The following is a 114151-nucleotide window of genomic DNA, read 5'->3' as shown; positions in this document are numbered from 1 at the left end:
CCCGCCGCCCCCCCCCCGGGCCCGCGCGTGGGCCGGGCCGCGCCCCCCCCGGGGGGGGCGCCCCCCCCCCGGGGGGGGGGGGGGGGGGGCCCCGGGCCCCCCGCGCCTCCCGTCCGCAACGGCGTAACGTCCAGAACGTGACCCGACCCGACATCCGCACGGTCGGCGAGCTCCGCACTTCTGGTCACGTCCAGAAGACGGTCCGCGCCGAGATCCGCGACAACCTGCTCACCGCGCTGCGCGCGGGAGACGACCCCTGGCCCGGCCTGCACGGGTTCGAGACGACCGTGATCCCGCAACTCGAACGAGCCCTGATCGCCGGACACGACGTCGTCCTGCTCGGCGAGCGCGGCCAGGGCAAGACCCGCCTGCTCCGCACCCTGCAGGGCCTGCTCGACGAGTGGACCCCGGTGATCACCGGCTCCGAACTCGGCGAGCACCCCTACGAGCCCATCACCACCGCCAGTGCCCGCCGAGCCGAAGACCTCGGTGACGCCCTGCCGATCTCGTGGCGGCACCGCGACGACCGCTACGTCGAGAAGCTCGCGACGCCGGACACGAGCGTCGCCGACCTGATCGGCGACGTCGACCCGATGAAGGTCGCCGAAGGGCGCAGCCTGGGCGACCCGGAGACGATCCACTTCGGACTCGTCCCCCGGGGCCACCGCGGCATCGTCGCGATCAACGAGCTGCCCGACCTGGCCGAACGCATCCAGGTCGCGATGCTCAACGTGATGGAGGAACGCGACGTCCAGATCCGTGGCTACGTGCTCCGACTCCCCCTCGACGTGCTCGTGGTGGCCAGCGCGAACCCGGAGGACTACACGAACCGCGGCCGGATCATCACGCCGTTGAAGGACCGCTTCGGCGCGGAGATCCGGACCCACTACCCGATCGAGCTCGAGGACGAGATCGCCGTCATCCGGCAGGAGGCGCAGCTCACCGCCGAGGTGCCGGACGCGATCGTCGAGATCCTCGCCCGCTTCACCCGTGCCCTGCGCGGGTCGAGCGCGGTCGACCAGCGCAGCGGTGTCAGCGCCCGGTTCGCGATCGCCGGCGCGGAGACGGTGGCCGCGGCGGCCGTGCACCGTGCGGCACGCCAGGGCGAGCCGGAGGCCGTCGCGCGACCGATCGACCTCGAGACGGCGGTCGACGTGCTCGGCGGCAAGATCGAGTTCGAGAACGGCGAGGAGGACCGCGCGGACGAGGTCCTCGAGCACCTGCTGCGGACCGCCACGGCCGAGACGGTGCGTGCCCGGTTCCGCGGACTCGACTTCGGGGTGCTCGTCGAGGCCCTCGACGGCGGGACGATGGTGACGACGGGCGAACAGGTCGGCGCACGGGCGTTCCTCGAGGGGCTGCCGTCGATCGGCGAGTCCGACCTGTACGACCAGGTGTGCGAGCGTCTCGGTGCCACGAACGACGGCGAGCGTGCGGGCGCGATCGAACTCGCACTCGAGGGGCTCTTCCTCGCTCGCCGCATCAGCAAGGAGTCCGGCGGGGGCGAAGCCGTCTATGGCTAGGCAGAACCGACGACTGACGCGGGACACCCGGTACGGGGCCGCCGCGCTGTACGGGAAGTACCACGACGGTCCGGATCCGCTCGCGCCACCCGCCGACCTCGCCGAAGCGCTCGACGCCATCGGGCAGGACGTGATGGCCGGCACCTCACCGGAACGCGCCATGCGGGAGTTCCTGCGCCGAGGCGGCCGGACGCAGCGCGGACTCGACGACCTCGCGCGCAAGGTCGCGGAACGGCGGCGGGAACTCACCGCGAAGAACAACCTCGACGGCACCCTGCAGCAGGTCCGCGAACTGCTCGACCAGGCGCTCCGTGCCGAACGCGGCGAACTCGCCCGCAACGTCGACCTCGACGACGGCGACCGCGCCCTGGCCGAGATGCAGCTCGACAGCCTGTCCCCGTCGCCGGCCGCCGCGGTGCAGGAGCTCGGCGGGTACGACTGGACGAGCCGCGAGGCCCGGCAGCAGTACGACGAGATCACGGACCTGCTCGGCCGCGAGGTGCTCGACCAGCGCTTCGCCGGCATGAAGCAGGCGCTCGAGGGCGCCACGGACGAGGACCGGGCCGCGGTCAGCGCGATGATGCAGGACCTCAACCAGCTGCTCGAGGACCACCGCGCCGGCACCGATTCGCAGGAGCAGTTCGACGCGTTCATGGCCGAGCACGGCGAGTACTTCCCGTCGAACCCCGCGGACGTCGACGAGCTGCTCGACGACCTCGCGGCACGGGCCGCCGCCGCCCAGCGGATGCGGAACTCGATGACCGAGGAGCAGCGCGACGAACTCGACGCCCTCGCCCAGCAGGCCTTCGGCTCCCCCGACCTGATGGGGCAGCTGTCCCAGCTCGACGGCAACCTGCGTTCCCTGCGGCCCGGTGAGGACTGGGGCGGGTCCGAGCGCATGGAGGGCGACCAGGGCTTGGGACTCGGCGACGGCACCGGGGTCTTCCAGGACATCGCCGACCTCGACGCCCTCGCCGACCAACTCGCCCAGTCCGGACCGGGCTCCGAGCTCGACGACCTGGACCTCGACGCCCTGACCCGGCAGCTCGGCGCCGAGGCCGCCGTGGACGCCAGGACCCTGCAGCAGCTCGAGAAGGCGCTGCGGAGCTCCGGGGCGATGCGCCGTGGAGCGGACGGGCAGCTGCGGCTCACACCGAAGGCCATGCGGCAGCTCGGCAAGAGCCTGCTCCGCGACGTCGCCGAGCGGATGTCCGGCCGACAGGGTGCCCGCGACATTCGGCAGTCCGGCGCGTCCGGCGAACCCTCGGGCGCGACCCGGCAGTGGGCGTACGGCGACACCGAGCCGTGGGACGTCACCCGGTCGATCACGAACGCGCTGACCCGGACCGCGGCCGACGGACGGGTCGGCCCGGGCGTCCGCCTGACCATCGACGACGTCGAGGTGCAGGAGACCGAGTCCCGCACTCAGGCCTGCGTGGCGCTGCTCGTCGACACCTCGTTCTCGATGGCGATGGAGGACCGCTGGGTGCCGATGAAGCGCACGGCCCTGGCGCTGCACACGCTCGTCTCGACGCGGTTCCGCGGCGACGACCTGCAACTGATCGCGTTCGGCCGCGAGGCCGAGGTCGTCGACATCGAGCAGCTCGTGGGTCTCGACGCCATGTGGGACAAGGGCACGAACCTGCACCACGCGCTGCTCCTCGCCAACCGGCACTTCCGGAAGCACCCGACCGCGCAACCCGTGCTGCTCATCGTCACCGACGGGGAACCGACGTCACACCTCGAGCCGAACGGCCAGGTGTGGTTCGACTACCCGCCGGACCCGGTGACGATCGCCCTGACCGTTCGGGAGCTCGAGAACGCCGGTCGTCTCGGCGCCCAGACGACGTTCTTCCGCCTCGGCGACGACCCGGGGCTGGCACGGTTCATCGGCGCGATGGCGAAGCGGGTGGACGGCTCGGTCGTCGCTCCGGAGAACGACGACCTCGGCGTCGCCGTCGTGGGGTCGTACCTGGGGTCGCGCCGCGGCGGGCCGTCGTTGTTCGACTAGCCGCCGAGTCGATCCCGACAGGGACTGTTGCGCGGGGCTCCGCAGTCGTATGCTGAGCGCCACCACAGTTGCCCCAGACCCCGGCCGCCGTGATCGTTCTTCCTGCGCCGACGTCGTCGGTGCGCCGGAAGCGGTCGGCCGAGTGCACCTGATCCGTTCTCGACCGGTCGACTCCCGCGAGGTCCCGGAGTGCAACGGCGCACGCCACCTCACGGGTTTCCGCGTCCACGGATCACGGACGCGGACCGGTCGGTGGGGTCCGGACCCGACGGGCCCCACCGACCCGGAATCGCCGGGCAGGGGACGTCTCGCGTCAGAACAACGGCCAGGGCACCGCGGGGCCGTGCCCCGGCGGTGGCGGGAAGATGCCGACGGCCCGGAGTGCTGCACACCGCGCGCGCACCGTGTCGACCTCTTCCGGCGTCAGGTGGTCGGCGAGTTCGTCGCCCAGGGCACCGCGGAGCGCTTCCGAGACCCGGTCGAGCCCCTCGAGTTCGTCCGGCCCGAGCGGCTCGCCGATCCACCCCCACAGCACCGTGCGGAGCTTGTGCTCGACGTGGAAGGCCAGCCCGTGGTCGACGCCGTACCGGTGTCCGTCGGGCATCGCCAGCACGTGTCCGCCCTTGCGGTCGGCGTTGTTCACGACGACGTCGAAGACGGCCATGCGGCGCAACGCCTCGGAGTCCTCGTGCACGAGCGTCACCGGCTGGTCGTGCTCGTCGATCGCCTCGAGCACGGGCAGCCACGGTGAACCGTCCGCCTCGGCGATCTCGGGGGTGACCAGGTCGACGGCGTCCTGGTCCGGGTCGACGGTCTGCCAGCGCTGCACCATGCCGGGGCCGAACGGGCCGTCACCGAGCCACGTCGGCGGGACGATCCCCCAGCCGAACGCCTCGGACACCAGGTGCGCCGCGACCTCTCGGCCGGCGAGCGTGCCGTCGGGGAAGTCCCAGAGCGGGCGCTCCCCCTCGATCGGCTTGTAGACGACCGCCTCACCGTCCAGCTCGGCCAGGAACGTCGCGTTCGAGGCCTCGCGGATCCGCGCCGTGATGCTCAGTGAGCTGTCGCTCATGCGTCGCCGGGCGGACGGCCAGCGGCGACGATCTCGCGGGTGCGCTCGACGAACGCGCGTGCGGTACCGACCGGGATCTTGACCTGGAACAGTTCGTCGGGTTCGGGGATCTCGACGACCGCCTCGATCTCGAGGCCGTCCTCGCTCTCCTCGGACACGATCTCGACGTCGTCGTCGATCGGGTACGCCTCGATGACCACCTGCGCCGTCGACGGGTCGAAGCCCAGGCTCAGTGCACCGGCTCGGAACTCGGGCTCCACCGGCTGGTCGAGCGGTTCCGGGTCGCGGAGCTCCGCGGGGGCGGTGTCCGGCACGCTGAAGCGGTTCGCCTCGACCGTGGCGACCTCGTCCAGCAGCTCGTCGATCTTCTCGGCGAGCACGGCGGTCTGCTCCTTCTCGAGGGTGACGCTGGTGACACGCTTGCCGGAGCGGGCCTGCAGGTAGAAGGTGCGCTCGCCCGGACGGCCGATGGTGCCGACGACGAGGCGGTCCGGCCAGTCGAAGCCGTGGACGATGGAGGGCATACCCGCATTGTAGGAGTGCGGGCCTGCGCCCGTTCAGGGTCTGGCAGGGCCTGCCTCGGACGGGGGCTCAGGATGTCCGGCCCCACCGCCGACCGCTGCGTCGCCGCTGGGCGCCGGAGCGGCCGCGAGCCACGAGAGGTCGCCGGACTCGGTGTTCGTCGCGACCACCTCGGGCCGGTGCTCGCCGTACCGCACGACCGACACCGACGCCGGCCCGACGCCGATGCGCTGGAACAGGTCGAGGTGCATGCCGAACGCGTCGGCCAGGACGGACTTGATGATGTCGCCGTGGCTCACCGCGACCCAGACCGCTCCGGGCCCGTGCTCCGCCTCGACCTCGGCGTCGATGCGACGGACGGCCGACACCGCCCGGGACTGCATGGTCTGCATGGACTCGCCGCCGGGGAACACCACGGCGCTCGGGTTCGCCTGCACCGTCCGCCAGAGCGGCTCCTTCGCCAGGTCGGCGAGCTTCCGCCCCTGCCACTCGCCGTAGTCCGCCTCGGTGATCGCCCGCTCGATCGCCGACGCGGGGTCGCCCGACTGTCGTTCCAGGATCGCCCGGGCCGTCTGCCGGCACCGCTCGAGCGGACTCGACACGACGGCCACGACCGGCACGGCGGCGATGCGCTCCGCGGTGCGGTCGGCCTGCTTCCGGCCGACGGCGTCGAGTCGCACGCCGGCGGTGCGTCCGGCGAGCACGCCCGTGGCGTTCGCGGTGGTGCGTCCGTGTCGGACGAGGAGGACGGTCGCCATGTGCCCGATCCTACGATCACGGCCAGGTGGTCGAGCGCAACGGCGGTCAGCGACCCACGATGGTGTCGGCGTGCTCGAGGATCCAGTCCATCAGCGGGACGAGTCGCGCAGCCAGTTCGGCGCCGCTCTCGGAGAGCGAGTAGTCCACCCGGGGCGGGATCGTGGGCTGGGCGACCCTGGTCACGATCCCGTCGTGCTCCAGGGTCCGCAAGGTCGAGGCGAGCATCTTCTCGCTGATCCCCTCGATGGTGCGTCGCAGTTCGCTCCAGCGCATGCTGCCCGGCTCGAGCGCGAGGAGCACGAGGACGCCCCACCGGCTCGTGACGTGTGTGAGCACGACTCGCGACGGACACGCCGCGGGGAAGCGTGCGGAAGCATCCTCGTCTCGTGCGGGTGGTGCAGGCGGTTCCACGATTCCGACGTCCATGTGAGCAGCTTACAAAAAGGTGCGTACCTGTGCTCGAGAGAGTTTCCTGCGATGCTGCGACCACCCGATGACGTCACACGAACAGGAGAACACCATGACCAACGACCTGATCGCACGCGCACGCTCCAGCCGTGTCGCCCGTGGCGCGGCCGTCGCCGCCGGAGCCGCCCTCATCACCGGACTCGCCGTCTCCACGCCGGCGGTCGCTGCCCCCGCAGCCCGGCAGCAGTCGAGCGCGACGGCCGCCGCGGATCGACGGGACACCGTCACCGAACACCGCAATGCCAGCAGAGTCCGGCGGCTCATCACCCAGACCTTCGCTGATCCCGGCAGCAGGTCCTCCCGGCAGCTCGCGGCTCGACTCGTCTCCCCGAGCGCGATCGCGCACGGAGCCGGAACCGCCGCCGGGCCGGACGGCCTCCTTGCACAGTTCTCGGCCGACCGCGCCCGTGTTCCCGGTGCACGAGCAGTGGTCAAGCGCACCGCAGCCGACGGCGACCTGGTCGCCGTGCACTGGCAGATCGCACCGGACCCGTGCGACGAACGCCGCGGTGACGCCGCCGTCGACCTGTTCCGCCTCCAGCACGGCCGGGTCGTCGAGCACTGGTCGCTCGAGCAGCCCATCCCGACGGGCACACCGGCCAGCGGGAACACGAACACCATGTTCAGCGACCTGTACCGGCCGGCACGTCCGACCGCCGCGCCGTCGGAACGTCAGGAAGAACGCAACCGCGTCTTCGCGGTCTCGGCGTACGACACGCTGTTCCGGGACCACGACGCGTCGATCCTCGACCGCGCCTTCGACCCCGCGTACCTGCAGCACAACTCGGTTGCTCCGAACGGGACGGCCGCCCTGAAGCAACTGTTCGGGAGCGGTGCGCCGTTCCCGGCACAGCAGTCCGTCATCTCGCTCTCCGACGGCGACGTCGTCTGGACCTTCTCCCGGGCGGTCGGAGCGAAGCCCGGCGACCCGCTGCTCGCTGCTGACCTGTTCCGCGTCGACGGCGGCCTCATCCGCGAGCACTGGGACGTCGTCCCCACGAGCTAGCGCGATCAGCTCGACCGCTGCTCTCGCCGTGGGCACGCTCCGCCGCCGACCGCGGGCCGGACGACCGAACCCTTGACGGGCCGTCGGCGGACCGATCAGATGGTCACATGACCCGGCACCCTCGAGGGGCCCTGTTCGCCACGTCGACGATGACCGGCTTCGGCATCGCCACGTGGGTGACCAGGACGCCCGCCATCCGCGACGAACTCGGGGCGTCGATCGAGGCGATGGGGCTCGTGCTCCTCGGGCTGTCGATCGGGTCGATGATCGGGATCCTCGGTGCCGGTGCGCTCGTCCGACGGCTCGGGACACGACCGTTGATCCTGCTCGGCGGCGCGCTGCCCGTGGTCGGGATGGTCCTCGTCGCCCTGCTCGCCCCGGCGCAGGTGCCGGCGGGTGTCTGGGCGGGGCTGTTCCTGATCGGGTTCGGGTCCGGCGTCGCCGAGATCGGGCTGAACGTCGAGGCCGCCGCGGTCGAACGACACGTCGGCCGCCCGGTGGTGCCGGTGCTGCACGCCTGCTTCAGCCTGGGGACCGTCGTCGGCGGGGTCGTCGGCATCGCGATGACGGCTGCCCGGACACCGGTGGTCGTGCACCTGCTCGTGGGGGCCGCGGTGATGGCGGCACTCGCGGCGTTCGCGGCGCTCAACCTGCAACCGCTGCCGCGTGCGGCGGCGCAGACGGACGGGGCCGACACCGCGGACGCCGCCGGCACGTCCCGCGTCACCACGGCGACCCGCCGCTCCGTCATCAGCGTGCAGCTCGCGCTCATCGCGGTGATCACGCTCGCGATGGCCTTCGCCGAGGGCGCCGCCAGCGACTGGCTCCCGCTCCTGATGACGACCGACCACGACGCCCCGGAAGCGGTCGGCTCGCTCGTCTTCACCGGGTTCGCGCTCGCGATGCTCATCGGCCGGTCGGCCGGCACCCCGCTCGTCACGCGGCTCGGGCGAGGCCCGGTGGTCCGGCTCTGCGCCGCGGTCGGCGGGATCGGGGTCCTGCTCGTGGTGGTCTCACCGAGTCCGGTCGTCACGGCGATCGCCGCGGCCGTCTGGGGGCTCGGGATCGCCCTCGGGTTCCCGCTCGCGATCTCGAGTGCGGGTGACCACCCGACCGACGGGGACCGCCGGGTGTCGGTCGTGGCCACCGCCGGCTACATCGCGTTCCTGGTCGGACCGCCCCTGCTCGGCTTCGTCGGCGAGCACCTCGGGCTGCAGGCCGCGATGCTCGTGCCCCTCGTGCTGCTCGTCGCCGCCTTCGTCGTCGCGCCCGCAGCCCGGGACTCCCGCGACGCCGACGTCCGGCGGACCGTCCCCACCTGATCCGCGACGCCGCGCGCGGGTCCGAGCGCGGGTCCGGGCGCGCCGCCCCGCGGATCGGTACGGTCGATCCCATGCCGTTCTTCCGCGACAGCCCCCAGCCGACCACCCCCTCGAAGATCCAGGCGGCGTGGTCCGACTCGACGGGCCGCCTCGCGACGCGGTGCCTGCAGGTGATCATCGTCGTCGTGGTCATCGCCGGCGTCGTCTACGCCGGCAGCGTGCTGAGCGTCGTCACCATCCCGGTGCTCCTCGCGCTCATCATCGCCTCGGCCATGCACCCGATCGTGTCCTGGTTGCGCAAGCACAAGGTGCCGTCGGTCCTCGCGACCCTCGCGGTGCTCATCGGCGTCCTCGCGGTGCTCGGGCTCATCGGGTGGCTCATCGTCGTCGCCGTCGAGAACCAGTGGTCGCAGCTGCAGAAGTCGGCCGTCGACGGGTTCCAGCAGTTGCAGGACTTCGCGAAGAACCTGCCCATCTCGATCTCGGACAAGCAGGTCGACGACGCCGTGGCGTCCGTCACCGACTTCATCACGAGTGCGCAGTTCGGTTCCGGTGCCCTGGCCGGCGCCTCGGCCACCGCGAACTTCCTGACCGGCCTCGTGCTGATGATCGTGGTGCTGTTCTTCTTCCTCAAGGACGGCCCGAGCATCTGGGAGTTCCTGCTCCGCCCGTTCACCGGTGAGCGCTACGACCGTGCACGCCGGGTCGGCGACCGCGTCGTCTCGACCCTCGGCGGGTACGTCCGAGGCACCGCCACGGTCGCGGCCGTCGACGCCATCGGCATCGGTGTCGGCATCGCGATCGTCGGCGTCCCGCTGGCACTCCCCCTGGCCGTCGTCGTGTTCATCACGGCCTTCATCCCGATCGTCGGTGCGACCGCGGCCGGCATCCTCGCGGCCCTGGTCGCGCTCGTCGCACTCGGTCCCGTCCAGGCGCTCATCGTCGTCGGGATCGTGATCCTCGTGAACCAGCTCGAGGGCAACCTGCTCCAGCCGGTGCTGATGGGTCGCACCCTGAAGCTGCACGGCCTGGTCATCCTGATCGGCCTGACCGCGGGCACCGTCCTGGCGGGCATCACCGGCGCCATCATCTCGGTGCCGTTGCTGGCCGCCGCGTGGGGCGCGATCCTGGTCTGGGACGGCCCGAACACCCCCGCGCGTCCGTGGCGCAAGAAGCGCAACGAGGACGTCACGGCCCACGAACTCCCCGCCGACTGAGCTCCGGGGCGTTCTGCGGACATCCGTTTCGCGCAATCGCGCCCGTCGCACGAAGATGAACACGTGCTCGTCTCCATCGTCTACATGAGTCGCGCCGTCGTCCCCTTCGACGACGGCGACCTCGCGACGCTGCTCGACGGCTCACGGCTCCGCAACGAGGCGCTCGGCGTCTCCGGGCTGCTCGTCGTGAAGGGCGGCCGCTTCATGCAGTTGCTCGAGGGTCCCGCGTGGAGCGTCGACGACCGGTTCGCCGCGATCAGCCGTGATCCGCGGCACGGCGAGGTGAAGTCGCTCATCCGCGAGGACATCGAGCGACGACGCTTCGACGGCTGGTCGATGGCCTACCGCTCGCTCGACGACGCCGACGTCCACGCGGAGCCGGGCTTCAGTCCGTTCCTGTCCGGCGGGACGGACTTCCCGCGGTCGTTCGACCGCACGAGCGCCGCGTGGCTGCTCAAGTGGTTCCGCGACCGCGAGCTCCACGACCGCTGAACGCCTCGTCGACGACTCCGAGCAGCCGGTCGCGGTGCGCCGGGTCCGCCGTGGCCGTCAGCACCACCCGCCACATCGTCGCGACGGCGGGGAACAGGTCGGCTCGCCCGGTGCGGACGTCGGACACCAGTTGCACGCCCGTGAAGTACGGCACGACGGTGGCGCCGAGCTGCTCCGCGGTCAGGTCGGTGCGGAGCTCGCCGCTCGCGATCGCCAGCCGGAACACGTCGACGATCCCGCCGATCCACTGTTCGTAGAAGCTGACCGTCGCCGCGTGGAACTCACCGCGCTCCAGTGACAACCGGATGCCAGCCCGCACGATCGGGTCGGTCCGCAGCAGGTCCGCGATGGCTCGTGAGGCACCGACCAGGGCGGCTGCTGGCGACTGCTCGGTGTGGCTCACGACGTCGAACGTCCGCACGTTCTGCTCGTCGATCACGCCGAGCGCCAGGGCCAACTTGGTCGGGAAGTGGAAGTGCAGCGCCCCCTGCGAGACGCCCGCCCCGCGGGCGATGGCCGCGATCGTCGCGGCGGCGAAGCCGACGCGGTCGAACTCCTCCGCAGCGGCCACGAGGATCTGCTCACGTCGTTCCACGTGACCAGTCTCACGGACGGGAGGCGCGGTGCGGGCCCGCACCGCGCCTCTCCCCACCGACACGGCCGACACGCCGCTGGCGCGTCGCGCCGGAACCGGCGGCGTGGGCCCAGTCCGATCGTGGTCGCGTCAGACCGCGTCAGGCGACCCGCGCGCTCAGGTGAGCGCCAGCAGGTTGTTGACCTGCTCGTTGATGCCGGTCAACGTCGAGATCGGCTTGCCGTTCGCGTAGACGTTGTCGAAGGCCGGCTGCAGCAGCGCCTGCACGTCCGCCGGGTTGCGGGTGACGGGGAACAGGAAGGTGGTCTTCTCCTCGACCTGCCGCGTGAAGGCCGACACGTCCAGCCCGCGCTTCCGGAACGACGCGACCGCTGCCTCGGTACCGGCGGGACGGGCCGGGAACACCACGCCTGCGCGGCCGACGATCTCCTGCGCGGTGTCGCTGCCGAGGAACGCGACCCACTTCGCCGCCGCCTCCGGGTCCTTCGCCTGCTTCGTGATCGAGTCGCCGAGCCCGTTGAACATCGACGCCCGCTTGCCCGTCGGCCCGATCGGCGTCGGCGCGACGGCGATGTCGAGGTCCTGCATGTTCAGGTACGTGCCGATCATCCACGAGCCGTTGAAGGACAGCGCGCACTTGCCCGCGCCGAGCTGGACGTCCGGACCGGTCGTCGTCGAGAAGACGCCGTACTTCGCCATGTAGCCCTTGTCGGCCAGGCGGTAGTACCAGGCGAGGGTGTCCTGCACGGTCTTCTCGTCGTAGCGGAACCTGTCGCCCCACGGGTTCTCGTTCGTGTAGAACCAGTCCGTCGACCCGGTGAAGGGCGACCACTGCGTCTGGCCGAAGCCGTCGCCGCCGGACCCGTTCGACGAGATGCCGTAGACCTCGACGTGCTCCTTGTCGAACCCGGGCTCGTCACCCCGCCGACCCTTGGCGTCGATGGTCAGGTGCGCGAGCATCCGCTCGAACGAGCCGCCGTCGTCGGGGTTCCACTCGAGCGTGGCGAGCTCGTCGTCGGAGACGCCGGCCTGCTGCATCGCCTTCCGGTCGTAGAACATCGCGATGGTGTCCCAGTCCTTCGGCGAGCCGTAGCGGTGCCCGTCCTGGCCCTTCCACAATTCGGCGAGGCCGGACTGGTAGTCGTCGTCGCTGATGGACTTCGTCGCGTCGAGCTCGTCGAGCTTGTAGAGCACGTCGAGGTCGGAGAACTGCGGGAACTTCGTCAGGTGGTCGGTGAAGACATCCGGCGCGGTGCCGGCGATGAACCCGGCCGTCAGCTTGGTCCAGTAGTCGGCCCACCCGAGCTGGGTGATCTGGACCGTGATGTCGGGGTTCTCACGGTGGAAGGCCTTCGCGACCTGCTGGTAGGCGGGCAGCTGGTTGGAGTCCCAGAGCCAGTAGCTCACTGTGCGGGCGCCGCTCTTCGACGCGGTCCCCCGGCTCGGGGACGAGCAGGCGGCGAGCGCACCGAGGGCGAGAGCTGAGGCGCCGCCGGCGAACAGTGCGCGGCGGGAGAGGGTGTTCGTCATGGTGTGGTCCTGTCCGAGCCGGGGCTACTTGATCCCGGAGAAGCCGATGGAGTTGACGATCCGCTTGGCGAAGACGCCGAACAGCACGATCATCGGGAGCGCCGCCACGAGGGTCGCGGACATGAGCCCGGCCCAGTCGGTGCCGGACTGCGGGGACTGCGACTTGAAGACGCCGAGTGCGACGGTGAGCACCCGCGAGCTGTCGGTGTAGGACACCATGAGCGGCCAGAAGTAGTCGTTCCAGCTTGTGATGTACGTCAGCACGGCGAGCGTCGCGATCGGCGCGGCGGCCATCGGGATGACGAGCCGGAAGAACACCCGGACCTTGCCCGCGCCGTCGATGAGCGCGGCCTCCTCGACCTCCTTCGAGATGCCGAGGAAGAACTGCCGCAGGAAGAACACCGCGAACGGGGTCATGAACATCGTCGGCAACGCGATGCCGAGCAGGTTGTCGACGAGCCCGAGCTGCTTGATGAGCGTGAAGTTCGGCAGCAGCGTGAAGATCGCGGGCACCATCAGCCCGGCGAGGAACACCCCGAAGACCTTGTCGCGTCCGGGCCAGCGCAGTCGGGCGAAGGCGTACGCGGCAGCGGCCGAGAAGAACACCTGGCCGACCGTGACGAGCGTCGACACGATCACGGAGTTGAGCAGGTACCGCCAGAAGTTCAGGGCAGCGCCGGAGCCACCCTGGGCCAGGGCCTCCTCGGTGGACTGCAGGCCGAGGACCCGCTCGAACCCGCCCAGGCTGAACCCGACGGGCAACAGTGACGTCGGGTCGGAGTTGATCGCACCGTTCGACGACAGGGCGGTGCGCAGGATCCAGTAGAACGGGAACAGGGTGACGACGATGACGATGATCATCGCGACCCAGGCGAGGACGCGGCCGACCGACGGACGGCGACGGTGGCCGGCTCCGAGTCGGGGCGGACGCTTCGTGGTGACGGAACGGGTGAGGGTCGTGGTCATGGTGCGGCGCTCCGTTCAGTCCAGGTCCGACTCACCCGAGCGGGTGAGGCGGTACTGGATGATCGTGATGATGCTGAGGACGATGAGGAGCGCGACCGAGACCGCGGACGCGTAGCCGAACTGGAACCGGCCGAACGCCAGGTTGTAGATGTAGTTCTGCACGACGTTCGTGGCGTTCGCGGGGCCGCCCTGCGTGGTGACGGCGACGGTGTCGAACACCTGGAACGACCCGATCACGGTGATGATGAGCACCAGGGACAGGATCGGGCGGAGCAGCGGCACCGTGATGCGCCAGAACATCTTCCACTCGCTCGCACCGTCGATGCGGCCGGCTTCGTAGACGGTCTCGGGCAGCGACTGCAGTCCGGCGAAGATCAGGAGCGCCGTGTAGCCGACGTGCCGCCACACGTTGATGAGCGCGATCGACGGGATGCCCCAGACGTCGCTCTGCAGGAACGGGATGCGGTCCAGGCCGAGGGCCGCGAGCATCTCGTTGCCGATGCCGAGCTGGGTGTCGAGGATCCACAGCCAGACGAGCGCCGCGACGACGTTCGACACCAGGTAGGGCGCGAGGACGATGCCGCGCACGAAGGTCGACTTCGTCAGGCGGTGCATCATCACCGCGATGAAGAGCGCGACGACCGTCTGGATGACGATGTTGATGAGCACGTACTCGATCGTGACGACCATCGAGTGCCAGAAGATCGAGTCCTGCACGAGCCGGGCGTAGTTCTGCAGCCCGGTGAACTCCGGCTCGGTGAGCAGGTTGTAGGACGTGAAGCTCAGGTAGATGCCCCGCACCGTCGGCCAGGCGAGGAACACCACGAAGCCGATCGCGGCCGGCGCGATGAACAGCAGCGCGAGCCACAGGTCGTTCCGGGGACGGCGGCGGCGTGGGACGGTGGTGCGGGCGAGCGGGAGGTCGGCTGCCCGGCTCCTCCGTCTCGTGCTGGCGGTCGTCAAGGGTGACGACACAGGGCTCTCGGTGGCCATCGCGACTCCTTCGTCTGCGGTGGACTGACGTGCAGCAGTCCGTGAGCCGGGAATCTACACGTGGGGACAGCGGGCGGCAAGAGGCTCTTTCACGGTTCAATTCTGGGGTTGTCACGTGTAGACAATCGTGTCAGGATGGCGCTCGATCGCATCGGCGCGACCTGCCCGGCGACGCATCCCTCACCTTGGAAAGGTCACTGATGATCTCTGTCGGAATGGTCGGCGCGGGCCAGTTCGCCCCCCAGTTCGCCAAGCTGTTCAAGCTCCACCCGGACGTCGACCGCGTCTTCGTGACCGACCTCGTCGACGACCGTGCGTCGGAGCTCGTCGAGTCGCAGCACCTCGACGGCACGTTCGCCGACTTCGACGCCGTGCTCGCCTCGGACGTCGACGCCGTCGCGATCTTCACCCAGCGCTGGACGCACGGCCCCCTCGTCGTCAAGGCGCTCCGAGCCGGCAAGCACGTCTACTCGGCGGTGCCGATGGCGATCTCGGTCGACGAGATCCGCGACATCATCGAGGCCGTCCGCGAGACCGGGCTCACCTACATGATGGGCGAGACGAGCTACTACAACCCCGCGACGGTGTTCGCCCGCAAGCAGGTCGCCGACGGCGCCTTCGGCCGGGTCTTCTACTCCGAGGGCGACTACGTGCACGACATGGACCTCGGGTTCTACGCCGCGTACCAGTTCAGCGGCGGCGAAGACTGGAAGCGCACCGCCAGCTACCCGCCCATGCTGTACCCGACCCACTCGGTCGGCGGCGTCCTCGGCGCGATCCCCGGCCACGCGGTCAGCGTCAGCTGCATCGGCGTCAAGGACGACCGCGGCGACGGCGTCTTCGACAAGGACGTCAGCCAGTTCGACAATGACTTCTCGAACGCCACGGCCCTGTTCGAGCTCGACAACGGCGGCGTCATGCGCATCAACGAGATGCGCCGTGTCGGCTACCCGTCGCACATCCGCGAGTCGCGCTTCCGCTACTTCGGCACCGAGGCGAGCTTCGAGCAGCTCGCGAAGGTCAGCGTCTGGCAGGACAAGGAGGACTCGCACGACATCAGCGACAAGATCAACACGCAGGCGACGATGGACCTCGACGACCCGCGTCTCGCCGGGGTCGACCCCTCGCTGCGCGACGCGTTCGTGTCCGGGTACGCCGAGGTGCACGACACCGACCGCCTGCCCGCCGAGTACGCCGGCGTGCCGACCGGGCACGAGGGCTCGCACCAGTTCCTGGCCGACGACTTCGTCCGCGCCGTCGTCGACCGGACCCTGCCGCCGGTGAACGCCTGGACCGCCGCGCGCTTCACACTGCCGGGCATCATCGCCCACCAGTCGGCCCTGCAGGGGGGCGCACGCCTCGAGGTGCCGGACTTCGGGGACGCCCCGGAGACGACCTCGGCGGTGCCCTCGTCTAGTATCGCCAGCGAATAGCAAGTGGCGTTCGGGTGTCGGTCCACACGGGCCGGCACCCGAACGCGACTTCCGACCCGACGAAGGTGGCACCCGTGACCGTCCCGACGACCCCGAGGGCGGTCACCCGCGCCGACGTCGCCCGGTACGCCGGCGTGAGCACCTCGGTCGTCAGCTACGTCGTGCACGACGGCCCCCGCCCCGTGGCGGCCGCCACCGCCGCCCGGGTCCGTGACGCCATCCGGGTCCTCGGGTACCGCCCGAACGCCAGTGCCCAGGCACTGCGCACCGGATCGTCGAAGATGCTCGGGCTCATCGTGCCCGAGCTCGACAACCCGTTCTGGTCCGAGCTCGCCGTCGAGGTCACCCACGCCGCGGCCGCCCGAGGCTACGACGTCCTGCTCGCCAACAGCGACGGTGACGGCACCCAGGAACGCGAGCGGCTCCGCAGCCTGTCGGCACGGCAGGTCGACGGCATCATCCTGACGAGCATCATGACCCACCCGGACCTGTCCAACGTCTCCGACCCGGGCATCCCGCTCGTCCTGCTCAACACCTTCTTCGAGGTCCCCGACTACGCGAGCATCGGCGTCGACGCCCTGCGCGGCGCCCACGACGGCACCCGGCACCTGGTCGAGCACGGCTACGGGTCGATCGGCCTGGTGATGGGGCACGCCGGCTCGATGGAACTCCGCGAACAGGGCTGGATGCGGGCCCTGCGCGACGCCGGGCTACCGGACGGCCCGATCGTGCGCTGCGACTTCACCCGGCGGGGCGGGTACGAGGCCGGCCTCCGCATGTTCGCGGACGGGACGGGACCCCGCGCCGTCTTCGTCAGCTCGGACATGCAGGCCGTCGGCGTGCTGCGCGCACTGTGGGAGCTCGGCCTGCGCGCGCCGGAGGACGTGGCGATCGTGTCGTTCGACGGCGGTGCCGAAGCGGACTACACGAACCCGCAGCTCACGACGGTCCGGCAGCCGATCGAGACGATGGCGACCGCCGCCGTCGACCGCGTACTCGGGCTCGACGCGGACAACCAGTGGCACCGCGACCTGGTGCCCGCCGAGTTGGTCCTCGGCGCGAGTTGCGGGTGCGACGTGCGTCGCTGACGCACCCACCAGACGGACGGGAGGCGCGGGGCGGGCCCGCCACGGGCCTCCCGTCCGTCAGCTGGCCGTGTTCACCCACATGCTGCCTCGTGATCGCTTCCACCACGGCCGGCGTTCCGCCTCCTCGTAAGCGGCCAGCCAAACGGCAGCGACCCGTGACTTCAGCTGCCGAACAATGGCGCTGAGGAAACAAACGACGAAGAAGATCACCGTCGCGGTGACGATCACGACGTAGAACACGAGGCTGAACCCGAAAGCGGCATCGGAATCCGACGCCGCGATCGATGAGATGACCGATGATGCGGTCGTCGCCAAGATGGCGAACATCGCTGTCCCCGCTCCGAGCAGCTGCAAGAACATGCCCGGACCGAGCTGCGATCGATCTCGCAGTTCCCCGAGGACCTTCTGCCGCAGATCCGCGTCCTTCGCTGCGCGTAAGTACGCAGTCACGTCCACCTCGGTCGGCACGCGCCCGTTGGTCCGCTTCGGCATGAAGTGCTTCCATCGATCCTGCTCGGGCACGGTGTCGGTTCGGTCTCGTTGTCCCACATCGATCGCTATCGGCACCGCACACGACCGCGTCACATGTCGGACCCACGCTCCATGACGGCGGTGAGCCGCTGGAGCGGCACACGCTGCTGGGACTCCTGCGTCACCGCGACCGCTTCGACCGGCTCGCCGGAATCAGTGTCGACGAAGCGCAGGTCCGACGTCAGCTCGGACGGCCGGTACCGGTCGGCCCAGCCGCCGAGTGCCAGCAGCACCAGCGAGAGGTCGCGGCCGGCGTCGGTGAGCACGTACTCCTCGCGCGCCCGGGCGCCCTCCGGCTTGTAGGTCGTGCGCTCGAGCACTCCCCCGTCGACGAGGGAGGCCAGTCGTGCAGTGAGGACCTCGCGCGGGACGCCGAGGCTCTGCTGGAACTGACTGAAGCGCGTGGAACCGGCGAGGGCGTCGCGCACGATCATGAGCGTCCACTTCTCGCCGAGGACGTCGAGGGACCGTGCGATGGGGCAGCGCTCGTCGCCGCCGAGGATGCCGAGCATATGTTCATCCTAGCTGGGTTCGATTTCCGGACACAACGTGCTAGGTTCGGTTTCCGCACTCAACTTCTCTCGTCTGGAGCCCCACATGACCGACCTCACCAACGCCATCGTCCTCGTCACCGGAGCGAACGGCGGCCTCGGCGCCGAGTTCGTCCAGCAGGCCCTGGACCGCGGCGCCGCCAAGGTCTACGCGACCGCCCGCACCCCGCGCACCTGGGACGACGAGCGCATCGTGCCGCTCACCCTCGACGTCACCAGTCAGGAGAGCGTCGACGCCGCAGCCCGCGCCGCAGCCGACACCACGATCGTCGTGAACAACGCCGGGATCGCCGGCGCCGACCCGCTCGTCGACACCTCGGTCGCGGAGGTCGAGCGCATCTTCGCGACGAACGTCTTCGGCGCGCTCCGTGTCGCCAAGGCCTTCGCCCCCTCGATCGGCGGCGGCGCACTGGTCGACGTGCACTCGGCCCTGAGCTGGGTCGCCCTGGCCGGCGCGTACTCGGCGTCGAAGGCGGCGTTCTGGTCCATCACGAACTCGCTCCGCCTCGAGCTCGCACCCCAGGGCACCCAGGTCGTCGGCGCACACCTCGGCTACACCGACACCGGCATGACGGCGGGGCTCGACGTCGAGAAGTCCGACCCGGCCGACATCGTCCGGCTCATCTGGGACGCCGTCGAGGCCGGCGAGCACGAGGTACTGGCCGACCAGGTCAGCCGTGACGTCCGCGCCGGGCTCAGTGCGCCGCTGACGGCGCTGTACCCGGCGCTCGCCAGCGCCTGAGGCTCGTTCTCGTCGGGGCGGTGACGGTTCTGGTTCGCGAACACCGGGATGCGCGAACCAGGACCGTCAGTCACCGCAGGCGACTTCCCTCGCCCTGCAGGTACCCTGGCCCGATGACGGCGGGGGAAGCGTCTGCTCGGCAGCGCGGCGGGTGGACATCCCGCGGGCGCGCTACGGCCTTCTGGGTGACGGCGGCGCTCGGGACGGTCGCGGGCTACGCCACGTAGCTCTGGCTGTACCTCGCGTCGGACGTCGACAACCGGCGTTCGGCTGACGACTACGCTCACCCGAACGAGGGCGCCCTGTCACTCGGTCTCCCCGTCGTGGTGCTGGCGCACGCGATCGGCTTCGGGTTGCTCCTGCTCACCGCCCGACGCGCCCGTCGCGACCGTCGGTCGGCGTGGTGGTTCGCCGCGGTCGCACTGCTCACGGGCTCCCTCGTCGGGATGGCGGCGCTGATGCCGCTCACCGAGGGCCACCTCCTGATGCCGTACCCGCCCGCGTTCGCGCCGTGAGCGCCACGGCTCAGCCGCGGGCGCCTCTGTCGGTGATGTCGCGGTTCACTTCGGTGATCGCGGCGCGCTCCTCGACGGAGATGCCTGCGGCAGCCAGGACGCGGCTGAGCACGCCGCTCTTCCGCTCGATGTAGTCGTCGATGTCCTCGGCCTCGGCGGCCGCCCGGCGCTTCACGGCGGCGTACTCCTCGCGCAGGACCGGGTCGGCGCACAGCACGTCGCGGACGGCGAGGTGGTTCCGGAGCGAGAGCGATCCGGCGGTGGCGACGTAGGTGTTGCTCGGGGCGAAGCGCTCCGGTGTCCGGAAGGCCTGCCGGTCGGGGACACCGAGGTCTCCCCGTGGCTCGAACCCGATCGCTGTCAGCGATGCGACCGCCGCCGCGACTTCTTCGGGATCGACCACGATGTCCACGTCGATGACGGGCTTCGCTGCCAGGCCGGGTACCGAGGTGCTGCCGACGTGTTCGATGCTGCGGTACCGAGCGCCGGCGGCGTCGAGAGCCGCGGCGTACGCGTCCCGCAACACCGCGAACCGCTCGGGCCACGACGGCTGGTACTCGACGACCTCGATCATCGAGTGCGCCGCGTGGCAGGCGGTGGTGCGAGGAGCTGGAACATGACGTGGTCGCGCCATGCTCCGTTGATCGTGATGTACTCCGGCGCGAAACCGTACCGGGTGAAGCCAGCGGACTCGAGGGCACGCTGCGACCCGATGTTCTCCGGCAGCGTCTCGGCCTGGACGCGGTGGAGTCGGAGGACGTCGAACGCGTGGGCAGCAGCAGCGGCGACGGCGCGGGAAGCGTGGCCCTGGCGCAGCCGGTCGGCGCGGATCCAGTACCCCATCGCACACGACTGCAGGGCTCCGCGGGTGATGCCGCTCAGCGTGATGCGCCCGAGGAGCTCACCGTCGGTCGACTCGATCACGAACGGGACCGCGGTGCCGGCGCGCTCCGCAGCGAGCGACTGCACGATCACGTCGTGCTGCCCCTGCTCGGTGAAGTACGCCGGTGCCCGGGACGGCTCCCACGGGCGCAGGTGCTCGGCGCTCGCGGTGATGACGGCGGCGAGCGTCGCCGCGTCGTCGACGCGGAGCAGGCGCAACCGGGTGTCCATGGCGGAGGGTGTGGGATTCGAACCCACGAGACATCTCTGCCCACCTGTTTTCAAGACAGGCTCCATCGGCCGCTCGGACAACCCTCCAGTGACGCGACCACGTGGCGAGACGTGACCGCGTCCCCGGAAGTCTAACGGGCCTCCCGTCCGCCGTGCGCGTCAGCGCATGCCGGGGTCAGCGCGGCAGGGAGTCGAGCGCCGCTGCCAAGCCGTCGTCGGACACCCCACCGGTGAGTTCGTTGCCGGCGTCGACGACGTCGTCGGGCGCCTGGCCCATCACGACGCCACGGCCTGAGGTCGAGGCCCACCGGAGCATGTCGATGTCGTTGCGACCGTCGCCCGCGGCGAAGACGCGCGACCGGGGGATGTCGAGCCACTCGCGCACGCGTTCCATGGCGGTGGCCTTCGTCACGCCCTCGGGTGCGATGTCGAGCCACGCGGTCCAGCCGACGGTGTACGAGACCTTGTGCAGGCCCATGTCCTCGACGATCTGCAGGAACTCCTCGAGCCCGTGCTCCGGCGAGATCACGACGACGCGGGTGGCCTCGACCGTGAGCAGCTGCTCGAACGGCACCAGCTCGCCGGCGTTCGTCATGGTGTCGGCGGGGAAGTTCTCGGACAACCGGAAGTGGCCGGTCTCGTCCTCGACGCCGAAGGCCGCGTTCTCCAGGGCACCGCGGATGGTCTGCAGCACGTCGCTCGGGTCGAAGTGCTCGACGTGGATGCGCTCGTAGGACCCGTCCGGACGACGGGCCAGGGTCAGCGCGCCGTTGGCGCAGACGAGGTACTTCGGCTCGATGCCGAGGGTCTCGAGCAGCGGTACCGTCATGCCCTCGCTGCGGCCCGTGGAGAGCATGACCTCGTGCCCGGCGGCCTCGGCATCGCGCACGGCGGCGACCACCGACTCGGTGATGACGCCGTCCTCGCGCATGGTGGTGCCGTCGATGTCGAGCGCCACCAGCCACCGCTTCGTGCGGGCGGGAGCACCGGCGCCCGCGCCCTGCGCCGCACCGTCCACGAACCGCCCCTGCGCGCTCATCGGGGTTCGATCACCTCGACGCCACCGAGGTAGGGGCGCAGCACCTCGGGCACGACGACGGAGCCGTCGGCCTGCTGGTGGGTCTCGAGGATCGCGACGATCCAGCGGGTGGTCGCGAGGGTGCCGTTCAGGGTGGCGACCGGGGCGGTCTTGCCGCTCTCGGTGCGGTACCGGATGTCGAGGCGACGAGCCTGGAACGTCGTGCAGTTCGACGTCGAAGTGAGCTCGCGGAAGGTGCCCTGCGTCGGGACCCAGGCCTCGATGTCGTACTTCTTCGCCGCGCTCGTGCCGAGGTCACCCGCGGCGACGTCGATCACGCGGTAGTGCAGCCCGAGGTCCTGCAGCATCTGCTCCTGGTACGACACGAGCTTCTCGTGCTCGGCCTCGGCCTGGTCCGGGTGGACGTAGGCGAACATCTCGAGCTTGTTGAACTGGTGCACGCGCAGGATGCCGCGGTTGTCCTTGCCCGCCGAGCCGGCTTCGCGCCGGTAGCAGGTCGACCAGCCGGCGTAGCGGTGCGCGGTGTTCTCGATGTCGAGGATCTCGTCGGCGTGGAAGCCCGCGAGGGCGACCTCGCTCGTGCCGGTCAGGTACAGGTCGTCGGCCTCGAGCCGGTAGACCTCGGCCGCGTGCTCACCGAGGAAGCCGGTGCCCGCCATCGTCTCGGGGCGGACGAGCGTCGGGGTGATGAGCGGTTCGAACCCGGCGGCGATGGCGCGGTCGAGTCCGAGCGACATGAGCGCGATCTCGAGCCGCGCGCCGAGACCGCGCAGGAAGTAGAAGCGCGACCCGGAGACCTTCACGCCGCGCGGGATGTCGATGATGCCGAGGTGCTCACCGAGGTCGGCGTGGTCCTTCGGCTCGAAGTCGAACTCGGGCTTGGTACCGACGATGCGGAGGGTGACGAAGTCCTCTTCACCACCGGCGGGGACGCCGGGCAGCACGACGTTCGGGATGGCGCGCACGACGGAGTTGAAGGTCTCCTCGGCCGCGGTGACGGTCGCCTGGGCTTCCTTCACCCGAGCCGAGAGCGCCTGGGCCTGCTGCACGAGCGCGGCCTTCTCGTCCTTCGGGGCCTTGGCGACGGTCTTGCCGAAGGCGTTCTGCTCGGCGCGGAGCGACTCGAACGCGGTGATCGCGCTGCGTCGGGCGGCGTCGGCGGCGACGGCCTCGTCGACCACGGCGACGGATGCACGGCGGGACTCCTGCGAGGCCTTGATGACGTCCGGGTTGTCACGAAGCAGCTGGGGATCGATCACCGCTCCATCCTAGAGGCGAGGACATGGGGAGGAACCCGCCGCTCGCAGCGTCCGGTCGGTACCGTTGGTCGCATGTCGACCCCTTCGGAGACCGCGCCCGCGGACCAGGACGCCCTCCCCACCGAGCACCGGACGGCAGCCGTGGTCTACAACCCGGTCAAGGTCCACCTGCCCACCCTCAAGGCCACCGTCGAGCAGCACCAGCAGGAGGCCGGCTGGTCCGAGACCCTGTGGTTCGAGACCACCGAGGAGGACCCGGGCGGAGGCATGGCACGCGCAGCACTCGACGCCGGGGCGGACGTCATCGCCGCCGCGGGTGGTGACGGCACCGTGCGCGCCGTCGCCGAGGTCGTGCACGGCTCCGGTGCCGCGCTCGCACTGCTGCCGAGCGGCACGGGCAACCTGCTCGCCCGCAACATGAAGCTCCCCCTCGACGACCTTGCGAGCAGCGCGCACACGATCTTCTCCGGCCACGACCGGTCGATCGACTTCGGCCTGATCGGCATCGAGCGGCCGGACGGGGACCGCGAGCAGTTCGGCTTCGTCGTGATGGCGGGCCTCGGGCTCGACGCCCGGATGATCGCGAACACCCGCCCCGAGCTGAAGAAGCGCGTCGGGTGGCTCGCCTACCTCGACTCGTTGCTGCGTTCCGTGCGGGACACCGACGGCTTCGAGTTCAAGTACCGGCTCGACGAGTCGGCCCGCAACGGTTCGGTGCGCGCGCACTCGGTGATCGTCGGCAACTGCGGCATGCTGCAGGCCAACGCGATGCTCCTGCCCGACGCCGAGATCGACGACGGCGTGTTCGACATCGTCGTGATGCGACCCCGCGGGTTCTTCGGCTGGGTCCGGATCGGTGCCCGGGTGTTCTGGGAGAACGGCATCCTGCGCTGGTTCCGTCGCTCAGCACTGTCCGACACCCTGATCGGTCGACGCATCACGACGGCCGCGAAGCAGGAACGCCCGCTGCGGTACATGCGCGGCGAGGAGTTCACGCTGCGGCTCGAGAAGCCCGACGAGTTCGAGATCGACGGGGACCCGGTGGGCGAGATCACGGCGTTCCGCGCGCGGATCGACCCCGGTTCGCTGACCGTCAAGGTGCCGACGGTGGAGCCGCGGCCGAGCCGGGTGCGCGGCCGCAAGCGCTGAGCGGTGCGCGGGCGGTGCGGCCGGTGCGCGGTTGCTCACTCGGTGCGAGGTTGTTCGGGCGCACGGAGTGATCAACCTCGCACCGAGCGGCAGCAGCGGGCAGCAGCGGCCGACAGGCAGCGCCGGCCGATCAGCAACCGTCAGCCCGCGTCGGGCTCGCCGGACACGATGGCGCGCAGCCAGTCCCGGGCCTCGACGAACGCGGCGTCCGAGTAGCGCGCCGGCACCTCGGGCTGCGCGCCGTCGGCACGCGGGTACGAGCCGAGGAACGTCACGCGCGGGCTGAACCGGCGCAGGCCGAGCAGCGCGTCCGCGACCCGCTCGTCGCGCACGTGCCCGTCGAGGTCGATGACGAACCGGTAGCGGCCGAGCTCGTCACCGATCGGGCGTGACGACAGCAGCCCCATGTTGATGCCCCGCGTCGCGAACTGCTCGAGCATGTCGACCAGGGCGCCTGGGTGGTCGGCGGGCAGCTCGACGATGACGCTGGTCTTGTCGGCGCCGGTCGGCTCGGGCAGCGCCAGCGTCTTCGACACGAGCACGAAGCGGGTGACGGCCGAGGCGTTGTCGCCGATCGACGACGCCAGCACGACGACGTCGTGGTGGTCGGTGATGCCGGGCGGTGCGACGGCGGCGTCGGCGGTGGGGTTCGCCTCGAGCAGGGCGAGCGCGGCGGCGACGTTGGACGACGCCGGGATGTGACCGTGGCCGGGCAGGTTCGCCTCGAGCCAGTTGTGGGTCTGCGCGTACGCCACCGGGTGGGCGTTCACGGTGCGGACGTCGGCGAGCACGGTGCCGGGGCGCGCGACGAGCACGAAGTCGACCGGGACCAGGTACTCCCCCACGATCCGCACCCCGGGAATCCGGGCGAGGGCGTCCTGCGTCGCGCTGACGCCACCGTCGACGCTGTTCTCGATCGCGATGACCGCACCGACCGACCGGCCGGACATGACGTCGTCGAGGGCTTCACCGACGTTGTTGACGCTCCGCCACGGCTTGCCTGCCGCGGCCTCGACGAGCTTCAGGGCCGCCTCGGTGAAGGTGCCGGCGGGTCCGAGGTAGGAGTACGTGTCGGACGGCGCGGCGGGGTCGGTCATGGGCCGAGCCTATTGCAACGACCGAGCCTGCAGCGCCGGGCGCACAGCGCCGTTCAGTCGGTGCTGGCGCCGGTCAGCCGGGCCTCGCAGATCGCGGTGTCGTCGTCGTCCCGCGGGTACGTCAGGGCAGCGAACCGCCCCTCGGGGTCGAGCCGCGTCAGCAGTGCGGCCGCGATGCCGTCGAGCTGGACGACCTGCTCGTCGCTCAGGGCGTCGATCACGACGTGGCGTGCGGTGCGGACGTGGTCCGGAGCGGCCTCGACGATGGTGGCGTACCCGGCGTCGGTGAGCCGGACGTCGGTCGCCCGGCGGTCCGAGGTCGACGGGCAGCGCGTCACGAGCCCGCGCTTCTCGAGCCGGGACACCACGTGCGACAGCCGGGGCAGCGAGGCGTTCGTGGCCGAGGCCAGGGCCGACATCCGCAGCGTGCGGCCGTCGGTCTCGGAGAGCATCGCGATGACCATGTAGTCGAAGTGCGTCAGGTCGGCGTCGCGCTGCAGCTGTTGGTCGAGCGCGGCCGGCAGGAGTTCCATGACGGCCACGAGCTTCATCCACGCGCGCAGCTGCTCGCGGGTGAGCCACGGGGTCTCGTCGGTCATGTCTGCATCCTACCCGAATGGTTGTCGGTTCAACCAGTGGCGCGCGCACCGTCGACGCGCGGGCCACCGGAACGCGACCGCCGCGCCCGGACCACCCCGATGACGAGCACCGCCACCACCACGAGCAGCAGCACGCCCTCGACGATCAGCAACCGCGTGCCGTAGTCGAACGGCAGGATCGTGGGGTTCTTCTGCCCGTGCCGCTTCGCCGCGATCTCGGGCAGCACCACGAGGGCCAGCACGCTGCCGAGCACGATCACCGTCTGCACCACGACGAGCACCCACGCCCGGAGCGACCGTCCCGCGCGACGCAGGAGCAGTCCGGCGCCGACGACGAACGGCGACAGGATCGCGTCGTGCAGGATCACCGCGCCGAGCAGCCAGGCGGCCAGCCCGCCGATGCGCTTCGGAGACACGGACGTCACCAGGACGTAGGCGCCGAACGCGATCACCAGCACGCCGAGCACGACGAGCACGATCCGTGCGGCCTTCACCGCAGCACCTCGATCTTCTCGATCCACTTGGTCTGCAGCACGCCCGGTCGCCCCGGGGCGATGATCCGCGCCGGGAACCCGTGGTCCAGGTCGAGCGTCGAACCGTTCAGCTCGAGCGCGACCAGGGTGGTCGGGTCCTCGGCGTACTCCGGCCCCATGTCCATGATCCGGTAGCCGCCGTGCCGTTCCAGGCTCGTGACGCGCACGTGCGAACCGGGTTCGGCCTGCACGGCGCCGAGCAGGTCACGCATCCGCACGCCCTTCCAGCTGCCCATCTGGCTCCACCCCTCGACGCACGAGATCGGCAGGTCGACCTCGGTGGTGCCGAGCGCGACGAGTTCCGCGCGCACGAAGGTCCGCGTCACGTCGGGTCCGACGACCGTCAGCGTCCAGTCCGCGGCGGTCGCGCTGGCGAGCACCCCCGCCGCGCGGGCGGTGCGGTTGACCGGCAGGCCGTTGGCGCCGAGACCGCGCTGGCGCGCGCCGAACACGTTGAACGGTTCGGCGAGCTTCGAGGACTGCCCCGCCGTCAGGGCGACGACGCCGACGACCGCGGCCGTCACGCCGCCGAAGAACCCGCGTCGTGCGATCCGCTGGCGTCGGCCCTGTGCGCGATCGTCGACCGACCGGGAGGCCCGGGTCGGCTCCGGCACGTCGGCCGTCGGTTGGTCGGGGGCTGCGTCGACCGCGTCGACGCCGTCGATCCAGCGGAACACGCGGCCGAGCAGGCCGGGGGCCGTCGAGCCGGCCGTCTCGGCGACCGCAGCCGGCGGGGCGGACGCGGGGCGGGCCTCCCGGACGGGTGGGAGCAGCTCACTGCCGGACGCGGGATCCGCGATGAACCGGCCCTGCTCGTCGTAGGAGTCGCGCTTCCGCCAGTAGCGGGCGATCACCGGCAGCTTCGACGCGATGTGGATGACGAGCGACCCGATGATCACGTACGCCATCGCGTTGTGGACCTGACGGAACGGGAACGGCCACGGGTACCACTGGTACGTGTTGAGCAGGCCGGTCGTGACCTGGATGATCGACGCCGACACGAGCACGGCGATCGACAGCCGCTCGAACAGGTGGAGCACGCCGCGCACCGGCGGGACCTGCACCAGCGCGGGCATGACGGTGTTGAGCTTGGCCAGCAGCAGCGGGATGATCGCGATGCCGGTGGTGATGTGCAGGCCCTGTGTGAACTGGTAGAGCTGCGTCGGCCGGGTCGGGAACCGCATCCAGCCGAGGGGCTCCTGCAGCAGGTGACTGTAGATGCCGGTGCCGAAGCAGACCACGAAGGCGATGCCGAGCAGTCGTCCGAGCACCACCGCGGAGCGCGCGTTCCGGTTCGGCGAGGCCAGTGCGGCCCGCGCCTCGAACAGCAGGCGCCGCACGCCCGCTAGCCTCGACGGACCATGAGCGACCGACTGCGTTCCGTCCGACCGTCCTCCGCCGTCGGCCCCGGTGCCCGCCTCGCCCTCGTGGGAGCGGTCGTCGGAGTACTCGCCCTCGCGGGCGTCATCGCCTTCGGCGTCACGCATCTGGGGTTCCTCCGATCCGGCACTCGTTCGTCATTCGTTGCGTGGACGCTGATCGCTTGGACGGTGTTCGTGATCGCCGTGCTCGCGCTGCGGTTCGTGCCCGCCCGGTGGACGACCGCCGTGGTCGTGGTCGGGGCAGTGGTGGTCGGTCTCGCGGCGTTGGCCGGCCCCCCGAGCACGAGCACCGACTCGGCGCGGTACGCGTGGGACGGCATCGTCCAGCATGCCGGAGTCTCACCGTACGCGCACACACCCCAGTCCACGGCACTCTCCGGGCTGCGGCCCGACTGGCTGTTCCCGGACAAGGTGAACGGCACGTGCGACGACCTCAAGCCCCGGTTCCGTGGCCTCGGCGACGGTGCGGACGGCCACTGCACCCCGATCAACCGCCCCGACGTGACGACGATCTACCCGCCGATGGCGCAGCTCTGGTTCGCCGCGGTCCGCGCCTTCGTGCCGGCGACCGCGCAGTACATGCCGTTCCAGGTCGCGGGGCTGCTGCTGTCGCTCCTCGTCACCGTCGCCCTCGTCGTGGTGCTGCGGAAGACCGGTCGCCCGACGTGGTGGGCCGCACTCTGGGCCTGGTCGCCGCTCGTGGCCTCCGAGGCCGTGACGAACTCGCACGTCGATGCCCTCGGCGCGGCGCTCGCGACCGCGGGTGCCGTGCTCGTCGCGTTCGGCCGACCGATCTGGGGCGGGATCGCGCTCGGAGCGGCCACGGCCACGAAGCTCATCCCCGCGATCGTGTACCCGCCGTTGCTCGGCCGGTGGCGTTCCTGGTGGGCGATCCCGGTCGGGATCGCCGTGTTCGGGCTGCTCTACGTGCCCTACGTGCTCACGACCGGGCTCGACGTGCTCGGGTACCTGCCCGGGTACCTGAGCGAGGAGGGCTACGAGGACGGCTCGCGCTTCGCTCTGGTGTCGATGGTCTTCCGTGGCGACGCCGCAACGGTGGTGGTCGGGCTCGCCGTGCTGCTCGCCGCCTTCGTCGCGTGGCGACTGTCCGACCCGTCGCGGCCGTGGTCCGGCGAGGTCCTGATGATCGGCGTCACCTTCCTCGCCGTGACCCCGCGCTACCCCTGGTACGCGCTGCTGCTCATCCCGTTCGTGGTGCTGTCCGGGCGGTGGGAGTGGCTGTCGATCGGGCTCGCCATCGCGCTGCGCGGGGTGTGGCCGTCGACGGACGCCTACCGGTGGTGGCTGCTCGCCGCCGTGGCCGTCATCGTGGTGGTGACGCTCCTGCGCACGAGCCGGTCGGACTGGCGACGCTGGTGGGAACGGCTGTCGTTCCGGCGCGTCGAACACGTACGCTGAGCCGCATGGCACCCGCGACCCTGCTCGGCACGACCGTGGACCCGGCGTCCGCCGGGCTCGTCGACCGCTTCGGGCGTCGTGCGATCGACCTGCGGGTGTCGCTGACCGAACGGTGCAACCTGCGCTGCACCTACTGCATGCCGGCCGCCGGGCTGCCCTTCGCCCCCGACGACGCCCTGATGACCGCCGCCGAGATCGAGCGGCTGGTCCGGATCGGGGCGTCGCGCTTCGGCGTGCGCAAGGTGCGCTTCACCGGTGGCGAGCCGATGCTCCGGCACGACCTGGTCGACGTGATCGCCCGGTGCGCCGCGCTGCCCGACGCCCCGGAACTGTCGCTCACCACGAACGCCATCGGTCTCGCCCACCGCGCCCAGGCCCTGTACGACGCCGGGCTGCGGCGCGTGAACGTGTCGCTCGACACCGTCGACCCGGACGTGTTCACCACCGTGACCCGCCGCCCGTTCCTCGACAAGGTCATCGCCGGGCTGTCCGCCGCCCACGACGCCGGCCTCGACATCAAGGTCAACGCGGTGCTGCTGCGCGGGATCAACGACGAGGCCGCGCCGGAGTTGCTGCGCTGGTGCCTCGACCGGGGCTACGAGCTGCGGTTCATCGAGCAGATGCCGCTCGACCCCGACCACGCCTGGGACCGCACCGAGATGGTGACCGCTGCCGAGACCCGGGCGATGCTGGCGTCGTCGTTCGTGCTGACGCCGGACGAGGCCCCGCGTGACGGCGCCCCGGCCGAGCGGTACCGGGTGCACGCACGCGACCACGCCGCTGCGTCGGGCATCGGCGTGCTGCTCGGCACCGTCGGGATCATCGCGAGCATCACCGAGTCCTTCTGCGCCGATTGCACCCGCACCCGGTTGACCGCCGACGGCAACGTCCGGAGCTGCCTGTTCTCCGACGCGGAGACCGACGTCCTCGGGCCGATGCGCGCCGGGGTCTCCGACGACGAGGTGACCGAGCTGTGGCGCCGGGCGATGTGGGCGAAGCCGCGCGACCACGGCGACGACAGCGACGAGCTCGTGCACCCGACGCGCGGCATGAGCGCGATCGGCGGCTGAGACATGACCACGATCCGGTTCTTCGCCGCTGCCCGGGCGGCGGTCGGTGCGGACACGCTCACCACCGCGGCCGGCACTCTCGACGAGGCGCTGCGCGAGGTCACCGCTGCCGACCCGTCGCGCTGGAGTGCGTTGCAGGAGCGGTGCTCGTACCTGGTCGACGGCGTGACGACCCGCGACCGCAGCACCGAACTGTCCGGAGTCGGAGTCGTCGACGTCATGCCCCCCTTCGCCGGCGGCTGAGCGGCGCGCTCGTTCTTTCCCAGAACGCCCACAATGCCTGGTGTTTCCGGGCGTACCGGGGCAGAACTTCCGACCAGGTACGCCCGATCCGGCCAGGTACGCCGCCCGGCCGCCGCCGCCCGGCCGCCGCCGCCCCTACGGCGAGACGGACAGCACGATGAACGCGGCGAAGATCACCAGGTGCACCCCACCCTGCAGTCGCGTCGCCCGACCCGGCAGCACGGTGAGCACCGCGGCGACGATCGTCAGCGCGAGCAGCACGATCTGGGACGACCCGAGCCCGAGCAGCAGCGTGCCCGGCATGAACAGCGACGCCACCGCGATGGAGGGGATCGTCAGACCGATCGACGCCATCGCCGACCCCATCGCCAGGTTCAGGCTCGTCTGGATCCGGTTGCGGGCGGCGGCCTTCGACGCCGCGATGCCCTCGGGCAGCAGGATGAGCAGCGCGATCACGACACCGACGAACGACGGCGGGAAGCCGACCGCGGCGACGCCGGCCTCGATCGCGGGCGACTCCACCTTGGCGAGCCCGACGACGGCGACCAGGGCGACGACCAGCAGCCCGAGCGACACCAGGGTGGTGCGACCGGACGGGCGTGCGGCGTGGGCGTCCTCGGACTCGACGAGCACCCCGCCGGCACGGTTGACCGGCAGGAAGAAGTCGCGGTGGGCTAAGGTCTGCGTCACGACGAACAGCCCGTAGAGCACGATCGACGCCACTGCGACGAAGACGAGCTGCGTCCCGGTGAAGGACGCGTCGTCGGTGCCGGTGGTGAACGTCGGCAGCACCAGGGTCAGCACGGCGAGCGCGGCTACCGTCATCGTCGCGGCACTCGCGCCCTCCTGGTTGAACCGGACGGTGTTGTGCCGGAGCGTCCCGATCAGGATCGCGAGGCCGACCAACCCGTTCATCGTGATCATCACGGCCGAGAACACCGTGTCACGCGCCAGGGTCTCGGCCTGGGCACCACCGGAGCTCGACAACGAGATGATCAGCGCGACCTCGATGATCGTGACCGCGACGGCGAGCACGAGTGAGCCGAAGGGTTCCCCGACCCGGTGCGCGACGACCTCGGCGTGGTGCACCGCCGCGAGCACGGTGGCGGCGAGCACGACCGCGACGATCGCCACGACCACGGTGCCGAGTCCGTAGCGGCCGTACGAGAACGCGAGCACGACGGCCGCCAGGATCGGGATGGCCACGGGCCACGCCTTGGGGAACCAGGAGGTCATCCGCCCATTGTCTCAACCGCGCGGCGCGTACACCGCCAGTTCCGAGGCCGGGACGTGCACGCGGACGGCGTCGCCGGGTCCGATCCCGAGTGCCGTGACGCGCGACAGGGTCAGGTCGGCGACCAGGTCACCGGCGCGCACCCGCACCAGACCGTCGCGCGGTTCGAGCGACGTGACGGTGCGCTCCGGTCCGGAGCCGTCCCGCGTGAGCACCGCGGCCGTCGGGTGGAAGGCGCCCAGGGCGGGCCGACCGGGAGGCACGGCGTGCGTCCCCGACGCCAGCTCGCCCCCGCCGTCGGTCGCGATCCCACCCGCGGTGGCGGTCCCGCGCACCAGCGCGAGTCCGGAGAACGCCGCCGCGAAGGCACTCGTGGGCCGTCCGAGCACGGCCGTGGGAGTGCCGTCCTCGACGACCCGGCCGTGCTCGACGACGACGACCCGGTCGGCCAGGGCGACGACCTCGACCGGGTCGTGCGTGACCAGGACGCTCGGGCGCCCGCCGATCGCGGTCCGGAGGGCGGCACGGACCTCGTCGCGTGCGGCGACGTCGAGCGCCGACGTCGGTTCGTCGAGCAGCAGGACCGCCGGGTCGGTGGCGAGCGCCCGGGCGATGGCGACGCGTTGTGCCTGGCCGCCGGACAGCGCGTCGGGGCTCCGTCCTGCCAGGTCGTCGATGCCGACGGTCGCCAGGGCACGGAGCGCGCGAGCACGGGCCGCTGATCTTCGGATACCGGCGGCCCGCGGGCCGAACGCCACGTTGCCGATCACGTCGAGGAACGGGAACAGGTCGGGTCGCTGGGCGACGAGTCCGATGCGGCGGCGGTGGGCGGGGACGGTCCGCCGCTGGTCCGACACGACGGTGCCGCCGAGGGCCACCTGGCCGGCGTCGATCGGCAGCAGGCCGGCGAGGGCCTCGACCACGGTGGACTTGCCCGCCCCGTTCGGCCCGATGACGGCCACGCACTCCCCCGCCGCGACCTCGAGGGCGACGTCGACCCCTCGTCGCTCGACGACGATGCGCGCGGTGACCCCGGTCACGCTGCCACGCCCCGGGTCCGGAGCGACGAGGCGCCGATGACCACGACGGCGACCACGACGAGCACGACCGCCAGTGCCACGGCGGTGTCCGGATCGACCTCGCGCTGCAGGTAGATCTCCAGCGGCAGGGTCCGGGTGACCCCCTGCAGGCTGCCCGCGAACGTCAGGGTCGCGCCGAACTCCCCGAGCGCTCGCGCGAAGCAGAGCACCAGCCCGGAGACGATGCCGGGCAGGACCCTCGGGGTCGTGACGGTGAGGAACGTGCGGGTGGGACCGGCACCGAGGGTCGCGGCGACCCGCTCGTACCGGTCCCCCTCGACGCGGAGCGCGCCCTCGATCGAGGACACCAGGAACGGCATGGCGACGAACGTCTGCGCGATGACGACCGCCGTGGTGGTGAACGCGATGTGCAGGCCGTGGTCGTCGAGGAACGCCCCGACCACCCCGAGGCGACCGAACGCCGCCAGCAGCGCGAGTCCGCCGACGACGGGCGGCAGCACGAGCGGCAGCAGCACGACAGCGCGGGCGACCCCCACCCACCGTGACCGGGACCGGGCGAACAGCACGGCGAGCGGGTACCCGAGCCCGAACGCGACGGCCGTGGCGGTCAGCGCGGTGCCCAGGCTGAGCCCGAGGGCCGTGAGCGACGCCGTCGAGGTGACGAGGGCGACGAACGACGACCAGTCGACCCGACCGAGCATCGCGAGCACGGGGACGACGACGAACAGGCCGCCCAGCACCGCGGGCAGCGGGAGCCACCAGGCGACCGGTGGCCGTCCGTCAGCCCGCGAGGCCACGGGTCACGGCTTCCCGAACCCGGCGGCGGTGAGCACCTTCTGGCCGGTGGCGGACCGGACGTAGTCGGAGAACGCCTGCGCGAGCTCCGGGTCCTCGGACTCCTCGAGCACGCCGATCGGGTACGTGTTGACGGCTCCGCTCGACTCGTCGAACGGGACACCGTCGACCTTGCCGTCGGCACCCTGCACGTCGGTCACGTAGACCAGCCCGGCGTCGGCCTGACCGGACTCGACCTTGCCGAGCACGTCGGTGACGGACTGCTCCTCGCTGACGGGCTGCAGGTCGACGCCCGACGCGGACTCGACCTTCGCCGTCGCGGCACCGCACGGCACCGGGACTGCGCACGTGACGAGCTGCACGCCGGGACGGGTCAGGTCGTCGAGGCTCGTGATGCCCTTCGGGTTGCCCGGCGCGACGGCGATCTCGAGGACGTTCGTCGCGAAGTCCCGCGGTGACCCGCTCGCCAGGTCGGTCGCGGACAGCTTCGCCATGTTCGCCTCGTCGGCGGACGCGAACACGTCGGCGGGGGCACCGTTCTGGATCTGGGTGACGAGGTCGCTCGAGCCCGCGAACGAGAACTCGATCGAGGCGCCGGGGTGCGCGAGCTCGAAGTCCTTGCCGAGCGTGGTGAAGGTCTTCTGGAGCGACGCCGCCGCGAACACCGTGATCGAGCCCGACACGTCTGCGTCCGCGCTCGACGACGACGACGACCCGGCCGGAGCGTCGGCGGTGGAACACGACGCCAGGCCGAGCGCCGCGACGACGGCGAGGGGCACGAGCAGCGAGCGGGGACGACTGGTCATCGGGGGTCCTCCTGGTGGGTGGGCGCCTCGACGGTGACCATCGTGGCCTTGACGGACGCCACGGCGACGGACCCGACCTCGAGCCCGAGGTCGCGCACCGCCTCGGCGCTCATGAGCGAGACCACGCGGTGCGGGCCGCACTGCAGTTCGACCTGCGCCATCACGGTGTCGACGACCAGGTCGGTGACGATGCCGACGAAGCGGTTCCGTGCCGAACTCTTCACACCGGTGTCCGGGGCGGCCAGCTCGGTGCTCCGCGCCCGGGCGTACTCGGCCACCTGCCGACCGTCGACGACGGCGCGACCGGCGTCGTCGGTGGCCCGGCTGAAGGTGCCCCCGTCGACGAGGCGGCGCACGGTGTCGTCACTGACCCCGAGGAAGGCGGCAGCGTCGCGTATCCGCAGTTGCGTCATGATGCGACGATCCTAGCCGCGGAAGCGGCGCTCTGGACCGGATCCGTGTCGGATCAGGACATGCGCCCGATCGCCACGGGCAACCCTTCGCGGCGCCAGGCCTCGAACCCGCCGTCGAGGACCGTCACGTGCCTCCAGGCCGGTTGGGCGGCAGCCCACGCGTCCGCACGCGGACCACGGGCGCAGTAGACGACCACGTCCGCCGCGTCGGTGTCGTCGGTGACGGCTCCGGCGACCACGCCGTCCGCCCGTTCGGCGTCGGTGCGCACGTCGACGACGACGACCGGATCCGCGGGGTCGGCCAGGCGCGCGGCGAGTGCGGACGGGGCGATGCGCTCGGTCCGGGACGGATCGACCGCGACGGGACGGCGTGATGCCGGCCCGCGCCGGACGGTGCTCTCGCTCCACCGCCAGCGGCGTGCATCGACGGTCAGGACGCGTCCGAGCAGCGGTTCGCCGGTGCCGGTGACCAGGGCCAGTACCTGTCCGGCCATCACCGCTCCGACGGCACCGCACAGTGCCGGGACGACGCCGTCGAGGGCGCAGGAGCCCTCGTCCGGCAGGGCCTCGGGGTGCAGGTCGTGGAAGTCGACGCCGTCCGGCCCGGCGTCGCGGAAGACGCTGACCTGGCCGTCGTGACCGAGCACGGTGCCCCAGACGAACGGCACGCCGGCGTCGGCGCACGCGTCCGACACCGCCCGGGTGACCAGGACGGAGTCCGCCGCGTCGACGACCACGTCGTGTCCGGCGACGAGCTCCGGCTTGAAGGACCCGACCACGGCGACGGCGTCGAGTTCCGGGTCGACGGCGCGGGCACGGGCCACGGCGACCTCGGCCTTCGACGATCCGACGTCGGCCGCGGTGAAGAGCGTCTGACGCGCGAGGTTCGACGCGTCGACCACGTCGGGGTCGACGATCGTGAGCCGTCCGACCCCGGCGAGGTACGCGACCACGGGAGCCCCGAGCCCGCCGGCGCCGACCACCAGGACGCGTGAAGCGGCCAGGCGCCGGAGCCCGACGGCGCCGACGTCGGACAGGGCAGCGGTCCGCGAGCCGAGCCGGGTCCGCCACGGGGAGAGCGCTGCGACGGGGGCGACGAGGGGGTCCATACCGTCATTCTGGCCGGTCGTGCCGAATCCCTGCATGTGAATGTTCAGCGGGTGGACGCGGCGGATGCTCAGTGCCGCTCGGTACGGTCGCGGGCGTGAGTTCTCCCCGCACCGGCACGGTCACGGTCCGACGCACGACGTCGGACGCGTCGACGCGCGCACGGCTCCGGGCGCTCGCCCTGTCGACCGTGCGGGCGCTGGTGCGTGCGCCGGAGGTCACCATCGGTGCGGTCGGTGTGGTCGTCGCCGCGGCCTTCACGTGGGTGCCGTCGGTCTGGTACGACGAAGCCGCCACCCTGACGAGCGCGCAGCGCAGCTGGCCCGCGCTCTGGGCGGAGCTGCAGAACGTCGACGCGGTGCACGGCCTGTACTACGCGCTCATGCACGTCTGGCTCGCGCTGGTCGGTTACTCCCCGTTCACCCTCCGCTTCCCCAGTGCCCTGGCGATCGGGGTCGCCGCCGCGCTCGTGGTTGCGCTCGGCCGGCGGCTCGGTGGCGTCCGGTTGGGGGTCGTCTCCGGTCTGGTCTTCCTGCTGCTGCCCCGCGTCGCCTGGGCCGGCACCGAGGGCCGCCCGTACGCGACCGTCACCACCTTCGCCGCGCTGCTCACGCTCGTCGGCCTGACCGCGGTCCGTCGTACCCGGGTGCGGCACCACGCGACGCGGTGGTGGGTCGTCTACGGCGTGCTGGCGGCCGTGGCCGTGGTGTTCAACGTCTACCTGTCCCTCGCCGTCGTGGCGCACGGCGTCGTGCTCGCCTGGACCGGCGTCGCCGACCGGGCGGCCCGCCGTCAGGCCTCGGTGACCGACCGCCGTGGCGCCGTGCCCTCGGCGATGGTGGACCGCGCAGTCGTCGTCCGCTGGGCCGTCGCCGCCGCGGCCGCAGCCGTGGTCGTCCTGCCGTTCATCGGGCTCGCGGCCGGTCAGGCCAAGCAGGTCGGCTGGATCACCGGCATCGGGTGGGCCACCCTGCGGCAGGTGTTCGCGACGGCCTGGTTCGGCGTCGTCTACCCGTACGCGACCCTCGGCTGGGTGCTCATGATCGTCGCCGTCGTGCTGACGGTGCGCGCGGCCCGACGCCCGTCGCCGGCAGCCCGCGACCTGCTCCGCATGCAGGCCGTCCGGGTCGCCGTGCCCTTGACGATCCTGCCCACCGCACTGCTGGTCGCCGCGACCGCCGCCGGCGAGCACCTGTACTCCCCCAAGTACGCGAGCATCAGCCTGCCGTTCGTGGCGCTCCTGATCGGACTGGCGATCACGGCCATCCGCCCGCGACGCTGGATCGCGATGGCCGTCGTCGCCATGGTCCTGGTGTCCGTTCCGACGTCGACGATCGTGCGACTGCCGCACGCCAAGCAGTCCTCGCACTGGGCGAACGCCGCGGCCGTGATCGAGCGCGAGCGCAACTGGGCGACCGACTCCGACGAAGGCGTCATCTACGGCAGCGTGTACGGGCACCCCACCACGACCGCGCAGGTCATCGCCGACGCCTACCCCGAGGCCTTCACCGGCATGCGGGACCTCGCCGTCACGCGCACGGGAGCCGAACGCGGCCAGCTCTGGAACACGAACGGCGACATCGCCACGACGGTGCCCGCTCGCCTGGACGACATCGACACCGTGTGGTTCGTCGGTGCCACGTCGCGGAACATCCGCCCGCAGGTGTCCGAGACGCTGAAGGCCCAGGGGTTCCACGTCGTGCGCTGGTGGCACGAGGACACGGTCATCCTCTGGAAGTACAGCCGCTGACCGTCAGGACGGTCAGTGCACGAGGCGGGCGCCGTGCACCGGACCGGTGGCACGGAGCGCGACCAGCCCGGCGGCGCTGAGTTCGACCTGCAGTTCGAGCGCGGCGTCGCGGTCGCCGACGAGGAACGCCACCGTCGGACCGCTGCCCGACACCAGACCCGCGAGCGCTCCGGCCTTCTCGCCGACTTCGAGGGTCGACGCGAGACCGGGCTGCAGCCGCATGGCCGGGGCCTGCAGGTCGTTGTGGACGCAGTCGGCGAGCAGGTCGGGGTCGCCGGCGCGCAGCGCCTGCAGCACGTTCGACTCCACCACGGGGTGGGACGGCGCCGGTGCGATGTCGGCGCGGTAGCGCTCCCGGTGCTCGTCGAGCGCACGGTAGACCGCCGGGGTCGACAGGCCGTCGTCGCTCAACGCGAGGACCCAGTGGAACTCGCCCTTCGCCAGCGCGGGGCTCAGTTCGTCGCCGCGCCCGGTGCCCACGGCCGTGCCCCCGGCGAAGGCGAACGGCACGTCCGCGCCGAGCTGTGCGGCGAGACGGAGCAGTTCTTCGCGCCCGAGGGCGGTGCCCCAGAGCGTGTCCACGGCGAGCAGCGTGGCCGCGGCGTCCGCCGAGCCCCCACCCATGCCGCCGGCCACCGGCACCTGCTTGTCGATCGTCAACCGGACCCCACCCCGGTGCCCCGCGGCGTCGGCCACGAGCCGGGCCGCACGGATCGCCAGGTTCGACTCGTCGACCGGAACGTTCGACGTGTCGATCGGACCGGTGAACGTCACCGAGAAGTCGTCGGCGTGCTCGGCTGTGACGTCCTCGTACAGCGACACGGCCTGGTACGCGGTCGCCACGTCGTGGTAGCCGTCGTCCTGCAGCGCACCGACGGACAGGAACACGTTGATCTTGCCGGGGGCGCGCGTCCGCACGCGGGTCGGGGCGGCCAACGTGGTCATGCCCCCAACCTATCCCGCTGCGGCTGCCGCGAAGCCCCGCGCCAGGTCGGCGAGGACGTCGTCGATGTGCTCGAGGCCGATCGACAGCCGGATGAGCCCGTCGCCCACACCCGCCGCGGCGCGCTCCGACGACGTCATCTGCACGTGGGTCGTCGACGCCGGGTGCACGACGAGCGACCGGACGTCACCGATGTTCGACACGTGGTCGAACAGCTCGAGGGCGGCCACGAACCGCCGTCCGGCCTCGACCCCGCCGTCCAGGTCGAACGCCAGGACCGCCGACGGCCCCTTCGGCACGTAGCGCTGCTGCAGGTGGTGCCACGGCGACGACGGCAGCCCCGCGTAGTGCACGCCGAGCACCTGGTCGTGCGCGTCCAGCCACGACGCGACGGCGGCCGCGTTCGACACGTGCCGGTCCATACGAAGGGACAGCGTCTGGATGCCCTGCAACACCAGGAAGGCGTTGAACGGCGCGATCGCCGGACCGAGGTCGGCGGAGAGCTTCGACCGAGTGCGCTGGATGAATGCTCGCCGCCCGAACTTCGACGCGAAGTCCGTGTTCGCGAACCCGGACTGCTCGGTGGTCGCGAGCTGCGGGAACCGGTCGGCGTGGGCCGCCCAGTCGAAGTTGCCGCTGTCGACGATGAGCCCGGCGATGGCGCTGCCGTGACCGGCCAGGTACTTCGTCGCCGAGTGCACGACGATGTCCGCGCCGTGCTCGATCGGCCGGACCAGGTACGGCGTCGCGATGGTGTTGTCGACGATGAGCGGGACGCCGGCGTCGTGCGCGACCCCGGCCACCCCCGCGAAGTCCAGGACGTCACCGCGCGGGTTCGGGATCGACTCCCCGAAGAACGCCTTCGTCTCCGGACGCACCGCGGCCGCCCACTCGTCCAGGTCCGTGGGGTCCTGCACGAAGGTGAACGCGATGCCGAGGTCGTGCAGCGTCGACGCGAACAGCGTGTACGTCGCGCCGTACAGCGAGGCACTCGACACGACGTGGTCACCGGCCCGGGCGACGCCGAGGACGGCCAACGAGGTGGCCGCCTGCCCGGACGCCAGGGCGAGCGCACCGACGCCGCCCTCGAGGTCCGCGATGCGCCGCTCGAGCGCGGCCGCCGACGGGTTGTTCACACGCGAGTACGTGTGCCCCGGGGCGTTGAGCATGAAGCGGTCCGCCGCGTCCTCACCGGACGGGTAGACGAAGGCCGCGGTCTGGGCGATCGGCGGGACGTTGCCACCGAACCCCGGGTCGGCCTTGAAGCCCGCACGGATCTGCCGGGTCTCGAACGCCCAGCCGTCCTCGGCGCTGGTCTCCGCGGCCCCCATCAGGACTGCGCCCCGACGGACGGGCGGACGAGCGGGATGACCTGTTCGCCGAAGCGGTCCATCTCCTCGAGCTGCGGCGAGAACTGCAGCAGCAGCGTGTCCACCCCGGCGTCCTCGAACTCCTTGATCCGGGCAGCGACCTGCGCCGGCGTGCCGACGAACCCGGGGCGCAGGCCGCGGTTCGACACCGAGTAGTCCTCGAGCGAGGGGACGTGCTCGAGCTGCGACTTCGAGATGAAGTCCTGGTACGACTCGTACGCGTTGCCGTGCTGCACGTCGGTGATCCGCGCGAGCTCGGCCTGCGCCTCCTCCTCGGTCTCGCGGACGATGACGTACGCGGCCATGCCGAACGCCTCGAACGGCGGCAGTCCGGCGTCGACCCGGCGCTGCTTCATCTCGGCGATCTTCGTGCGGAGTTCCTCGACCGTGCCGCCGTGGGTCACGTAGGCGTCGGCGTACCCGGTGATCGCGGCCTTGCCCGCCTCGCTCTCGCCGCCGGCGTAGATGCGCGGGGTGACGCGCGGCTTCGGCTCGAGGTGGGCGTTCTGGACGTCGTAGTACTCGCCCGAGAACGAGTACGGCGTCTCCCGCCACATCCCCTTCATGACCTCGACGAACTCCGCGGTGCGCTTGTACCGGTCGTCGTGCTCGGAGAAGATCCCGCCGTACTGCTTCGCTTCTTCCGCCCACCACGCGCTGACGACGTTGAACGTGAACCGTCCGCCCGAGATGTCGTCGATCGTCGCCGCCTGCTTCGCCGTGACGGCCGGCAGGTGGTACCCCGGACGCATCGCCGCCATGATCTCGAGCCGCTCGGTCGTCGCCGCGATGGCCGCCGCGAGCGACCAGGCCTCCAGCGACGGCGCCGCCGTGCCCTTGATGTCGTTGAGGTTGAGCTCCGGCACGAGCGTCAGGTCGAAACCGATGCGCTCAGCGCGCTGCGCCAGGCGCTTCACGTAGTCGAAGGTGACCGGCATGTGCTCGTTCTCGACGTTGCGCAGCCAGCCGCCGAAGAGCGGGGTCCAGTATCCGAATCGCACGGGTGAGTTCCTTGGGGAGGTGGGGAGTGCCCTGGAAGGGGCGCGGAACGGACTGGAGGCGCGGGGCGGGCCCGCCACGGGCCTCCAGTCCGGTGGTTCTTGCGTTCTCAGGCCGTCAGTTGCGCTGCGTACTGCGTCTCCAGCAGGCCACCGAGGTACCGCGCGATCGAGCGCGGGCCGGAGGCCGGCGCGGTCTCCTCGACAGCGGGGTTGTAGTTCGTGTTCGTGTTGATGTCGTAGACGACCGTGCGGCCGTCCGTGGTCTCCATGAACTCGACGCCCGCGATCGTGACGCGCTGGTCGGCCAGGAAGGTGCGGAGCTGCTGGACGAGCGGGTGCTCGGCGGTGACCTCGGTCCGGACGCTGAACGTGCTCGGCTGTTCGGCTCCCGGCACGTCACATACTGCTCCAGCGATCACCTGAGGGACCTCGCACGCGTCGGCCGGGCACAGCTCGAAGCTGCCGGCGCTCGTGTCGACGCGGACGGCGTACACGAACTCGCCGCCGACGAACTCGACGCGGGTGATGAAGGGCTCACGGGCCGTCAGGAACTCCTGCAGCAGCGTGATGCCGTCGACCGCCGCCTCGAACTCCGGGGAGTCGACGTAGGCGTCGAACTCGGCGAGCGAGTCGAACCGGCGGACGCCCAGGCCCTTGCCGCCCTGGTTGTGCTTCGTGATGAACGGGACGTCCTGGCCGTTCGTGAAGTCCCGTGCCGCCTGCTTGAGCGTCGTCGTGCCGAACACGGCGGTGGTGCGGGGCACGTCGAACCCGGCGTCCTGCAGCAGCCCGTGCTGGGCCACCTTGGAGACCTCGAGCTCGAGCACGTGGCTGCCGCCGACGACCTGGCGACCCGCTCGTTCGAGCCAGCCGAGGACCGCGCGGGTGTACTCCTTGCTGTGCTCGTGGCCGCGGGTGTGGCTCGACGCCGACATGCGGGACCAGTACACACCGGGCTCCGGCTCGGCACCGAGGTCGATCTGTCCCTCGGTCAGCAGGATCTCCTGCACCGGGACGCCCTCGGCCTCGAAGGCTGCGGCGAGCGGCGGGAACCACTCGGGGTTCTCGTGGATGACGTACACGCGGGGAGTGCTCACCCGCCCACCCTAGGCACGGTATACCGCACGCGGCCAAGTGTGTGACGCGCGGTTGCTTCGTGTGGTGGGTTCGGGAGGGGGAGAGAGAGCCGGGGGTCCGGGTCGCACGGTGCGCGCTTGCCCGGCCGGTGCGAGGTTGATCGCTCGGTGGCGGGATGAAGCGCGGCACCGAGCGGCCAACGGCGCACGGGACCATCGACCTCGCACCGTGGGGGCTCGACCAACCTCGCACGAGCCGGGCGGACCCGCACCGTGCGCGGCGTCAGCGCGCGAACGCCTGCTGGCCGACGACGCCGAGGAGCTCGAGCTTCTGCGCATCCTCGGACCCTGGGGGTGCGGTGAAGAGCAGCAGCGCCTGCGCCTGGTCGTCGGTGTGCAGGACCTGGCAGTCGACGGTGATCCGGCCGAGCTCAGGCTGCACGATCGTCTTGTTGTCGGACCAGCGGCTCGTCACTTCGTGCAGTGCCCAGAGCTCGCGGAACTCGGGGCTGCGGGTCTCGAGCTCGGCGATCAGCTCGGTGGCCCGACGGTCCCCCGGTCCGGCCAGCCCCACCGCCGCCCGCAGCGACGCCACCACGACCCGGGCCAGTCGCTCGTGTTGCTCCGGCGCGTACTTCGCCAGCTCGTCGCCGGTCACGAACCACCGCCATGCCTGGTAGCGCTCGTTGCCGGGCAGGTCGACGGACGACCCGAGCAGCGCCGCGGCGAGCCGGTTCTCGACCAGCGTCTCGCCCAGGTGGCTGACCACGATCGCGGGTGTGTCCTCGAGTCGGTCGAGCACCCGCAGGATCGCGGGGTCGACGTGGTCGGCACGGTGCAACCGGGTCGGTGCGTTCTGCCCGGCGAGGTGGAAAAGGTGGTCGCGCTCGTCGAGACTGCAGCGCAGCGCCCGGGCGATCGCGGCGATCATCTGCTCCGACGGCTGCGGCCCACGCTGCTGCTCGAGGCGCGTGTAGTAGTCGACCGACATGCCCGCGAGCGCAGCGACCTCTTCGCGCCGGAGACCAGGCGTCCGGCGTCGTGGTCCCTGGCCGAGGCCGACGTCCTCGGGGCGCAGCAGTTCGCGACGACGGCGGAGGAAGTCGGCGAGTGCAGCGCGGTCCATGGTCCCGATTGTCGTCCGGTTCCCGCCGCCGTGCCAGGGATCGCCGATCCCCCGATGACCGAGGTCTGGATGGGTCGCCGACGACGGCGCATGGTGGTGGACATGGACATCACGAACTCCACCGTCTTCATCCCCGGCGCGACCTCCGGCATCGGCCTCGCCCTGGCCCAGCGCCTGCAGGCCGCGGGCAGCACCGTCGTCATCGGCGGGCGCCGCCAGTCGCTCCTCGACTCGCTCGCCGCCGAGCACGGCTTCGGCACCGTGCAGATCGACGTGAGCGACGCCGCATCCATCGAGAAGGCCGCCGACTCCGTCCTCGAGGCGTACCCGTCGCTCGACACCCTCGTCACCATGTCGGGGATCATGCGCAACGAGGACCTGCGCTCCCCCGACCACATCCACGACGCGCTCGAGATCATCCAGACCAACCTGGTCGGCACGATCCGCCTCATCGACGCGTTCCTGCCGCACCTGTTGGCGCAACCCGCCTCGACCATCGTCACGGTCTCGTCCGGCCTCGCGTTCGTCCCGCTCACTGCGACGCCGACGTACAACGCCACCAAGGCCGGCATCCACTCGTACACGCAGTCGCTCCGTCAGCAGCTGCTCGGGACCCCGGTGTCGGTGCTCGAGCTCGCTCCCCCGGCGGTGTCGACCGACCTGATGGGCGGAGCTGACTTCGGCGGTATGCCCCTCGACGCCTTCGCCGACGAGGTCCTCGCGCTGCTGGAGTCGGGGGCATCGCCCGAGATCCTGGTGCAGAACGTCCTGCCGCTCCGGTTCGCCGAGCGCGACGGCACGCACCAGCAGGTCTTCGAGGCGATGGCGTCGCGCGCGCACTGACGCGTGGCACGTCAGTCGGCCGCGCCCTCGCCCAGCTCGTCGCGAGCGATCCGGCGGTCGAGGGCGCGGTTCAGCATGGGGAGTCCCGTCGCGATCACCGCTCCGCCGAGCGCCCAGCCGACCGGCACCTGGTGCCAGCGGGTGATCGCGTAGATCGCGGTGAACACCATCACCGTCAGTGCTGTGCTCAGCAGACGATGCGCTCGGTCACGGTGCATGCGCGGCACGGAGTCGACCGCCGTCGTGTCCGGTTCATCCGTGTCCGGCCCGTCGTCCAGGTACGCGAAGGCGACCCCCCACACGACGATGCTCAGGCCGAGCACCACCGCGACCCACGCCCCGTCGCTGGACGGATCGCGGACGATGACCGACGCTGCGAAGCAGCCGATGGCGAGCCCGCCGAGCCCGGCGATGATCGTGATCCAGCGGGGGAGGGTGATGCGAGGCACTCACCGATCGTAGGGCCGAGGCGACCGTGGGCGCGCTCCCCCGTTCGCGGCGTCTGGGTCCGGCGAGCAGCTGCTGCAGTTCGGCCTCGGCGTCGCCGCGTCGATCAGCGCATGCCACTCGCCCGGTGACTTGCCCGTCTACTCCGCGGCCGCCAGGACCGACCGACCGAGCCGCACGAAGTCGTCGACACCGATCGCCTCGCCCCGAGCCGTCGGGTCGATGCCCGCCGCCGTCAGGACCTCGGAGGCGTGGGCACTGCCGCCGAGCACACCGGACAGGCTCTGCCGCAGCATCTTCCGCCGCTGCTGGAACGCCGCATCGACCAGGGTGAAGACCCGCGACCGCAGCCGCTCGTCCCCCGGGGGATCGTGCCGGTCGAACGCCACCAGCACGCTGTCGACGTTCGGCACGGGCCAGAACACCTGGCGGCTGACGAGCCCGGCCGTGCTCCACGAGCCGTACCAGGCGGCCTTGACGCTCGGCGACCCGTAGACCTTGCTGCCCGGGCCCGCGGCGAGACGGTACCCGACCTCGGCCTGCACCATCACGAGCGACCGCTCGATCGACGGGAAGGTCGCGAGCAGGTGCAGCAGCACGGGCACCGAGATGTTGTAGGGCAGGTTCGCGACGAGGTGCGTCGGTTCGGTGTCGAGGTCCGATGCGGCGACGGTCATCGCGTCCTGCTGCACGACCGTCAACGTGGCCGTCGGCTGCAGCGCGCTGACCGTCGACGGCAACTTCGCCGCGAGCCGCTTGTCGATCTCGACGGCGGTGACGGGTGCCCCGGTCTCGGTGAGCCCGAGCGTCAGGGAGCCGAGGCCCGGCCCGATCTCGAGCACCCGGGACGAGGGCGTCACGCCGGCGACCGACACGATGCGCCGGACGGTGTTGGCGTCGTGCACGAAGTTCTGCCCGAGCTTCTTCGTCGGGGTCACGTCGAGTTCGGCGGCGAGCTCCCGGATCTCGGCCGGGCCGAGCAGCGCGCCCACTACTCGTCCACCGTCACGGGCTCGGCGTCCCACGCACCGTAGACGAGCTCGGTGTTCGACGCGATCTGCGCGGCGAGCATCGAGGCATCGGTGCCGAGGGTCTCCGCCATCGACCGCAGGGTGATCGGGATCAGGTACGGGGCGTTCGGCCGGCCGCGGTACGGCGTCGGGGTCAGGAACGGCGCGTCCGTCTCGACCATGATCAGGTGCCGCGGCGCGACGACGAGGGCTTCGCGGAGCAGTGCCGCGTTCTTGAACGTCACGGTGCCGGCGAACGACATGTACCAACCGCGCTCGGCACAGAGCCGAGCCAGGTCGGGTCCACCGGAGAAGCAGTGGAACACCGTGCGCTCCGGAGCCCCGACGCGGTCGAGCACCTCGACCACGGCATCGTGCGCGTCGCGGTCGTGGATGGTCAGCGCGAGGCCGTGCTCCTTCGCGATGCGGATGTGCTCCTCGAACGAGCGGATCTGGGCGTCGCGCCCGTCCTCACCGGTGCGGAAGAAGTCGAGCCCGGTCTCACCGATCGCCCGGACGCGGGGCAGTGCCGCCAGAGCCTCGATCCCGGCGAGGTGCTCGTCGAGCAGCCCCTGCTCCTGCAGCGACGGCGCCTCGTTCGGGTGGAGTGCGACCGCCGCGAGCACGCGGGGTTCACGGGCGGCGATCGACGCGGACCACTGCGAGGTCGCGAGGTCGGTACCGACCTGCACGACACCGCGGACACCGACGCTCGAGGCACGGCCGAGGTGCTCGCGGTAGTCGAGCGCCCCGTCGCCACCGTCGGCGATCTCCATGTGCGTGTGGTTGTCGTAGACCGGGACCACGAGCGCCTCGGGCAGCGGCGGGTAGGTCAGGTCGCGCTTGGAGCCGTCCCCGTCGCCACGGGAGCGGAGGTGGGCGTCGGTCACGCGGAGACCTGCTCCGACTGCTCGATGCGCGGGAACAGCCCGCTCTCGAGCGCCACGACGTGCGAAGCACCCTGCCACTCGAAGGCACGATCGACGCGCTGCTCGGCGATCGAACCGCCGGCACCGATCGACGCCCACAGCTTCTCGGTGGCCTTCGGCATCACCGGGGAGAGCAGGACAGCGACGGTGCCGAGCCCACGGAGCGCGGTGGTCAGGACGGTGCCGAGCCGCTCGCGGTTCGCGTCGTCCTTCGCCAGCGCCCACGGCTGTTGCTCGGTGATGTACCCGTTCAGGGCGTCGACGAGCTCCCAGACGGCAGCGATCGCCTCGTGCGGTGCGAACGCGGCGATGGCTGCGTCGGCACGCTCGGTGACCGACACCGCCAGGGCATCGACGGCTTGGTCCGACTCGGTCAGCGACCCACGCGCCAGCACTGCGCCGTCGAAGTACTTCTGCAGCATCGCGACCAGGCGCGAGGCCAGGTTGCCGAAGCCGTTCGCGAGCTCGGCCTGGTACCGCGCCGAGATGTCCTCCCAGCTGAAGTTGCCGTCCTGCCCGAAGGTGATGGCACGCAGGAAGTAGTAGCGGAAGGCGTCGGACCCGAACGTGTCGGTGATCTCCGACGGCGCGATGCCGGTCAGCTTCGACTTCGACATCTTCTCGCCACCGACGAGCAGCCAGCCGTGACCGAAGACGCGCTCGGGCACGGGCAGCCCGGCAGCCATGAGCATCGCCGGCCAGATGACGGCGTGGAAGCGGGCGATGTCCTTGCCGACGATGTGCACGCTCGGCCACAGGCGCTTGAAGGCCTCGTCGTCCTCGGTGCCGTAGCCCAGCGCCGTGACGTAGTTGAGCAGGGCGTCGAACCACACGTACAGGACGTGGTCGCTGTCCCACGGGATCTTGATGCCCCAGTCGAAGCTGGACCGCGAGATCGACAGGTCGCGGAGACCCTGCTTCACGAACGAGATGATCTCGTTGCGGACGCTCTCCGGCTGGATGAAGAGCGGGTTCGACTCGTACAGGTCGAGCAGGCGCTGCTCGAAGTCCGACATGCGGAAGAAGTAGTTGCGCTCGGACAGCACCTCGACCGGGATCGAGTGGATGGCGCAGACCTGCTGCCCCTCGTACGCACCGGTGCCGGGGACCAGGTCGCTCGGCTGCTTGTACTCCTCGCAGCCCACGCAGTAGAAGCCCTCGAACTCGCCGGCGTAGATGTAGCCGTCGTCGTAGAGCTTCTGCAGGAACGCCGTCACACCGCGCTCGTGGCGCTCGTCGGTGGTGCGGATGAAGTCGTCGTTGGCCACGTCGACGGTGTCGAGCAGTGGCTTCCACGCGTCGGTGACGAGTCGGTCGGCCCACTCCTGGGGCGTGACCTCGTTCGCCGAGGCGGTGCGGAGGATCTTCTGTCCGTGCTCGTCGGTGCCGGTGAGCAGCCAGGTGTCGTCACCCCGCTGCCGGTGCCAGCGTGCGAGGACGTCCGCGGCGACCTCGGTGTAGGCGTGCCCGATGTGGGGCACGTCGTTCACGTAGAAGATCGGCGTGGTGATGCTGAACGAGGACCCGTCGGACATGCGGACCATCCTACGGGCGCGCGGAACCCGGATGACGCGCGCGGCGGTGGACTGTGGAAAACCGGATCCGGGAGGCCCGTGGCGGGCCCGCCCCGTGCCTCCCGTCCGGCACTGCCGTCGTCTACCGCGCCGCGAGCGCGCCTTCGTAGAGGTCGCGCTTCGACAGCCCGGTCGCGTCCGCGACCGCCGCTGCGGCCTCCTTCATGCGCATGCCGGCCGCCACCCGCTCGAGCACGAGGCGGACCCCGTCGTCGAGCGTCGCCTCCTCGGTGGCCTCGGCGGCACCGGCGACGACGATGCAGATCTCGCCCCGGACCCCCTCTGATGCCCACGTGACGAGCTCGTCGAGCGGACCGCGCCTGACCTCTTCGTACAGCTTCGTGAGCTCACGGCAGACCGCAGCGCGACGGTCACCCCCGAACCCGACGGCCATGTCGGCGAGCGTCTCGGCCAACCGGTGCGGCGACTCGAAGAAAACCATCGTGCGCTGCTCCCCCGCGAGCGCCTGGAACACACGGCGACGCTCCCCGCCCTTGCGCGTCGGGAACCCCTCGAACGTGAAGCGGTCCGTCGGCAGTCCGGAGACGGCGAGCGCCATGAGCACCGCCGACGGGCCGGGCAGCGCCGTGACCGTGACGCCCGCGGCGGCCGCGGCCTCGACGAGCGGGAAGCCGGGGTCGCTGATCGCGGGCATGCCGGCGTCGGTGAGGACCACGACGTCCTCGTCACGGGCGAGCTCGACGACCTCGGACGCCTTCGCCCGTTCGTTGTGCTCGTGCAGGGCGATGAGCCGCGGACGGTTCTCGATGCCGAGGGCGCGCATGAGGTGGATGGCGGTCCTGGTGTCCTCCGCCGCGACCACCGTGGCGTTGGAGAGGGTCTCGACGAGACGGCGCGAGGCGTCCCCGAGGTTGCCGATGGGGGTTGCTGCGAGGACGATCACGCCACCCATTGTCGTCGCAGCACCGACGCAGCGCGGACATGCGCTCGATCCGTAGGATGCTGAGCGATGACCAGCGAGCTGACCGACGACCGCACGGCCGTGCCCGACGGGCCGGTCGGCTCGCGCCTCGACGACTGGTGGGGGCGGGTGCTCTCCACCGCCCAGCGCATCGCGGTGTGGCGTTGGGCCGGACCGATCGCGGTGACGCTGCTCGCCGCTGTGCTCCGCCTGGCGAACCTGGGGAACCCGCACTCCCTGGTCTTCGACGAGACCTACTACGTCAAGGACGGCTGGTCGATCGTGCACCTCGGCTACGAGGGCACCTGGCCGGCGAACCCGAGCAGCGACTCCGCCCCGACGACCGACGACCGGTTCTCGAGTGGTGAGACGGACATCTTCACCAGTGCCGCGGAGTTCATCGCGCACCCGCCGCTCGGCAAGTACCTGATCGGGCTCGGCATGCTCCTGTTCGGGGCGGACAACTCGTTCGGCTGGCGGTTCGCCGTCGCCGTGCTCGGCATCGCGACGGTGTTCCTCACCGCCGTGATCGCCCGGTCGCTGTTCCGCTCCACCCTGGTCGGCACGCTCGCCGGCGGTCTGCTCGCGATCGACGGCCAGGCCATCGTGATGTCCCGCGTCACGCTGCTCGACGGGATCCTGACGTTCTTCGTCGTGCTCGGGTTCGGGGCGCTCCTGCTCGACCGGCGCCGGAGTCAGCGGCGGCTCGACGACTGGGTCGCCGAGCGGGTCGCCGCCGGCCGGGACACCCTGTGGGGGCCCGTGCTCTGGTGGCGCCCGTGGCTGTTCGCGATGGGGCTGACGATGGGGTTGGCCTCCGCGACGAAGTGGTCGGGGATGTACTTCCTGGCCTTCTTCGCCGTGTACTCCGTGCTGAGCGACATGCTGATGCGCCGCCGTGCGGGGGTCGAGTTCTGGTCGTCGAGCGCGCTGCTGCAGCAGGCCCCCGTGTCGTTCGTGCTCACCGTGCCGATCGCCGCCGTCACCTACGTCGCGTCGTGGACCGGCTGGTTCGTGTCGAAGGACGGCTGGGACCGGAACTGGCTGGCCTCCGGAGGAGAGCGCTGGACCGGGGTGCTCCGGTGGGTGCCGGACAGTCTGCAGAACTGGTGGCACTACCAGTCGGAGATCTACGACTTCAACATCGGGCTGCACACGCCGCACTCGTACCAGGCGAACCCGCTGCTGTGGCTCGTGATGCAGCGCCCCACGTCGATGTTCTACGTCGGCACCGATGCCGGCCAGGACGGCTGCTCGGCGAGCCGCTGCGGCGAGGCGATCACCGGCGTCGCGAACCCGTTCATCTGGTACGCGGCGGTCATCGCGACCGTGGCACTGCTCGTGCTCTGGATCCTGCGCCGTCAGTGGCAGTACGGCTTCGTCCTGCTCGGCGTCGCCGCGGGCTACCTGCCGTGGCTGATGTACGTCGACCGGACGGTCTTCCAGTTCTACACGATCGCCTTCGAGCCATTCATGGTGATGGCGCTGGCGGCGGCGATCGGGTTGGTGCTCGGGTCACGGTCCGATCCGCGGCCTCGACGGACCCGGGCGGTCGCCTGGGTCGGCGTGTACCTGGTCGTGGTGGTGCTCGCGTCGGCGTACTGGTACCCGATGTGGACCGCGATCCAGGTGCCGTGGGACTTCATCCGGTCGCACTACTGGTTGCCGAGCTGGCTGTAGCGCGCGTCGGGTGTCGGCCTGGCGCACTGGTCGCGACCAGACCGCCGGACGGGAGGCACGGGTCGACTCCGCCACGGGCCTCCCGTCCGGAGTCGGCTGGCACCGGAGCCGCGCGCGGTCCGCGGGGACGCGTCAGGACTGCGCGTGCAGCGCGCGCTCGATCGATTCGCGGTCGAGCGGGTCGCCGACCATGCTCGGCGCGGTCCGGGTCTGCGGCAGGACGCCCTCGATGAGGAGTTCGGCGTACCGGCGCCAGGCGTTCGGGTCGTGCTCGCGGGTGGCGTCCGCGACGGCACCCACCATGGCGGTGAGCATCGGCAGGTCGCGGTAGTCGAACCCGGCGCGGACCACCCCGGCGGTCTCGGCCCGCCCGATGATCGCGGAGACCTGGCGCTCCAGCCGGTCTCGCTCCTGCACGATCGACGGACGCGCCTTGCCGGCACGCACGATGGCGTCGGCGAGCGCACGGTCGCGGGCGCGGAACTCGAACACCCCGGTCAGGTAGACCCGCAGGGCCTCACGCGGGTCGACGACGTCGGCGGCGCGGGCGGCCGCGTCGTTCATCGCCTCGAACTTGGTGGCGAGCAGCGCCTCGATCAGGGAGTCCTTGTCGGCGAAACGTCGGTACACGGTGCCGACGCCGACCCCCGCTTCGTGCGCGATGTCGTTCAGGGTGACCGACAGCCCGCGCTCCGCGAAGCACTTGCGAGCGGTCTGCAGGATCAGCTCGCGGTTGCGTGCCGCATCGGCGCGCAGCGGGCGCTCGAGGTCGGGCGCGGACTCGGTGGTGCTCACGGTGCCGAACCTAGTTGAACTTTCTGGGAATAAGTGGATGCGGACCTTCCGTTTCGGTCTACACTGTCGACAAACGGATGCGGCGCATCCGTTTGACACCTCCCCTCTTCGAAACGCCCGACGGTGCGCGCTTCGTGCTCCCCCTCCAACCTTCTCGAAGGAGGCTGCCGTGACGGCAGAACACACCGTGCCGACCCCCACCGGGGCGGCACCCACGACTTCCGGCACCACCCCCGCCAAGAGCAACCACCGCTGGATCGCCCTGGCGGTCATCGCCCTCGCCCAGCTGATGGTCGTGCTCGACGCCACCATCGTGAACATCGCGCTCCCCTCGGCCCAGGCCGACCTGGGGTTCGGCACCGACCAGCGCCAGTGGATCGTCACCGCGTACTCGCTGGCGTTCGGCTCGCTCCTGCTGCTCGGCGGTCGCCTCGGCGACCTGTTCGGCCGCAAGAACACCTTCATCATCGGCCTGGTCGGCTTCGCGGTCGCGTCGGTGCTCGGTGGCCTCGCCGACTCGTTCGGGCTGCTCGTCGCGGCCCGCGCCCTGCAGGGTGTCTTCGGCGCCCTGCTCGCACCGTCCGCGCTCGGCATGCTGACCACCACGTTCCGCGACCCGAAGGAGCGCGGTCGTGCGTTCGGCATCTTCGGCTCGATCGCCGGTTCCGGTGCGGCCATCGGTCTGCTCCTGGGCGGCGTGCTGACCGAGTACGCGTCGTGGCGCTGGTGCCTCTACGTCAACGTCGTCTTCGCCGTGCTCGGCGTGATCGGTGCGCTCGTGTTCATGGAGAAGCCGCCGAAGGTCGACCGCCCGCGCATCGACGTCGCCGGCGTCATCACCATCACCGCCGGTCTGGTCGGCGTCGTCTACGGGTTCTCGAACGCCGAGACCAACGGCTGGGACTCCCCCGTCACCATCACAATGCTCGCCGGTGGCGTCGTCCTGATCGCCGCGTTCGTGTTCATCGAGACCCGTGTCGCGCACCCGCTGCTGCCCCTGCGGGTCGTGCTCGACCGTGACCGCGGTGGATCGTTCATCGCGATCGGCCTGGTGGCGATCGGCATGTTCGGCATCTTCCTGTTCCTGACCTACTACCTCGAGCAGACCCTCGGGTTCAGCTCGCTGCAGACCGGTCTGGCCTTCCTGCCGATGCCGCTGTCGATCATGATCTCGGCGACGCAGATCGGTGGGCGACTGCTGCCGCGCATCGGCCCGAAGATCCTGATCTTCGCCGGTGGCCTCGTCGCCGCGATCGGCCTTCTCCTGCTGCTGCGCACCGACCTGGACAGCTCCTACGCGGGCACCGTCCTGCCGGCGCTGATCGTCATCGGGCTCGGCATGGGCACGATCTTCTCGTCCGCGATGAACACCGCGACCACCGGGGTGGCCCGAGCCGACGCCGGTGTGGCCTCGGCGACGGTCAACACCATGCAGCAGATCGGTGGCTCGATCGGCACGGCGCTGCTGTCGACGATCTTCGCCGACGTCGTGAAGAACAGCCTGACCGGGCTGTCGGCGGCACCCACGAAGCTGCAGCAGGCCCAGGCCACGCTCGACGGCTACCACGTGGCGTTCGGCATCTCGGCCGGTGTGCTCGTGCTCGTCGCCCTCGCGGGTGGCCTGCTCATCAACCGGCAGTCGGTGCGGCTCGACCGGCTCGCCCACGCTGCGTCCACGACGACCGGGAGCATCCCCGCCGCCGCGCACTGACGCGTCAGCTCGTCCGAACGGCCCGTCCTGGTTCTGCCGGGGCGGGCCGTTCGTGCGTGTGGGCGGGGCGGGGGTGCGGGCTGGGGTGCGGGTGCGGGTGCCGGTGCCGGTGCCGGTGCCGCGCGGGTTTTGCGACGTTCCACAAGTCGTTCAACGCGTGGATCGTCGGAACATGCACCCACAGTCATTGCGCACGCACCAGCCACCACCCGCGCCCCGGTTTCGCCGTGTGTCGGTTTCCCTGTCACCCGTCAGTGGTCCGCATTATCGTGTGCGGCATGGCCCCCGTCCTGACCTCGCCGCTCGTGTCGACGCAGTGGCTCGCCGACCACCTCGGTGGTGACGAGCTCGTCGTCCTCGACGCCTCCGTGCACACGGTGGGGACCGGACTCGAGACGATGTGGCACTCCGCGGTCGACTCCTACGAGCAACGCGGGCACGTCCCCGGTGCCCGCTTCGCCGACCTCGTCGACGCGTTCTCCACGCCGGGCGCTCCGGTGCCCTTCACCCGCCCGAGTGCCGAGCGGTTCGAAGCAGCTGCCGGTGACCTCGGCGTCACGAACACCTCGACGGTCGTGGTCTACGACGACAGCGTCGGCGAGTGGTCAGCACGGCTGTGGTGGATCTTCCGGTCGTTCGGCTTCGACTCGGTCGCGGTCCTCGACGGTGGGTTCACGAAGTGGCGCGACGAGGGCCGGCCGGTCCGCGTCGGTGCACTGCGCCAGGCGCCCTCGCCGGCGAAGGCGCCCGATGACGACAGCGCCTTCCTCGCCGGTGAGGAACGCCCGCTCTGGGCCGACCACGCCCGTGTCCGCCGAGCCGTGTCGGGTGAACAGCCCGCCGCGCTGGTGTTCGCTGCGCCCGCAGCGGCCCTCGGCGACGACCACCCGCCGATCATCCCGGGGAGCACCCCGATCACGGTGGACACCCTGGTCGACCCGGACACCAACGCGTACCTGCGCGGGCCGAAGCTCGCCGAGGCGTTCGCCGCGGTCGTCGGCGAGGACGAGATCGTGACGTACTGCGGGGTCGGCAGCGCCGCGTGCGTCGATGCCCTGGCCCTGACCGTGCTCGGCCACGACAAGGTCACCGTGTACGACGGCTCGCTGCTGGACTGGTGGCGGCACGAGCCCGAGGTCCTGGCGTCCTGACGACGCCGCGCGTCCCGGCTAGCGTTGGGGCATGAGCTCCAGACGCGCGGTCATCCTCGGCGGTACCGGCGGGATCGGTTCGGCCGTCGCGCGTGAACTCCTCGACGCCTCCGGGCGGGGCGGCGACGACTGGCAGGTCGACGTCCTGGCCCGCCGCGGTGGCCCGGTAGCCGATTCCCTCACTGCCCGTGGCGCGACCTTCACCGCGGGTGACCGACGGGACACGAGCACCCTGCGCGACCTCCTCCGCCCCGGCGCGGACCTGCTCGTCGACACCGTGGGGCTGACCCGCGACGACGCGACGCAGCTCCTGCCGTTCCTCGACGACGTCGGGTCCACCGTCTTCGTCTCCTCGCGTGCGGTCTACGCCGACGAGCAGGGCCGGCACGCGAACTCGACGGACAAGCCGGTGTTCGGCGCCGCGGTCACCGAGATCCAACCGACCGTCACCGCGGGCGACGGCGACCCGACCAGCCGTGACGGCTACGGCGCGGCGAAGGTGGCCTCCGAGCAGGTGCTGCTCGACCACGGCGCCCCGGTCACGGTGCTGCGCCCGTCGAAGGTGTACGGCGTCGGCATCGGCCGTCCGCGCGAGTGGTTCGTGGTCCGCCGGGTCCTCGACGGCCGCGAACGCATCCTGCTCGCGGACCACGGCCGCGGCGTGGACCACACGACGGCGGCGAGCGGCATCGGCTCGCTCGTCCGACTGGTCGCGGACGCTCCCGACCGGCGCATCCTCAACGTCGCCGACGACTCCGCTCCGACGGCGCTCGAGATCGTGCGGACCATCGCCAGTCACCTCGACCACCGGTTCGACGAGGTCCTGCTCGACGCGGACGCCCCAGCCTTCGTCGGCACCACCCCCTGGTCGTCGCCGGCACCGTTCGTCCTCGACACGACGGCGGCGCGGGCGCTCGGGTGGCAGCCGCCGACCTTCGCGTCCGCGGTCCTGCCGGAACTCGACTGGTTGGTGGAGACCGCGCAGTCCACACCGGCGGACGGCGACGTGCCGTGGGCCGAGGACCCGTTCTGGGAGCGCATGTTCGACTACGGCCCCGAGGACGCTGCCCTCGCGCTCCTGTCGCTGGGCCTCGGGTGACGGCGCCGAGCACGCCCCGCTCCGAGGTCCTGTTCATCGGCGGGCGGTCCGGTGTCGGCAAGTCCACCGCTGCCGAGGCACTGCACGACCTGCTCGTCGCTGCGGACGTCCGCCACGCGGTGATCGAGGGCGACCTGCTCGACCTGGCGCACCCGGCACCGCACGTCGAGCACCCCGAGGTGCGGCTCGCGGAACGGAACCTCGCCGCCCTGTGGACGTCCTACCGCGAGCTCGGCCACCATCGGTTGGTCTACACGAACACCGTTTCCGTGCTCGAGCACGAGCGTCTGGCGGCCGCCATGGGCGACGACCCCGTGGTCACGACGGTCCTGCTGCGAGCGGCAGACGGTCCCACCGCCGAGCGCCTCGCGCGACGGGCAGGTGGCGAGGTCCCGCAGGCGCAGCTCGCGCACAGCACGCGGACGGCCGGGAGGCTCGACTCGGCTTCCGGGGACACGGTCACCCGGGTGGACACGGACGGTCTCACCCCCGCCCAGGTCGCACAGCGTCTCGCCGCGCTGACGGGGTGGCTCCCCCGCTGACCTGGCGTCCGGCAGCTGTGGACATCGTCAGTCCGTCCACAGATCGCGGCGATCGCTGGCCCGCTCAGTCACCACGGGGCACGCTGGAGCCATGAACGACAACCGACTCGGCACCTCGGTCAGCCCGTACCTCCGGCTGCACGCCGACAACCCCGTGGACTGGCGCGAGTGGGGCCCCGAGGCCTTCGCCGAAGCACGTGAGCGCGGCGTCCCGGTCCTGGTGTCCGTCGGCTACGCCACGTGCCACTGGTGCCACGTCATGGCGCGTGAGAGCTTCGCCGACCCGGAGATCGGTTCGCTGCTCCGCCAGGACTTCGTCGCCGTCAAGGTCGACCGCGAAGAACGTCCCGACGTCGACGCCAGCCTGATGGCCGCCGCGAGCGCGTTCACGCAGCAGCTCGGGTGGCCCCTGACGACGTTCCTGACGCCCGAGGGCCACGTGTTCTTCGCCGGCACCTACTTCCCGCCGACCCCGGTCGGTCAGGTGCCCGCGTTCCGACAGATCCTGGCGGCGGTCCTCGACGCGTGGACCGAACGGCGGCACGAGGTCGACGCGAACGCCGCGGCCATCGCGACGGCGATCCGGCAGGGGGCCGAGGCGGACGCGACCACCCGCGCGGCCGAGGGTGCTGACGGAGCCGACCAGCGCCTCCCGTCCGTCGATACCATCCGGGCCGTCACCGGTCAGCTCTCGCAAGCCGAGGACACCACCTACGGTGGTTTCGGCGGCGCACCGAAGTTCCCGAGCACGCCACTGCTGGAGTTCCTCGCCGACGCAGCACGCGACGGCGATGCCGAGGCCGACGGCCTGCTCGACCGGTCGCTCCACGCGATCCGGGCCTCCGAGCTGACCGATGCGGACGGCGGTGTCTTCCGGTACGCGACCAAGCGCGACTGGAGCGTGCCGCACTACGAGCGGATGCTCTACGACAACGCCGGCCTCCTCGCGGTCGCCGGGGCCGAGCAGGCGCGCGGCATCGCGGACTTCCTGCGCGACACCCTGCGGCAGGACGACGGAGCGTTCGTCGCCGCGCAGGACAGCGAGTCCACGATCGACGGCCAGCGAGTGGAGGGCGAGTGGTACCGACGGCCGCTGACGGAGCGCGTGCTCCTCGACCCGCCACCACTCGACGACCAGGTCCTGACCGGGTGGAACGGCCTGGCGATCCGCGGACTCGCGATCGCCGGTGACCGTCACGACGACCCCGAGATGATCGGCCTCGCCCGGGATGCAGCCGATGCACTGCTGCGGTCGCACGTGCGCGACGGGCACGTCCTGGTCCGCTCGAGCACTTCTCGCGGAGCGTCAGCAGCACCGGCGACCATCGAGGACGTCGGGCTGCTGGCCGAGGGTCTGCTCGAGCTCGCGCTGGTGACCGGCGAGGTCACCTACGCCCTGACGGCTCGTTCCCTGGTCGACGACGGCCTGGCGAACCGGTTCGACGTCGACGCCGTGCTCGCCGGAGCGGGCACGGCAACCGGGGAACAGCCGCAGACCGCGATGCGCTCCGGCACGGTGGCGCTGGCCGCAGCGGCAGCCAGCCTCACGGCGTTGACCGGCGACGCCGCGTACCGGACAGCGGCGGCGCGGTTGGTGGCCGACCGCGCGACGACGGGTACCGAGCGGCCGCTCGGGCACGCCGACGCCCTCGGTGTCGCACTCGGGCTGCAACGACCCTCGCGCGAGGTCGTGGTCGTGGCGTCGGACCCGCACGACCCACTCCGCGGTGCCGTCCGCGCCGCGCGCCGACCCGGCACGGTCATCGCTCGCGTGACCCCGACGCAGGCTGCGGAGTGGGCGGCTGCGGGGTTCGAGCTGTTCGAGGCACGGGACGCGCTCGACCCGGCTGCGTACGTCTGCCACGACCGCGTGTGCGCCCTGCCCGCTCGGTCCGCGGCGGACCTGGCCGCCGGGCTCGCAGCACCGGCGGCGTGACGGTATCCTGGAATGCTCATGTCTCCCACGCCGCCAGTCATCACGTACCCGCCCGAACTGCCGGTCTCGCAGCGGCGGGACGACATCGCGGCTGCCATCCGTGACAACCAGGTCGTCATCGTCGCGGGTGCCACCGGCTCGGGCAAGACCACCCAGCTGCCGAAGATCTGCCTCGAGCTGGGCCGTGAGCACATCGGGCACACCCAGCCCCGCCGGATCGCGGCCCGGACGATCGCCGAGCGCGTCTCCGAAGAGCTCGGCAGCGACCTCGGCGACCTGGTCGGCTACCAGGTCCGGTTCACCGACAAGGTGTCGTCGAACACCCGCATCAAGCTGATGACCGACGGCATCCTGCTGAACGAGATCCACTTCGACCGCGACCTGAAGCGGTACGACACGATCATCATCGACGAGGCGCACGAGCGGTCGCTCACGATCGACTTCCTGCTCGGCTACCTCAAGCGGCTCCTCGTCCGGCGACCCGACCTCAAGCTCATCATCACGAGCGCGACGATCGACCCCGAGTCCTTCTCGAAGCACTTCGGCGACGCCCCGATCATCGAGGTCTCCGGGCGGACCTACCCCGTCGAGATCCGGTACCGCCCGCTCGTCTCCGAGGACGCCGACGACACCGACGAGGACGACGAGACCGACTCGCGCACGGCCGACCGCGGCGGGGCGAACGGTGCCGACGACCGCGACACCCTGCAGGGGATCACCGACGCGTTGGACGAACTCGCGCGCGAAGAACCCGGCGACGTGCTCGTGTTCCTGTCCGGCGAGAACGAGATCCGCGACGCGCAGGACGCGATCGAGGGCAAGCGCTACCAGGGCACCGAGGTCCTGCCCCTGTACGGCCGGCTCTCCGCCGCCGACCAGCACCGCGTCTTCGATCGACGCACCACACCGGGGATCCGTCGGCGCGTGGTGCTCGCCACGAACGTCGCCGAGACCTCGCTGACGGTGCCCGGCATCAAGTACGTCATCGACACCGGGACCGCCCGCATCTCGCGGTACTCCCCACGCGCCAAGGTGCAGCGGCTGCCGATCGAGGCGATCTCGCAGGCCAGCGCGAACCAGCGTTCGGGTCGAGCGGGCCGTACCAGCGCCGGCATCGCGATCCGGCTCTACTCCGAAGACGACTTCGAGCGTCGCGACGAGTTCACCGACCCCGAGATCCTGCGGACGAACCTCGCCGCGGTGATCCTGCAGATGATCTCGCTCGGGTTCGGCGACATCGAGTCGTTCCCGTTCCTGCAGCCGCCGGACTCCCGTGGGGTGAAGGACGGCCTCGACCTGCTGCGCGAACTCCGCGCCGTCGACAAGGACGGCCGGATCACCAAGTCCGGACGACAGCTCACCCGGCTGCCGATCGACCCGCGGCTCGGCCGGATGGTGCTCGAGGCCGGGCGGCAGGGCGTCGGTCGCGAGGTCGTCGCCGTCGTCAGCGCCCTGAGCATCCAGGACCCCCGCGAACGCCCGCTCGAGAAGCGCGCCCACGCCGACCAGATGCACGCTCGCTTCGCCGACCCGACGAGCGACTTCCTCACCCTGCTCGCGCTGTGGAACTACCTCGAGGACAAGCAGGATGAGCTGTCGTCGAGCGCGTTCCGCCGGCTCTGCAAGGCCGAGTTCCTCAACTACCTGCGCATCCGCGAGTGGCAGGACCTGTACCGCCAGCTCTCCCGCGCCGCGAAGCAGGTCGACGTCCGGGTCGGGCAGTCCCGCTCCGACGACGGCGACGCGGTGCACCGGTCCCTGCTCGCCGGTCTGCTCAGCCAGATCGGGCTGCGCGACCGCGAGAAGCGTGACTACCTCGGCTCGCGGAACACCCGGTTCGTGGTGTTCCCGGGCAGTGTGCTCGCGAAGAAGCAGCCCGACGCGGTGATGGCGGCCGAACTCGTCGAGACCAGCCGGCTGTTCGCACGGACCGTCGGCCGGATCGACCCCGCGTGGGTCGAGCCCCTCGCCGGTGACCTGCTGAAGCGCACCTACGGCGAACCGCACTGGGAGAAGAAGCAGGGCGCGGTCGTCGCCTACGAGCGCGTGACCCTCTTCGGCGTGCCGATCGTGCAGCGCCGGCGCGTGCAGTACGCCCGGATCGACCCGGAGCACTCGCGCGAGCTCTTCATCCGCCACGCCCTGGTCGAGGGCGAGTGGGAGTCGCAGCAGGCGTTCGACCGTGCCAACCGGAAGCTCCGCAAGGAACTCGAGCAGCTCGAGGAGCGCACCCGCCGACGCGACATCCTGCTCGACGACGAGAACGTCTACGAGTTCTACGACGCGCGCGTCCCGGCGGACATCGCGACGACCCGCGACTTCGAGGGGTGGTGGCGGACGACGCGCCGCGACCAACCGGACCTGCTCACCATGCGCAGGGCGGACCTCCTCGACGAATCCGCTGCCGAGGCGGCGGAGGACGACGTCGAGTACCCGACCCAGTGGCGGAGTGGCGACCAGCGGCTCGCGATCCAGTACCGCTTCGAGCCGGGCGCGCAGGACGACGGCGTCAGCGTGCAGGTGCCGCTCGCGCTGCTCCCCCGCATGCGCGAAGAGGGCTTCGACTGGCAGGTCCGCGGCCTGCGCAAGGAGCTCGTGACCGCCCTCATCAAGTCGTTGCCGAAGCAGATCCGCAAGAACGTCGTGCCTGCAGCCGACTGGGCCGAGAAGATCGTCGCCGAACTGCCCGACGACGCCCCGACCGAGCCGACGGAGTCGTTCCGAGCGACCCTGGCCAAGGCGATCCAGCGGATGACGTACGTGCCGGTGTCGGAGTCCGACTTCGACCTGTCCCGCGTGCCGTCGCACCTGCTGCCGACCTGGGCCGTCGTCGACGAACGTGGTCGGCGGGTCGAGGCCGGTAAGGACCTGTCGGCCCTGCAGACCAAGCTCAAGGACCGCACCCAGCAGAGCGTCGCCTCGGCCACGGTGCGGGGTGCGGGACGCCCCGGAGGCGCGGCTCGCGTCGCCGCCGCCGGTGGCGGAGCCGGGGTGGAACAGTCCGGCCTGACGACCTGGCCGGCCCAGGACCTGCCGCAGACCCTCGACACCAAGCAGGCCGGCGGCGTCATCCGCGCGTACCCGTCCCTGGTGGAAGAGGGCTCCGGTCCGAAGGCGACCGTCGGGGTGCAGTTGCTCGCGACGCCGTCCGACCGGCAGGTGCGCATGCCCGCCGGGGTCCGTCGCCTGGTGATGCTCGCGGTGCCGTCGCCGGTGTCGTACATCCAGTCGCATCTGACCGCGCAGGAGAAGCTCGCACTCGCTGCGAGCCCGTACGCGTCGACGAACGCGTTGTTCGACGACGTGCTCGCAGCCGTCGTCGACGCGGTGATCCGTCGCTCCCACCCGGACCGTCTCGTGTTCACGAAGGCCGACTTCGGGGCGGTTCGCGACGCCGTCTCCGCGACCGTCGTCGACACGATGTTCACGGCCGTGTCCGAGCTCGCCGCCGTGCTCCTCGCCCAGCGGTCCGCCGAACGAGCACTCAAGCAGGCGAACTCGATGTCCCTGCTCGGTGCGCTGACGGACATGCGGCAGCAGACGGAGCGACTCGTGTACCCGGGGTTCGTCTCCGCCGCCGGCACCGACCGGCTCCGGCGCATCCGGGTGTACCTGCAGGGCATCGAGGCACGCGTGCAGAAGCTGCTGCAGAACCCCGGGCGCGATGCCACGTGGATGCGCGAGGTCACCGTCGCCACCGACCGCTACGTCGACGCGGGCGGTGCGTTCCCGCCGGCAGTCGGTTCGCATCCTGAGCTCGTGCACGCACGGTGGATGCTCGAGGAGTTCCGACTCAGCCTGTTCGCGCAGGAACTCGGCACCGCCGAGACGGTGTCGTTGCAGCGGATCACGAAGGCCCTGACCGCGGCGCGCTGATCGGTCTACCGTGACGGCCATGATCGGCACACTCGACATGGTCGTCCTGGACTGCGCAGACCCTCGCGGCCTGGCGCGCTTCTACGCGGAGCTGCTCGGCGGCGAGATCGTCGGCTTCGACGAGGACTGGGCCGAGGTCGCGCTGCCCTTCACCGACCAGCGTCCGCTCCTGGCGTTCCAGCAGGTCGAGGACTACCGCGCACCGGAGTGGCCCGGCCAGCTCGTCCCGCAGCAGAGCCACCTCGACGTGAAGGTCGAGGACCTCGACGACGGCGAGGCAGCGGTCCTGGCGATCGGTGCGACCGCCACAGGATCGGCGACCGACACGTTCCGCGTCTACCTCGACCCGGCGGGCCACCCGTTCTGCCTCATCCGACCGAACGACTGACGGCATGACGGAGCTCCGACCGATCGACCTGGACACCTGGCCCCGCCGCGAGCACTTCGAGCACTACCGGCAGCGTGTGCAGTGCTCCTACGAGGTGACCGTCGACGTCGACGTGACCGCGTTCGTCGCGGCGGTCCACACGAGGGCGGCGAAGACCTACGCGTCCCAGATCTGGGCGATCGCGACCGTGGTCAACCGTCACGCCGAGTTCCGGATGCAGCTGCTCGACGACGGCTCCCCTGGCGTCTGGGACGTCGTGCACCCGATGTTCACGGTGTTCCACCCGGACACGGAGACCTTCTCGGCCTTGGTGGTGCCCTACGACGAGGACCCCGGCCGGTTCCACGCCGCCGCGGTCGAGACGATGGATCGGTACCGGGACGACGTCCGGATGTTCCCGCAGGACGACCGGCCCCGGAACGTGTTCGACGTCTCCACCTTCCCCCGCACGTCGTTCACGGGGTTCGCGCTGCACGTCCGCGACGGGTACGACCACCTGTTGCCGATCATCACGCTCGGCCGCTACCGGATCGAGGGTGCCCGCACGGTGATGCCGATGGCGCTGCAGATCAACCACGCGGCGGCCGACGGTTTCCACACCTCGCGGTTGGTCCAGGAGCTCGAGGACCTGCTCGCCGACCCGTCGTGGCTGGCGTGACGGTCCGACCCGCGCTGCCAACCGACGCGGTCGGGGTGGCCGGGCCACGCTGACGGACTGGAGGCCCGTGGCGGAGCCCGCCACGGGCCTCCAGTCCGTCTTTGCCCTGTCCAGGGCGGTCCCACGTCCGTCACGCGCCGGCGCGTGCCTCCAGGGCTTGCTCGAACTCACGCCGCATCGCGTCGCCGCCCCGGCGACGCCAGTCGCGCACGACGCCCTTCCACCCTGACACCGGCGCTCGGCCCAGCAGCACGTCGTTGATCGCGCTCGTGGCGTAGGTCCCGATGGCCGGGCCCTTGGTGGAGTTCGTCGGCGAGTACAACCCGTACGTGGGGTTCGTGATCCCGTCGTCCAACCACGAGGACAGCGACTCGTAGACGACGTCCGTCATCTCCGGGGCACCCGAGTAGAAGAGCGGCAGCGGGCACTCCGTGAAGTACTGCAACGGGAACTCGCCGAGTGCGGTCTCGCTGTTGCCCGTCTTCGTGAGGATGTGAGCAGCCTCGCTCTGTGTCGTCGTTTTCGCTGCGGTCAGTGTCGGGTCAGGTGGTGCCGATGACGAGGGTGCTGCGGGCGGCCTCGACGACGTCGTTGGTGATGACGTCGAGCTCGTTGATCTTCAGGACGCGTTGGATCTGAGGGAGGAGGCGCTCAAGGAGCCGGAAGTTGCCGCGGGTGATGCGTTCGACGGCGGCGATGGCTTGCGCGTCGGTGAAGTCGTCGGGGTCGAGCGTCTTGCCGAGCTTGCGCCATTGACGTTCGAGGACGAAGAGCAGCTCGTCGTGCCCGAGCGGACGGTACTGGTGGGCGAAACCGAGGCGGCTGTAGAGCTGCGGGTAGTGGCTGAACTGCTTCTCGATGCCGGGCATGCCGATGAGAATCATCGCGATGCCGGTGCGGTCGTACTGGTCGCGGAGCCACTCAATGGCGTTGCCGGTGAGGCGTTCGGACTCGTCGATGATGATCAGCTCGAGCAGGGACGGGTTGGGGCCGTGTGCGTGGTCGAAGTGGCGACCCTGGAGCAGGAGGTGTTCCTCGATGCAGCGTTCGGTGCGGAGCATGTCGTGCCGGAGGTCGTCCTGCAGGGCGCGCATCGTGGCGGAGACCTCGGGCGTGTAGAAGACGGTGCGGGCTCGGTGGGCGGCGGCGTAGATCTTCGTGTCGTCTTCGCTGCGTGCGGCCCATCTGGCGATGAACGGGCCGATGCTGTCCCAGTGGGCGTAGCGGCGTGCGGAGAGGGTCTTGCCGACGCCAGCGGGGCCGAAGCAGACGCCGATGGTGTTCTGCTTCCGGACGGCGTCGGCGAACTCCGCGAACCGACGGTGTTCCTTCGTGATGATGAACTGGCTCGTCATGACCGGTCCTCCTCGTAGGTCATCAGTCGCGGTTGATCCGGTGCCGGTGCGGGTGCTGGTGGGGTGTGATCATCGGGTGTGGGGCGGACGATCGCGATGCGTTCGCGGATCTGCCCGCGCAGGGCTCTTCGTTGCGCGTTCCGGGCGGCCTGGATCTGCTTGAGACTGATGGTCTCGGTCTGATGCGCGGTACTGATCGCGGTGCACAGGAACGCGTCGCGGTGAAAGACACGGATCTCGGTGACGTCGCGGGGGTCGTACCGGACGCTGACGGTGCTGCCCACGAAGGGTGCGAGGGTGGTGGCGGTGTAGCGGAGCCCTTCGAAGTGGATGCCGTCTCGTTGCACGACGCGCGTGGTCGGGACGGTGAGCAGGAACCCGTCGAGATGCTCGAGGGAGTCCGGCATTCGTGGCAGCCACCCGTCTGCGATCCACGCTTCCAGTGGGCTCTTCCGGAGCTCACGGTGGATGCGGGCGTTGTAGCGGCGGATGAACGTGTTGATGGCGCTGTCGACGCCGGCGAGATCCAGCGCCGGCGTCGGCGCCGAGGCTCCGGGTGCGAGGTGGCCGGGGAGCGTTTGGAGCAGCTCGGTGTTGATGGTGCCGAAGAACCGCTCGATCTTCCCGCGGCCCTGGGGGCGAGCGACCTGCGAGTGGATGATGCGGAGGTGCAGCACGGCGGCGGTGTCGCCGATTCGGTGGCTGGTGAAGTCGGACCCGTGGTCTGTGTAGAGCACGTCTGGGATCCCGCAGACAGGCCAGTCCGGTTCCGGCTTGTGCCAGATCGCTTGCCGGAGCGCGAGCGCGGTGTTCGCGGCGGATGGGGCGCCGAGGAACACCATGTACCCGCAGACCGCGCGGGAGTAGTCGTCGAGGATCACCGTCAACCACGGCCGTTCCGGCTTGCCGTCGGGTCCGACGATGAGCAGGTCGAGCATTGTGTGGTCCGCCTGCCAGATCGCGTTGGGGTGATCCGCGCGACGTCGGAGCAGCAGTTCGTGCTTGTCCCGATATGACGCGGGCCCCTCGAGTGCAAGCGTCACCATCCCGGGATCAAGCCCGTTCACGATCGACCGCACAACGGAGTACGACGGCGCTGAGAGACCTCGTTTGGTGCAGTAATTGTCGACCTGGCGGTGAATCGTGGCGATCGAGGGTCGTGGCTTGGTGAGTGCGAGCCCCTCAATCAGGCGCACCAGTTCCGGTGCCGTCCGTCGAGCGCCGTGATCGGTGCGGGTGCCGTCGGCGAGAGCCGGGTATCCGCCGGTTCGGTAGCGGGCCAGCCAGCGTTGCAGGGTGCGCTCGGCGACGCCCGTGGTGCGGGCCAGGGTGGTGAGCGGGATGGCGTCCTCGACGTGCAGTCGAAGGATGCCCCACCGCTCGCTCGCGTCCATGGCCAGCTACATCGTTGGGGAAGGCTTGGTTCGTCGCGCCGCGACGGGCTCGGCGTGCTTCGCGAGTGCACGGTAGATGGTGGTGCGGCTGACGCCGAGCACGTCGCCGATCTGCGCGACGGTCATGTCCTGCTGTTCGTAGAGCCGGCGTGCGGTGCGCACCTGGTCCGCGGAGAGGCGAGATGGTCGGCCGCCGGTGCGGCCGCGGGCTCGGGCGGCGGCGAGGCCGGCGTTGGTGCGTTCCTTGATGAGGTCACGTTCGAACTCCGCCAACGCGGCGAAGACGTGGAACACGAGCCGACCGCCGGGCGAGGTGGTGTCGATGGTCTCCTGCAGGGACCGGAACCCGATGCCGCGCTCGGCGAGAGCGTGCAGCTGATCGATGAGGTGCCGGATGGACCGGCCGAGCCGATCGAGTCGCCAGACGACGAGAGTGTCGCCGGGCCGGAGCTGATCGAGGAGCTTGTCGAGCTCGGGCCGGTGTTGGAGCGACCCGGACATGGTGTCGATGAACACGCGGTAGCAGCCAGCGGCGTTGAGCGCGTCGATCTGCAGCGACGCGTCCTGGTCTGTGGTGGACACGCGCGCGTACCCGAGGAGGTGACCCATGAAGAGAACGTAGCGAAACTCGACCAAGAGGGGTAGTGGCGGCACGTAGATTCCGGGACTGGGTTCCGCTACAAGACACGGCGCCTCGCACCCGGGCGGAGCGCCGGTACGGACAGTTGTAGCGGAATCGTTCGTATTTGTTACGTCTGCCGCGCTCGCGCGGCGAGCCGGAGTGCTTGCACGGAACGGAGGTGTTGTTCCGATCGGTGGCGGCCGTTGGCGGGAGACGGATGTGGTGCTGCGATGACCGGAAGGAGTCGGGGGTGCTCGTCCAGGGTGAAGTGTCGCATGACGCCGTCGAGGGCAACGGCCCCGTACGTGACGATCGCAGTGAGAGCGGGGAGGGCCGCGAGCAGTGTGGCGAGGGCATGCCGCCCCTCGTCGATGTCCTCGAGTCGCACGCGGTCGGGCAGTTCCCATGGGACAAGGTTCCAGCGGACGTACTCGCCGCGTGCGAGTCCGGACTCGATACGGGCTGCTCGGAACGCGGCCGCGGTCGGGCCCGGGTTGTCCTCGCTGCAGATCGCTGCGTGCGCTGCGGCGATGGTCTGGGGGCCAGGCGACTGCATCAGGACCAGGACACGGCTGAATCTGCCGCCGGATCGTGGGTCGAAGCTCGGGACGAACCGTCGGCTGCCGTCGGGCGCGGTCCGCCACGTCTCCGCGAGACCGTTCAGCGATCGAACGTCAGCGAGTTCCTCGGGGGTACTCATGCCGGCTGTGGCGGTGCCAGCAGGGTGCCACGGATGACGGATCCGTGAAAGGTGCGAAGGGCAACGGTGATCCATGCGGCGACGAGGCCGGCGTAGTAGATGACGGCGAGGACGGCAACGACGGTCAGGCCTGAGTGCAGGGCGAGCCCGTTCAGGCCGGTGACGCAGGTCCCGACGGGGAACGTGAAGGACCACCAAGTCAGGCTGAACGGCAAGTGTTCGCGGGCAGTGCGGATGGTGATCGCGAGGGCGATGACGGTCCACAGCAGCGCGAAGCCGAGCATCGCGAACCCGTACACCAGCGCCACGACCAGCAGGGCATGCGCGGTACTCGCATCGACAACGGTGGGGGCGTTCGATGCGAGGAGGTTCACCGCGGTGATCGACTGTCCGACCGGCCCGAGGACGATCCACAGAGTCGGGACCATGCCGGCGGCCCCGACCTTGTGCTGCGCGAGACGGTTCCAGATCAGCGTGATCACGACCAGCGACGTGATGAGGCTGAGGCCGAAGAAGCCGTAGCAGGACCACAGCAGCGTCTCCCGCGCCTGCCCGGCGGGGGCGTACGGCAGCAGGAGCGCACCGGTGGAGGCGGACACCATCGGCGGGACGATCGGCATCAGCCAGCCGCCGAACGCGGAGTCGGGCTTGTTCTCGTGGCGGGTGAACGCCAGGTACGGCACGAGCACTGCCGTGAGCAGTCCTCCGATGGTGCCGATGGTCCACAGGACCCAGTCGATGGTGACGGCGGCGGGCAGGCCGACCCAGTCCTTGCCGAGCAGGAGTGTCCCGGCGCCGACGGTGAGGAACGCCATCGGTGGTGCGCCGTAGAAGTGCGAGATCACCGGGTTGAGCTGGTGCCCGGCTGCAGTGCTCCGGTAGCGGATCCAGTGCAGCACCGTCGCGGTCGTGAGGGCGACGAGGAGCACCGCGGCGATCGCCCACACGACCGTCGCCGCGAGGCGCAGCCCGGGGAACTGCAGCGGCAGTGACGCAGCTGCGACAGCGACGATCCCCGTGCCCATGATCGACGCGAACCAGTTCGGTGTGAGATTCGACACGATCAGGCCTGGCCGCTCCAGGTCACGGAACAACGCCGTCTGCGGCCGTTGGGGCAGCTGGCTACCGTTCGCGGGTGCAGGGTCCGTGCGGAGCGTTGTCATGGGCCAAGCCTGCGCGAATCCTGCCTCTGGCGGTACCCGGAACCTCTTGGCAGGGCACAATCAATGATTGTGGCACTACGGCGACTCACGGACCGAACCCTCGACCTCGACACACTCGACGTGCTCGCACGCGTCGCCGAGACCGGCTCCCTCTCCGCTGCCGCTGGAGCGCTCGGCGTCACGCAACAGGCAGTGTCTGCTCGGATCCGGGTCGCCGAGCGCATGGTCGGTCACTTGTTGGTGCACCGCTCGACCACGGGGTCGGTGCTGACCGAGACCGGCAGGCTCGTCGTCGGGCTGGCCGGACCGGTCCTCGACGCGTCTCGCCACCTCGAAGCAGGAGTGGCTGCGCTGCGGACTCCCACGGGTTCGCTCGTCGTCGCAGCGTCACAGACGATCGCGGAGCTGCTGCTGCCGGGCTGGCTGCTCGAATTCCGCCGCCGCGAACCCGACGTGCGGGTGCGCCTGATCGCGGGCAACTCCGCCGCGGTGACGGACCTCGTGCAGTCGGGTGGCGCGAACCTCGGGTTCACGGAGACCCCGGTGACGGCGGCAGGTGTGTCCGCGCAGGTGATCGCGGACGATGAGCTCGCGGTCGTCGTTGCGCCGGAACATCCCTGGGCTCGGTCGACCGGGATCACTGCGGAGGTCCTGGCGGCGACGGCTCTGCTCCTGCGGGAAGAAGGTTCCGGAACTCGCGCGACCCTCGCCGCATGGCTCAGGGAGGCCGGTTTGAGCATGTCGGTTCCGGCCGCGGTGCTGGAGACCACGAGCATCATCCGGGCGAACGCGCAGGCTGGAATTGCACCGGCGGTGATGAGCCTTCGCACGGTCGCCGCCGACATCAACGACGGGTCGCTGGTGCGGGTCCCGCTCGCTGGGCCGCCACTTGCCCGGCCGTTGCGGGCGATCTGGTCGGGAGAGCCTCAGCCAGCTGGTTCTGCTTTCCTGCGCGTCGCCCACGAGGTGACCGGTCGGGGTCAGCGCAGCCCGTAGGGCAGCTCCGGATTGTTCTCCGCGATCTCGGTGAGCCGGTTGTACTTGGCGACGCGTTCTCCGCGGGCGGGTGCGCCGGACTTGATCTGTCCGGTTCCGGTGCCGACGACGAGGTCCGCGATGAACGTGTCGGTGGTCTCGCCGGACCGGTGCGACACCATGCTCCGCATCCCGAGCGAGCGTGCGACGCCGATCGCGTCGAGGGTCTGGGAGACGGTGCCGATCTGGTTCGGCTTGATGAGCGCCGCGTTCGAGAGCCCGTCCTTCCCACCGTCGCGGATGCGCTGCGGATCGGTGACGTAGAGATCATCGCCGACGATCTGGAGCATGTCGCCGAGCGCGAACGACATCGCCTTCCAGCCGCCGTGGTCATCTTCGGAGAAGCCGTCTTCGATGCTCCGGATCGGATACCGGCTGATGAGGTCGCGGTAGTAGTCGACCATGCCTGCGCGGTCGAGCCGGCGGTCCACGACCCGGTAGCTACCGTCACCGAGCGCGAACTCGTTCGCCGCCGGGTCGAGTGCGATCGCGACGGTGTCCACGCCGGGCTCGTAACCGGCGGCACTGATCGCGGCGACGAGGAGGTCGAGGGCCTCCTCGGGCGCGGCGATCGACGGGGCGAAGCCGCCTTCGTCCCCGAGACCGAGACTGCCGAACCGTTCCCGGACCAGTGCCGCCAGCGCGTGGTAGACGTCCGATCCGATCCGAACCGCGTCGGTCATGGTCTCGGCGTTCACCGGGGCGATCATGAACTCCTGGAAGTCGAGCGCGTTCGCTGCGTGCGCTCCGCCGTTGAGCACGTTGAAGTGCGGGACGGGCAGGCGGGGCGTGCTGCCGGTGACGTCTGCGATCCAACGCCAGAGCGGCAGCTCCGCTGCGGCGGCGAGAGCGCGTGCCATCGCGATCGAGGTCGCGACGACACTGTTCGCGCCGAGCCGGCGGTGGTTCGGGGTGCCGTCGAGGGCAGCGAGGGCGGCGTCGGCCTGCCCGATCGAGGTCCACGACTGGCCGGTGATCATCGGTGCGACGTCCGTCGTGATGAGGTGCAGTGCCTGGCTCACGTCGCGGCCGCCGTAGCTGCTGCCGCCGTCGCGAAGCTCGACAGCCTCATGCGCGCCAGTGGATGCGCCTGCGGGGGCGTCACCGGTGACGACGGTGCCGTCCTCGAGCTCGAGACGCACCTGGATCGTCGGGTAGCCGCGGGAGTCGAGGATCCGGGAGCCGTGCAGGCTGCTGATGGTGACGGGGCGGCTGGTGTGGGTCACGTACTCGCCCTGATGGTGGGTGGTGTGGTGGACGTTGCTGATGTAGTCGTTCACGGCGGTTGTCGCCTTTCGGGTTGGTCGTGCGGGTGTGGGCCGCGGGGAGGCGGAGGGACGACCTCCTGGCGATCACTGGGCGCCAGTTGCCTCCCCACGGCGGTTCAGGGCGCGCACTGGATGGTGTCGGGTGCGCGGGTGCCGGTCAGGGGTGCGGGGTGAACCGTTCCTGTGCGGCGCGGATGATGGCTTCGGCGTCGACACGGTTCGCCCACCCGTTGGTGGTGACGTGCTTGCCGTGCTCGATCTCCTTGTAGTGGGCGAAGAAGTGCTCGATCTCCGCCAGGACCGGCTCGGCGACGTCGGAGATGTCCTGGACGTGGTCGAAGCGGACGTCTCCGGCGGGGACGGTGAGGATCTTGTCATCGCCGCCGTTCTCGTCGACCATGCGGAGCATCCCGACCGGGCGGACGTCGATGACGACGCCGGGGAACGTGGGCCGGGGCAGCAGCACGAGCGCGTCGAGGGGGTCGCCGTCATCGCCGAGAGTGTCGTCGATCGAGCCGTAGTCCTGCGGGAACACCATGCTGGTGAACACCGCCCGGTCCAGGCGGATCCGTCCGGTGGCGTGGTCGACCTCGTACTTGTTGCCGCTGCCGCGGGGGATCTCGATCGTGATGTCGAAGTGCATGAGCTGTTCGTCTCCCAGTCGGATGGTCAAGTGAGGGTGCCGAGGGTGACGCCCCCGGCGGCTGCGGCGACGGAGACGACGAGCATCCCGAGCCCGTTCACGGCAGCCGCGGTGGTGCGGCCAGTGCGTGCGAGGCGGACGGTCTCGAAGCTGGCGGTGCTGAACGTGGTGTAGCCACCCATGAGCCCTGTTCCGAGCACCGCGACGGGGGTGGCGCCGAGGTGACCGGCGGCGCCGGTGATCAAGCCCAGCAGGAACGAGCCGGTGATGTTGATCGTCAGCGTCCCGACCGGGAGCCGGAACTGCCGACCCCGGTTGATCGCACCATCCACGAAGAACCGTGCGGCCGCGCCGACACCGCCAGCGACCGCGACGCTGAGGAAGGCCAGGGCGCTCATGATGTGGCCCCGTTCGGTCGGACCAAACCCGCGATCGCGAGGCCGCTACCGGCGGCGATCGCGCCGGCGAGGACCGTCAGGAGCGCGTACCCGGTGCCGGCCAACCCGCGGCCAGCGAGGAACAACACCGCGGTGCTGGTCGCGAGGGTGCTGTAGGTGGTGAACCCGCCGAGGACACCGGTTCCCAGAAGCAGGCGCAGTGTCCGGCGGCGACCCTCGTCAGGTCCGCGATGCGCGAGGTGTTCCAGCAGCACACCCAGTAGGAGCGCGCCGGCGATGTTGATCCAGAAGATCGCCCAGGACACCTCCTGCTGAGCGGGGAACGCGGTGCTGAGTCCGTCGCGTGCGGCGGTACCGATGGCGCCGCCGAGTGCGACGACACCGAGGTACCGCCACCGCAGATGCACTGGCCGGTCGATACGTTCCGGGTCGTTGGCGTCGATGTCTGGGTCGGGCGGGAGCTGCCCATCGGGCAGGTGCGTGTCCGTTCGGGAGGTCATGTTCCACCTTCCGCAGCGACCGCTGCCGCTGCTGCTCGTGCTGCCGGATGCAGGTACTCCCCACCCCGCGGACAGAACCCACCGTCGCCGTCGAACCGGTAGATCAGGGGTTCGCCCGTGGGGAGGTTCAGGTCCGCGAGCTCACCGTCAGTTAGGCCGTCCATGCAGGCACACAGTGCCCGCAGTGAGTTGCCGTGCGCGACGACGAGCACTGTCTGCCCGTCGCGGAGTGCCGGGGTGATGCTGTGCGACAGGACGGGTTGGACCCGGCGGATGACGTCGGAGAGTGTTTCGGTTCGACGAAGTGCCGCCCACGGCAGTCCACGAAGCGCCGGCGTCCGCCGGAGCGCCAGCCACGCGCGGATCGACATGCGTGGTGGCCGTCCCGTGCGGGTCCGACGAACAGCGAAGAACTGCTCCGCCCCCAACGCCGCTTGCGCATTCTGCTTGGACATGCCGGTGAGGGCGCCGTAGTTCCGCTCGTTCAACCGCCACGTCGACTCGATCGGCGCATCACGTCCGAGGACGTCGGTGACGAGCTCCGCCGTGTGGAGCGCCCGCTCGAGCGTCGACGTGAGCACGAGGTCCGGTCGGATGCCGGCATGCAGAAGTAGCAACCCAGCCCGATTCGCTTCGGCGCTGCCCTGTTCGGTCAGCGCGACGTCTCGCAAGCCGGTGAAGGTACCGGCAGCGTTCGCAGTGCTCTGTCCGTGGCGGAGCAGAACAAGCTGGCCGGTCACGGGGTGTCCAACGGCAGTGGGGCATCGAACCCGACCGGATCAACGGGCACTACGAGCACTGAACGGTGCTGCTGATGGGTCAGCCGTACCGCGACCGACCCCGTGAAGAACTCCGCGATTCGACCCGCTCCCGTCCTGGCCCCGACGACCAGCATCGCCGCGTCGCGGTCTTCGGCCACTTGCGACAGTGCCCGGCTCGGATCCCCGACACCCGGGACGAACGTGACGTCGACGCCGTAGGTCGTTGCGGCAGCACGTACTGCCGCCTTGTCACTGTCCGACAAGCCCTGCGGTGTCGTGTCAGCGGTGTCAGGGTCGATCGGTTCCACCATCACCGACCCGTCCGAGCGCGTACCGGCATCGAAGAGCGATGCATCCACGCTGACGCACACCAGCGTCGTACCGAAGCGCCGCGCGATAGACGACGCAACCTCGATGACCCCCGGAGCGAGGCCGGGCAGGACGCCGACGACGACCGGTCCGGAACCGATTGGTGCTGTCATGACACTCCCTACCTCAGGCGCGCAGAAGCGCGACCAGCTGAGATAGGGACTGTTGTCGACAACTGTCGAGGTTGGGTCCGGCAAGCCCCACTACCGGGTCCGAAGACACCACCATTATGCACCCGAACCCCAAGTCACGCGGGCCGTCTCGCGCACCCGCGACGTCCCGACACCGAAGGAAGCGATTCCGACGACACGGAGCGAAGCTGCCCACACGTGAGGACCGGGGCGCCGTCGCGGAAGTCGAAGTCCCGTCCCTCGATGCCGAACTTCCGGTACATCCAGGCCTCGGTCCCGAACGGCGACGCACACCAGTTCAGTACCCCCAGCAACATGCGGATGCGGTCCTCCGATCCGGCCGCGAACGCGGTGATCGCGTTGTTCGGGTCCCCGAGCCACGGCTTCGGCTTCGCGCCGCCCGGTCCGACGAACGGGGCCATGGTCATGCGGAACCCGCTGCCCGGCTCGGCCTGCTGCAGCAGCCCGGGGATCGCGCTGTAGCTGTCCTGGAGCATCAGCGCCGAGCCCTGCACGAACCACACCTTGCCGTTGTAGGCGGTGACGCTGTCGGGGTGGACGAGGCCGTCGGCCAAGAGCTTCCTCGATGCCTCGAGCATGTCCTGGTACGCGTCGACCTCGTACATGTGGGTCAGGCGGCCATCCTGTTCATCCCACTGGTTGGGCACACCGAACATCGACGCCAGGATGTTGGTCGGCACGGAGCCCAGGGCCCAGCGGTTGCGCTGCGGGTCGGAGACCTCGCGGCAGAGCGCCTCGAACTCGCCGAGGTCGCGGAACGACGGGTCGACGCCGAGCTGCTCGAAGAGGTCCTGCCGTCGGTGCAGCACGCCGGTGGTGAGCGGCCCGCGGGGGACGGGCACGCCGTAGATGCCGCCCGAGAACACGGTCCCGCGCCAGGACGCTGTGGGCAGGTTGGCGAGGTACGGGTAGTCCCGGACGCCGCTGCCGGAGAGGATCTCGGTGAGGTTCGCCGCCTTGGCTTCGAGGAACTGCGGCAGGTACGAGAACGTGCCGAACACCGTGAACACGTCGCCGAGGGTGTCGCCCGCGACCTGTGTGGCGAACTTGTTGCCCCAGTCGGCGTTCGGCGTGATGGTCAGGTCGAGGTCGACGCCCATCCGCTCGTCGAGGCCCTGCCAGTACGGGTTGCTGCCCTTCGACGGCGGGACGGGCGAGTTCGTCGGGACGCTGCCGTGCAGCGTCGACCCGTCGCCGGGCACGCGGTCGGTCGGCACCAGGTCCGCCGGGATCCGTCGGAACGCGGACGGCATGAGCGCGCTGGTCTTCGGCAGCACCGGGTCCGGCCCGCCGGCCCACGGCACGTAGTCCGGCAGCGTGACGGCCCGGTTGATCGCCTTCACGTCGGTGGAACGGGTGACGGTGTCACAACCGGCCAGGAGGCCCGTGGCCGCGATCCCGAGACCGCCGGCGATCAGGCCGCGGCGGCTGATGCCCCGTGGTGCGTTGGTCGTCATGGTGTCAGCCCTTCACGGCGCCGGTCAGGACACCCTTGGCGAAGTGCCGCTGCAGGAACGGGTAGAGGATGAGGATGGGGACGATCGAGACGACGAGGATCGCCATCTGGATCGACGCCTGCGGGGGCAGCGCGTCGGAGCTCGTGCCGAGGTCGGCGCCGCCGAGCTGCGCGTTGTTGATCACGTAGGTGCGGAGCACCAGCTGCAGGGGCCACTTCGCGGTGTCGTTGATGTACAGCAGGGCGTTGAAGAAGGCGTTCCAGTAACCGACCGCGTAGAACAGCCCGATGACGGCGAGCACCGCCTTCGACAGCGGGAGCACGATCCGCAGGAAGACGCCGAAGTCACCGGCGCCGTCGATGCGGGCGCTCTCGATGAGCTCGCGCGGGATCGCCATGAAGAACGAGCGCATCACGATCACGTTGAACGCGCTCAGCGCCGTCGGCAGGATGAGCGCCCAGTAGGAGTCGAGCAGGCCGAACTGCTTCACCACGAGGTAGTTCGGGATGAGCCCCGGCGCGAACAACAGGCTGACGAGCACGAGGCTCAGGACCACACCGTGTCCGTAGGATCCCGGCCGGCTCAGCGCGTACGCGAGCATCGCGGTGACGAACAAGCTGATCAGGGTGCCGACCGTGGTGATGCCGACGCTGACGAGCAGTGCCCGGGTGACGACGCCGCCGGCGAAGATGCTCTCGTAGGCACTGAAGTCGAGCCCGGTCGGCCACATCACGAAGCCCCCGGCACCGTTGACCTGGCTGGACGGCGCGACGCTCGTCGAGACGATGCCGAGGAACGGCAGCAGGACGACCAAGCAGATCACGAGCAGGACGAACCCGGTCAGCAGCCGACCGGGCAGCGGCGGCGCGTCCAGCGGGCGGTGCTTCCGGGTGGTCCCCGCGGGCACGGTCACGCTCCGGGTGGCGCTCATCGCGACTCCTTCTGGTAGACGCCCGCTTCGCCGAAGACGTGCGCGAGCTTGTTGGCGCCGAGGACGAGCAGCACGCCGACGACGCCCTTGACGAGCCCGACGGCCGCGGCGACACCCCACTGCCCGCCGAGCACGCCGTTGTTGTAGACGTAGGTGTCGAGGACCTCACTGGCCGCTCGACCGACCGCGGCCTGCTGCAGGAGGATCTGCTCGAACCCGACGGTGAGCGAGTCGCCGAGGCGCAGGATGAGCAGCAGGATGATGATGCCGCGCATGCCCGGCAGCGTGACGTGCCACAGCTGCCGCCAGCGCGAGGCGCCGTCCATCTTCGCCGCCTCGTACAGGCTGGCGTCGATCGAGCTGAGCACGGCGAGGAACAGGATCGTCGCCCAGCCGGTGTCCTTCCAGATCACCTGGCTGGTGAGCAGGGCGATGAACCCGTCGGGGTTGCCGAGGAAGTCGATCGCGTCACCGCCCGCGGCGCGGATCGCGTTGTTCACGAGCCCGGAGCCGCCGAGGATCTGCTGGAACACGGCGACGACGATCACCCACGACAGGAAGTGCGGCAGGTACAGGATCGACTGCACGACGCCCTTGATCCGCTCGGACAGCAGCGAGTTGAGCATGAGCGCCAGGATGATCGGCGCGGGGAACACGAACACGACCTGCACGAGGGTGATCACAAGGGTGTTCCGGAGCGCGCCGAGGAACTCCGGGTCCCCGTCGAAGATCACTGCGAAGTTCTCGACTCCGACCCACGGACTCCGGCCGAGCGGGACGAAGGGCAGGTACTCCTGGAACGCGATGAGGTTGCCGAGCAGCGGAAGGTAGTGGAACCCGAGCAGCAGGGCGACTCCCGGCAGGCCCATCAGCAGCAGCACCCGGTCGCGGCGGATCCGCTGCCACGTCGTGCGCCGTCGGAGTCCGGGGTGCGGCGGCGGTGCAGTGTGCGCAGTGGTCGTCGCGCGGACGTCGAGCTTCGTCACTCGGTGGCCTCCTCCGTTGGATTCCTGCAGCGACCCTGGCGCGCCGGGGGACGCGGTGGCAATTCGTTGCCAAACGTTTCCATCGTTGTAACGCTCCAGTGAGCGCACACCCGCAGCCCCACAGGACGACTCCACCGGAGACCGGCCGCGCTACGCTCGTCCCGATGCGCGCAACCGTGCGGGACGTGGCCACCCTCGCCGGGGTGTCGCCGAAGACCGTCTCCAACGTCATCAACGGCGGCGTGGTGGTGCGCCCGGAGACCCGCGAGCGCGTCGAGCGGGCCGTCGCCGAACTCGACTACGTGCCGAACCTGTCCGCCCGCGGGCTGCGGAACGGCCGCTCCGGTGCGATCGCCCTGACCCTGCCCGAGATGGGCAGCGCCTACTCGGCCGAACTCGCGCAGTGGTTCGTCGAACTCGCCCGCGAGCGCGGATGGGTCGTCCAGCTCGACCAGACCGGCAACGACCCGGCCCGCGAGCGCGAGCTCGTCTCACGAGCCCGCGCCCACCTCGTCGACGGCCTCGTGCTCAACCCGGTGTCGCTCAGCGCGAGCGTCCTGGCCTCGACCGAGGGGCTGCCGCCGACCGTCGTGATCGGCGAGGTCGAACCCGAGCACGTCGACCAGGTGCACGTCGACAGCCGGGCCGCCGCCGAGCAGGTCACCGCCTACCTGGTGTCCCGGGGCCACCGCCGGATCGCGGTCGTGGGTGCCGCCCGGGCGTCCGAGCCCACCGCCACCAGCGAGCTGCGGGAGCGCGGGTACCTCGCCGCGCTCGCCGCCGCCGGGATCGAACCGGACCCGGCGCTGCGGGTGCCGCTGCCGTCCTGGACGACGAGCGCGGCGGCGACGGCGTTCGCGGCCTGGCTCGACGAGCACCCCCTGCCCGACGCCGTGTTCGCGTTCACGGACTCGATCGCGTTCGGCGTGCTGCACGTCCTGGCCGCCCGAGGCGTCCGCGTCCCCGAGGACGTCAGCGTCATCGGGTTCGACGACATCGACGGTGCGGCGTACGCGATCCCCGCGCTCAGCACGGTGTCGTTCGACCGACGGGCGTTCGCGACGGCAGCACTCGACCTGCTGACCCGACGGATCGAGGACCGGAGCCTGCCGCCCGAGACCGTGGTCGTGCCGCACCGCATCGTCGAGCGCGCGAGCGTCGCTGACCGCTGACCGCTGATCGCTGATCGCTGATCGCTGATCGCTGATCGCTGATCGCTGATCGCTGATCGGCGTACGCTCCGCGGCATGACCAGCGAAGACGCCTCGATGCCGACGCTCGCCGCGACCGTCCTGCAGTCCCCGGAGCCGATCGCCCTCGCCCGGTTCTACGGCGCCCTGACCGGGTGGACCGTGTACGAGGACGACCCGACCTGGGCCCGCATCCGCCCCGCCGAGGGCCCCGGCCTGTCCGTGCAGTACGAGCCCGAGTACGTCGCGCCGACCTGGCCCGGCACCGCCGACGCCCCCGGCATGCAGCTGCACCTCGACTTCCAGGTGGAAGACCTGTCGGCAGCCGTCGCCCGCGCCGAAGAGCTCGGTGCCACACCGGCCGCGTTCCAACCGCAGGACGACGTCCGGGTGCTGCTCGATCCCGACGGGCACCCGTTCTGCCTGTTCCTGCCGGGAGCCTGAGGCAGTCTGGCCGCGCCCCGAGGTTCCACGACTCGCCGGGTGATCATCGCCGAGGTTCCGAACTGCGGCGAGCCGAGCGCCGACATGCCGAGATCTCGGAACCTCGGGGACGGGACGGGGACGGGACGGGGACGGGGACGGGACGGGCGCGCTTCAGTCTGGGTCGGCGGCCGCCAGCACCGCGTCGCGCGTGCGGACGTCGCCGAGGATCCGGAAGTGCCCGCCCACCGGCAGCCGCACGTTCGTCGCCCCGGACAGTTCACTGCCCTCGGGGATGAGCGTGTCGAAGACCCCGTAGACCGAGGTGATGCGGGCGTTCGCGTCGAGCTCCCGCGCCAGTCCGGCGAGCACGGGGTCGGCCGCCCGGAACACCCGCAGGTGCCGCACCGGAGCGAGCCGCGCGTAGCCCGACCCGGCGAAGGGCGTGGACACGGCGACCATGCGGTCGATGCGGCCGTGGTCGTCGAGCTGGGTCATCGCGTACTTCCCGATGAGTCCGCCCTTGCTGTGCGCGAGCACGAGCACGTTCCGCAGGTCGTGCTCCTCGAGGTACGCGAACACGTCGCGCGCCGAGTCCGGCACCGGCCGCAGGTTGTGCCGCAGCACCGGCAGCACGTGCACCGGGTGCCCTCGGTCGTGCAGGGCGTCCATGAGCGGCCGCATGAAGTGCCAGGTCTCGTAGACGCCGGGGATCACGACGACGGGCTGACCGTCGCCGGTCCGGTAGTCGTCAGCGGTGGTGGGCCCGAGGCTCCGCACCTGCCACGAGATCGCGTACCACCAGTCGAGTGCGGCCCACCTCGCGCGTCGCAGCAGCGGGATGCCGGGAGGCACGGGTCGGCCCGTGCGCGCCGGTCCCCTCGCCGAGACGGTCGGCTCGGTCATCGGATGTCCTCCGCAGCGTGCGAGCGTCGGAACTCGCCGACGAGTCGGGCGAACGCGACGGGTTGCCGCTCCTGCACGTGGTGCGGCCCCGGGAGTTCGACGAACGATCCTCGCGGTGCACGGGCTGCCACGCCGACGGCCCAGTCACGGCGCACGATCGGGTCCTCGGCGCCCCGAACGACGAGGACGGGTCGGCGCACCTCGGCGATCGTGTCCTCCAGCCGGTATCGGAGCATCGGGCGCAGCTCACGGATGTACTGCCGGACGCTCCGCAGGTAGTCGGTGACGAGCACGCCGTTCATCCGGAACCCCTCACCCGCTCCGTCGCGGAACAGGTCGGATGCCACCAGCGGCAGGGACCGCCGCTCCACCGGGATCACCGGGCTGACCAGGACGACGGAGCCGACGGCCCCGGGGTGCTGCCGGGCTGCCTCCGTCACGACCTGCGCACCCATCGACTGCCCGACGAGCACGAGGTCGTCGGCACCCCGCGCCCGGATGGCCCGGACGACCAGGTCGCCGAGTTCGGCCATCGGCAGGGTCCGGCCGGCACCGGGCAGCCCACCGAAGCCGGGCAGGTCGACGCTGACGGTGCGGTGGGTCGTGGCGAGCGCACACTGCGACCGGGCGAACGAGCGGTGGGACATCCCGATGCCGTGGACGAGCACCACGGTGGGGGCGACGTCGCTGCGCACACGTCCGGCGGGCGCCACGGTGTGCAGGCGCACCGGCAGGCCGTCGATCCGGATCGTCTCCACCTTGGCGCGCACGAACCGAGGCTACGCGGCGGTTCGCAGCACTGGATCAGCGTCGTCATCGGCCACGCATAGGCACGCGGTGTGCACTGCCTCCCATGAGCGACACCACTCCCCTGAACGGCCACGAGCCGGGCGACGCCGCCCGCACGCCCTCGGCAGCGGCACCGGCCGGCTGGGGGTCGGCCCCGACGCCGACCTCGACCGCCACGCTGGACACACCCGCACCGGCACCGGCACCGGCACCGGCACCGGACCAGTACGCCCAGCAGCCCTACCGCTCCGACGCCGGATCGTGGAACGCCGGCGACCCGAACGGCACCACCCCGTGGTACGGCGCCTCGGCCCCGACGAACCGGAAGAGCGCACCGAAGCCGCCGTGGTTCTGGCCCGTCCTGGCTGCGATCGTCGGACTCGCAGCACTGCTCGTCGGCGGTGGCATCGGCTTCGCCATCGGGCACGCGATCGGTGGGAACCAGTCCCAGTCGACCACCCAGGTGCCCGGTACGAACGGCGGGACCAACGGCGGCACGAACCAGTTCCCGGGCAACGGCACCGGGCAGCTCCCCGGGTACGGATCCGGCAGCGGCACGGACGGCAGCAGCGACAGCGGCACCGACAGCTGATCCGCAGTACGCTCCGGCCATGCGCAAGGTCACCGCAGGGCTGTTCACGTCGGTCGACGGCGTCGTGCAGGACCCGTACGAGTTCCAGTACGACAGCTTCGACGACGAGCTCGGGGCCGGGATGGGCGCGTTCATGGCCCGCACCGACACCGTCCTGCTCGGAAGGAACAGCTACCTCGAGTGGTCCGAGTGGTGGCCGGCGCACCCCGACGACCCGTTCGGACAGTGGATCAACCCGATCGAGAAGTACGTGGCCTCCACGACGCTCCGCGACGACCTGACGTGGCAGAACACCACCAGGATCCCGGGCGACCTCGACACCTTCGTCCGCGAGCTCAAGGAGCGCGACGGGGCCGACATCGCGGTGTGCGGCAGCGTGAGCGTCGTCCGGCACCTGCTGTTCGCGGGGCTCCTGGACGAGCTGCAACTGATGGTGCACCCGGCGATCGCCGGCTCCGGCCGGAAGCTCTTCGAGCCGACCGACCCGGCCACGCGTCTACGGCTGGTCGACAGCACCGTGACGAGCAAGGGGAACGTCGTGAGCACCTACGCACGGCTCGACGCCTGACGGAGCCGACCCGGGCCTCCCGGTCGGCAGTGGACGGGAGCGGTCCACAGCGCGCGTACCCTCGTGGGTGACCACCTCACGAACCGAAGAAAGCCGGATCAGCATGCCCCAGGACACCCGCCCGCACGTCGTCATCGTCGGCGGTGGATTCGCCGGTGTCGCTGCCATGCGCGAGCTGGCGGACGCTCCCGTCCGGGTGACGCTCGTCGACCGCCACGTCTACAACATGTTCCAGCCCCTCATGTACCAGGTGGCGACGGGCGGGCTGAACGCCGGCGACGTGACGTACTTCCTCCGTAGCCTGCGCGCCAAGCAGGACAACGCCGAGTTCCGGCACGGCCTGCTCACCGGCATCCGGACCGACGAACGCGTGGCCGAGATGTCCGACGGCGAGCACCTGCACTACGACTACCTGGTGCTCGCGAACGGCGTGAACACGAGCTACTTCGGCACCCCGGGTGCCTACGAGTACGCGTACTCGATGTACTCCCGCTCGCAGGCCCTGCGGATCCGCGACGAGCTGTTCACCCGGCTGGAAGAAGCTGCCGCGAACCAGGGCCCCGACGAGATCAAGATCGTCATCGTCGGCGGCGGCGCGACCGGCGTCGAGATGGCCGGCGCGCTCGCGGAGCTCCGCGACCAGGCACTCGAGGGGGCGTACCCCGAGCTGGACAAGGGCGCCATCACCATCACCCTCGTGCACCGCAGCGGCGAACTGCTCAAGCCGTTCGCCCCGCGCCTGCGCCGGTACGCGGCCAAGGTCCTGCGGAAGCGCGGCGTCGTCCTCCGGCTGAACACCGGCGTCTCCGAGGTCAAGACCGACGGCGTGATGACGGCCGACGGCGAGTTCATCCCCGCCTCGCAGGTCATCTGGGCCACCGGCGTCGCCGCCCACAAGGAGGTCTCGGGCTGGGGCCTGCCGCAGACCAGCGGCGGACGAATCCAGGTCGGCGACGACCTGCGCGTCAACGGCGCCGAGCGGATCTTCTCGGCCGGCGACATCGCGGCGCAGTCCGAGGCCCTCGCGCAGCTGGCCCAGCCGGCGCTGCAGGGTGGACGACACGTCGCGAAGCAGATCAAGCGTCTGCTCGAGGGCAAGCCCACCGAGCACTTCAAGTACTTCGACAAGGGCACGATGGCGACCATCGGCACGAACGCCGCGGTCGCGCAGCTGCGGGGTGGCATCACGCTCGTCGGGCCGGTCGCGTGGCTGGCGTGGGTGGCGGTGCACATCGCGTCGCTGCTCGGCAACGGCAACCGGCTGTCGACGCTGTCGCACTTCTTCGTCCGCTACCTGTGGTTCATGCGGAAGCGCGCGATCCCGATCGTCGGCGACGTCCGACCCGTGCGCCCGAACGGCGACCGCGAGCCGGAGCCGTGGCAGATGCAGAAGTCCGAGTAGCCGGCGCCGACCCGGAACGACGTGGCCGACGTCGTGCGACGTCGACCATGTCGTTCCGAGTCGGGCGGGAACCAGCCGCCTACGCGACCCGCACGCCGGAGTAGGCGCCGGTGGCGATGTCCTCGAGCAGTCCGGGGCCGGTCGGCTCCCATCCGAGGAGCTCCCGGGTGGCCTCGGAGGTGGCGGACATCTCCATGCCGAAGAACCGGCCGATGAACCCGAAGTGCGCGTCCGCGTCCGCCGGGTCGATCGAGGTCACCGGCAGCGCGAGGACCTCGCCGATGGCCTCGGCGATCGCCCGGGTCGGGATCGCGGTCTCGGCGACGGCGTGCAGCCGCGTGCCGGCCGGGGCCTGCTCGAGCCCGAGGCGGACGAGCCGGGCGGCGTCGGTGACGTGCACGGCGGACCAGCTGTTGGTGCCGTCGCCCACGTAGCCGGAGACGCCGCGCTGCCGGGCGGCGCCGACGATCGCGGCGATGAAGCCGTGGTCACCGGTGCCGTGCGTGGTGGGGCTGAACCGGGCCGCGATCGTGCGCACCCCCTGGTCGACGAAGTCGAAGCCGCGGTTCTCGCTGCCGCCACGCATGCTGTCCGGCCCGACGAAGGGGTTGGCGTCCGCTTCGGTCGAGGGGCGGCCCTGGGCGAGCCCGGCGACGCCCGACGCGAGGACGAACGGGCGGTCGGTGCCGACGAGGGCAGCGCCGATGGTCTCCACCGCGGCGCGCTCGCTGGCATTGGTGGCGGCGGCGTTCGCCCAGTCGTGCTTGTTGGCGAGGTGCAGCACGCCCTCGGCCTCGGAAGCGCCCCGGCGGATGACGTCGAGGTCGTCGAGGTCACCGCGCAGGACGGCGACGCCCTTCGCCTCGAGCGCGGCGGCCGACGCGTCGGAACGCGCGAGCCCGGTGACGGTGTGCCCGGCGGCGAGCAGGTCGTCGACGGTGTGGGAGCCGATCCAGCCGGATGCCCCGGTGACGAACACGTGCATGAGTGGTCCTTTCACAGATGTCCACGGCGTGATGTCATGAACTGACATCACCGTAGCACTCGATGTCAGCCGCTGTCATCAAGGCGTCCTGATCAGTAGACTCTCCGCATGGCTCGCTGGCAACCCGGAACGCGTGAACGACTGCAGGCGGTCGCGCTGCAGCTCTTCGCGTCCGAGGGGTACGACGGCACGACGGTCGCGCGGATCGCCGCCGAGGCCCAGGTCACCGAGCGCACCTTCTTCCGGCACTTCGCCGACAAGCGCGAGGTCCTGTTCGCCGGACAGGACGACTTCCTCGCGATGTTCGTCGACCCGATCACGGCTGCCCCGGCCGACGCGGCGCCGTTCGACCTCGTCGGCCGGGCCCTCGACGCCGCCGCCGGGTTCTTCCCCGAGGACCGCCGGTCGTGGTCGCGGGCCCGGCAGGGGATCATCGACGCGAACGCAGCGCTCGGCGAACGGGAGCTCGGCAAGCTCGCCACCCTGAAGGCACGCCTGGGCGAGGTCATGCGCGAGCGCGGCGTCCCCGAACCAGCGGCGACGATGGCCGCCGAGACCGCCGTGACGGTGTTCCACCTGTCCTTCGCACAGTGGATCGCCCCGGGTGAGGAGCGCCCGTTCGCTGCGATCGTGCACGAACGACTCGACGCCCTGGCGACGCTGGTGCACCCCGGGCGTTGAGTCGGCTCTTACCTCCCGCGCGCATCATGTGACGATCCGGCCACGGCGCGTCCCGCTGCCGTGGCCTCCCGATCGCGCAGGAGGTGCCCGTGACGACCGACGTGCTCTCGCCCGAGCGGATCCGCACGACGACCGCGCCCGGCAACGCGACGACCGCGCCCGGCCACGCCACGACCGCGCGGGGCCGGACCGACGGCGACCCGACGGGCCGGATGCCACCGCCACCGCCACCGCTCACCCACCGTGCACCCGCCCTCGACGGACTCCGGACCCTCGCGATCCTCGCCGTGATCCTGTACCACCTGCACGTCCCGCAGTTCGAGGGCGGCTTCATCGGCGTGACGGTGTTCTTCGTGCTGTCCGGCTTCCTGATCACCACGCTGCTGCTCGGTGAGCGCCGACGCACCGGTCGTGTCCGGCTGGGGTCGTTCTGGCTCAAGCGCCTGCTCCGGCTCTACCCCGCGCTGCTCGTGTTCGTCGCGGTCGGTCTGCTGTTGTGGAACTGGGTCGGTGACTACAAGGGCGCGTCGTTCTCCGCCGGCGAGGCCGGGGTCATCGCCCTGACCTACACCGGCAACCTCTTCCGCGCGTTCTGGGACACCACGCAGGGCGTGTTCGCGCACACGTGGAGCCTGTCGATGGAGGAGCAGTTCTACCTGGTCTGGCCACCCGTGCTCGTGCTGCTCGCGACGCTGCGGACCCGACGGCGCTGGCTGCTGGCGGGCCTCGGCGTCCTGGTGGTCGGAGCGTCGGCGGCGTCGTGGGCGAGCTACCGGACCCCGAGCGGCGGCGCCACCCCCGACGTGTACTTCTCGCCGGTGCTCGGCGTCGTGCCACTCGCGATCGGGTGCGCGCTCGCGCTGCTGCTCGACGACGAACGGGTGCGCGTCCGGGCAGCCGGGATCGCCGGATGCGTCGCGACCTGGCTCGGCCTCGGTCTCCTGGTGGGTGTGCTGCTCTGGATCGACGACGACTGGACGCAGCACGCCTGGACGTTCGGTGTCGTCCTGCCGGTCACGGGGTTGATCTCGGCGGTGCTCATCGGTGGGCTGGTGTCGGTGCGCTCGCCCGTCGCCACCGCGCTGAGCTGGACCCCGGTGGCGTGGTTCGGACGACGGGTGTCGTACTCGGCCTACCTGTGGCACCCGCTCGTCATCGCGCTGCTCGGCACGTTCGCGATCGGAGCGTGGGGCACGGTCGGGCTGATCGGCGTCGTGCTGCTCGTGTCGATCGGTGCCGCCTACGCGGTCGAGGTCCCGGTCGAGCGGCTCCGGCACCGGCTGCGCTCGAGCAGTGCAGCTGGACGCGGCTCGGCCGCCTGACCGTAGGCTCGGCCCGTGACCACGGAGCGCACCGACGTCCTCGTCGTCGGCGGTGGTCCCGTCGGCCTCTTCCTCGCCGCGCTGTTGGCTGCACGGGGCATCGCCGTGCAGGTGTGGGAGCGTCGTCCCGGTCCACCCGAGGGGTCGCGCGCCATCGGCATCCACCCGCCGTCCCTCGATGCCTTCGCCGTGATCGGGCTCGACGTCGCGGTGCTCGCCGAGGCGACCCTCGTTCGCACGGGCGTCGCGCGGAGCCGGGGGCGGACGCTCGGCACGCTGACCTTCGACCGCGCCTCGGACACCCACCCGTACGTCGCGACGCTCGACCAGCACCGCACCGAGTCCCTGCTGCGGGACCGGCTGGCCGCTACCGACGTTGCAGCGCTGCGCACCGGGACGACGGTGACCGCCCTGTCCCGGCACCGTGACCACGTCGACGCGGTCGGCACCGGCCCGGACGGCCAACCGGTCACCGTCCGGGCGGCGTTCGTCGTCGGGGCCGACGGTGCGAGGAGCGTCGTCCGTGACCTGCTCGGCATCGGCACCACCGGACGCGACTACCCCGACCGCTACGTGATGGGCGACTTCGCCGACCCCGAGGGCGCCGACGCCCGGACCGCCGCCCTGGTGGACGTCGGCCCCGGAGGCGTCGTCGAGTCCTTCCCCCTGCCGCACGGTCGACGCCGGTACGTCGCCCTCGTGCCGGACTCGCTCGCGTTCGCCCCGAGCGGCGCGGCCCCCGACCCGGAGACGGCGGCACGACTGGCCGCGATCGTCACCGCACGCACCGGCGTCGTCCCGGACCCGTCGTCCTGCACGATGCTCAGCGGTTTCCGGGTACGGCGCCGCGCGGCCGACCGCGTCGGGGTCGGCCGGGTCGTGCTCGTCGGCGACGCCGCCCACGAGATCAGCCCGATCGGCGGACAGGGCATGAACCTCGGCTGGCTCGACGCGGCCGAGCTCGCACTGTTGCTCGCCGCCGCCGTCCGGACCGGGGTGGCCGGACCGTGGCCCGGCTACGCCGCGCGCCGCCAGGCAGCCGCCCGACGTGCAGCCCGTCAGGCCGAGGCGAACATGGGGCTCGGTCGTCCGCTGGGTGCCGTCTCCACCATCGGACGGGAGGCGCTGCTCCGGACCGTCCTGTCGCTGCCGACCGCGGACGGCCTGGCCCGGCTCTACGCCATGCGCTGGGCCTGACGGCTCGCGCCGGCGACGAGCGGCGCGGTCCGAGCCGCGCGGGAGCGCGTCAGGCGACGAGCCGCGCGGAAGCGCGTCAGGCGACGAGCCGCGCGGAAGCGCGTCAGGCGACGAGCCGCGCGGAAGCGTGTCAGGCGACGAGTCGCGCCCCGGCGAAGCCGAGCTCGACGACGAGCACCAGGGACGACGCGATGACGAGCCGGAACAGGGTCCGCGACGCCCGCCCCGCCAGCACCAGCCGGACCCCCACCGCGGCGAGCGCCAGCACGACGACCGCCCCGACCACGGCGAGCACGACCCCGACACCGCCGACCGGATCGTCACCGAGCACCTGTCCGCCGAGCACCAGGCCGGCCGCGACCACGAGCGACCCGAACGCGACGATCCCGGCTCCCCGGAGCCCGAGGCGGTGCGGGAACCCACGGACCCCGGTGGCGGCGTCGTCGACCAGGTCGGGCAACACGTTCGTGCAGTGGATCGCGACGCCGAACACCGCGCCGGTGGCGATCGCCCACCACGCCGGCCACAGCCCCTCGGGGCCGGCGGACACCGCGACCACGGGCAGCAGCCCGAACGCGACGACGAACGGCACGACCGACCACACGGTGCGCTTGAGCCCGGCGTCGTAGGCCCACCCGGCGGCGACGAGCACCAGGTGCGCCACGGCGGCGACGGGCCCGAGGAACAGCGAGAGGACCACGGCGGCACCGGCCGTCACGAAGGCTGCCGTGCGGACCGTCTCGACCGCGATGAGTCCGCGCGCGACCGGCTTGTCGCTCCGACCGACGGCGCGGTCGCGGTCGGCGTCGATCCAGTCGTTCGCCAGGCCGATCGACAGTTGCCCGGCGACCACCGTCAGCGCGACCAGGACCACGAGCCACACCGGGTGTCCGACCGCCGCGGCGATGACGGCGGCGAGCACCGTGACCGTGACGGTCGGGCCGGGGTGGGACGAGGCGAAGAGCAGTCGCACCACGTGGGGGTCCCGGCCGGAGGTCACCCAGCCAGCGTACGGGCGGGGCGTGCCGGGCGACGCAGACTCCGCCGGCCGAGCACCCCCGAGGCCAGCGCGATGCCGAGCAGCACGACCATTCCGCCCACCGGCTCGTTCCACCGCACGCGCTCACCGAGCACGAGCACGCCGAGCGCCACGCCGACGACCGGCGTCAGGTAGGTGACCGTCGACGCCCGACCGGCGCCCCATGCCTGCACCAGGCGCGTGTTCCACGCGTAGGCCAGCCCCGTGCCGACGCAACCGAGTGCGACCATCGCGGCCACGATCCTCCCGTCCAGCTGTACCGGGCCGGTGGCGATGGCGGGCGCGACCAGCAGGAGCATGCCGGACGCCAGCGTGAGCTGCACCGTCGCGATCGTGACCGGGTCGTACGCGCTGCCCACCGCCACGCGCCGCAGGTAGGCCAGCCCGACGCCGTAGGACGCGGTCATGCCGAGCAACGCCACCTGCCCCGGGACGCTCGCCAGGACGGCCGGGTCGCCGAGCAGGTCCCACGGACCGACCAGCACCAGCACCCCCACGATGCCGACCACGATCCCGGCCACCTGCCGGCCCCGCAGTCGTTCGGAGGGCACGAGCACGGCGAGCGCCGCCAGCGTCATGATCGGGGTCGTCGCGTTGTAGATGCTCGCGAGCCCGGACGGCACGGTCTGCTCGGCCCACGCCATCAGCGACGACGGCAGGGCGTTCAGGAAGAACGCGACGACCGCCAGGTGCGCCCACACACGGGGCTCCCGCGGCCAGCGCCGACGGGTCGCGAGCAACAGCACGACGAGCGTCACGCCGCCCAGGACGGTCCGCACGGTGGCGACCTGCTGCGGTGCGAGTCCGTCGAGGCCGATCTTCGCGAAGAGGAAGCTCGAGCCCCAGGTGAGGGCGACGAGACCGTAGAGGAGGGCGTTCATGTGGCCTAGTGTCGAACCACCCACGCCCATGCGGCAAACGCATGGGGTTCATGCCGACATGAGGAGCACGCATGACCGTCTCGGTCCCCCAGCTCCGAGCGTTCGTCGCGACGCTCGACGCCGGGTCGTTCACGTCCGCTGCCTCCGTGCTCGGCGTCGGCCAGTCCGCCGTCTCGCACGCCGTCGCCGGGCTCGAGCGCGAGGTCGGCGGGCCGGTCGTCCGGCGCGGCGCGGTCGCCGTCCCGACACCCCTGGGCGACCGCCTGCTCGCCCACGCCCGCAGCGTGCTCGCCTCGGTCGACGCCCTTGAGGCAGTGGTCCGGCCCGCAACAGCGCGCGGCACCGTGCGACTCGCGGCCGTCCCCACCGTCTGCCAGGGCCTGCTGCCGCGGCTCCGCGAGCTGTGGGCGGTGACGTTGCCCGACGTCGACGTGCAGGTCTACGAGGGCGACGACGACGAGATGCCCGAGTGGCTCGAGAGCGGCACCGTGGACGCCGCCGTGCTCGTCGACCCCGCGCCGGTGCCGGCCGGTGGCGTCGTCGTCGCCCGGGACGAGATGGCCGCCGTCGTCCGACGCGACCACCCGCTCGCCGAACTGCCCGCGCTCACGCTCGACGACCTGCACGAGGACGGCCTGGTCGCAGGCGGCGGCGGGTGCGAGTACCAGATCCAGAAGCTGCACGAGCTCGACGGACGCCCCTTCCGGTACGCCCACCGTGTGCGGGAGATGAGCACCATGTTCGGGATGATCGAACGGGGCGAGGGCGTCTCGATCGTGCCGACGCTCGGCCGGGTGATGCTGCCAGCGGACCTCGTGATGGTGCCGATGGCGCGGCGACTCGAGCGGACCCTGGTGCTGAGCGGGCCGTCGTCGCGCGAGTGGCACCCGCTGGCGAGGGCGCTGGTCGACGCGGTCTGACGGCCCGCTGAACGGACGTCGACGGCCCCTCGGCAGGATGGACCGATGGCCGAGACGCACGTGAAGACCTTCACCACCCCGGACGAAGCCGCAGCCGAAGCCGCCGGGCTCCGGTGGCTCGCCGACGCCGAGGAGTCCGGCGGCACCAGGACCGCCCGGGTGCTGGACCGCCCGAGCCCGACCGTGCTCGACCTCGAGCTGATCTCCGACGGCTCCCCCACCGCCGCACAGGCCGAGCGCTTCGGACGCTCCCTCGCGCACACCCACGCCGCCGGCGCCGACCACTGGGGCGCACCGCCCGCCGGCTGGACGAAGGGCTCCGCGCTCCGGATGGGACGCTCCCGCACGCCGTTCGTCGACGCCGCGCACGCACCGAGCACCTGGGGTGCGTTCTTCGCCGAGTACCGGATCCGCGACTTCGTCCGGCGCATCGTCGACGCCGGCGGGTTCGACCACGCCCAGGCAGCCGTGTTCGACCGGGTCGCCGACCGGGTGCAGGACGGCACGCTCGGGTCGCCGCAGCCCGCACTCGTCGGGGACCATCCCGCACGGCTGCACGGCGACCTGTGGGCCGGCAACGTGCTCTGGCCGACGGACGCCTCCGAGCCGACCGGCGCGGTGCTCATCGACCCGATCGCGCACGGCGGGCACGCCGAGACCGACCTGGCGCTGCTCGGACTGTTCGGGCTGCCGCGCCTCGAGACGGTGCTCGCCGCCTACGACCGCGAGTCGCGGCTCGCCGACGGCTGGCAGGAGCGCGTCGGGCTCCACCAGCTCGCGCCGCTGCTGCTGCACGTGTTCCTGTTCGGCGGGTCGTACACGGGGGCGGCCTTGCACGCGGCGCAGCGGTACGCCTGACCTCGCACCGTGCGGGTTCTCTCGCTCGGTGCGAGGTTGCGCGCTCCGTGCGGCGCTACGACCGCGCACCGAGCGGTCAACCTCGCACGGGCCGGACGACAGCGCACGGTGCGCCGCGCCGGCCGCGCCGGCCGCGCCGGCCGCGCCCGACGTTCCTTAGGCCGCGCACAGCCGGCGCAGTGCCGCGTTCGGGGAACGCCCCGGATGCTCATCGACATGACCACGTACCCGATACCCGTGACCGATCGACGCGATGCCGCGCGAACCGACGCGCAGGATCGGCGCCGCAAGCCGCTCGCCCGCCTGTTCCTCGGCGAGCGCGAGGACGCCCGCTGGCTCCGGCCGGCGTTCTGGGCGCTCCTCGCCGTGACCGCCGTGGTGTACCTCTGGGACCTCAGTGTCTCCGGGTACGCCAACAGCTTCTACGCCGCCGCCGTGCAGGCCGGCACGAAGTCGTGGGAGGCGTTCTTCTTCGGCTCCCTCGACTCGTCGAACTTCATCACGGTCGACAAGCCGCCGGCGTCGCTCTGGGTGATGGTGTTGTCGGCCCGGCTGTTCGGCTTCTCGAGCTTCAGCCTGCTGCTCCCCCAGGCGCTCATGGCCGTCGGTTCGGTCGCGCTCGTGTGGGGCACGGTCCGCCGCACCCTCGCCCGCGTCGGCACCACCACCGCGAACGTCGGCGCGCTGCTCGCGGGCTTCGTCGTCGCGGCCACCCCGGCGGCGGCCCTGATGTTCCGGTTCGACAACCCGGACGCGATGCTCGTGTTCCTGATGACCGCCGGCGCGTACTGCACCGTGCGGGCGCTGCCGCGGGGCAGCTGGAAGTGGATCGCACTGGCCGGGGTCGCTCTCGGTTTCGCGTTCCTGACGAAGATGCTGCAGGGGCTGCTCGTCCTGCCGGCCTTCGGCCTCGTCTACCTGTTCGCCGCCCGCACCACCTGGGGCAGGCGCGTCGTCGGGCTGCTCATCGCCGCGGGCTCCCTCGTGGTGTCGGCCGGCTGGTGGGTCGTCGCCGTGTGGCTGTGGCCGGCGGAGTCCCGCCCGTACATCGGCGGTTCGACGAACAACACCGTCCTCGACCTGGTGTTCGGCTACAACGGCCTCGGTCGGATCTTCGGCGGCTCGGGCAACGGCGGCGGAGGCGGCGGCATGACCGGCGGCACCGCGGGTGGCTCGTTCGGTGGCTCGACGGGCCTGAACCGGCTGTTCTCGTCCGAGATGGGGCTCGAGATCTCGTGGCTCCTGCCCGCCGCGCTCATCGCGCTGGTCGTCGGCTTGGTCGTCGTCGGTCGTCGACACCTCGCCGATCCGGCCCGCGCCGGTCTCGTCCTGTGGGGCGGCTGGCTCCTGGTCACCGGACTCGTGTTCTCGTACATGTCCGGCACGATCCACCCGTACTACACGGTGGCGCTGGCACCGGCGATCGCCGGACTCGTCGGCACCGGCGGCGCGCTGCTCTGGCACGCACGAGCGCGCTTCGTCGGCCGGATCGGCCTCGCCGCGATGATCGGCACCACGGCCTTCTGGGGCTGGTGCCTGCTGGGCGAGAACCCGACGTGGCTGCCCTGGCTCCGCTGGGTGATGCTGGCCGGCGGCCTGCTGTCCGCAGCGCTCGTCGTGATGGGCAGCGTCCCGTCACTCCGCAAGCTGGTCACGGTCGGCGTCCTCGCGGGCACCCTGTTCGGGCTCACCGGCACCACGGCCTACGCCCTCGCCACGACGACCGTCGCGCACTCCGGTTCGATCCCGAGTGTCGGTCCGGCGGGCAGCAGCTCCGGCGGGACGGGCGGCGGTGGCACGGGTGGCATGCCGGGAGGCACGGGGGGACCCGGCGGATCGGCCGCCGGTTCCGACAGTGACGGCTCCACCACCGACGACGGCTCCCAGCAGGGTCCCGGCGGCACCCCGCCGGAGGGCATGACCGGCGAGGCGCCGGGCGACTCCGCCGGCGGCACCACCGAGGGCTCGACCGACGGCGCTCCCAGCGGTACCGGGGGCGGCATGGGCGGCGAGGGGTCGACGACCTCGTCGGCACTGCAGGAGCTCCTCGAGGCGTCCGACGCGAAGTGGGCGGCCGCCGTCAACGGATCGCAGTCGGCCGCGCAGCTCGAACTCGACACCGACACCGCCGTGATGGCGATCGGTGGCTGGTCGAGCGACCCGGCACCCACGCTCGCCCAGTTCAAGGCGTACGTCGCCGACGGGGACATCGGGTACTACGTCTCCTCCGGCTCCGGTGGCGGCGGTATGGGCGGCGGTTCGTCCACGGCCTCGGCGATCCAGGAGTGGGTCGCGGCGAACTACGAGTCGACCACGGTCGGCGGGCAGACCGTCTACGACCTGAGCACCACGAAGTGATCGACGACGAGGGCGCGGTGGATAGGCTCGCGGACGTGACCGGCCAACCGCTGCAGCGCACCGACGGCACCCCCGTCCGCGCCCTCGTCGTCGACGACGAGCACGCCCTGGCCGACGCCGTCGCCCTCGCGTTCGAGGGGGACGGCTGGGCCGTGCGGGCGGTTCACCGTGGCCGTGACGTCCTGTTCGCCGCGCGGGAGTTCCAACCCGACGTCATCGTCCTCGACGTGATGCTGCCGGACATCGACGGCTTCGAGGTGCTCGAGCGGCTCCGCGACTCCCGCGACACCGTCCGTGTGCTGTTCCTCACCGCGCGCGACGCCCCGGAGGACCGGCTCGCCGGACTCACCGGCGGCGGGGACGACTACCTGACGAAGCCCTTCGGCATCGACGAGCTGCTCGTCCGGGCGCGGATCCTCGCGCGGACCTCCGCTCGGGTCGCAGCGGTGGGCGGGAGCGCCGAGGTGGTGGTCGGTGACCTCCGCCTCGACGAGGACGCCCGCGCCGTCAGCCGTGCCGGCCATCCGATCGAGCTCACCCCGACCGAGTACGAGCTGCTGCGGCACCTGGCGCGGAACGCCAACCGGGTGCTCTCGCGGGAACAGCTGCTCGCGGGCGTCTGGGGCATGGACTTCGGGTCGTCGTCGAACCTGGTCGACATGTACGTGTCGTACCTGCGGAAGAAGCTCGACGCCGGACGCGAGCCGATGCTGCAGACCGTGCGCGGGGCTGGCTACGTCCTCCGGCCGACGACGTGAGCCGATCGACGAAGGCGATCCGGGCCCGTCCGACCCGCGCCGGACGGGTGCCGTCGTTGCGGTGGCGGGTCGTGGCCGCCGTCGCGCTCCTGCTCGTCGCGACGAACGTCGTCGTCGGAGCGGTGACCGTCGTCGCGTTCCGGGGGTACCTGGTCGACCGCCTCGACGCGGAGCTGTCGACGGCGGCGAACCGGACCGTCGGTGGCCGGGACGGTGCGGACGCGCCCACCGGCCCACCGCCCGGGTCGTCGTCGGGATCGTCGTCGGACCGCCCGGATCCGGACAACGCCTTCATCGGAGCGCCCGGGCAGTCCGCCGGCACCGTCGTCGCGATCGTCCGCGACGGCTCCGTGGTGCTCGGCGGGTACACCGACAGCGACGGCGACCAGCACGGGCTGTCGTCGGCGCAACGGAAGACGCTCACCGCGGTCGACAGCGGCGCCGACCCGGCGACGATCGACCTCGGCTCGCTCGGCACCTACCGGGTGCAGGCGGTCGGGGACGACGGCGACGTGTTCGTCACCGCAATCCCCCTCGGCGACCTGAACGCCGCCATCACCCGCCTGTTGCTCGTCATCGGGATCGTCACGGTGCTGGGCCTCGTCGTCGCGGCGTGGGCCCTCGCACTGCTCGTGCGGCGGTCCCTCCGACCGCTCGAACGCGTCGCAGCGGTCGCCTCCGGGGTGACCGACCTCGACCTCGAACGCGGCGACACCGACATCCCGGTGCGGGTCGCCGACGCCGACCTCACCGCGAACCGCGAGGTCGGGCAGGTCGGCACTGCGCTGAACCGGCTGCTCGGGCACGTCGCCCGAGCCCTGACGGTGCGCCGCGACGCCGAGGCCGGCATGCGGACCTTCGTCGCCGACGCCTCGCACGAACTGCGGACGCCGATCGCGACCGTCCGGGCCTACGCCGAGCTGACCGCGCGCTCGTCGGACCTCGACGCGATCCACCGGAACGTCGACCGGATCGGCCGCGAGGCCGTGCGGATGGGCGACCTCGTCGAGGAGCTCCTGCTGCTCGCGCGGCTCGACGCGACGGCCCTGGCGTCCGGAGCAGGGTCCGGATCGCCCGCGCCGCTCGCTGCCGCGCAGATCGACCTGACGTCGCTCGTGGTCGAGGCCACCATGGACGCCCGGGCCATCGCGCCGGGCCACCGGTGGACCCTGCAGATCGTCGACGACCACCCGCTGACCGTGCACGGCGACGCGGAGCAGCTGCGCCGCGTCGTGACGAACCTGCTCGCGAACGCCCGGACGCACACGCCGCCCGGGACCGCGGTGGTGGTGTCGTTGCAGCAGACGGGGTCGTCCGCTGATGCTGCGGCCGCTCGCCTCGTCGTGGCCAACGACGGGCCGCCGATCCCGTCGGACGCCCTGCCGACGCTGTTCGACCGGTTCACCCGCGTCGAGGCGTCGCGCATGCGCTCCCAGGGCCAGGGAACGAGCGGGCTCGGGCTGGCGATCGTTCAGGCCGTGGTGTCGGCGCACGGCGGGAGCGTGCGGGTGGCCTCCGGCCCCGGTCGGACGGCGTTCACGGTGGACCTGCCGGGGCCGCCCGCTTCGTGAGCAGAAGACGTCGAGTCCCGCGACCGGACTCGACGTCCTCTGCTCACTCGATGCGGCCCGGGCCGGAGGGTGGCACACCTTCGCGGCGCTGGACGGATCGTCAGACGATCGTCCAACGTCCGGGCCGAACGCGTGCAACCCGGCACCCGACGACGCAGGCTGGGTCCTGTCCGAGCTGGACGACCCACACGGGTCACCACCGCAGAGATGGGAACACGATCATGAACTCGTTCAAGCGCAAGTCCGTCAAGCTCCTCGCCGGCACCGCCCTCGGTGGCGCCGTCATCGCCGGGGCGTTCGTCGCGGCACCGGCACAGGCCGCTGAGCCCGCACCGAGCACCTCGGCTTCCGTCGGCGGCAACGTCAACGTGAACCTCGACCCGGTCGCGATCGTCAACGCGATCAAGGACGCCGTGAACGACCAGAGCGACCGCGGCGGCGCCGTGCAGGCCGCGCTCGACGTCGGCTACTGGAACGCCGGCAACCCCGATCGCCTCACCGTCGCGGTGGTGAACAAGAACCAGGACATCACGGTGTCCGGCGACGTCGCGGACGCGCAGTCGATCGACATCAAGGGCGGCAACTACGTCATCTACTGGTTCAAGGGCCCCGGCTCGATCACGAACAACGGTGACGGTGGCTGGCTGAACTGGGGTGCGTTCGGCAACATCGAACGCATCGACAACGTCATCCACGTGAACGGCGGCTGATCCGCCGGCACCGCACCGGCGCCCCCGGAGACCACGGTCTCAGGGGGCGTCGTCGTGCGTGGCGGGACGCTCGGCGGCCGGCTCGATCGCCGGGGGCCAGGTCCGTGCTGCACCGCGGACCTCGCGCCGTGCACGGATCCACCCCTTCACGAAGGCGACCGACACCAGCGCCGTCCGGTTCGGCGCCTTCCACGACTTCATCAGCCGTCCGAGGTGCCACGCGACGGCCTGGCGGCTGTAGGCCGTCTCCTTCGCGATCTCGTCGTTGGAGAGCCCCTGCGCGGCGAGCGCGAGCATCTGCTCCTCGGTCTCGTCGAGGCCGGGCGCACGGGCGACGAGGTCGATCTCCCCGGTGGTGACCGCCGCCGCGGACTCGACCGCCGATCGCCGTCGCTGCTGGGCCCAGGCCTCGGCCCAGCACGAGCCGAGTTCGTGGGCGACGAGCGAGGCGCGGCTCATCGCGAGCATCGTCCGGCCGGCGTGGTCGAGCGTGACGGCGTGGTCGCGGGTGGCGGTGTGCATGACGAGGGCGAAGACCCGGATCGCCGGCAGGGCCCCGCGGAGCACGACCGACACGTCGACGCGGGGGTCCTCGGCGCTCGCGGCCGCCACCGCGCGCAGCTGGGCGAGGCACTCGCGGTCGACGGGTTCACCGCGCTCGACGGCCCGCAGCGCGGCGGGGAGCACGAGCGGGACGATCTCGGCGTACCGGCGTCGCAGCCAGTCGTGGCCGTCCGGTCGGATGCCGTGCAGCGGAGGCGTGAGCAGGAGCTCCTCGAACTCCGGACACCGCTCGTCGAGCGCCAGGCCGAGCCGCTCCCCCGGGAGCAGCACCGCCGATCGTTGTGCGTCGTCGCGCTCGGTCGTCATCGTCCGTCGACCGTATCCGCGCGACACCTGTCGTGTTCGACGATGACGTGAACGGTCGCCGAACGCCGTTCTTACCGGGAGCACAGCGCACTGCCTCGGTCTGCATGTGCCCGCTGCCGAGCATGAGCGGCATGACGGAGACGAACCAGACCCTCGACATCGACATCGTCGTCCCCTGCTACAACGAGCAGGACACGCTCGCGGCCCACGTGCGACGCCTGTACACGTTCTGCCGGACGTCGTTGCACCACTCGTGGCGGATCACGATCGCCGACAACGCCTCGACCGACGACACCGCGCGGATCGCCGACGACCTGGCCGCCATGCTGCCCGGCGTGCACGCGGTCCACCTGCCCGAGAAGGGTCGTGGGCGGGCACTCAAGGCCGTGTGGGGTGCGTCCCCGGCGACGGTGCTGGTGTACGTGGACGAGGACCTGTCGACGGACCTCGCGGCACTCGAGCCGCTCGTGGCGCCGTTGCTCTCCGGGCACTCCGACCTGGCGATCGGCACGCGGTTGGCGGACTCGTCGCGGGTGGTGCGGGGCAGCAAGCGCGAGTTCATCTCCCGCTCGTACAACCTGCTGCTCCGCACGACGATGGGGGTGTCCTTCTCGGACGCGCAGTGCGGGTTCAAGGCCGTCACGAAGCGGGCGGCCGACCAGTTGCTGCCGCTGTGCGAGGACGACGCGTGGTTCTTCGACACCGAGATGCTCGTGCTCGCCGAGCACGCGGGGCTGCGCATCCACGAGGTCCCGGTGGACTGGGTCGACGACGTGAACTCGTCGGTGCAGATCGCGTCGACCGCCACCGAGGACCTCAAGGGCATGTGGCGCGTCTCGCGGGGCATCGCCAGCGGGCGGGTGCCGGTGGGTGCCGTGTACGAGACCATCGGCCGACGCCCGTTCACGCCACCGCACGTCGGGTTCCTCGGGCAGGTGCTGCGCTTCGGCGCCATCGGGGTGCTGTCGACCGTCGCGTTCGCGGTGCTGTACGCACTGTTCCGTCCGGCGATCGGGGCGCAGACGGCGGACTTCACCGCGCTGTTGCTGACCGCGATCGGCAACACCGCACTGAACCGGCGCTTCACCTTCGGCCTCCGCGGGCGGGCCGGGGCGGGGCGGCACCACGTGCAGGGGCTGGTGGTGTTCGGCATCGCCTGGGCGATCACGTCGGGGTCCCTGGTCGTGCTGCACAGCAGCGTGCCGGGAGCGTCGCACGGTGCCGAGATCCTGGTGCTGACGGCCGCCAACCTGGTCGCGACCTGCGTCCGGTTCGTGCTGTTCAAGGCGTGGGTGTTCCGCAGTGGCCGCCGTCGCCCGGAGCTCATCCGCCCCGGCACGACCCCCGCCGCCGACGCCAGCACGGCGGTGACGGAGCCGATCGCCGTCGACGAGCGGACCGGCGAGCACGCAGCCTGACACCGTGCCGGGCTGGCCACTCGGTGCGGGGTCGTTCGACACGTGCTGCCCGCCGCACCGTGCGGTGTGGCCCATCCCGTGCGGGGTTCCACGCTCCGTGCAGCGCAACAACAGCGCACCGAGGGCGCAACCTCGCACCAGCCGAACAGGCGCGCACCGTGCGCCGCACCGCGCGGTGTTGCGTGGGCGGTATACCGCGCCGTAGCATCGCCGTACCGCACCACAACCCCACAGGGCCCGACTGTCACCACCGGTCCGCCCGCGGCGAGCGCTCCATCGATGCAGCCTGGCCGTCCGCTGCCGGCAACGCCCCACTGGACCCGCACACGTGAACCCCACCTCCTTCGGTCTCTACGACCCTGCCCGCGAATCGAGCGACTGCGGCGTCGGTTTCATCACCCGACTCGACGGCACGCCCCACCACGACGTCATCCGCAAGGGTGACGAAGCGCTCTGCGCCATCCCCCACCGCGGCGGCAAGTCCGCCGAGGGTGTCGGTGACGGCGCCGGTGTGAGCATCGACCTGTCGGTGGAGTTCTTCAGCGCCATCACCGGCCAGGAGCTCCGCGCCGGTCACTTCGGCGTCGCGAACTGCTTCGTGCCGAGCGGCACGGGTGCGGCAGCGGACGCCGAGCGCGCCCGTGCGCAGCAGACCGTCACGGACGCCATCGAGCAGCAGGGCTTCGAGCTGCTCGTCGTCCGCGACGTCCCGGTGGACCACTCCGTCGCCCGACCCGAGGCCGAGCAGTACCAGCTGCCGATCGTGCAGTGGGTCTTCCGCGCGCCCGAGCAGTGGGACCGCACCGAGGTCGACGCGGCGGCGAACCGTGCCCTGCTCGCGATCGAGTCGGTGTCCTACGGCGAGGCCGCCGAGCAGCGCGCCGAGCACGCTGCCCTGTACCCGCTGTCGCTCAGCGCAAGGACCCAGATCCTGAAGGGCCGCCTGAACTCGGGCGAGGTCATCGGGTACTTCACGGACCTGCGCGACCCGCGTCACTCGGTGCGGACGCTGTACTTCCACACTCGGTTCTCGACGAACACCGAGCCGCACCCGACGATGGCGCAGCCGTTCCGGCTGATGGCGCACAACGGCGAGCTGAACACCGACCGGAAGAACCGTCTGTCGGACGAGGCGCTCGCCCGTGCCCGCACCCGGAGCATCGTCCGCCCGCCCGGGCAGTCGGACTCGAGCCGCCTCGACCAGACGCTGCAGAGCCGCGTGTTCGACGACGGGCTCGAGATCGTCGAGGCCGTGGTCTCGCTCATGCCGCCGGCGTGGGAGAACGACCGCACGCTGACCGCCGACGTGCGGGACATGCTCGAGTACTTCTCGCTGTACGAGGAGAAGAACGACGGCCCCGCCGCCGTGATCTTCAGCGACGGCGACGTCGTCGGCGCGCGCCTGGACCGCCTGGGGCTGCGTCCGCTGCGCACCGTCGAGACCACCGAGTACCTGATGGTGTCGTCCGAGGCCGGTCAGGTCACGTTCGACGCCGACGAGGTCGTGCACCGCGGCCGCATCGAGGCCGGCGGCATGCTCGTCGTCGACCACCGCACCGGGACCCGGATGCGCACGGACGAGGTGCTGCGCATGCTCGCGGCCCGCCGTGACTACGGCACGCTGCTCGACGCTGCCCGTGTGAACCTCGACGACCTGCCCGCGCCCGCGTACGACCGCACCAGGAACACCCTGGGCTACGCGGGCGACCTGTCGCTCGCGGGCCGGTACGTGGCGTACTCGCTGAACCAGGAGAGCTTCCGGTTCATGCTCGACCCGATGCTGCAGAACGGCTCGGAGCGGATCTCGGCGATGGGCTACGGCAACGCCATCAACGCCCTGAGCGACACCGAGGGCGGCATGGCGAAGTACTTCTCGCAGCGCTTCGCCCAGGTGACGAACCCGCCGCTCGACTCGATCCGTGAAGCCGACGGCATGAGCATGCGCGTGGCCCTCGGCGCGAAGCCGGACGGCACGGGTTCGACGAGCCGGCAGCTCGTCGTGCAGTCGCCGATCCTCGGCCACCTGGACATGGTGCGCCTGCGCGACCAGGACATCGTGCCGCTCGAGCGCTTCGACATGCTCTACGTTCCGGTGCTCGGCGACGAGCAGGCGAACGCGGACGCCGTGCGCGACGCCGTGGACGCCCTGTGCGACGCCGTGGAGCAGTTCGCGGGGACGTCCGGCGGCATCGCCGTGCTGACCGACCGCGAGGTCTCGTCGACCCGTGCGCCCCTGCCCGTGATCCTGGCCGTGGCCGCCGTGAACCAGCGGCTCATCGAGACCGGTCTGCGCCTGCGGGTGTCCGTCGTCGCCGAGAGCGGTCAGCTGCCATCGTCACACCACGTGGCGACGGCCCTCGGCTTCGGCGCCTCGGCTGTGTACAGCTTGAGCGCGCGCCTGCGTGCCGAGGAGAAGTACCCCGCCGCGCCGGCACCCGCCGGTGAGCTCACCGCGACCGACCTCGCGCTGAAGCAGTTCCGCAAGGCCGCCGAGAAGGCGCTCGCGAAGACCATGGGCCGCGTCGGCCTCTGCACCGCCGAGAGCTACATCGGTGGCGCGTTCTTCGAGCCGAACTACCTGGACACCGGCGACGACGTCCTGGCGCGGGTGTTCCCGCACATGCAGGCCCCGGTCGGCGGTGTCGGCTTCGCCCGCATCGCCCAGGCGGCGACGGACTGGCACGAGCGTGCCCGCTCGGTCGCGGCCGAGGGCCAGGTCCCCCTGCTCGGCCTGTTCAAGGAGCGCTCGGACGGTGCCGGCCACTCGTTCGGCGTCGCGAGCGTCCGCGGGTTCGGCGGGATGACCGAGGAGCGGCCGTCCTTCGAGCGCTCCGGCGACTCGGACGCGCTGCGCCTGCTGACGCTCGGCCAGCTCGACGACTCGTTCGGCATCACCGACGCCGCGTACCGCAACACCGGGTACGACCGCCTCAGTGACACCGAGATCGACCAGCACCGGATCACGCCGGGCTACGTCACGTTCCTGCAGACCACGCACGACGAACGGTCGCGCCGCCCCGCTGCGCTCCGCGACGTGCTCGCGCTGCCCGCGGACGTCACCGGCATCGACACGGCCGAGGACTTCGCCCGCGAGCTGGGTCGGTTCTCGACGACCGGCAACGCCAGCGTCACCGTGCGCGGGCTGTCCGGCTCGCGTCCGGCAATCTCCGACGGGCTTCCGGGAGGCACGGAGCGGTTCCGCCTGGAGCTCGCGTCGACGGGCACCACGGGTGCACTGCGCCACCAGGCCCTGGCAGACGGCCTCGGGCTGCTGTACCCGGGCCAGGTCGACGTCGACTCCGTCGACGACACCCAGGTGACGCTCCGCGCCACCGGCGCGGCCGTCGGGCTGCTCACCCTGCTCGAGAGCGCGCCCGACAGCGTCGAGCTCGACGAGGTCCAGCCGGCACACGAGATCACCCGGACCCTGGCGTCCGGCGCGATGAGCCACGGCGCCCTCGTCGCCACCGCGCACGAGGCGGTGGCGCACGGCACGAACATGGTCGGCGGCATGTCGAACAGTGGTGAGGGCGGCGAGCACCACTCCCGCTACGGCACCATCCGCGGCTCGCGGATCAAGCAGTTCGCCTCGGGTCGCTTCGGCATCTGGGCGGGCTACCTCGCCGACCCCATGCTCGATGAACTCGAGATCAAGATCGGTCAGGGCGCGAAGCCCGGCGAGGGCGGTCAGCTGCCCGCGCCGAAGGTCACGGTGGACATCGCCGCGGCCCGTGGTGGCACGCCCGGCGTCGAGCTCATCTCGCCGCCGCCGCACCACGACACGTACTCGATCGAGGACCTGGCGCAGCTCATCCACGACTGCAAGGCCGCCCGCGTCCGGGTGATCGTGAAGCTCGTGTCCTCCGAGGGCATCGGCACCATCGCGGTCGGCGTCGCCAAGGCCGGCGCGGACGTCATCAACGTCGCGGGCAACACCGGTGGCACCGGCGCCGCGGCCGTCACGAGTCTGAAGTACGCGGGACGTTCGGCGGAGATCGGCGTCGCCGAGGTCCACCAGGCCCTCGTCGCGAACGGCCTGCGCTCCAAGGTCACGCTCCGTTGCTCGGGCGCGCACCAGACCGGGTCCGACGTCGTGACGAGCGCCCTGCTCGGCGGCGACAGCTTCGAGTTCGGCACGACCGCGCTCATGATGCTCGGCTGCGTCATGGCGAAGAACTGCAACGTGAAGTGCCCGGCCGGCCTCACCACGAACGCCGAGGCGTTCGAGGGCGACCCGCGTGCACTCGCGCAGTACCTGCTCAACATCGCCCACGACGTGCGGCAGATCCTCGCCCGGCTCGGCCTGCGCTCGCTGCGCGAGGCCCGGGGGCGCACCGACCTGCTGCAGCTCCTCGACCACCCGGCGAGCGTCGGGCGTCTGGACGCCCGTGCCCTGCTCGCGCAGGTGCCGGAGAAGGTCGTGACGGACCCGGAGTACCTGGAGAAGGACTTCCACACCGACGACGCACTGCTCGAGCGCATCCGCACGGCGCTGGTGGACCACGCCCAGGAGCACGTGCTCGTGCACGGCGTCCTGCTCGGCAACAGCGACAAGTCCGTCGGCGGTCAGCTCGGCATCGACGTCGAGCGCCTGCTCAACCACGAGCTCGGCGCCGAGGACGTCCAGGGGCTGCCCGCCGTGGCGACCGATGACCGCGGGCGCCGCCGGCTGGTCGACGGTGCGGTCACGATCCGCACCCAGGGCTCGGCCGGGCAGTCGTACGGCGTGTTCAACAACGACGGCATCGTGCTCGAGCACACCGGCACCGCGAACGACGGCGTCGGCAAGAGCCAGAGCGGCGGTCGGATCATCGTCCGCGCACCGGGCGGCGGCAGTGCTGACCAGGGCGGGAACGTGCTGATCGGCAACTTCGCGCTCTTCGGGGCCACCGGCGGCCGCACGTTCGTCGAGGGCGAGGCCGGAGACCGCTTCGCCGTGCGCAACTCCGGCGCCACGGCCGTGGTCGAGGGCGTCGGCGACTTCGGGTGCGAGTACATGACGGGCGGTGCCGTGTTCAACCTCGGCGCGTTCGGCAAGGGCCTCGGCAACGGCATGTCCGGCGGGTTCCTGTACCAGTACGACCCGTCCGGTCAGGTCGCCCAGCGCGCCAGCACCGACTCGCTCCTCGTGTTCCCCGTCACCGACACCGAGCGCGGGGCGTTCCACGAGGCCGGCGCACGACTGCTGCTCGAGTGGCACCTCGAGGCGACCGGGTCGGCGCTGGCCGAGCGGCTGCTCGCCGACTGGGAGACCACCCGGCAGCACGTCTTCGTCGGCATGCCGCGCGCGCTCCTGCTCTCGCAGGACGCCGGCGAGATCCTCGCGGCGGCCACCCGCCCCGAGCTGCTCGACGAGCTCGCGACCTCGATCGCCACGGACAAGCTCCGTGCGTTCAAGGTCGACTACCGCGACCAGCGGACCGTCCTCGATGGCCGTGCCCCGGCGCTCGGCGACCAGGGCGACGACATGTTCTCGCTGCTGTCGTCGTACACGGTGCTCGGCGTCGCCCAGGACGTCGCCCTCGAGCGCGTCCCCGGTGCGGGTGCGAACGACCCCCGCGTCACCGAAGCGGTGAAGAACCTCGTCCTGACCGAGGACTTCTCCGTGAAGCAGCGCGTCGTGAAGTACCTGCGCGGCACGCTCGACCGGTTCGCGGACGACCAGCTCGCGACGCTCATCGCGATCAAGCGGCTCGACGACTACAAGCGTGCGCTCACGCAGCGGAACAACCGCAGCATGGACGCACCGGGCACCACGGGGTGGATCATGCACCAGAACGCCAAGAACGACGGCCGCGTCCGCGAGGCCCGCTTCGACGAGCTGCTCGCAACCGCGGCACTCGAGGACATCGCCCGCCGTGCACCCCAGGCGCCGACCGAGGCGGTGTCCGCGTGAGCCTGCTCCCCCCGACCGGCTCGCTGATCCCCGTCGACGCACCGTTCTCGGCCGCCCAGGAGTCCTGGCTGGCCGGGTTCATCGCGGGCATCGCCGCCGCCGGCAAGAAGGCGTCCGGCGCCGCCCCCACGACGACGATCGACGTGCTGTTCGGCACGCAGACCGGCAACGCGGAGTTCCTGGCCGACGAGCTCGTCGCCGGGGCGAAGGCCCGCGGGCTCGGTGGCCGTGCCGCGGCGCTCGACGCCGTCACCCCGGAGCAGCTCGCCGGGATGACCCACGTCCTCGTCGTCACCTCGACGTACGGCGAGGGCGAGATGCCCGACAACGCCGGCCTGTTCTGGGACGCGGTCCAGGCGTCCACCGTGCCGCGGCTCGAGGGGCTGCAGTACGCGGTCCTCGGCCTCGGGGACACCAGCTACGACGAGTTCTGCCAGGCCGGCAAGCTCCTCGACACCCGCTTCGAGCAGCTCGGCGCGACCCGGGTGCACGACCGCGTGGACTGCGACGTCGACTTCGAGGACGCCGCCGCACTCTGGAGCGCCGCCGTGCTCGACCGGCTCGCTGCGGAGGCCGGCGCGACCGGCGCACCCGGCGCGACCACGGGCAGTGGTGCCAGCGACGGTGCGACCGCGACCGGCGGGGCGGGCGCGGGCCGTGCCTCCCGGCCGGGGTCGCAGTGGAACAAGCGCAACCCGTACCCGTCACGGCTGGTCGAGAACCGGCTGCTCTCCTCGCCGCGCAGCGCGAAGGAGATCCGGCACTACGAGTTCGACCTCGGCGACTCCGGCATCGAGTACACCGCCGGCGACGCCCTGGCGGTCGTGCCGGTCAACGACGAGGTCTTCGTCGCGGAGCTGCTCGAGCAGGTCGGCGCGAACGGCGGCGAGTCGTTCGACGGCCGACCGATCACCGAGGTCCTGCGGAGCGACCGCGAGGTCCGGACACCGTCGAAGGACCTCATCGCGGACCTCGTGCAGCGTGCCCCGGCGAGCGAACTCGCTGCGGTCGTCTCGCACGGCGACAAGCACGAACTGGACCGCTGGCTGTGGGGTCGTGACGTCCTCGACCTGCTGCGCGACGCCGGACCGGCCGCTCCCGGACTCGACGAGCTGCTGCCGAACCTGCGCCCGCTGCAGGCACGCCAGTACTCGATCTCGTCGAGCCCACTGGCGCACCCGGACCGCATCCACCTGACCATCGCGTCCGTCCGGTACGGCGACCCGCACCGGATGTACGCCGGTGTCGCGTCGACGTTCCTGGCGGACCGGGTCGACCCCGACCGTTTGGTCGACGTCTACCTGCAGCCGAACGCGTCGTTCGGCGTGCCGGCCGACGCGTCCGCGCCGATGATCATGATCGGTCCGGGCACCGGCATCGCTCCGTTCCGCGGGTTCCTGCACGAGCGGGCCGCGGCCGGTGCGACGGGGCGCAACTGGCTGTTCTTCGGCGACCAGCACCGCGACACCGACTTCGTCTACCAGGACGAGCTCACCGAACTGCAGGAGCAGGGCGTGCTGAACCGCCTCGACCTGGCGTTCTCGCGCGACCAGGCCGAGAAGGTCTACGTGCAGACGCGGATGCGGGAGCAGTCCGCCGAGCTGTTCGCCTGGCTCGAGGACGGCGGCCACGTGTACGTGTGCGGCGACGCCTCGCGGATGGCGAAGGACGTCGAGGCCGCGCTGCTCGACGTCATCCGCACCGGCCGCGGGCGGGACGAGGACGATGCACTGTCGTACCTGGCCGACCTGCGCCGCACGAAGCGGTACGTCCGCGACGTCTACTGAGTCGGCACCCCATGCCCGATCCGGGCAGCAGGACGCCCCGGCAGCAGAACGCCCCGGCAGCGGAACCCGAATCCGACAGCCGGGGCGTCCTGTGGAGGGTGCCGGTCAGTGAGGCCTGACCGACGAGCCCAGTGGCGTGACGCAAGGACCCGGGTGCGATGACCCGGCTTCCTGGACGACGAGTCTCCTGATCCGGGACTCCCGTCGTGCACGCCGCTCGATCGCCGATGGTTGGTCGGCGCCGGGCGCGCACTGCGTCACGGTCATTCGGGTCCCCCTCCTGCCGCGGTTCGTCGCCGTCACCGGCTCCCTGGATGCCGGCCCGAAGGGACGACTCTGATCCGCGGTACAGAAACGGTACGACGATCACGGGGTGTTCGGAACCCGTTGACGGGAATCACTCAGCTGTGGTACCGCTCGGTGTCCCCGAAGCGTCGTCGGCGTCCCCCGGGGCGACCGCTCGCGACCACGCCGAGTCGGCCGCCGTGCTCGTGTCCGTCGGCTCCGGCGTCAGGACGAGCCCGGACCCCGACGTGGCCGAGGCGTAGAGGTCCTCGAGCCAGCTGCGGTTGATCGACGGCACCCGGCTGCCGGAGAACTTGAAGTGCAGGCTGACGTTCGGGTTCAGCCAGATCGTGCTGCGACCGTTGCCGTGGACGACGTCGTCCTTCCACGAGAACGCGAACCGGTGATCACGCCGGAGCATGTTCACGATCACGATCTGCAGGTGCGTGAGGGCCCGGTCGTCGATGCGGAGGTCGAGTGGTTGGCCGTCGTAGATGAGCTGACCCATGGGCCCTTCTACTCCGCCGGACCGGTGAGTGCGAGGGATCTCGCCCAGGTCGTGATCGTCGTGTCGAACCAGACGGCGTCGACGTTCCGTTCCCAGGCGTGCTCGGCCGGCTCGCTCACCGCCAAGGTCACCGTTTCGGGGTGGGCGTCGGCGAACTCCTGGCTGACGGCGAACGGCACGGTGGTGTCCCCCGACGAGTGGATGAGCAGGGTCGGTGGCAGGTTCCGCGGCGTGTGCAACCAGGAGAGCGCGCGGACGTCCACGGGTGAACGGAGCCCGACGATACGACACACGAGCGGCAGCGCCATCGCCCGGAGCGCAGCACCGACGACGAACCCGGGGAGCCCGGCACGACCGGCCTGCGAGCGCACCGTCGTCGCCCAGTCGAGCGCCGGCGAGACGAGGACCAGTCCGACGAACCGGTCGCGGTGCGCCGACCGGGCGAGCAGCTCGTGAGCGATCGTCGCGCCCATCGACCACCCCACGATGACGAGCCGTTCGGCTCCGTTCGCGACGGCGTGGTCGAGTGCGGCCTCGACGTCGGGCCACTCGCGGGCACCGAGGTGCGAGGCGCGGCCCTGCCAGGGTGCTTCGCCGTCGCCGCGGAACGACGGGACGATCGAGGTCCAGCCGACCTCGAGGGCCGCCGGCACGGTCCGGAGCGCCGTCACGCGGGTGGTGCGGATGCCGTGCACGTGGACAGCCCAGGTCGTGGCGGGCGCGTCGGGCGCGGGCGCGTCGGGCGCGGGCGCGGGGCCACCGGGCCGGATGACCCACGCCGGTGCAGGGCCCACTGGCGTCGGCAGGTCGACCTCCGCCCAGTCGACGTCCATCGCGGCGGGGTCCGGGTGCACGTGCCCGCTCCACCGCACCCGTCTCGACACGTCCCCCGTCGTCCGGACCACCGCACGCCGGACGGTGCCGGCGGCTTCGTCGACGTCGAGCACCGGTCCGACCGTGGTGTGCCCGGTGCCGTCGTGCCACAAGCCGTACTCCCCCGGGCGGACGGTGTCGTCGGTGATCGGGAGCCGGATCGAGTCGTCGGTCGTCTCGAGCACCGGGGTCCAGCGGTCGCCGCCGGGCAGCACGATCTTGCCGACGACCTTCCGCACCACGAGCAGGAACGCCGCCGCCAGCACGACGAGCACACCGAGCACCCACCAGACGATCGTCATCGCATCAGCCTCTGAGACTGCGGGTCAGGGTCAGTTCCGCCGAGCGCACCTGGGCGAGCTCGGCGTCGTCGAGGGTGCGGCCCTGCACCTCGGCGTCGCGGATCGCGATGACGAGGTCGTAGGTCCGTGCCTGCACGTCGCCGTCCCGTTCGACGGCGCGCAGCTCGTGGCGCCGGACGATGCGGCGGAGCAGCCGGTGGTGCCGACGGCACGTCACGTCCCGCCACCACCGGCGGAACGTCAGGGACGCCATCGCGACGACGATGAGGACGATGCCCAGGTAGAACGGCGGGTCGAAGCCCAGACGGAGTCCGTCGCGCAGCGGAGCGGGGAACCACCCGAAGTGGTCGGCGGTGAGGGAGAGCAGCTCGTCGATGCTCGCGATGACCACGAGCGAGAGCCCCACCCGGAAGACCACGAGCGCGACCGGGTTCCGCAGCACGCCGTACCGGAGCGTCGCGGCGGCGATCACGCCGACACCCACCATGTAGACCGACCCGTAGAGCCACATCGCCGGCTGGTGGATCTCCCGCACGATGAAGTGGAAGTCCGTGCCGCCCCGGTCGCGCACGGCGAAGAACGGGACGGCGAAGGCCACGACCACCACGAGGAGCGCCAGCGGGCTCGCCAGCCCCGGCCGCTTCGGCAGGTCGGACGTGCTCGCCCGGAGCATCAGCCAGAAGGCCGCCGTGGCGCACACGTTCTGCACCAGGTTGATGAGGTTCGTGCCCCCGAGGGCACCGTCGAGCACGGTCTGCGGCACGACGCTGCCGAGCGTCAGCAGCCCGAGCGCACCGACGCCGGTCGCACCCCAGGCTGCGCGGCCACGTGGGTTCCGCAGCACGTAGGGCGTGCGGGCGAGGAAGATCAGCGCCGCGCACCAGAAGGCGGCGGCGTGCAGGACGGCCATCAGCCGTAGGCCCGCTCGTCCGCGCTCGCGCTGCCGGCGAGCAGCACGGTCGCCAGCTCGTACGCGAACCGCTCGGCGAAGTGCTCGTCGTCGTCCGAGATGCTCACCAGTCCGGTGTCGCCGTCGAGGGCGCGGCGGCACACGTGCCCGCCCGAGGCGAACTCGGCGATCGAGGTGGTGGTCGGGGCTCCGGCGTCGCCGTGCACGAGGTGTCCGAGTTCGTGCAGGACGCAGTGCATCCGGTACAGCTCGGGAGCGCCGGCCGGCACGAGGACGAGGTTCTCGTGCTCGAACTGCGAGACCAGCGCGGTGAGCGGTCCCCAGCTCGGACCGTCGACGTCGACCACGCGGGTCGGTTTGCCGACGAACCGACCGACCCCGGCGACGACGTCGGGGAGCCTCGGCGACGGCGGAAGGGTCGCGACGAGGGCACTGACGGTGTCCGACGCGCTCGTGCCCACTGACATCGCCCCTTTCGATCTCCGCGGACAGACTACCTGCACGTCCCCCTTGCGCACGAGGTCGCGCGGACGGAGCCTGAGACCAGGACCGAACCCGACGACCGAACCGACGACCAGGAGCGACGATGCCCACCACGTCCGTCCACACCGACCCCGAGGCCCTCGCGATGACGCTCGTCGCCGAGTTCCCCGTCCCGGTCGAGCGCCTCTGGGGCGCCTTCGCCGATCCCCGTCAGCTCGAGCGCTTCTGGGGCCCGCCCGGGTTCCCCGCCACCTTCACCGCGTTCGACCTGCGGCCCGGCGGCCGCGCCGACTACCGGATGACGTCGCCGCAGGGCGAGCGGTTCCACGCCGTCTGGCAGGTCACCGAGGTCGACGAGCCGCACCGCATCACCTTCCGCGACCTCTTCACCGACGCCGACGGCGAGGTCGACGACGCGTTGCCGGCCGGCGAGACCGTCCTGTCGTTCGAGACCGTCGGAGCCGGGTCGCGTGTGACCGTGCGGTCGTCGTTCGGGTCCGCCGCCGACCTCGAGACCATGGTCGACATGGGCATGGTCGACGGCTACGAGCAGGCCTTCGGACAGCTCGACACCGTGCTCGCCGACCTGCGCGAGCACGCCCTCGGCAAGGGCACCGTCACCGAGCTCGTCGACGACACCCACGTCCGCATCACCCGGGCCTTCGCCGCACCGCGCCACGTGCTGTGGCGGGCGCACACCGAGCCGGAGCTCGTCCGGCAGTGGTTGCTCGGACCGGACGGGTGGGAGATGACGGCGTACGAGAACGACCTGACGCCGGGCGGCGCGTTCCGGCAGGCATGGGCGCCGACCGGTGACACCGAGGGCGAGCCGTTCGGCTTCGAGGGCGAGAACCTCGTCGTGGAACCGGAGCGGCGGATGGTGTCGACCGAGCGGATGACCGGTGCGCCGTTCCCCCCGAACACGAACGACCTGCAGTTCGACGAGGCCGACGGCGTCACCCTGCTGACACTGCTCGTCACCTACCCCGACCAGACGCAGCGGGACATGATCCTGGCCACCGGCATGACCGACGGCATGGAGACCAGCTACCAGCGCCTGGAACGCGAGGTCCTGTCCGCCACGTGACCAGCGGACGGACGGGAGGCCCGTGGCGGACCCGCCACGAGCCTCCCGTCCGTCACGCGGAAGCGACAGATCCCTGCGAACCTTCCGCACGGATCTGTCGGGTTCGCGGAGGGGTCGAGCCCGCGCGGAGGGGTCAGGCCTGCGCGGTCGCCTCGTAGTGGCGCGCGCCGCCGCGCACCCCGGCGAACCGGTACGGCCCTGCCGTGACGCGCGGACGCTCGACGTCCTCGCTCGACGCGGCGCCGGTCGCGTGCAGCTCGCGGTACGCGTCCACGGTCAGCGGGACGCGGGCCGAGAGCAGCTGTCGGACCCGGCCGACCCGACGATGCTCGCGGTACGACGGCTGCACGATGCCGGTGAGGAGCTCGCCGACGCTGCCCGAGCCGTAGCTGAACAGGGCGATGCGCTCCCCCGCCAGGTCCTCGTCGAGGTCGAGCAGTGCTGCGAGCCCGATCCAGAGCGACGCCGTGTACGTGTTGCCGGTCTGCTTGTTGTACGTGAAGCCGACGAACAGTTCCGACTCGTCGAACGGCACGCCCACGTGCTGCGTCAGCTTCCGGTGGGCCTTGAGGGCCATCTTCGTGAACGGCTGGTGGTGGACGAAGCGCACGATGTCCTCGTACGCGGGGCCGCCCTGGTCCGCCAGGTCGTCCCAGGCCCCGACGAACGCGTCGACGTAGGCGCTGACGGACAGGCGGCCGTCGACCAGCGCGGTGGAGCGGTCGTTCGGGCGCCAGAAGTCGTCGACGTCGGCGGTGAACACGCCCGCGGCCGGCTCGATCTCGATCAGGTCGGGGTCGGCGGACATCAGGATCGCGGCGGCACCGGCACCCTGCGTGGGCTCGGCGGCGGTGTCGACGTCGTAGCGCGCGACGTCGGCGGCGATGACGAGCACGCGCTCGTGCGGTGCCCGGGCGATGATGCCGAGCGCGAGCTGGACGGCAGCGGTCCCGCCGTAGCAGGCCTGCTTCAGCTCGACGACGCGGACGTTCTTCGGCAGGCCGAGCAGGCCGTGCACGAAGACGCCGGCGGCCTTGGACTGGTCGACGCCGGACTCGGTGGCGAACAGCACGGTGCGGATGCCCTCGACACCGTGGCGGTCGATGACCTCCTTGGCCGCGGCGGCCCCCATCGTGACGATGTCCTCGTCCGGGGCGGGCACGCTGAAGGCGTCCTGGCCGATGCCGACGTGGTACTTCGCCGGGTCGACGCCGAGGCGCTCGGCCAGGTCGTCGAGCTCGAGCACGTGGTGCCCGGTCGCGATGGCGATGTCGTGGATGCCGACGCGGAGCGCGCCGTCGCCGGTCACGCTGCGCCTCCGGCCGGCTTCGCGCCGCGGCGCTCCATGGCGACGTGGGCGGCCATCAGCTCACCCGGGTTCGTCTGGGCGGCGAGGAGCGAGAGTTCCCCGCACAGCACCGTGGCGGCGCACAGGGCGGCGAGACGACGGGCGTTCGCACCGGGCTCGCGGTCCTCGCGGCAGCCGAGGCGCACCAGGGCGTCCTCGACGACGGGCAGGTCCCCGCCCTTGCCGTTGCCGACCGTGCCGACGATCAGGTGCGGCAGCGAGGTGGCGAAGTACAGGTCGCCGTCGCGGTTCTCGGCACTCGTGATGCCCTGCGAGCCCTCGACGATGTTCGCGGCGTCCTGCCCGGTGGCCAGGTAGAAGCCGAGCAGCATGTTCGCGTAGTGCGCGTTCGCGGAGCGGAGCGCCCCGGCGATGGTCGACCCGATGAGGTTCTTCGCGATGTTCAGTTCGACGATGCGTTCGGTGCTCGACCGCAGGCGCTTCTCGACGACGTCGCCGGGGATCACGATCTCGGCGATGGTGTTGCGGCCACGACCACGGATGCCGTTCACCGCGGTGGCCTTCTTGTCGGTGCAGAAGTTGCCCGAGACGGACACGTAGCGCAGGCCCGGCTGCCACGCCAGGATCGCGGGCAGGAGCTTGTCCGCCGCCTGCGTGACCATGTTGTGGCCCGAGGCGTCACCGGTCGTGAAGGCGAACCGCAGGAACAGCAGGTCACCGACGATCTCGGGGTGCACCTCGATGAGCTTCGCGAACCGGCTCTGCCCGGCGACCAGCGCCTCGAGCTCGTCCTGTCGCGCCAGGATCTGTCCCGCAGCGACGTGCGCCGCCGCGGCACTGGCTGCTCGGACGACGACCGAGCGGGTCATGCGCTCGTCGACGACGGTCGCGACGATGCCGTCGTCGACCATGCGCGAGATCCGGGCGCCGCGGCCGACGGACGGCCAGAGCGGCGACTCGTACGTGGCGAGCGGGACCTCGTGCTCGCCCTGGACCGCGTTGCCGCTGATGCGGATCGGACCGACCCACTTGGTCGGGATCGGCGTGAGCAGGTCACTCATCGAGGGCTCCTTCTGGTGCTCGCACCGCGACGCTGAGGTGTCTGATGTCGTGCGCCTCCCAGGCGCGGTGGATGCCGGCGGGGTCGATGTCCGCGGGGACGAGTGCGATGCCGCAGTCGCCGCCACCGGCGCCGGACGGCTTCGCCGCACCGCCGGCCGCCTCGACGACGTCGCACAGGGTCGCGAGGCGTTCGGTCTCGATCTTCGACCCGACCGAGTCGCCGAGGCGCTGCATGAGCACCCGGGCACGTCGGAGCGCGTCGAGCGTCTGTTCCGCGTCGCCGGTCTGGAGGCCCGTGGTCAGGTCGTCGACGCAGCTGCGGCTCTCGTCGAGGAACTCCTGGTACCCGCCGTTGCGGTGCCGGCGCACCACACCGACGAGCTTCGTGGTCGAGGCCGGCGAGCCGGTCCAGCCGACCAGGAGCTGCAGGTTCTCGGGGGCCGGCAGCCGCTGGACGTCGAACCCCGCCCACGCATCGGCGTCGGTGAGGATGTCGGACACCCGGCGTTCGTCGACGAGCGAGGCGAGGCGGTCACGGTCCGGGGCGCTGTAGCGCAACCAGCCGCCGAACGTGCTCGCGGCGAGGTCCCCGCCGGACGCCCGCGGGTTCACCCGGATGGTGGCGAGCAGAGCGACCTGGAAGCGCTGCCGCTGCGTCAGGCCGATCCCGTAGAAGCGGTCGAGGGCACCGACGGTCGCGACGGTCACCGCCGCCGAGGACCCGAGCCCGAACTTCCGGCCGCTGGCGTCGTCGAGCTGGCTCTCGATCCGCAGGTCGTGGAACCGCGGGGCGATCCGCCGCTCGGCGCGGAGCTTCTCGACGAGGTCGATCGTCGCCATGACGTAGTCGTAGGGGTGGTGCTCGCGGTCCAGGGCGAGACCGTCCTCGTCGCGCGTCCACGTCAGCGGCAGGTGGCCGTACTCCTCCGAGTGCACGCTGCCCGCACCGTGTGCCTCGGACACGCGTGCCGTGATGGCGCGGTCGAGGGCGATGAGGACGGACGGCTGGCCCGGCTCGACGACGGCGTACTCGCCGGCGACGAACAGCTTGCCGTGGGCGCGGAACTCGATCACTGCACGGACTCCTTCTGGTCGGGGCTGTCGCTCGCTGCGGCGACCCCGATCTCTTCGGAGCGGAGCACCCGAGCGGCAGGTCCGGTGCCGGACTCGATGACGTCGCCGAAGGACGCCAGCGCGGTGGCCACGGCGGAGCGGTCCTCGGGCCGGCAGAGCACGACCACGTTCGGGCCGGCGTCGGCGGTGGCGTAGGCCTCGAGGCCGGCGGCGCGGAGTTCGCCAACGGCGTCGAACACGGCGACGCTGCGCGCGTTGAGGTAGCGGATGGGCGGGAAGGCGCCCTCGATCGTGGCGTGCATGCGCAGGGCGTTGCTCTCGGTGATCTCGCCGATGCGCGTGAAGTCGCCGGCTGCGCACGCGTCGAGCATGTCGCCGACGGTCTCGGTGGTCGACGTGACCCACGCCGGGTAGAACGGCGACGTCGCGATGGTGCGGCGCATCGCCTCGCGCGATCCGATGGGCTTCGGTCCGGCGTCGATCGTCACGACCACCATGGCCATCGGTGGCGCCGGGATCGGCTCGGCGAAGGAACCCTGGTCGTCGCCGGCGTGCCAGACGGCGACGCCGCCGGGGATCGACCGCGTGGCCGACCCCGAGCCGCGTCGGGCCAGGCGGGACAGGTCGCGCGGGGACAGGTCGAGGCCGTACGCCGCCGAGGCCGCGGTGGCGAGCGCCGCGAACCCCGACGCGCTGGAGGCGAGCCCTGCGCCGGTCGGCACGGTGTTCTCGGACACGACGGACGCGCGGGCGGTGCTGCCGGCGAGCTCCCGCACGAGGTCGAGGAATTGCTGCACGCGCGCCAGCGCACCGTCGTCGACGACGTGACCGTTCAACGTGAACGCATCACGCGCCTCCTGACCGTCACCGGAGCCACCGTCCAGCGTGACGGTGGTCGTCGTCGGGAACACGTCGAGACCCATGGAGACGCTGCCCGTTGCG

General features: G+C 71.2%; 108 protein-coding genes and 1 tRNA gene (1 of these 109 running past the window's edge). 44 read left to right on the top strand and 65 right to left on the bottom strand.

Annotated features, from left to right (window positions below):
* Positions 1-137: 137 nt before the first annotated feature.
* Both ABH929_RS15800 and ABH929_RS15795 read left to right on the top strand, forming a co-directional pair.
* Positions 138-1523 (top strand): AAA family ATPase, encoded by a 1386-nt coding sequence (locus tag ABH929_RS15800; RefSeq protein ID WP_111084654.1) that lies wholly within the window; start codon positions 138-140, stop codon positions 1521-1523.
* A complete protein-coding gene (locus ABH929_RS15795) occupies positions 1516-3534 on the top strand; it encodes a VWA domain-containing protein (protein ID WP_404561870.1) in 2019 nt (672 codons plus the stop codon). Before ABH929_RS15800 ends, ABH929_RS15795 begins: the two co-directional genes overlap by 8 nt.
* Positions 3535-3847: 313 nt before the next feature.
* Here the strand turns inward: ABH929_RS15795 and ABH929_RS15790 are convergent, their stop codons facing one another.
* The 4 genes from ABH929_RS15790 to ABH929_RS15775 are packed head-to-tail and all read right to left on the bottom strand — an operon-like array spanning position 3848 to position 6313.
* Positions 3848-4606 carry an SCO1664 family protein gene (locus ABH929_RS15790; protein WP_404561869.1) on the bottom strand — a complete coding sequence of 253 codons (759 nt, stop codon included), beginning with the start codon at positions 4604-4606 and terminating at the stop codon, positions 3848-3850.
* Complete coding sequence (locus tag ABH929_RS15785; RefSeq protein WP_111084657.1) at positions 4603-5130, bottom strand: DUF3090 domain-containing protein; 528 nt, start codon at positions 5128-5130, stop codon at positions 4603-4605. Before ABH929_RS15785 ends, ABH929_RS15790 begins: the two co-directional genes overlap by 4 nt.
* Positions 5131-5163: 33 nt before the next feature.
* The gene (locus ABH929_RS15780) at positions 5164-5886 is read right to left on the bottom strand and encodes an MSMEG_4193 family putative phosphomutase (RefSeq protein ID WP_263090016.1); all 723 of its coding nucleotides are present in this window, start codon (positions 5884-5886) and stop codon (positions 5164-5166) included.
* 46 nt (positions 5887-5932) lie between these two features.
* Entirely contained in the window at positions 5933-6313 is a 381-nt protein-coding gene (locus tag ABH929_RS15775) for a helix-turn-helix domain-containing protein (RefSeq protein ID WP_205462992.1), read from the bottom strand.
* Positions 6314-6407: 94 nt separating this feature from the next.
* Between ABH929_RS15775 and ABH929_RS15770 the strand changes: the two genes are divergently transcribed.
* From ABH929_RS15770 to ABH929_RS15755, 4 genes are all read left to right on the top strand, one after another.
* Complete coding sequence (locus tag ABH929_RS15770) at positions 6408-7361, top strand: nuclear transport factor 2 family protein (RefSeq protein ID WP_404561868.1); 954 nt, start codon at positions 6408-6410, stop codon at positions 7359-7361.
* Positions 7362-7468: 107 nt separating this feature from the next.
* On the top strand, positions 7469-8683 hold the full coding sequence (locus ABH929_RS15765) for an MFS transporter (protein ID WP_404561867.1): 1215 nt from the start codon (positions 7469-7471) through the stop codon (positions 8681-8683).
* Positions 8684-8754: 71 nt separating this feature from the next.
* Positions 8755-9900, top strand: a complete 1146-nt coding sequence (locus ABH929_RS15760) for an AI-2E family transporter (RefSeq protein ID WP_123291852.1) — start codon at positions 8755-8757, stop codon at positions 9898-9900.
* 63 nt (positions 9901-9963) lie between these two features.
* Positions 9964-10392 (top strand): BLUF domain-containing protein, encoded by a 429-nt coding sequence (locus tag ABH929_RS15755; RefSeq protein WP_263090010.1) that lies wholly within the window; start codon positions 9964-9966, stop codon positions 10390-10392.
* Here ABH929_RS15755 and ABH929_RS15750 read toward each other — a convergent pair.
* From ABH929_RS15750 to ABH929_RS15735, 4 genes are all read right to left on the bottom strand, one after another.
* Complete coding sequence (locus tag ABH929_RS15750) at positions 10355-10987, bottom strand: ScbR family autoregulator-binding transcription factor (RefSeq protein ID WP_263090008.1); 633 nt, start codon at positions 10985-10987, stop codon at positions 10355-10357. The two genes, ABH929_RS15755 and ABH929_RS15750, sit on opposite strands and share 38 nt — an antisense overlap.
* A gap of 156 nt (positions 10988-11143) precedes the next feature.
* Positions 11144-12517, bottom strand: coding sequence for an ABC transporter substrate-binding protein (locus tag ABH929_RS15745; protein ID WP_404561866.1), 1374 nt, complete (start codon positions 12515-12517; stop codon positions 11144-11146).
* Between the two features lie 24 nt (positions 12518-12541).
* Positions 12542-13483, bottom strand: coding sequence for a carbohydrate ABC transporter permease (locus ABH929_RS15740; RefSeq protein ID WP_111084668.1), 942 nt, complete (start codon positions 13481-13483; stop codon positions 12542-12544).
* A 15-nt stretch (positions 13484-13498) separates the two neighbouring features.
* Positions 13499-14476, bottom strand: a complete 978-nt coding sequence (locus ABH929_RS15735) for a carbohydrate ABC transporter permease (RefSeq protein WP_228506149.1) — start codon at positions 14474-14476, stop codon at positions 13499-13501.
* Positions 14477-14676: 200 nt separating this feature from the next.
* Here ABH929_RS15735 and ABH929_RS15730 point away from each other — a divergent pair, with 200 nt between their 5' ends.
* Positions 14677-15909 (top strand): Gfo/Idh/MocA family protein, encoded by a 1233-nt coding sequence (locus tag ABH929_RS15730; protein ID WP_404561865.1) that lies wholly within the window; start codon positions 14677-14679, stop codon positions 15907-15909.
* Between the two features lie 74 nt (positions 15910-15983).
* Positions 15984-16997: a LacI family DNA-binding transcriptional regulator gene (locus tag ABH929_RS15725; protein ID WP_263090000.1), complete on the top strand. Its 1014-nt coding sequence runs from the start codon at positions 15984-15986 to the stop codon at positions 16995-16997.
* A 57-nt stretch (positions 16998-17054) separates the two neighbouring features.
* Here ABH929_RS15725 and ABH929_RS15720 read toward each other — a convergent pair whose 3' ends face one another.
* Both ABH929_RS15720 and ABH929_RS15715 read right to left on the bottom strand, forming a co-directional pair.
* Entirely contained in the window at positions 17055-17489 is a 435-nt protein-coding gene (locus ABH929_RS15720; protein ID WP_263089999.1) for a hypothetical protein, read from the bottom strand.
* A gap of 89 nt (positions 17490-17578) precedes the next feature.
* On the bottom strand, positions 17579-18040 hold the full coding sequence (locus ABH929_RS15715) for a winged helix-turn-helix transcriptional regulator (RefSeq protein WP_404561864.1): 462 nt from the start codon (positions 18038-18040) through the stop codon (positions 17579-17581).
* Positions 18041-18125: 85 nt separating this feature from the next.
* Here ABH929_RS15715 and ABH929_RS15710 point away from each other — a divergent pair, with 85 nt between their 5' ends.
* Both ABH929_RS15710 and ABH929_RS15705 read left to right on the top strand, forming a co-directional pair.
* Positions 18126-18821 carry an SDR family oxidoreductase gene (locus tag ABH929_RS15710; protein WP_404561863.1) on the top strand — a complete coding sequence of 232 codons (696 nt, stop codon included), beginning with the start codon at positions 18126-18128 and terminating at the stop codon, positions 18819-18821.
* Positions 18822-19144: 323 nt separating this feature from the next.
* The gene (locus tag ABH929_RS15705) at positions 19145-19336 is read left to right on the top strand and encodes a hypothetical protein (protein ID WP_404561862.1); all 192 of its coding nucleotides are present in this window, start codon (positions 19145-19147) and stop codon (positions 19334-19336) included.
* Between the two features lie 10 nt (positions 19337-19346).
* Here ABH929_RS15705 and ABH929_RS15700 read toward each other — a convergent pair whose 3' ends face one another.
* From ABH929_RS15700 to serS, 5 genes are all read right to left on the bottom strand, one after another.
* Entirely contained in the window at positions 19347-19910 is a 564-nt protein-coding gene (locus tag ABH929_RS15700; protein ID WP_404561861.1) for a GrpB family protein, read from the bottom strand.
* Positions 19907-20449, bottom strand: coding sequence for a GNAT family N-acetyltransferase (locus ABH929_RS15695; protein WP_404561860.1), 543 nt, complete (start codon positions 20447-20449; stop codon positions 19907-19909). The genes ABH929_RS15700 and ABH929_RS15695 overlap by 4 nt, the downstream gene beginning before the upstream one ends.
* Positions 20449-20536 (bottom strand) — tRNA-Ser (locus tag ABH929_RS15690). The genes ABH929_RS15695 and ABH929_RS15690 overlap by 1 nt, the downstream gene beginning before the upstream one ends.
* Positions 20537-20624: 88 nt before the next feature.
* Positions 20625-21488, bottom strand: a complete 864-nt coding sequence (locus ABH929_RS15685; protein WP_263089988.1) for an HAD-IIB family hydrolase — start codon at positions 21486-21488, stop codon at positions 20625-20627.
* Positions 21485-22747 (bottom strand): serine--tRNA ligase, encoded by a 1263-nt coding sequence (serS, locus tag ABH929_RS15680; protein ID WP_404561859.1) that lies wholly within the window; start codon positions 22745-22747, stop codon positions 21485-21487. The genes ABH929_RS15685 and serS overlap by 4 nt, the downstream gene beginning before the upstream one ends.
* A 72-nt stretch (positions 22748-22819) precedes the next feature.
* On the opposite strand from serS, the gene ABH929_RS15675 reads away from it, so the two are divergent.
* Positions 22820-23896 (top strand): diacylglycerol kinase family protein, encoded by a 1077-nt coding sequence (locus tag ABH929_RS15675; RefSeq protein ID WP_263089987.1) that lies wholly within the window; start codon positions 22820-22822, stop codon positions 23894-23896.
* Positions 23897-24036: 140 nt separating this feature from the next.
* Here the strand turns inward: ABH929_RS15675 and pheA are convergent, their stop codons facing one another.
* From pheA to ABH929_RS15655, 4 genes are read right to left on the bottom strand one after another with little or no spacing between them, the layout of a single operon-like run.
* Positions 24037-24993, bottom strand: coding sequence for a prephenate dehydratase (gene pheA / locus ABH929_RS15670; protein ID WP_404561858.1), 957 nt, complete (start codon positions 24991-24993; stop codon positions 24037-24039).
* 53 nt (positions 24994-25046) lie between these two features.
* On the bottom strand, positions 25047-25592 hold the full coding sequence (locus ABH929_RS15665; RefSeq protein WP_123291838.1) for a MarR family winged helix-turn-helix transcriptional regulator: 546 nt from the start codon (positions 25590-25592) through the stop codon (positions 25047-25049).
* 29 nt (positions 25593-25621) lie between these two features.
* A complete protein-coding gene (locus ABH929_RS15660; protein ID WP_404561857.1) occupies positions 25622-26086 on the bottom strand; it encodes a hypothetical protein in 465 nt (154 codons plus the stop codon).
* Complete coding sequence (locus ABH929_RS15655) at positions 26083-27465, bottom strand: molybdopterin-dependent oxidoreductase (RefSeq protein ID WP_404561856.1); 1383 nt, start codon at positions 27463-27465, stop codon at positions 26083-26085. The genes ABH929_RS15660 and ABH929_RS15655 overlap by 4 nt, the downstream gene beginning before the upstream one ends.
* A 21-nt stretch (positions 27466-27486) precedes the next feature.
* Between ABH929_RS15655 and ABH929_RS15650 the strand changes: the two genes are divergently transcribed.
* From ABH929_RS15650 to ABH929_RS15640, 3 genes are read left to right on the top strand one after another with little or no spacing between them, the layout of a single operon-like run.
* Positions 27487-28926 carry a glycosyltransferase 87 family protein gene (locus ABH929_RS15650; RefSeq protein ID WP_404561855.1) on the top strand — a complete coding sequence of 480 codons (1440 nt, stop codon included), beginning with the start codon at positions 27487-27489 and terminating at the stop codon, positions 28924-28926.
* A 5-nt stretch (positions 28927-28931) separates the two neighbouring features.
* Positions 28932-29996 (top strand): GTP 3',8-cyclase MoaA, encoded by a 1065-nt coding sequence (gene moaA, locus ABH929_RS15645; protein ID WP_263089979.1) that lies wholly within the window; start codon positions 28932-28934, stop codon positions 29994-29996.
* Between the two features lie 3 nt (positions 29997-29999).
* A complete protein-coding gene (locus tag ABH929_RS15640; RefSeq protein ID WP_404561854.1) occupies positions 30000-30239 on the top strand; it encodes a MoaD/ThiS family protein in 240 nt (79 codons plus the stop codon).
* A 135-nt stretch (positions 30240-30374) separates the two neighbouring features.
* Here the strand turns inward: ABH929_RS15640 and ABH929_RS15635 are convergent, their stop codons facing one another.
* The 6 genes from ABH929_RS15635 to ABH929_RS15610 are packed head-to-tail and all read right to left on the bottom strand — an operon-like array spanning position 30375 to position 35636.
* Positions 30375-31475 carry a calcium:proton antiporter gene (locus ABH929_RS15635; RefSeq protein WP_404561853.1) on the bottom strand — a complete coding sequence of 367 codons (1101 nt, stop codon included), beginning with the start codon at positions 31473-31475 and terminating at the stop codon, positions 30375-30377.
* A 12-nt stretch (positions 31476-31487) separates the two neighbouring features.
* Positions 31488-32513: an ABC transporter ATP-binding protein gene (locus ABH929_RS15630; protein ID WP_404561852.1), complete on the bottom strand. Its 1026-nt coding sequence runs from the start codon at positions 32511-32513 to the stop codon at positions 31488-31490.
* Complete coding sequence (locus tag ABH929_RS15625; protein ID WP_263089974.1) at positions 32510-33310, bottom strand: ABC transporter permease; 801 nt, start codon at positions 33308-33310, stop codon at positions 32510-32512. Before ABH929_RS15625 ends, ABH929_RS15630 begins: the two co-directional genes overlap by 4 nt.
* Positions 33311-33313: 3 nt before the next feature.
* Complete coding sequence (modA, locus tag ABH929_RS15620; RefSeq protein WP_404561851.1) at positions 33314-34114, bottom strand: molybdate ABC transporter substrate-binding protein; 801 nt, start codon at positions 34112-34114, stop codon at positions 33314-33316.
* Positions 34111-34527, bottom strand: a complete 417-nt coding sequence (locus tag ABH929_RS15615; protein ID WP_263089972.1) for a molybdopterin-binding protein — start codon at positions 34525-34527, stop codon at positions 34111-34113. Before ABH929_RS15615 ends, modA begins: the two co-directional genes overlap by 4 nt.
* Positions 34528-34580: 53 nt before the next feature.
* Positions 34581-35636 carry a ThiF family adenylyltransferase gene (locus ABH929_RS15610; RefSeq protein ID WP_404561850.1) on the bottom strand — a complete coding sequence of 352 codons (1056 nt, stop codon included), beginning with the start codon at positions 35634-35636 and terminating at the stop codon, positions 34581-34583.
* Positions 35637-35731: 95 nt separating this feature from the next.
* On the opposite strand from ABH929_RS15610, the gene ABH929_RS15605 reads away from it, so the two are divergent.
* Positions 35732-37384 carry a glycosyltransferase family 39 protein gene (locus tag ABH929_RS15605; protein ID WP_404561849.1) on the top strand — a complete coding sequence of 551 codons (1653 nt, stop codon included), beginning with the start codon at positions 35732-35734 and terminating at the stop codon, positions 37382-37384.
* A gap of 12 nt (positions 37385-37396) precedes the next feature.
* Here ABH929_RS15605 and ABH929_RS15600 read toward each other — a convergent pair whose 3' ends face one another.
* From ABH929_RS15600 to ABH929_RS15580, 5 genes are all read right to left on the bottom strand, one after another.
* Positions 37397-38329 (bottom strand): 4-(cytidine 5'-diphospho)-2-C-methyl-D-erythritol kinase, encoded by a 933-nt coding sequence (locus tag ABH929_RS15600; RefSeq protein WP_263089965.1) that lies wholly within the window; start codon positions 38327-38329, stop codon positions 37397-37399.
* 9 nt (positions 38330-38338) lie between these two features.
* On the bottom strand, positions 38339-39658 hold the full coding sequence (locus tag ABH929_RS15595; protein ID WP_404561848.1) for an O-acetylhomoserine aminocarboxypropyltransferase/cysteine synthase family protein: 1320 nt from the start codon (positions 39656-39658) through the stop codon (positions 38339-38341).
* Positions 39658-40698 carry an LLM class flavin-dependent oxidoreductase gene (locus ABH929_RS15590; RefSeq protein WP_404561847.1) on the bottom strand — a complete coding sequence of 347 codons (1041 nt, stop codon included), beginning with the start codon at positions 40696-40698 and terminating at the stop codon, positions 39658-39660. The genes ABH929_RS15595 and ABH929_RS15590 overlap by 1 nt, the downstream gene beginning before the upstream one ends.
* A 107-nt stretch (positions 40699-40805) precedes the next feature.
* The gene (locus ABH929_RS15585) at positions 40806-41795 is read right to left on the bottom strand and encodes a RimK family alpha-L-glutamate ligase (protein ID WP_404561846.1); all 990 of its coding nucleotides are present in this window, start codon (positions 41793-41795) and stop codon (positions 40806-40808) included.
* 262 nt (positions 41796-42057) lie between these two features.
* On the bottom strand, positions 42058-42900 hold the full coding sequence (locus ABH929_RS15580) for a helix-turn-helix transcriptional regulator (protein WP_404561845.1): 843 nt from the start codon (positions 42898-42900) through the stop codon (positions 42058-42060).
* A gap of 102 nt (positions 42901-43002) precedes the next feature.
* Here ABH929_RS15580 and ABH929_RS15575 point away from each other — a divergent pair, with 102 nt between their 5' ends.
* On the top strand, positions 43003-43743 hold the full coding sequence (locus tag ABH929_RS15575) for an SDR family oxidoreductase (RefSeq protein WP_404561873.1): 741 nt from the start codon (positions 43003-43005) through the stop codon (positions 43741-43743).
* Positions 43744-43754: 11 nt separating this feature from the next.
* Here the strand turns inward: ABH929_RS15575 and ABH929_RS15570 are convergent, their stop codons facing one another.
* The 5 genes from ABH929_RS15570 to rsmI all read right to left on the bottom strand — a co-directional run bounded on the left by ABH929_RS15570 (position 43755) and on the right by rsmI (position 48607).
* The gene (locus tag ABH929_RS15570) at positions 43755-44192 is read right to left on the bottom strand and encodes a hypothetical protein (protein WP_404561844.1); all 438 of its coding nucleotides are present in this window, start codon (positions 44190-44192) and stop codon (positions 43755-43757) included.
* 138 nt (positions 44193-44330) lie between these two features.
* Positions 44331-45182 carry a 16S rRNA (adenine(1518)-N(6)/adenine(1519)-N(6))-dimethyltransferase RsmA gene (gene rsmA, locus ABH929_RS15565; protein WP_404561843.1) on the bottom strand — a complete coding sequence of 284 codons (852 nt, stop codon included), beginning with the start codon at positions 45180-45182 and terminating at the stop codon, positions 44331-44333.
* Positions 45182-46090, bottom strand: coding sequence for a TatD family hydrolase (locus ABH929_RS15560; RefSeq protein WP_123338561.1), 909 nt, complete (start codon positions 46088-46090; stop codon positions 45182-45184). The genes rsmA and ABH929_RS15560 overlap by 1 nt, the downstream gene beginning before the upstream one ends.
* Positions 46087-47664, bottom strand: coding sequence for a methionine--tRNA ligase (gene metG, locus ABH929_RS15555; RefSeq protein WP_404561842.1), 1578 nt, complete (start codon positions 47662-47664; stop codon positions 46087-46089). The genes ABH929_RS15560 and metG overlap by 4 nt, the downstream gene beginning before the upstream one ends.
* 121 nt (positions 47665-47785) lie before the next feature.
* The gene (gene rsmI / locus ABH929_RS15550; protein ID WP_404561841.1) at positions 47786-48607 is read right to left on the bottom strand and encodes a 16S rRNA (cytidine(1402)-2'-O)-methyltransferase; all 822 of its coding nucleotides are present in this window, start codon (positions 48605-48607) and stop codon (positions 47786-47788) included.
* 66 nt (positions 48608-48673) lie between these two features.
* Between rsmI and ABH929_RS15545 the strand changes: the two genes are divergently transcribed.
* On the top strand, positions 48674-50305 hold the full coding sequence (locus ABH929_RS15545; protein ID WP_404561840.1) for a dolichyl-phosphate-mannose--protein mannosyltransferase: 1632 nt from the start codon (positions 48674-48676) through the stop codon (positions 50303-50305).
* Between the two features lie 132 nt (positions 50306-50437).
* Here the strand turns inward: ABH929_RS15545 and ABH929_RS15540 are convergent, their stop codons facing one another.
* Complete coding sequence (locus tag ABH929_RS15540) at positions 50438-51100, bottom strand: TetR/AcrR family transcriptional regulator (protein ID WP_159574131.1); 663 nt, start codon at positions 51098-51100, stop codon at positions 50438-50440.
* Positions 51101-51269: 169 nt separating this feature from the next.
* Here ABH929_RS15540 and ABH929_RS15535 point away from each other — a divergent pair, with 169 nt between their 5' ends.
* The 8 genes from ABH929_RS15535 to ABH929_RS15500 all read left to right on the top strand — a co-directional run bounded on the left by ABH929_RS15535 (position 51270) and on the right by ABH929_RS15500 (position 62461).
* Complete coding sequence (locus ABH929_RS15535) at positions 51270-52811, top strand: MFS transporter (protein ID WP_404561839.1); 1542 nt, start codon at positions 51270-51272, stop codon at positions 52809-52811.
* 278 nt (positions 52812-53089) lie between these two features.
* The gene (locus ABH929_RS15530) at positions 53090-53962 is read left to right on the top strand and encodes a sulfurtransferase (RefSeq protein ID WP_404561838.1); all 873 of its coding nucleotides are present in this window, start codon (positions 53090-53092) and stop codon (positions 53960-53962) included.
* Between the two features lie 31 nt (positions 53963-53993).
* The gene (locus ABH929_RS15525) at positions 53994-55061 is read left to right on the top strand and encodes an NAD-dependent epimerase/dehydratase family protein (RefSeq protein WP_404561837.1); all 1068 of its coding nucleotides are present in this window, start codon (positions 53994-53996) and stop codon (positions 55059-55061) included.
* A complete protein-coding gene (locus ABH929_RS15520) occupies positions 55058-55603 on the top strand; it encodes an ATPase (RefSeq protein WP_404561836.1) in 546 nt (181 codons plus the stop codon). The genes ABH929_RS15525 and ABH929_RS15520 overlap by 4 nt, the downstream gene beginning before the upstream one ends.
* A gap of 91 nt (positions 55604-55694) precedes the next feature.
* The gene (locus ABH929_RS15515) at positions 55695-57539 is read left to right on the top strand and encodes a thioredoxin domain-containing protein (RefSeq protein ID WP_404561835.1); all 1845 of its coding nucleotides are present in this window, start codon (positions 55695-55697) and stop codon (positions 57537-57539) included.
* A gap of 18 nt (positions 57540-57557) precedes the next feature.
* The gene (gene hrpA / locus ABH929_RS15510) at positions 57558-61415 is read left to right on the top strand and encodes an ATP-dependent RNA helicase HrpA (protein WP_404561834.1); all 3858 of its coding nucleotides are present in this window, start codon (positions 57558-57560) and stop codon (positions 61413-61415) included.
* Between the two features lie 19 nt (positions 61416-61434).
* Positions 61435-61803 (top strand): VOC family protein, encoded by a 369-nt coding sequence (locus ABH929_RS15505; RefSeq protein ID WP_111084715.1) that lies wholly within the window; start codon positions 61435-61437, stop codon positions 61801-61803.
* Positions 61804-61807: 4 nt separating this feature from the next.
* Positions 61808-62461 (top strand): CatA-like O-acetyltransferase, encoded by a 654-nt coding sequence (locus ABH929_RS15500; RefSeq protein ID WP_404561833.1) that lies wholly within the window; start codon positions 61808-61810, stop codon positions 62459-62461.
* A gap of 130 nt (positions 62462-62591) precedes the next feature.
* Here the strand turns inward: ABH929_RS15500 and ABH929_RS15495 are convergent, their stop codons facing one another.
* The 6 genes from ABH929_RS15495 to ABH929_RS15470 all read right to left on the bottom strand — a co-directional run bounded on the left by ABH929_RS15495 (position 62592) and on the right by ABH929_RS15470 (position 67593).
* Positions 62592-62906 carry a hypothetical protein gene (locus ABH929_RS15495; RefSeq protein ID WP_404561832.1) on the bottom strand — a complete coding sequence of 105 codons (315 nt, stop codon included), beginning with the start codon at positions 62904-62906 and terminating at the stop codon, positions 62592-62594.
* 97 nt (positions 62907-63003) lie between these two features.
* Entirely contained in the window at positions 63004-63816 is an 813-nt protein-coding gene (locus ABH929_RS15490) for an AAA family ATPase (protein ID WP_055960810.1), read from the bottom strand.
* Positions 63813-65210: a Mu transposase C-terminal domain-containing protein gene (locus ABH929_RS15485; RefSeq protein ID WP_404561831.1), complete on the bottom strand. Its 1398-nt coding sequence runs from the start codon at positions 65208-65210 to the stop codon at positions 63813-63815. The genes ABH929_RS15490 and ABH929_RS15485 overlap by 4 nt, the downstream gene beginning before the upstream one ends.
* Positions 65211-65216: 6 nt before the next feature.
* A complete protein-coding gene (locus ABH929_RS15480) occupies positions 65217-65819 on the bottom strand; it encodes a recombinase family protein (RefSeq protein ID WP_071297643.1) in 603 nt (200 codons plus the stop codon).
* Positions 65820-65959: 140 nt separating this feature from the next.
* On the bottom strand, positions 65960-66388 hold the full coding sequence (locus ABH929_RS15475; protein ID WP_228506156.1) for a uracil-DNA glycosylase: 429 nt from the start codon (positions 66386-66388) through the stop codon (positions 65960-65962).
* Positions 66389-66528: 140 nt separating this feature from the next.
* Complete coding sequence (locus tag ABH929_RS15470) at positions 66529-67593, bottom strand: TDT family transporter (RefSeq protein ID WP_240614499.1); 1065 nt, start codon at positions 67591-67593, stop codon at positions 66529-66531.
* A 165-nt stretch (positions 67594-67758) separates the two neighbouring features.
* On the opposite strand from ABH929_RS15470, the gene ABH929_RS15465 reads away from it, so the two are divergent.
* On the top strand, positions 67759-68691 hold the full coding sequence (locus tag ABH929_RS15465; protein WP_208385475.1) for a LysR family transcriptional regulator: 933 nt from the start codon (positions 67759-67761) through the stop codon (positions 68689-68691).
* On the opposite strand, the gene eno is transcribed toward ABH929_RS15465, so the two are convergent.
* The 9 genes from eno to ABH929_RS15420 all read right to left on the bottom strand — a co-directional run bounded on the left by eno (position 68676) and on the right by ABH929_RS15420 (position 76195).
* Positions 68676-70010: a phosphopyruvate hydratase gene (gene eno, locus ABH929_RS15460; protein WP_083393829.1), complete on the bottom strand. Its 1335-nt coding sequence runs from the start codon at positions 70008-70010 to the stop codon at positions 68676-68678. The two genes, ABH929_RS15465 and eno, sit on opposite strands and share 16 nt — an antisense overlap.
* Before the next feature lie 145 nt (positions 70011-70155).
* Positions 70156-70641 carry an inorganic diphosphatase gene (locus ABH929_RS15455; protein WP_055960822.1) on the bottom strand — a complete coding sequence of 162 codons (486 nt, stop codon included), beginning with the start codon at positions 70639-70641 and terminating at the stop codon, positions 70156-70158.
* Between the two features lie 26 nt (positions 70642-70667).
* Positions 70668-71039 (bottom strand): CrcB family protein, encoded by a 372-nt coding sequence (locus ABH929_RS15450; protein ID WP_055960823.1) that lies wholly within the window; start codon positions 71037-71039, stop codon positions 70668-70670.
* Positions 71036-71539 carry a fluoride efflux transporter FluC gene (locus ABH929_RS15445; RefSeq protein ID WP_404561830.1) on the bottom strand — a complete coding sequence of 168 codons (504 nt, stop codon included), beginning with the start codon at positions 71537-71539 and terminating at the stop codon, positions 71036-71038. The genes ABH929_RS15450 and ABH929_RS15445 overlap by 4 nt, the downstream gene beginning before the upstream one ends.
* A complete protein-coding gene (locus tag ABH929_RS15440) occupies positions 71536-72279 on the bottom strand; it encodes a 2,3-diphosphoglycerate-dependent phosphoglycerate mutase (RefSeq protein ID WP_055960826.1) in 744 nt (247 codons plus the stop codon). Before ABH929_RS15440 ends, ABH929_RS15445 begins: the two co-directional genes overlap by 4 nt.
* Positions 72276-72782: a universal stress protein gene (locus ABH929_RS15435; protein ID WP_055960828.1), complete on the bottom strand. Its 507-nt coding sequence runs from the start codon at positions 72780-72782 to the stop codon at positions 72276-72278. Before ABH929_RS15435 ends, ABH929_RS15440 begins: the two co-directional genes overlap by 4 nt.
* A gap of 134 nt (positions 72783-72916) precedes the next feature.
* Entirely contained in the window at positions 72917-74278 is a 1362-nt protein-coding gene (locus ABH929_RS15430) for a hypothetical protein (RefSeq protein ID WP_404561829.1), read from the bottom strand.
* A gap of 4 nt (positions 74279-74282) precedes the next feature.
* Entirely contained in the window at positions 74283-75209 is a 927-nt protein-coding gene (locus tag ABH929_RS15425; protein ID WP_111084721.1) for a carbohydrate ABC transporter permease, read from the bottom strand.
* Positions 75206-76195: a sugar ABC transporter permease gene (locus tag ABH929_RS15420; RefSeq protein WP_258373213.1), complete on the bottom strand. Its 990-nt coding sequence runs from the start codon at positions 76193-76195 to the stop codon at positions 75206-75208. The genes ABH929_RS15425 and ABH929_RS15420 overlap by 4 nt, the downstream gene beginning before the upstream one ends.
* A 164-nt stretch (positions 76196-76359) precedes the next feature.
* On the opposite strand from ABH929_RS15420, the gene ABH929_RS15415 reads away from it, so the two are divergent.
* A complete protein-coding gene (locus tag ABH929_RS15415; RefSeq protein WP_404561828.1) occupies positions 76360-77367 on the top strand; it encodes a LacI family DNA-binding transcriptional regulator in 1008 nt (335 codons plus the stop codon).
* Positions 77368-77442: 75 nt separating this feature from the next.
* Positions 77443-77829 (top strand): VOC family protein, encoded by a 387-nt coding sequence (locus ABH929_RS15410; RefSeq protein WP_240347415.1) that lies wholly within the window; start codon positions 77443-77445, stop codon positions 77827-77829.
* A gap of 153 nt (positions 77830-77982) precedes the next feature.
* Here ABH929_RS15410 and ABH929_RS15405 read toward each other — a convergent pair whose 3' ends face one another.
* Both ABH929_RS15405 and ABH929_RS15400 read right to left on the bottom strand, forming a co-directional pair.
* A complete protein-coding gene (locus ABH929_RS15405; protein WP_404561827.1) occupies positions 77983-78714 on the bottom strand; it encodes an esterase/lipase family protein in 732 nt (243 codons plus the stop codon).
* Positions 78711-79484, bottom strand: coding sequence for an alpha/beta fold hydrolase (locus tag ABH929_RS15400; protein WP_404561826.1), 774 nt, complete (start codon positions 79482-79484; stop codon positions 78711-78713). The genes ABH929_RS15405 and ABH929_RS15400 overlap by 4 nt, the downstream gene beginning before the upstream one ends.
* Positions 79485-79567: 83 nt before the next feature.
* Here ABH929_RS15400 and ABH929_RS15395 point away from each other — a divergent pair, with 83 nt between their 5' ends.
* The 3 genes from ABH929_RS15395 to ABH929_RS15385 all read left to right on the top strand — a co-directional run bounded on the left by ABH929_RS15395 (position 79568) and on the right by ABH929_RS15385 (position 82065).
* Positions 79568-80095: a hypothetical protein gene (locus ABH929_RS15395; protein ID WP_404561825.1), complete on the top strand. Its 528-nt coding sequence runs from the start codon at positions 79568-79570 to the stop codon at positions 80093-80095.
* A 19-nt stretch (positions 80096-80114) separates the two neighbouring features.
* Positions 80115-80663 carry a dihydrofolate reductase family protein gene (locus ABH929_RS15390; RefSeq protein WP_263091348.1) on the top strand — a complete coding sequence of 183 codons (549 nt, stop codon included), beginning with the start codon at positions 80115-80117 and terminating at the stop codon, positions 80661-80663.
* Positions 80664-80730: 67 nt separating this feature from the next.
* Positions 80731-82065, top strand: coding sequence for an NAD(P)/FAD-dependent oxidoreductase (locus tag ABH929_RS15385; protein ID WP_263091349.1), 1335 nt, complete (start codon positions 80731-80733; stop codon positions 82063-82065).
* Positions 82066-82144: 79 nt separating this feature from the next.
* Here the strand turns inward: ABH929_RS15385 and ABH929_RS15380 are convergent, their stop codons facing one another.
* A complete protein-coding gene (locus ABH929_RS15380) occupies positions 82145-83050 on the bottom strand; it encodes an SDR family oxidoreductase (RefSeq protein ID WP_404561824.1) in 906 nt (301 codons plus the stop codon).
* A 108-nt stretch (positions 83051-83158) separates the two neighbouring features.
* Here ABH929_RS15380 and ABH929_RS15375 point away from each other — a divergent pair, with 108 nt between their 5' ends.
* The 3 genes from ABH929_RS15375 (at position 83159) to ABH929_RS15365 (ending at position 86250) form a co-directional block, all read left to right on the top strand.
* A complete protein-coding gene (locus ABH929_RS15375; RefSeq protein ID WP_404561823.1) occupies positions 83159-83731 on the top strand; it encodes a TetR/AcrR family transcriptional regulator in 573 nt (190 codons plus the stop codon).
* Between the two features lie 89 nt (positions 83732-83820).
* Positions 83821-85053 carry an acyltransferase family protein gene (locus ABH929_RS15370; RefSeq protein ID WP_404561822.1) on the top strand — a complete coding sequence of 411 codons (1233 nt, stop codon included), beginning with the start codon at positions 83821-83823 and terminating at the stop codon, positions 85051-85053.
* 15 nt (positions 85054-85068) lie between these two features.
* Positions 85069-86250, top strand: a complete 1182-nt coding sequence (locus tag ABH929_RS15365; RefSeq protein ID WP_404561821.1) for an FAD-dependent oxidoreductase — start codon at positions 85069-85071, stop codon at positions 86248-86250.
* Positions 86251-86380: 130 nt separating this feature from the next.
* Here ABH929_RS15365 and ABH929_RS15360 read toward each other — a convergent pair whose 3' ends face one another.
* Together ABH929_RS15360 and ABH929_RS15355 are read right to left on the bottom strand one after the other, a co-directional pair.
* The gene (locus ABH929_RS15360) at positions 86381-87250 is read right to left on the bottom strand and encodes a UbiA family prenyltransferase (RefSeq protein WP_404561820.1); all 870 of its coding nucleotides are present in this window, start codon (positions 87248-87250) and stop codon (positions 86381-86383) included.
* Complete coding sequence (locus tag ABH929_RS15355) at positions 87247-88170, bottom strand: DMT family transporter (protein ID WP_205463042.1); 924 nt, start codon at positions 88168-88170, stop codon at positions 87247-87249. Before ABH929_RS15355 ends, ABH929_RS15360 begins: the two co-directional genes overlap by 4 nt.
* Before the next feature lie 71 nt (positions 88171-88241).
* Here ABH929_RS15355 and ABH929_RS15350 point away from each other — a divergent pair, with 71 nt between their 5' ends.
* From ABH929_RS15350 to ABH929_RS15325, 6 genes are all read left to right on the top strand, one after another.
* Entirely contained in the window at positions 88242-89090 is an 849-nt protein-coding gene (locus ABH929_RS15350) for a LysR family transcriptional regulator (protein WP_404561819.1), read from the top strand.
* Between the two features lie 45 nt (positions 89091-89135).
* Positions 89136-89948, top strand: a complete 813-nt coding sequence (locus ABH929_RS15345; RefSeq protein WP_404561818.1) for a fructosamine kinase family protein — start codon at positions 89136-89138, stop codon at positions 89946-89948.
* Between the two features lie 216 nt (positions 89949-90164).
* Positions 90165-92306: an ArnT family glycosyltransferase gene (locus tag ABH929_RS15340; protein ID WP_404561817.1), complete on the top strand. Its 2142-nt coding sequence runs from the start codon at positions 90165-90167 to the stop codon at positions 92304-92306.
* Positions 92307-92341: 35 nt separating this feature from the next.
* Positions 92342-93064, top strand: coding sequence for a response regulator transcription factor (locus ABH929_RS15335; protein ID WP_308202619.1), 723 nt, complete (start codon positions 92342-92344; stop codon positions 93062-93064).
* Positions 93061-94635 (top strand): sensor histidine kinase, encoded by a 1575-nt coding sequence (locus ABH929_RS15330; protein WP_404561816.1) that lies wholly within the window; start codon positions 93061-93063, stop codon positions 94633-94635. The genes ABH929_RS15335 and ABH929_RS15330 overlap by 4 nt, the downstream gene beginning before the upstream one ends.
* 221 nt (positions 94636-94856) lie before the next feature.
* Positions 94857-95345 (top strand): hypothetical protein, encoded by a 489-nt coding sequence (locus ABH929_RS15325; RefSeq protein WP_111084734.1) that lies wholly within the window; start codon positions 94857-94859, stop codon positions 95343-95345.
* Positions 95346-95384: 39 nt separating this feature from the next.
* Here the strand turns inward: ABH929_RS15325 and ABH929_RS15320 are convergent, their stop codons facing one another.
* Positions 95385-96215, bottom strand: coding sequence for a LuxR C-terminal-related transcriptional regulator (locus ABH929_RS15320; protein WP_404561815.1), 831 nt, complete (start codon positions 96213-96215; stop codon positions 95385-95387).
* 131 nt (positions 96216-96346) lie between these two features.
* On the opposite strand from ABH929_RS15320, the gene ABH929_RS15315 reads away from it, so the two are divergent.
* From ABH929_RS15315 to ABH929_RS15305, 3 genes are all read left to right on the top strand, one after another.
* Positions 96347-97633, top strand: coding sequence for a glycosyltransferase (locus tag ABH929_RS15315; RefSeq protein WP_404561814.1), 1287 nt, complete (start codon positions 96347-96349; stop codon positions 97631-97633).
* 328 nt (positions 97634-97961) lie between these two features.
* The gene (locus ABH929_RS15310; protein WP_404561813.1) at positions 97962-103529 is read left to right on the top strand and encodes a glutamate synthase-related protein; all 5568 of its coding nucleotides are present in this window, start codon (positions 97962-97964) and stop codon (positions 103527-103529) included.
* Positions 103526-105316, top strand: a complete 1791-nt coding sequence (locus ABH929_RS15305; RefSeq protein WP_404561812.1) for a sulfite reductase subunit alpha — start codon at positions 103526-103528, stop codon at positions 105314-105316. The genes ABH929_RS15310 and ABH929_RS15305 overlap by 4 nt, the downstream gene beginning before the upstream one ends.
* A 397-nt stretch (positions 105317-105713) precedes the next feature.
* Here the strand turns inward: ABH929_RS15305 and ABH929_RS15300 are convergent, their stop codons facing one another.
* From ABH929_RS15300 to ABH929_RS15285, 4 genes are read right to left on the bottom strand one after another with little or no spacing between them, the layout of a single operon-like run.
* Positions 105714-106109: an ATP-dependent DNA ligase gene (locus ABH929_RS15300; RefSeq protein ID WP_263091360.1), complete on the bottom strand. Its 396-nt coding sequence runs from the start codon at positions 106107-106109 to the stop codon at positions 105714-105716.
* Positions 106110-106117: 8 nt separating this feature from the next.
* A complete protein-coding gene (locus ABH929_RS15295; RefSeq protein WP_404561811.1) occupies positions 106118-107284 on the bottom strand; it encodes an alpha/beta hydrolase family protein in 1167 nt (388 codons plus the stop codon).
* A 4-nt stretch (positions 107285-107288) separates the two neighbouring features.
* Positions 107289-108194, bottom strand: a complete 906-nt coding sequence (locus ABH929_RS15290) for a hypothetical protein (protein WP_404561810.1) — start codon at positions 108192-108194, stop codon at positions 107289-107291.
* Positions 108194-108661, bottom strand: a complete 468-nt coding sequence (locus ABH929_RS15285) for a hypothetical protein (protein WP_146249711.1) — start codon at positions 108659-108661, stop codon at positions 108194-108196. The genes ABH929_RS15290 and ABH929_RS15285 overlap by 1 nt, the downstream gene beginning before the upstream one ends.
* Positions 108662-108780: 119 nt before the next feature.
* Between ABH929_RS15285 and ABH929_RS15280 the strand changes: the two genes are divergently transcribed.
* On the top strand, positions 108781-109764 hold the full coding sequence (locus ABH929_RS15280; protein ID WP_404561809.1) for an SRPBCC domain-containing protein: 984 nt from the start codon (positions 108781-108783) through the stop codon (positions 109762-109764).
* A 133-nt stretch (positions 109765-109897) separates the two neighbouring features.
* Here ABH929_RS15280 and ABH929_RS15275 read toward each other — a convergent pair whose 3' ends face one another.
* The 4 genes in view from ABH929_RS15275 to mvaD are tightly spaced (each overlapping or abutting the next) and all read right to left on the bottom strand, a layout consistent with a single transcriptional unit that may run on beyond the window.
* Positions 109898-111073 carry a hydroxymethylglutaryl-CoA synthase gene (locus ABH929_RS15275; RefSeq protein ID WP_404561808.1) on the bottom strand — a complete coding sequence of 392 codons (1176 nt, stop codon included), beginning with the start codon at positions 111071-111073 and terminating at the stop codon, positions 109898-109900.
* Positions 111070-112134, bottom strand: coding sequence for a hydroxymethylglutaryl-CoA reductase (locus ABH929_RS15270; RefSeq protein WP_111084744.1), 1065 nt, complete (start codon positions 112132-112134; stop codon positions 111070-111072). Before ABH929_RS15270 ends, ABH929_RS15275 begins: the two co-directional genes overlap by 4 nt.
* The gene (locus ABH929_RS15265; protein ID WP_404561807.1) at positions 112127-113209 is read right to left on the bottom strand and encodes a phosphomevalonate kinase; all 1083 of its coding nucleotides are present in this window, start codon (positions 113207-113209) and stop codon (positions 112127-112129) included. The genes ABH929_RS15270 and ABH929_RS15265 overlap by 8 nt, the downstream gene beginning before the upstream one ends.
* A protein-coding gene (mvaD, locus tag ABH929_RS15260) for a diphosphomevalonate decarboxylase (RefSeq protein WP_240347421.1) crosses the window boundary here: on the bottom strand, positions 113206-114151 show its 3' portion. 80 nt of this gene lie beyond the right edge of the window; only the last 946 of its 1026 coding nucleotides appear in the window; its start codon lies off the right edge, out of view — the gene reads right to left on this strand; its stop codon occupies positions 113206-113208. Before mvaD ends, ABH929_RS15265 begins: the two co-directional genes overlap by 4 nt.

The organism is Curtobacterium sp. AB7 (assembly GCF_044909335.1).
Taxonomy (GTDB): domain Bacteria; phylum Actinomycetota; class Actinomycetes; order Actinomycetales; family Microbacteriaceae; genus Curtobacterium.
The sequence above is the reverse complement of the archived record's forward strand: the minus strand, read 5'-3'. Positions and strand labels throughout refer to the sequence as shown.

Coding starts and splice junctions, on each gene's coding strand:
- ABH929_RS15795 (WP_404561870.1), top strand. CDS start 1,516: ATGGCTAGGCAGAACCGACGACTGACGCGGGACACCCGGTACGGGGCC.
- ABH929_RS15790 (WP_404561869.1), bottom strand. CDS start 4,606: ATGAGCGACAGCTCACTGAGCATCACGGCGCGGATCCGCGAGGCCTCG.
- ABH929_RS15785 (WP_111084657.1), bottom strand. CDS start 5,130: ATGCCCTCCATCGTCCACGGCTTCGACTGGCCGGACCGCCTCGTCGTC.
- ABH929_RS15780 (WP_263090016.1), bottom strand. CDS start 5,886: ATGGCGACCGTCCTCCTCGTCCGACACGGACGCACCACCGCGAACGCC.
- ABH929_RS15775 (WP_205462992.1), bottom strand. CDS start 6,313: ATGGACGTCGGAATCGTGGAACCGCCTGCACCACCCGCACGAGACGAG.
- ABH929_RS15770 (WP_404561868.1), top strand. CDS start 6,408: ATGACCAACGACCTGATCGCACGCGCACGCTCCAGCCGTGTCGCCCGT.
- ABH929_RS15765 (WP_404561867.1), top strand. CDS start 7,469: ATGACCCGGCACCCTCGAGGGGCCCTGTTCGCCACGTCGACGATGACC.
- ABH929_RS15760 (WP_123291852.1), top strand. CDS start 8,755: ATGCCGTTCTTCCGCGACAGCCCCCAGCCGACCACCCCCTCGAAGATC.
- ABH929_RS15745 (WP_404561866.1), bottom strand. CDS start 12,517: ATGACGAACACCCTCTCCCGCCGCGCACTGTTCGCCGGCGGCGCCTCA.
- ABH929_RS15740 (WP_111084668.1), bottom strand. CDS start 13,483: ATGACCACGACCCTCACCCGTTCCGTCACCACGAAGCGTCCGCCCCGA.
- ABH929_RS15735 (WP_228506149.1), bottom strand. CDS start 14,476: ATGGCCACCGAGAGCCCTGTGTCGTCACCCTTGACGACCGCCAGCACG.
- ABH929_RS15730 (WP_404561865.1), top strand. CDS start 14,677: ATGATCTCTGTCGGAATGGTCGGCGCGGGCCAGTTCGCCCCCCAGTTC.
- ABH929_RS15720 (WP_263089999.1), bottom strand. CDS start 17,489: ATGCCGAAGCGGACCAACGGGCGCGTGCCGACCGAGGTGGACGTGACT.
- ABH929_RS15715 (WP_404561864.1), bottom strand. CDS start 18,040: ATGCTCGGCATCCTCGGCGGCGACGAGCGCTGCCCCATCGCACGGTCC.
- ABH929_RS15710 (WP_404561863.1), top strand. CDS start 18,126: ATGACCGACCTCACCAACGCCATCGTCCTCGTCACCGGAGCGAACGGC.
- ABH929_RS15700 (WP_404561861.1), bottom strand. CDS start 19,910: ATGATCGAGGTCGTCGAGTACCAGCCGTCGTGGCCCGAGCGGTTCGCG.
- ABH929_RS15695 (WP_404561860.1), bottom strand. CDS start 20,449: ATGGACACCCGGTTGCGCCTGCTCCGCGTCGACGACGCGGCGACGCTC.
- ABH929_RS15685 (WP_263089988.1), bottom strand. CDS start 21,488: ATGAGCGCGCAGGGGCGGTTCGTGGACGGTGCGGCGCAGGGCGCGGGC.
- ABH929_RS15675 (WP_263089987.1), top strand. CDS start 22,820: ATGTCGACCCCTTCGGAGACCGCGCCCGCGGACCAGGACGCCCTCCCC.
- pheA (WP_404561858.1), bottom strand. CDS start 24,993: ATGACCGACCCCGCCGCGCCGTCCGACACGTACTCCTACCTCGGACCC.
- ABH929_RS15665 (WP_123291838.1), bottom strand. CDS start 25,592: ATGACCGACGAGACCCCGTGGCTCACCCGCGAGCAGCTGCGCGCGTGG.
- ABH929_RS15650 (WP_404561855.1), top strand. CDS start 27,487: ATGAGCGACCGACTGCGTTCCGTCCGACCGTCCTCCGCCGTCGGCCCC.
- moaA (WP_263089979.1), top strand. CDS start 28,932: ATGGCACCCGCGACCCTGCTCGGCACGACCGTGGACCCGGCGTCCGCC.
- ABH929_RS15640 (WP_404561854.1), top strand. CDS start 30,000: ATGACCACGATCCGGTTCTTCGCCGCTGCCCGGGCGGCGGTCGGTGCG.
- ABH929_RS15635 (WP_404561853.1), bottom strand. CDS start 31,475: ATGACCTCCTGGTTCCCCAAGGCGTGGCCCGTGGCCATCCCGATCCTG.
- modA (WP_404561851.1), bottom strand. CDS start 34,114: ATGACCAGTCGTCCCCGCTCGCTGCTCGTGCCCCTCGCCGTCGTCGCG.
- ABH929_RS15615 (WP_263089972.1), bottom strand. CDS start 34,527: ATGACGCAACTGCGGATACGCGACGCTGCCGCCTTCCTCGGGGTCAGT.
- ABH929_RS15610 (WP_404561850.1), bottom strand. CDS start 35,636: ATGGACCCCCTCGTCGCCCCCGTCGCAGCGCTCTCCCCGTGGCGGACC.
- ABH929_RS15600 (WP_263089965.1), bottom strand. CDS start 38,329: ATGACCACGTTGGCCGCCCCGACCCGCGTGCGGACGCGCGCCCCCGGC.
- ABH929_RS15595 (WP_404561848.1), bottom strand. CDS start 39,658: ATGGGGGCCGCGGAGACCAGCGCCGAGGACGGCTGGGCGTTCGAGACC.
- ABH929_RS15580 (WP_404561845.1), bottom strand. CDS start 42,900: ATGGACCGCGCTGCACTCGCCGACTTCCTCCGCCGTCGTCGCGAACTG.
- ABH929_RS15575 (WP_404561873.1), top strand. CDS start 43,003: ATGGACATCACGAACTCCACCGTCTTCATCCCCGGCGCGACCTCCGGC.
- metG (WP_404561842.1), bottom strand. CDS start 47,664: ATGTCCGACGGGTCCTCGTTCAGCATCACCACGCCGATCTTCTACGTG.
- ABH929_RS15545 (WP_404561840.1), top strand. CDS start 48,674: ATGACCAGCGAGCTGACCGACGACCGCACGGCCGTGCCCGACGGGCCG.
- ABH929_RS15530 (WP_404561838.1), top strand. CDS start 53,090: ATGGCCCCCGTCCTGACCTCGCCGCTCGTGTCGACGCAGTGGCTCGCC.
- ABH929_RS15525 (WP_404561837.1), top strand. CDS start 53,994: ATGAGCTCCAGACGCGCGGTCATCCTCGGCGGTACCGGCGGGATCGGT.
- ABH929_RS15515 (WP_404561835.1), top strand. CDS start 55,695: ATGAACGACAACCGACTCGGCACCTCGGTCAGCCCGTACCTCCGGCTG.
- hrpA (WP_404561834.1), top strand. CDS start 57,558: ATGTCTCCCACGCCGCCAGTCATCACGTACCCGCCCGAACTGCCGGTC.
- ABH929_RS15505 (WP_111084715.1), top strand. CDS start 61,435: ATGATCGGCACACTCGACATGGTCGTCCTGGACTGCGCAGACCCTCGC.
- ABH929_RS15500 (WP_404561833.1), top strand. CDS start 61,808: ATGACGGAGCTCCGACCGATCGACCTGGACACCTGGCCCCGCCGCGAG.
- ABH929_RS15490 (WP_055960810.1), bottom strand. CDS start 63,816: ATGACGAGCCAGTTCATCATCACGAAGGAACACCGTCGGTTCGCGGAG.
- ABH929_RS15485 (WP_404561831.1), bottom strand. CDS start 65,210: ATGGACGCGAGCGAGCGGTGGGGCATCCTTCGACTGCACGTCGAGGAC.
- ABH929_RS15480 (WP_071297643.1), bottom strand. CDS start 65,819: ATGGGTCACCTCCTCGGGTACGCGCGCGTGTCCACCACAGACCAGGAC.
- ABH929_RS15475 (WP_228506156.1), bottom strand. CDS start 66,388: ATGCAGTCGCCTGGCCCCCAGACCATCGCCGCAGCGCACGCAGCGATC.
- ABH929_RS15465 (WP_208385475.1), top strand. CDS start 67,759: ATGATTGTGGCACTACGGCGACTCACGGACCGAACCCTCGACCTCGAC.
- ABH929_RS15455 (WP_055960822.1), bottom strand. CDS start 70,641: ATGCACTTCGACATCACGATCGAGATCCCCCGCGGCAGCGGCAACAAG.
- ABH929_RS15450 (WP_055960823.1), bottom strand. CDS start 71,039: ATGAGCGCCCTGGCCTTCCTCAGCGTCGCGGTCGCTGGCGGTGTCGGC.
- ABH929_RS15445 (WP_404561830.1), bottom strand. CDS start 71,539: ATGACCTCCCGAACGGACACGCACCTGCCCGATGGGCAGCTCCCGCCC.
- ABH929_RS15435 (WP_055960828.1), bottom strand. CDS start 72,782: ATGACAGCACCAATCGGTTCCGGACCGGTCGTCGTCGGCGTCCTGCCC.
- ABH929_RS15430 (WP_404561829.1), bottom strand. CDS start 74,278: ATGACGACCAACGCACCACGGGGCATCAGCCGCCGCGGCCTGATCGCC.
- ABH929_RS15425 (WP_111084721.1), bottom strand. CDS start 75,209: ATGAGCGCCACCCGGAGCGTGACCGTGCCCGCGGGGACCACCCGGAAG.
- ABH929_RS15415 (WP_404561828.1), top strand. CDS start 76,360: ATGCGCGCAACCGTGCGGGACGTGGCCACCCTCGCCGGGGTGTCGCCG.
- ABH929_RS15410 (WP_240347415.1), top strand. CDS start 77,443: ATGACCAGCGAAGACGCCTCGATGCCGACGCTCGCCGCGACCGTCCTG.
- ABH929_RS15405 (WP_404561827.1), bottom strand. CDS start 78,714: ATGACCGAGCCGACCGTCTCGGCGAGGGGACCGGCGCGCACGGGCCGA.
- ABH929_RS15395 (WP_404561825.1), top strand. CDS start 79,568: ATGAGCGACACCACTCCCCTGAACGGCCACGAGCCGGGCGACGCCGCC.
- ABH929_RS15390 (WP_263091348.1), top strand. CDS start 80,115: ATGCGCAAGGTCACCGCAGGGCTGTTCACGTCGGTCGACGGCGTCGTG.
- ABH929_RS15380 (WP_404561824.1), bottom strand. CDS start 83,050: ATGCACGTGTTCGTCACCGGGGCATCCGGCTGGATCGGCTCCCACACC.
- ABH929_RS15375 (WP_404561823.1), top strand. CDS start 83,159: ATGGCTCGCTGGCAACCCGGAACGCGTGAACGACTGCAGGCGGTCGCG.
- ABH929_RS15355 (WP_205463042.1), bottom strand. CDS start 88,170: ATGAACGCCCTCCTCTACGGTCTCGTCGCCCTCACCTGGGGCTCGAGC.
- ABH929_RS15350 (WP_404561819.1), top strand. CDS start 88,242: ATGACCGTCTCGGTCCCCCAGCTCCGAGCGTTCGTCGCGACGCTCGAC.
- ABH929_RS15345 (WP_404561818.1), top strand. CDS start 89,136: ATGGCCGAGACGCACGTGAAGACCTTCACCACCCCGGACGAAGCCGCA.
- ABH929_RS15340 (WP_404561817.1), top strand. CDS start 90,165: ATGACCACGTACCCGATACCCGTGACCGATCGACGCGATGCCGCGCGA.
- ABH929_RS15325 (WP_111084734.1), top strand. CDS start 94,857: ATGAACTCGTTCAAGCGCAAGTCCGTCAAGCTCCTCGCCGGCACCGCC.
- ABH929_RS15320 (WP_404561815.1), bottom strand. CDS start 96,215: ATGACGACCGAGCGCGACGACGCACAACGATCGGCGGTGCTGCTCCCG.
- ABH929_RS15315 (WP_404561814.1), top strand. CDS start 96,347: ATGACGGAGACGAACCAGACCCTCGACATCGACATCGTCGTCCCCTGC.
- ABH929_RS15300 (WP_263091360.1), bottom strand. CDS start 106,109: ATGGGTCAGCTCATCTACGACGGCCAACCACTCGACCTCCGCATCGAC.
- ABH929_RS15295 (WP_404561811.1), bottom strand. CDS start 107,284: ATGACGATCGTCTGGTGGGTGCTCGGTGTGCTCGTCGTGCTGGCGGCG.
- ABH929_RS15290 (WP_404561810.1), bottom strand. CDS start 108,194: ATGGCCGTCCTGCACGCCGCCGCCTTCTGGTGCGCGGCGCTGATCTTC.
- ABH929_RS15285 (WP_146249711.1), bottom strand. CDS start 108,661: ATGTCAGTGGGCACGAGCGCGTCGGACACCGTCAGTGCCCTCGTCGCG.
- ABH929_RS15280 (WP_404561809.1), top strand. CDS start 108,781: ATGCCCACCACGTCCGTCCACACCGACCCCGAGGCCCTCGCGATGACG.
- ABH929_RS15270 (WP_111084744.1), bottom strand. CDS start 112,134: ATGAGTGACCTGCTCACGCCGATCCCGACCAAGTGGGTCGGTCCGATC.